The organism is Arthrobacter sp. efr-133-TYG-118 (genome assembly GCF_030209755.1).
In the GTDB taxonomy this organism is placed as follows: Bacteria; Actinomycetota; Actinomycetes; order Actinomycetales; family Micrococcaceae; genus Arthrobacter.
On sequence record NZ_JARVRH010000033.1, the window covers coordinates 1 to 84,186 of the forward strand.

An 84,186-nucleotide genomic window follows, 5' to 3' on the forward strand; every position below is an offset into this window, starting at 1 on the left:
TGAAGGGCATCTACCTGCTGGCCCCGGCGAAAACCGACGGCCCCCGGGCCCAGCTCCTGGCCTCCGGCGTCTCGGTCCCCTGGGCCCTGGAAGCCCAGAAACTCCTCGCCCAGGACTGGGGAGTCTCCGCCGACGTCTGGTCCGTGACCTCCTGGAACGAACTCCGACGCGACGGACTCGCCGCCGAAGAACACGCCTTCCTGAACCCCGGCGAAGAACCCCGCACCCCGTTCGTCGCCCAGCAACTCGCCGGCGCCACCGGACCGGTCATCGCCGTCACCGACTACATGAAGGCCGTCCCGGACCAGATCCGCCAATTCATCCCCAACGAATTCGCCTCCCTCGGCGCCGACGGCTTCGGATTCTCCGACACCCGCCAAGCCGCACGCCGCTTCTTCAAAAACGACACCCACTCCATCGTCGTGAAGACCCTGCAACTCCTCGCCCGCCGAGGCGAAGTTGACGCCCAGGCGGCGGCCCAGGCAATCGAGAAGTACAGTCTCCTCGATGTCAACGCCGGCACCACCGGAGGGGCAGGCGGCGAAAGCTAAGCCTCCAGCGAAGCCAGGCAACATCCCGACGGCGGCCGGCACCGAAAGGTGCGGGCCGCCGTCGGGCTTTAACACCCGGGCTTCAACAATCGCCGGACAACACCAATCGACGCACCCAGCACGTGATGCGCACCAAACGTAGTTGTAGCCTTCGCACAAATGGAGCTTGTGGATGATGCGCCGTATGCTCAAGGCATGGCAGAGCCGATTCAAACCCCCGCAAAACGCAAAGCGGCTGCGCGCACGGTAACACCGGAAAAGGCGGAGACCCTCAAGCGCCTCCGCGCCAATGTGGGGCAATTGTCCACCACCACCATGCGCAAGCTTGAGAAATCGTTGCCTTGGTACAGCCGGCTGAGCTCCGACGAACGTTCAGCCTTGGGCCTGGTTGCCCAAAACGGAATCGCCGCTTTCGTGACGTGGTACGAAAGGCCGAGCTCGCCGTCGTGGATCCTGACGGACGTCTTCGGCAATGCTCCCACGGAGCTGACCCGCTCCATCAGCCTGCAAAAGGCCCTCCAGCTGATCAGGATCGTCGTCGAGGTAGTCGAGGACCAGGTCCCCGTAATCGCTCCCGAAGCCGACCAGCCTTCTTTGCGCGAAGCGGTCCTCCGCTATTCGCGCGAAGTGGCATTCGCTGCCGCGGATGTATATGCCCGCGCCGCCGAATCCCGCGGTTCCTGGGACACCAGGCTCGAAGCCCTGATTGTGGACGCTATCCTCCGTGGCGAGAATACCGACGCCCTTCGTTCCCGGATCGCGGCCCTCGGCTGGAAGGCCCAGGAGCGCTTCACGGTGATGGTCGGAAACTCGCCGTCGGAACCAAGCGCAAGCTATGTGAGCGAGTTGCGCCGGACCGCGGGACGCTACGCGGAGGACGCCCTCGTGGGCATCCAGGGCGACCGCCTCATCCTGATTCTGGGTGGCGTGCAAGACCGGGACACCGCGTACCTGAAACTCAGCGAGCTTTTTGCCCCCGGCGCGGTGGTCTACGGACCGGAGGCCGGCTCCCTCTTGGAGGCAAGCAGCTCTGCCCAAGCGGCCTTTGCAGGGCTCACCGCCGCCAAGGCTTGGCCTTCGGCTCCGCGACCGGTAGCCGCGGACGACCTCCTCCCGGAGCGCGTAGTCTCCGGTGACGACGCTGCCCGCCGTTCCCTCATCAAGAACATTTACCGGCCCCTGCTGGCCGCTTCCAACGGCCTTGTTGAAACCCTCAGCACCTATTTGGAACTTGGCCATTCCCTCGAAGCAACTGCCCGCGAGCTGTTCGTCCACGCAAACACGGTGCGGTATCGTCTCAAGCGCGTCTGCGACGTCACAGGGTGGGATCCGCTCCTCCCCCGGGAGGCTTTCGTGCTCCAAACTGCGTTGGTCGTGGGCAGGCTTTCGGCCCAGCCAAAGGCGACGTCGGAGCGTCACGGTACCCGATCCGCGGGTTGAACCGTTGTAGACTTCCTACAAACTGACCCAGTGAGCTTGGTGTACGCAAACACCAGTAGTTCACGCGGCAATTTGGAAAGCTGGTTACGTGCTTGCAATCGTCTGCCCTGGACAGGGCTCCCAGACCCCTGGATTTTTGGCCCCTTGGCTGGAGCTCCCTTCCGTAGAAGGCCATTTGGCCTCCCTGAGCGAAATCGCAGGCATCGACCTCAAGGCCCACGGCACCACCTCCGATGAAGAAACCATCAAGGACACTGCCGTCGCGCAGCCCTTGATTGTTGCCGCGGGGCTCGTGGCAGCGAAATCGCTGTTCGACGTCGAACTCAGTACCCTTCCGATCGTCCTTGCCGGCCACTCGGTCGGGGAGATCACGGCCTCGGCGCTTGCGGGTGTCCTGAGCGAGGAAGAAGCCATGACGTTCGTCCGCGAGCGTGCCAACAACATGGCCGCCGCCGCCGCCGTCACCCCCACCGGAATGAGTGCCGTCGTCGGCGGCGATCCGGCCGAGGTGCTGTCCGCTATAGAGGCCGCCGGCGCGACTCCCGCGAACGTCAACGGCGCGGGCCAGACCGTTGCCGCAGGCACGTTCGAACAGCTCCAGGCACTGGCTGACAACCCGCCGGCCAAGGCCAGGGTCATCCCGCTGAAGGTCGCCGGAGCATTCCACACCTCCCACATGGCTCCGGCCGTGAGCGCGCTTGAAGCACTGCGGCCGTCGCTCAAGCCGCAGGCTCCCACGGTTCCCCTGCTCTCGAACTTCGACGGCCAGGAGGTCACGGACGGCGGCGCCGCCGTCGAAAGCCTGATCGCCCAGGTCTCGCGCCCGGTGCGTTGGGACCTGTGCATGGAGAACCTCGTCCAGCGCGGAGTCACCGGACTCATCGAGCTGGCACCGGCCGGCACCCTGGCCGGCCTCGCCAAGCGCGGCATGCCCGGCGTGAAAACCGTTGCCGTCAAGACCCCGGAAGATTTGTCCGCGGCACTTGCACTCTTCGCGGAATTGGAAGGAGACGCATGAGCGCCCCCGTACTCAAGCAAGCACCGACGAGGGAATATTCACGCATTGTCGGAATCGGGGCATACCGCCCGGACATCATCGTCACCAACGACGACGTCTGCCAGTGGATCGATTCCTCGGACGAATGGATCCGCCAACGCACCGGTATCGTGACCCGCCACCGCGCCGCAGCCAATGTCAGCGTGATCGACATGGCCGAGGGGGCCGCCCGTGAGGCACTCAAGCAGGCCGGCATTGAGGCTTCCCGGCTGGGTGCCGTCATCATCTCCACCGTCACGCACCCGTATGCCACGCCGTCCGCGGCTGCCGCCCTCGCCGACCGTTTGGGGGCCACCCCGGCACCGGCCTTCGACATTTCCGCGGCGTGTGCAGGCTACTGTTACGGCATTGCCCAGGGCGATGCCCTGGTCCGATCGGGCGCGGCTGAATACGTCCTGGTGGTCGGCGCTGAGAAGCTCTCAGACGTCATCGACAACCATGAACGAACCATTTCCTTCCTCCTTGGCGACGGTGCCGGCGCAGTGATCATCGGCCCGTCCGACACGCCCGGCATTGCCCCGTCAGTCTGGGGATCCGATGGCAGCAAGTGGAACGCGATCGGGATGACGCATTCCCTTGACGAAGTCCGCAACCTTGGTGAGACTGCCCGTCATTCGGATGAATCCGACGATCAGGCCATTATTTCCGCAGCGCAGGATGTTTGGCCGACGCTCCGACAGGACGGCCAAACGGTCTTCCGTTGGGCTGTCTGGGAAATGGCGAAGGTTGCCCAGCAAGCCCTCGACGCCGCAGGGATTGAAGCCTCGGATCTGGCAGCGTTTGTCCCGCACCAGGCGAACATGCGGATCATCGATGAAATGGTCAAGAAGCTCAAACTTCCCGAAACCGTGGTGGTTGCGCGGGACATCGCTGATGCGGGAAACACTTCTGCCGCCTCCATTCCGCTGGCCACCCACCGACTCCTCAAGGAGAACCCAGCGCTCAGCGGTGGCCTTGCCCTGCAGATCGGCTTCGGTGCCGGTCTTGTGTTTGGTGCCCAGGTAATCGTTCTTCCGTAGTTTCGGACCGCGCCTACCTTCCAATTGAATAGTGCTTTGAAACCCAAGCCGTAACCGCGGTTTGCCCCCATTTCCGGCAATAGCCGGCACAACAAGAAAAGGAGCCAACAATGGCTAGCAACGAAGAAATCCTGGCCGGCCTGGCTGAAATCGTGAACGAAGAGACCGGCCTCGCCACCGAAGCCGTGGAGCTGGACAAGTCCTTCACCGAGGACCTGGACATCGACTCCATCTCCATGATGACGATCGTCGTCAACGCTGAAGAGAAGTTCGGCGTCCGCATCCCGGACGAAGAGGTCAAGAACCTCAAGACCGTCGGCGACGCCGTCAACTTCATCTCGAACGCACAGGCCTAGCCTGGCCTCAACTGTGCCGGACTTCGGGTGCGCCCTGTTGCATCCGAAGCCCGGCACAGCTGCTATATCTCCCAAAGTTTTTTCCTGCCTCCCCCGTGAGAACAGCACGTGGGTTGGCTGATCCGACAGAGAGTGATCGCATGGCACGCAAAGTAGTCATAACCGGTCTGGGCGCTACAACGCCCATCGGCGGCGACGTCCCCACGATGTGGAAGAACGCGCTCAAAGGGGTCTCCGGTGCCCACACACTCGAGGACGAGTGGGTTGCCAAGTATGACCTTCCGGTCCACTTTGCCGCCCGGTGCTCGACGCCGGCCCTCGAGGTTCTGAGCCGGGTTGAAGCCAAGCGCATGGACCCGTCCACCCAATTCGGTGTCATCGCCGCCCGCGAAGCATGGGCAGATTCCGGTATCACCGAAATCGACCACGATCGACTTGCCGTGGCTTTCGCCACGGGCATCGGCGGCGTCTGGACGCTCCTGGACGCTTGGGACACGCTGAGGGAAAAGGGCCCCCGCCGGGTCCTGCCCATGACGGTCCCGATGCTCATGCCGAACGGCGTCGCCGCTGCGGTGAGCCTTGACCTTGGTGCCCGCGCCGGTGCGCACACCCCGGTTTCGGCTTGCGCTTCCGGCACCGAAGCGATGCACCTCGGCCTCGATCTCATCCGCTCGGGCAAGGCCGACGTCGTCGTGTGCGGTGGTGCCGAAGCCGCCATCCACCCGATGCCCCTCGCGGCGTTTTCCTCGATGCAGGCGCTCTCCCGCCGCAATGACGATCCTGAGCACGCTTCGCGGCCATACGACCGCGACCGCGACGGCTTCGTCATGGGCGAAGGCGCCGGCGCCCTGGTCCTTGAAGCCGAAGAGCACGCGATCGCCCGCGGCGCGCGCATCTACGCTGAGCTCGCCGGTACTTCCGTCACAGCTGACGCCTACCACATCACGGCACCGGACCCGGAAGGCCTGGGCGCTACCCGCGCTTTGAAGGCTGCCATGTTCGACGGACGCATCCAGGCCGAGGACGTCGTGCACGTCAACGCCCACGCCACCTCGACGCCTGTCGGCGACAAGCCCGAGTACACGGCGCTCCGCGCCGCACTGGGCGCCCACGTCGACAATGTGGCAGTCTCCGCTACCAAGTCGCAGATGGGCCACCTGTTGGGCGCTTCAGGGGCCGTAGAAGCAGTGCTGACAGTTCTTGCCGTCTACGAACGCCGGGCTCCGTTGACCATCAACCTTGAGAACCAGGATCCGGAGATCCCGCTCGACGTCGTCACTTCGGCACGAACTTTGCCCGCCGGTGACATCGTCGCTTTGAGCAACTCCTTCGGTTTCGGTGGCCACAACGCGGTCATCGCCATCCGCAACGTCTGACCCCGTCGCGGCCGGTTCGAGGCACAAGCCAAGCACAATGCAGGCACAAGAGGAGGGCCCCACCGTGGTGGGGCCCTCCTCTTTGCTATGGAAATCCTTCTCGGTACTTTGTTCCCTAACCGACCTGGTGGAGCCAACGGACAGGGGCGCCTTCGGCGGCATGCCGGAACGGCTCGAGTTCTTCGTCCCAGGCCTCACCGAGCGCCAAGGACAGCTCATGGTAGACAGCGGCAGGATCTCCCGCCCCTGACTCGTAGGCGTAGCGGATGCGGTCTTCAGTCACCATGATATTGCCGTGGACATCGGTGACGGCATGGAAAATACCCAGCTCCGGTGTGTGCGACCAACGCGCCCCGTCCACGCCTTGGCTCGGCTCCTCGGTGACTTCGTAGCGGAGGTGCGCCCAACCTCGCAGTGCCGAAGCCAATTGGGCACCCGTTCCAGGGACTCCTGCCCAGGAGAGCTCGGCGCGGAACATTCCGGGGGCGGCAGGTTGAGGGGTCCACTCAAGATCGGTCCGCTTGTCAACGACCGATCCGATGGCCCACTCAACGTGAGGGCACAACGCGGTAGGGGCCGAATGCACAAACAAGACACCGCGGGTTATTGCAACAGACATTCCATCCTCCATAGCTGTAGGTACGTCTTCCCCAACGACCTCTGCCTGGATGAAATTTGCTGCGCGGGTGCCGCGCCGTTCCGGTTTCCCTACCTATCTATGATTTTTTCCGCAGCGGAAGAACATTCAAGTTTAGGTTGAAAGTTTCCCCACAGTGCTTTCATTTTGCCGTACGGACCGGAATTACGCCAGTGCGATTCCCGGACGGGCGGTTTTCCTCCCTTGGGACTCCTCGAAGTGTTGCACGGTTTCCAGGTCTTCATGCCCGGGGGTGGGCTTGTTGGTAGCTCTTGCGAAGCCGGTCGACCGACACATGGGTGTAGATCTGGGTTGTTGCGAGGCTGCTGTGCCCCAGGATTTCCTGCACGGCACGCAGGTGCGCACCGCCGTCGAGCAAGTGGGTGGCGGCGGTGTGCCGCAGGGCGTGGGGTCCGGTTGCCGCCGTGTCCCCCAGGGCCGTCAGCAGGTCGTTAACGACGCTGCGGGCCTGGCGCTGATCGATGCGGTTGCCCCTTGAACTGAGAAAGAGTGCCGGTCCGCTGCGCTCGTTTGCTAGCCGCGGACGGCCGCGGCGGAGCCAGTCGTCGACGGCGAGCGCGGCCGGGACCCCATAGGGCACCGTCCGTTCCTTGTTGCCTTTGCCGAGCACACGGAGAGTCCGGCGATCCGGATCGAGATCATCAATGTCCAGGCCGGCGAGTTCGCCGACGCGGATCCCCGTGGCGTAGAGCAATTCGACGACGGCGCGGTTCCTCAGCGGCATCGGAGAGCCGTCCGCGGCTGCCTCCGACAGGTTTTCGAAGATCCTGGAGACCTGCTGCTGATGAAGGACACCAGGGAGCGTGTGCTCCCGCTTGGGGGCTTGGAGGCGAAGAGCCGGGTCCGAGGCGATGAGCTCTTCCCGCAGGGCCCAGGAGGTGAATGCGCGGGCTGTCGCGGCATGACGGGCGAGTGTCGCCCTGGACCGGCCGGATTCGCTTTGCGCCCCGAGCCAACGCCGAAGGGTGCCAAGCTCCAAGGCCGCGAGCTCCACCACGCCCTCCGCGGCGGCGAATCGGAGCAGGTTCTCAACGTCGGCGATGTAAGCCCTTACTGTGTGGGCGGACCTGGCCCGTTCGCTTTCGAGGTAACGCCGGAAGTCCTGAACGGACCCGGCGAGTGCTTCGGGGAGCGGTTTCTCTTGCACCCCTCCACTGTGCCAGCCGCAGGGCCGGAGGGGTGGCATCGCCACGTTCGGCCATCTTCACCTTTGACCGATGGACCTGTAAATCCTGTAGTACTGCCACAGGAGCAACCCCTGCCAGACTGCGAAAAGAATCCAAAGCCATGCCGGGCCAGTGCCGCCTTGGACGAACAAGACGGCTCCCAGGATCAGAAAGAGACCGATTTGCTGTCCAATCACGAACCTCGCGGGCTGCGCCCTTGACTTCATCATGTCCACATCATCCCTGCTCAAGAGAGATTGGTCTCGGGGGGCAACTATCCACAGCTCAACCCTGCTTCCCCGATCGCTTCCACGCGCCGCTCACTGATACCGCCAAACCCAACAGGCCAAGGCGTCCAAGACCGGCCCTGACGGACTCCGGGCTGAGTCCTGCCACGACCGCGAGCTTCTCTACCGAGCTCGTCGAGCGGACGGGCAGGGCATCGAGGAGTATCAGGTCCTCGAGGGTGAGTCCGTCGTGGTCTGAGGGAGTCGTATCCTTATCCGCGGCGAGCGCTTCACCGCTCGACCCCGCCAGTTCGGCAATCTCGCCGACATCCGTGACGCAAACTGCGCCGCCATCCCTGAGAAGCCGATGGCATCCCGCTGAGTTGGCGCTATGGATAGATCCTGGAACTGTCGCAACGGCCCTGCCAATGGATTCAGCATGATGGGCCGTATTCAGGGCGCCCGAACGCCATCGCGCTTCCACCACCACCGTCACGGCTGCCAAGGCGGCGATAATCCTGTTCCGCTGAAGGAACCTGTAGCGGGTGGGCGCCGAGCCCGGGGGAACCTCCGCGATGACCGCCCCTTGGTTCGCCACGGCACGCAGTAGATCCTCATTTCCGGAGGGATAGTATCGATCCACGCCCCCGGCCATCACCGCGATGGTCGGCATGGCGTTTGTACCCCCGGCCAAGGCCCCGCGGTGCGCATGGGCGTCTATCCCATATGCCCCTCCAGACACGACCGTGCAGCCGCGCTGACCCAGCCCATAGGCGAAATCAGCCGTTACGGAGGCACCGTAGCTCGTACTGTCCCGTGAGCCGACAAGGGCCACGACCCGCCGCACGGGCGGGAACTCCAGTTCGTGTCCCCGCCACCACAGACACAATGGTTCATGAAGGCCCAGATCCGCCAACTGCGCGGGCCACAGCGGGTCGCCAGGGATGATCATGCGGCCGCCAAGGCGTTGCATGGTGGCAAGATCCCGTTCCGGGGCAAGATCCTGGATCCGCGGCGCCCACCGTCGCAATGGCGCAGCCAATCCAGCCCAGGCAGAAGAAACCCCGCTGTCAAGCAATAGGGAAGCCACGTCCTGCTCAAGCCCGGGCCCGGGAGCGAGTTCGCCGCTCGCTATTCTGAGACCGTCAACGGCCCCAGCGGCCTGCACCAGCGCGAGCCCTGCCGCATCTTGTGGTTCCATGAGCCGTGATAGCGCGGCCCGGGCTAGGCGCTCCCTTTTCCGGTCCGGTGCGTCCGGGGTGAGCTGGTAGCCGTGTTCAGTCATGGAGTGTCCTTTCATGCGGCCTCGACCGCCTGCCGCAAGCCGAGGGCCTGCCCGATGTCGTCGTTGTGGGGTTGGTCCCTGTGGCCCAGATCCGCGAGGGTCCATGCGAGACGCAGGACGCGGTCGTAGCCTCTCGCGGTGAGGATTCCACGTTCCAGGGAGGTATCCAGAATCTTCGTCGTCGCGGAAGGCAGGCGCAGTTCGCCGCGCAGGACACGCCCAGGAACCTCCGAATTGGTTTCCATCCCGTAAATTCCCAGGCGTTCACGTTGCCGTGACCGGGCGGCATGGACCCTCCCGGCGACAGTAGCTGTGTCCTCCTCCGCGCCGGATTGCCCAAAGTCCGCGAGGGACACACGTTCCACCTGGAGCTGGATGTCCACTCTGTCCAGCAAAGGCCCGGACATGCGCCCGAAGTAGCGGCGCCGCATTACTGGAGTGCAGGTGCAATCGACTCCCTTGCCGGTGGCCTTCCCGCAAGGGCAAGGATTCGCCGCGAGGACCAGCTGGAAGCGGGCCGGATATGCAGCAGTGCCGGCGGAGCGATGGATGACAAGCTCACCGCTTTCCAGAGGCTGCCGAAGGGCGTCCAGGACCCGGCGCTCGTACTCGGGTGCCTCGTCCAGGAACAAGACGCCACGGTGCGCCCGTGATGCCGCCCCTGGCCGTGGCAGGCCGGAGCCACCACCGATGATGGCTGCGGCAGTCGCAGTATGGTGGGGGTTCTCAAAAGGCGGGCGGCGCAACAGTCGTACCGAATCAATATGGACAGCAGAAAGAGAGTGGATCGCCGTGACCTCCATGGCTTCCTGGTCCCCCAGATCCGGCAAGAGTCCCGGGAGCCGCTCGGCAAGCATCGTCTTGCCTGCACCGGGAGGACCGCAAAGCAGCACATGGTGTGCCCCGGCCGCGGCAACTTCAAGGGCACGGCGGGCATCGCCCTGCCCCGAGACATCACAAAGATCCGGAACGACCGTGGTACCTACGTCCTGATCTCCTCCTGCAGTGTCACCGTCGGCCGGGTCATAATCCAGGGCCAGATCCTGCGGATTTGCCCCGAAATCAAAGGCAAGGCGAGCCAGGGTCTTGTAGCCCCGAACCACTGCCCCGGGAACCAACTCTGCCTCGGCGACGTTTGCCTGGGCCACCACAATCTCGTCGTGGCCTGCCTGAACCGCCGCCATGACCGCCGGCAAGATGCCGCGAACCGGCCTCAACCTGCCATCCAGTCCCAACTCGGAGATGAAGACCGTGCCTTCGGTAGAACGGATATCTCCGGCAGCGCGCAATACTGCCATGGTGATCGCGAGGTCGAACCCCGAGCCACGCTTCGGCAGAGAGGCCGGAATCAGGTTTGCGGTGATCTTTCGGCGACTCAGCGGGATGCCGGAATTCTGTGCCGCGGAACGAATGCGTTCCTTGGCTTCGTTCAGGGAAGCATCCGGCAGCCCCAGGATCACGAAATTGGGGAGGGTTTGGCCGATATCTGCTTCGACCTCCACGATGTATCCATTCAGACCCAGCAGCGCCACGGAGTAGCTTCGACCCACGCCCAACTAGCCCACGCCCCTGAGGTGTTCGAGCTTTGGCTCGCCGACGCCGTCGTCGATGATTCCCACGACATCGACCCGGCGGCGCGGGGCACGCAGTTCGTGATCACGGCACCAGGAAAGGGCCAGGCGATGGAGCCGAGCGAGTTTGGCTGCGTCAACCGCTTCGAATGGATGCCCATAAGCCAGGTTCTTCCGGGTCTTGACCTCGGCGATCACCAAGGTGTCGCCGTCGAGCGCCACGATGTCGATCTCGCCCTCGGAGCATCTCCAATTGCGGTCCACAATCCGCATTCCCTGGGTTTCAAGGAAAGCTACGGCCAGCGTTTCACCTTGCCGGCCCAACAAGTCTTTGGCTTTCATGACCACCTCCGTTACCAGCGTGGAGGCACGGAGAGGCCAAAGACAGGGAGCAGCTTGGCTATGTGGGAAACTCCGTCAGTCAGACGGTGTGGAGGAGAAGTAGCCGGGCTTTCCTAGCAGCCGGGCTTTCCTAGTTGCCCAAGTTGCCGAGATCGCCTAGATCGCCGTCCTTCGGCAGGGAAAGCTCCTCGCTGCGCGGCAGTTCTTCGACGTTGACGTCCTTGAACGTAATAACCCGGACATTTTTCACGAAACGGGCCGAACGGTAAACGTCCCAAACCCAAGCATCCTGGAGGGTCAGGTCGAAATAGACCTCGCCGTCGGCACTCCGGGCCTGGAGGTCAACATGGTTTGCCAAATAGAACCGGCGTTCGGTCTCGACAACGTAGCTGAACAAACCAACGACGTCGCGGTATTCGCGGTAGAGCTGCAGCTCCATGTCGGTTTCGTAGTTCTCAAGATCCTCGGCACTCATAGATCCATCTTGCACCATAGAGGGCGCACACGACGCCACGATTGGTCGGGCGGCATCCAGGACAAGGAAAAGCGGAGGCTACAGCAGGTTCCAGCTGGTCCGGTGGAACGGCGTGGGACCCAACGAGCGGATGGCATCGCGGTGGAAAGACGTCGCGTAACCCTTGTTCTCGTTCCAACCGAAGGCCGGATATTCTTCGTGCAGATCAAGCATGATGCGGTCCCTGGCCACCTTGGCCAGCACGCTGGCGGCCGCCACGCTGAGGCAGCTCATGTCCGCCTTCACGCGGGTGTGCACCGGTGCCTCACAGGCGGGCCCGGACGGCTCGGTGTCGAACAAGGACCCTTGGCTCTGGGGCGAGAGCCAGTTGTGGCTCCCATCCAAAAGGACGAGGTCCGGATGCACGCCCGAGGCGAGAAGCTCGAACCACGCGCGTGTCCCGGCAAGGCGCAGGGCGCCCACAATTCCCAACGCATCGATCTCGGCCGAACTTGCGTGGCCCACCGCGGAGCCGACCGCCCACTCGCGTACCAGCGGTTCCAACCGCTCGCGGTCCTCGGGCTTGAGAAGCTTGCTATCGCGGACATCGGCGAGCAGGCCGTGGTCCCTGAGGTCGACGACGGCGATCCCCACCGACACAGGGCCGGCGAGGGCTCCACGGCCCACTTCATCGACGCCGGCCAGAAGCGTGACCCCCGGAGCCAGGAAACTCCGTTCGACGTCCAGGGTCGGAAAATCAGGAGCGTGCTTCGCCCGCGCCGCGGGTTTTCGCTGCGTTCGAACCGGGATTGACGCTCCTGTCCCCGCCGGAACCATCATTTACTCGCTGGAGCCGTCGGTGAAGCCGTGTTCTGGGGCGACGGCGCGGGAACGTTGCGGAAGACCTCGGAGTGGTTGTCAAGGATCTGCCAACGGTTGATGGGCCAGGCAATAACCGTGGCCTTGCCCTCGACGTCGGAGATGTCGATGAAACCACCATTGACTGATTGGTGTTCGCGGGAGTCGGCCGAGTTATTGCGGTTGTCGCCCATAACCCAAATTTTGCCCGCCGGGACCACTACATCGAAAGACTTGGCCATGGGAATCTGGGCCGGATTGATGTAGCTCTCGTTGAGAACCGTGCCGTTGACGCTGACCCGCGCGGAACTGTCGCAACAGGAGACCCGGTCCCCCGGCAGGCCGATTACGCGCTTGACGAGGTGCTGATTCGTCTCGTCCGGGAGCAGCCCGACGAAGACAAGACCGTCCTGGAACCATTTGAAGGGCCCTGGCGACGTCTTCTGCGTGGGCGGAAGCCATCCTTGTGCGTCCTTGAAGACCACGATGTCGCCGCGCTCCAGTGCGAACGGTTGCGGGACCAGCAGATTAACGAAAATCCGGTCGTCAACGTCAAGGGTGTTGACCATGGACTCAGAGGGAATGAAGAAAGCACGGAACAGGAAGGTCTTGATAAGGAACGACAAGACGATCGCGATGACCACCACGGTGCCGATTTCCCTGAGCCAGCCGAGGAACGGACTGCCGTGGGTTTTGCCGGCAGTTTCGGAGCGATCGCTTTCCCCCGACTCCAGCCGCGAACCGCGCCGTGCGGCGCGCCGCGGCGACTCCTGCTTCTCAGGCTGGGGCGTCGTCGAGCCAGTCTCGCTCCCCGGAACCGGATCGGCGTCGTCCGCTGCAAGATCCATGGCGGGAGCGGACGGTCCGTCCAGGAGCCGGGCGTCGTCGTCGTGCCGTTCCGGCTTCCCGGGAGTTGTCTCGGGCATCTATTGTCCGTTCTTCGAGGTTGTACCGGCCTGCGCAGGGCGAGCTAGTTCTGCAAATCTATCAAGCGGCCAGATAATCCGGACCGGACGCCCGATGACACGCTCCAGCGGCACCATTCCTCCGCCGGGCGCGCCGAGAAGGCTGCGCGAATCGGCCGACCGTGAACGGTGGTCCCCCATGAGCCACAATCGGTCACTGGGAACGACGACGTCGAACTTCTGTTCGCTCGGCGTGTCGCCGGGATACAGATAGGGTTCCTCAAGCGACTGACCGTTGACTGTGAGTTTGCCATCGGTGCCGCAACAAACGACGTGGTCTCCGGGAAGCCCGATGACACGTTTGACGTATGTGGTGTCGCTTCCGGTCAGGCCCAGCCAATGGCCGGCGGCAGCCACGGCGTCGGCAAACGGTCCTTTGCCGCTGTTCAGCGGAGCAAAGGTTCCCCTGCCGTCGAAGACGACGATCTCTCCACGGCGAATAGGGTCTGCGGCGAAATCAGTCCGGGACACGAGGATGCGGTCTCCGGTGCCCAGGATCGGCTCCATTGACTCGGAGGGGATGAAGTAGACGTCGAGCCACAAGGACCGAACGAGCCCGCTGATAGCCACGGCCAGGATAAATGCGAGCAAAATAAAACGCCAGCCCTGTTTCCGGGGCTGGCGTTTTGCGTGGTCCATGATTCGTTTCCTGTTGCGTTGCGGATTTCTCCGGCGCAGGCCGGACACGAATCCAGGACCCGCTTTTGGTCGAAAGACCTACTTGCCGGTGGCGAAGTCGCGCTTTTCCTTGATCTTCGCAGCCTTGCCGCGCAGTGCGCGCATGTAGTAGAGCTTGGCGCGGCGGACGTCACCCTTGGTGACGACCTCGATCTTGTCGATGATCGGGGAGTGCACCGGGAAGGTACGCTCTACACCGACACCGAAGGAGACCTTGCGGACTGTGAAGGTTTCGCGAACGCCGTCACCCTGGCGGCCCAGGACGAAGCCCTGGAAGACCTGGACACGGGAGTTCTTGCCTTCGATGATGTTCACGTGAACCTTGATGGTGTCACCCGCGCGGAACTCGGGAACATCGTTACGCAGCGAAGCTGCATCTACGCTATCGAGGATATGCATTAATCCACTCCTGGTGAACGCCACAGGTCATCCACTTTGGGTCACGGCGGGCAAGCCCGGGGCGCAAGGCCGTCCGGAAATTACCGCCGAAGATTTTCAAGTCCAGTACCACCACTGATTGGTGGTTCCGGATTGTCAGGCTGTTGGTTACGCTCCCCCTGTGGCAGGCGCGAACCCAGTAGACACAAGGGTTAATTCTGCCATACCCCGCGAGTTCCGGCCAATCCCGAGAATGCAGGCCGGTTCTTGCGGTCAGGTGGAGGATGAAGCTGCCCGACGGCGCCGGTTCAGTCCGGGAGGTCGCTGTCCGGGCGGCGCCGCAACCGACCCTCGACGACGTCGTACCCGAGGTCGCCGAAAGCCGTCCGGTCCGCACGCGTCAGGCGGCCGGCGTCGAACTCTACGAGAAGGTCCGGGCGGCGTTCCGCCGTGCGCCGGAACTGTTCGTGCCGCCTCCACTGGGCGATTTTGCCGTGGTTGCCGCTCAAAAGGACAGCGGGCACGTCACGATCGCGCCATGACGAGGGCTTCGTGTAAACCGGGTACTCCAGCAAACCGTCGGAATGGGATTCCTCCACTAACGATTCGGGATTGCCGACGACGCCCGGAAGCAACCGTCCGATGGCCTCGACCATGGCCAAGACTGCAACCTCCCCGCCGTTGAGGACGTAGTCGCCCAAACTGACCGGGCGGACCGTGAAGTGTCCTGCAGCCCACTCCATGACGCGCTCGTCGATGCCTTCATAGCGGCCGCACGCGAAAACGAGCTGCTCTTCCTCGGCGAGCTCATAGGCAAGGGCCTGGTTGAAGCGCTCCCCCGCGGGCGAGGGGACAATCAGGACCGGCTTCGTCGTCGGTCCGTCCGATGAGCCCCCAATTGCGGCAGCCCCCGCATCGGCAGCCCGCGCATTGGCAATGGATTCCAAGGCCTGGGCCCAGGGCTCGGGTTTCATGACCATGCCCGCACCGCCACCGTACGGAGTGTCATCCACAGTGCGGTGCTTGTCCGTGGTGAAGGTCCTCAAGTCATGGACATTCAGCTCCAGAAGACCGTCCTGACGGGCCTTGCCGATGAGGGAAAGCTCGAGCGGCGCCAGGTACTCGGGAAAGATACTGACGACGTCGATGCGCATTTTAGGCGTCATCCTGTGTCTCAGCGTCGTCCTCTTCCGTATCGGAAGCCGAAGCGTCGGTGTTCAGTTCGAAGAGGCCCGGCGGAGGGGTGAGCAGCACATAGCCGTCCTCGACGTTGACTTCGGGCACGATCTCTTCGACGAAAGGCACCAGGACTTCCTTACCGTCCGCGTCTTCAATGACCAGCAGGTCCTGGACCGGCATGGTGTTGAGTGCGGTCACCTTGCCTACGGTCTGCGAGCCGACGCGGACCTCAAGCCCGACGAGCTCATGCTCGTACCAGCCTTCGTCGTCGTCCGCTTCCAGCTCTTCCGTCTCGATGAACAGCTTCGCGCCGCGGATTTCCTCCGCTTGGTTGCGTGTGGAGATCTCTTCGAAACCGAGCAACAGGATGTCCTTGTTCCACCGGGCGCTGGTGATGGTCAAGGGACCGGCCTTCGCCGGCTCCACCACAAATTCGGTGCCCGGGACAAAGCGATCGCCGGGGGCGTCAGTGAGCACCTGGACGGTGACTTCGCCGCGGATTCCGTGGGGCTTGCCGATTCGGGCAACCTGGAGCTGCATGGGGTTCCTCTGATTTCTTCGCTGGGGGCCGGCTTAGGGACCAGGCTGGGGTTTGCTCGTAAAACAATCCGGCCCCTCCACCATAATCTGGTGAAGGGGCCGGATCTAAGACAAGTATTGCTGAACGCGTTACCGGCGACGGTCGGTGTCGACGACGTCGACCCTGACCTGCTCGCCGCCCGCCAATGCCGCAATCACAGTGCGCAAGGCGCGTGCGGTGCGACCCTGGCGACCGATCACCCGTCCGAGGTCGTCCTGGTGAACGCGCACCTCGAGGGATTCCCCGCGGCGGTTGTTCTTGGCACTGACCTTGACGTCCTCAGGGCTGTCAACGATCCCACGGACCAAGTGCTCGAGCGCTTCTGCCAGCAACTTACTCAGCCTCGGTGGTCTCTGCTTCAGCGTCAGCGGGAGCTTCAGCTGCTTCCGACTGCTTGGCCTTCTTGGTGATGGCTTCCGGGATGATGACGGAACCCTTCTCCGGTGCAACGAAAGCAGGCTTGGCGACCTTGGTCTTCAGCGTGCCTTCCTGGCCCGGGAGACCCTTGAACTTCTGCCAGTCGCCGGTGATCTTGAGGATCGCGGCAACCTGCTCGGTCGGCTGGGCGCCGACGGACAGCCAGTACTGTGCACGCTCGGAGACAACCTCGATGTACGAGGGCTCTTCGGTGGGGTGGTACTTGCCGATTTCTTCAATCGCACGGCCATCGCGCTTGGCGCGGGAGTCCATGACGACGATGCGGTAGTACGGTGCGCGCATCTTACCGAAGCGCTTAAGGCGAATCTTTACGGCCACTTTTGTGGTCACTCCTGTTTCTGAAACGGGGTTGAGCCCGTCGTTCTGCACCCGTGGGGCGGGCCATACTTGAGGGTTCCAAGGACAAGATGCACACACGGAGAGAGGGGCCGCGCGGATCGAGTACCTGTCCATTGTGCCAGATGGCAGACAGTATTTCGAACACGCGGCCCATGCGGCGGGTTTTCTGCGGGGTTACTGCTCTGCAGACCAGACGTAGAGACCGGCCCGTTCGGCGTTTTCGACGTCGCTCGCGAGCGCCGCCAACTGCTGGACATACAGGCGGGACTGTTGGGCATCAAAGGGCATGTCTTCTTGGGCCGCCCAGCGTTCGGCGACGTCGTCGAGGATGCTTCCTTCGCCCTCGGACTCGTAGCTGAGAAGCTCGGACAGGGCGCGCACCATGGCTTCGGGGACGCCCAGCAAGGCGTCGCTGGTGACGTCCACCAAAGCGAGTTCATAGTCGGCCCCGGCAGCGTGCACGGCCGTGCCGGCCAGGTCGCCGAGTTGTTCTACTTCGAAATCGCTGATTCCCGGGATCCGCACAGCGGCGCCGGATACGTCACTGCCCTTCTCCAGGGCAGCGGCCCTCTTGAGTGCTTCATCGTGGGTGGCAACAAAGATTTCAGCAAAGCCCATGGAAAGTACTCTCATTCATTCGTGGCAACGGAGCTGCGGCGCGGCGGCCGAAATGCGCCACGCCGTCACGCGCCAAGTCTAACTGGCGAGGGGTCCCCGGCCGAGCGAAGCGAGGTTGGGGAGCAAGTTGGACGCTAACGGGCGAGGGGTCCCCGGCCGAGCGAAGCGAGGTTGGGGAGCAAGTTGGACGCTAGCGGACGGCGACCCGCAGCCGGTTGCGCCACGGGTCCTCGAAGCGCAACTCCTGGCCGGTGTGGTGGGAGCCAATGCCGGCAACCTTGAGGCGGTCGGCGAGCGCGCCGACGGCGTCTGCTGACGGCACCTCGATGACAACCTCGCCGAGCCCGAGCGTGTCCTTGCGCGGACCTGCACCACGGCTGTTCCAGACATTCATGGCCATGTGGTGGTGGTAGCCGCCGGCGGAGACGAACAGGGCCTGCCCGTGCCACCCGGCGGTCTGCTCGAAGCCCAAGGTGTCGACATAGAAATCATGGGCAGTCTGCACATCGCCCACCTGGAGGTGGACATGCCCGACGCCGGCGCCCGCCTCATGCTGGCCTGTCACCGCCGCTTCGCTCAGGTATTGCTGGAGGTAGCGCTGTGGTGGGAGCGGCAGGCTGTCCATGACGACTGAACTGCCGTTCCACTCCCAGCCTTCGCGGGGCTTGTCGTAGTAGAGCTCGATGCCGTTGCCCTCAGGGTCGGTGAAGTAGAAGGCTTCGCTGACCAGGTGGTCCGCGCTGCCGACGAAGGCGTGGGGTTCATACTGCGCAGCGGAGGCAACAGTTGCGGCGAGCGAGGATTGGTCTTCGAAGAGCAAGGCTGTGTGGAAGAGTCCAGCCTCTCCACGACCCGGGATCTGGAGCCCCGAGGCCGGCGCGAGGTGCACCAACGGATTGCCGAGCCTGCCGAAGTAGAGTCCACCATCCTGTTCGGCGACGACGTCCAGCCCCAGCGCCCGCTGGTAGTAGTCGCCCATGAGCTTCATGTCCCCCACTTTGAGCATGACCGTACCCATGGTGAGTTCGGCAGGAAGAAGATCCTGGCTGGATGTGATGGTCATGTGAAACTCCCGGTTTTTTGTGGCGCCGCCCTTCGGCAACCTCTATACATCTAAATTACTTGAAGCTTCAATTTATTCCTAATGCCCGGCACTTCCTGAAATATGTCCCCTCAGCACGGTGCATTGCGGCTCCAGCACCACCTCAAGGGACGCGCGGGGATCGTGTGCGTAGAGCACGACGTCGGCACTCGCACCTTCGCTGATGCCGTCGGCACCCAGCCACTCGCGGGCGGACCAGCAGGCGGCATCGAGCGCAGCAGCAGCGGGAAGGCCGGCGCGGTGCAGTTCCAGGATTTCCTCGCCGATCCGGCCGTGCTTGATGACGCTGCCGGCGTCGGTCCCGGCGTACACCCGCACTCCGGCCTCGAATGCCTCGGCGACGCGTTCATGCCTGAGCTCCCACAGCCTGGTCATGTGGGCGGCGTAACGCGGGAACTTCGCTTCCGCCTGCTTCGCGATGTCCGGAAAGGTCGCAATGTTGATGAGGGTGGGGACGATCGGCACACCCTGGTCCAGGAGCCTGGGAATGTGATGCGGCAACAGGCCGGTGGCGTGCTCGACGCAGTCGATGCCGGCGTCGAGCATGTCGTCGATAGTCCCTTCGGCGAAGCAATGGGCAGTCACCCTGGCTCCCTCGGCGTGTGCTGCCCCGACCGCGTCCTTGACGATGGCGGCCGGAAAGGACGGGCCGAGATCCCCGGCGGACCGGTCGATCCAGTCCCCTACGATCTTGACCCAGCCGTCTCCGGACCGCGCCTGTTTGCGCACCGCCTCCACAAGGTCCTCCGGCTCGACTTCTTCGGCCAGTCCGGGGATGTACCGGCGTTGCCTGGCAATGTGCCTGCCTGCGCGGATGATCCTGGGCATGTCCGTCCGGCGCTGCAGCCAGCGCGTGTCGCTTGCGGATCCGGCGTCGCGGATCAAGAGAGTCCCGGCGTTCCGGTCCGCCGCCGCCTGCAGTCGGGCAGTCTCATCGTCCACGGTTCCGCCCTTGCCCAAGCCAACATGGCAATGCGCATCCACCAGGCCGGGCAACACCCATCCGTCCAGGATGGCGTCGGGCGCGGCAGCGGGCGGCAGAAAGGTCAGCCGTCCGTCGACCGACCAGAGGCCTCGCCGTTCTTCTTTCGGTCCCGTGAGGACAGCGCCTCTGAACTGGATGATTTCCGCCATGATTCCACCTTAAACTCCACACCGTTCCCGGCCCGGTCACATCTGTCCTCGGTCACATCTCCGCTCCGTCACATCTCTCCCAAGCACCAATAGCTGTGATAGCTTCGTCTACGACCACACGGGGGCCCTTGCAAGGGCTGAGATCGGGCTGACGCGGCCTGCGACCGTTGAACCTGTCCGGGTAATGCCGGCGAAGGAAGTGAGTAATCCTTTGAGCACCAAAGAAACACAACTGAGCCCTACCCAAAACGGATCGGCGCAAGAGGTGACCCAGTCCCTCAAGTCGCATTCCCTCGCGTTCCTGGAAGACACGGAGACGGGAATCCGGGTTCCGGTCACGGAAATCGCCCTGGAACCATCCCCCAACGGCGAGGCCAACGCGCCGTTCCAGATATACCGCACCGCTGGGCCAGGAAGTGATCCCGTGGTTGGCCTCGAGCCGTTCCGCAGCGAGTGGATCGAAGCCCGCGGCGACACCGAGGCATACAGCGGCCGCGAACGGAACCTGCTCGACGACGGCAAGTCGGCCGTGCGCCGCGGCGCCGCCTCCGCTGAGTGGAAGGGCGCACAGCCGGTGCCCCGCCGCGCCGTCGACGGCAAGACCGTGACACAGATGCACTATGCCAAGCAGGGCATCGTGACGCCCGAAATGCAGTTCGTGGCACTTCGCGAGAACTGCGATGTTGAACTGGTCCGCAGCGAAGTCGCCGCCGGCCGCGCCATCATTCCCAACAACATCAACCACCCCGAATCCGAACCGATGATCATTGGCAAGGCCTTCCTCGTGAAGATCAACGCCAACATCGGCAACTCCGCCGTCACCAGCTCCATCGCCGAAGAAGTGGACAAGCTGCAGTGGGCCACGCAATGGGGCGCGGACACCGTCATGGACCTGTCCACGGGTGACGACATCCACACCACCCGCGAATGGATCATCCGCAACTCCCCCGTGCCGATCGGCACCGTGCCCATTTACCAGGCCCTCGAGAAGGTCAATGGTGAAGCCAACAAGCTCACATGGGAGATCTTCCGCGACACCGTCATTGAACAGTGCGAGCAGGGCGTGGACTACATGACCATCCACGCCGGCGTGTTGCTTCGCTACGTGCCGCTCACTGCCAACCGCGTGACGGGCATCGTTTCCCGCGGCGGCTCCATCATGGCGGGCTGGTGCCTGGCGCACCACGAAGAAAACTTCCTGTACACCCATTTCGACGAACTCTGCGAGATCTTCGCCAAGTACGACGTCGCGTTCTCGCTCGGCGACGGCTTGCGCCCTGGAGCGACGGCGGACGCCAACGACGCTGCGCAGTTCGCCGAGCTCGACACGCTCGCGGAGCTCACGAAACGGGCGTGGAAGTACGACGTGCAGGTCATGGTCGAGGGCCCCGGGCACATCCCGTTCCACCTCGTCCGCGAGAACGTCGAGCGGCAGCAGGAGCTGTGCGACGGCGCACCGTTCTACACGCTCGGCCCGCTCGTGACCGACGTTGCTCCGGGCTACGACCACATCACCTCGGCCATCGGCGCCACGGAGATCGCACGCTACGGAACCGCGATGCTCTGCTACGTCACCCCAAAGGAACACTTGGGCCTGCCGAACAAGGACGACGTCAAGACCGGGGTGATTACGTACAAGATCGCCGCCCACGCCGCTGACCTTGCCAAGGGACACCCCGGCGCCCACGAACGCGACGATGCCCTGTCCAAGGCCCGCTTCGAGTTCCGCTGGCGTGACCAGTTCGCGCTGTCATTGGATCCGGTCACCGCGGAAGCATTCCACGATGAGACGCTCCCGGCAGAACCGGCCAAGACGGCGCATTTCTGTTCCATGTGCGGACCGAAATTCTGCTCCATGCGCATCAGCCAGGACATCCGCGACGAATACGGCTCCGCGGATTCCCAAGCGGCCATCGCGGAAATGTACAGCGGGATGCGCGAAAAGAGCGAGGAGTTCCTGGCATCCGGCGGCAAGGTCTACTTGCCCGAGCTCGAGGTTCCCGCAGGAAAGCTCGGAACAAAGTCAGGACGCCTGAACTGATCAGGAAGCTTGGACTGATCCGGCGCGGCTGACATCCGCGATGAAGGACCGGATCATCCGGTCTCCTTCAACTGAGTCATGAGGCCGGTGTCCTCCAGCCGCAACGCGGTGGAGGGCGCCGGTTTCCTGCAAGTAGCCGGCGATCTCTTCGTAGAGGGGTTCCCAACCACCGGTCAGGACAAGCGTGGGGACCCCCGGCACAATATGCAGGGGCGCTTCCCACGGCGGAGCCTGGAGCCGCAGGCGCCGAGCGGTACGCCGGGCCTCCGGGGTGCTGAGGACGGCCGCCTCCGAGGAAAACGCCCTGCGAACGAATTCGCGTTGGTAATCGTCATCGCTGAGTTCGTGCCGGATCCGGAACAACGGCTCCATGAGTGCCCGGTAAGCCGCGGTGGCGGGCAACTCGGCCGTCAATGAAAGACAAGCAGGTTCCACCAGCACGAGGGACCGGACCAGGTCCGGCCGCTCCACCGCGGCCAACATGGCTGAAATCGCGCCTTGGGAGTGCGCTACGACGTGGCCTCCACGCGCGGGGCCGGAGGATGACGCGGACTCCCGTCCTCCAAGGCACTCCAGGATAATGTCCACATCCGCGGCAACGTCGGATTCCAACGGCTCGACCTGCGCATCAAAGCCGTGGCGTTTCAGGAACAGTGCGTCGTACTTCAGCGCCATACCGTGTTGTTTCGGCCAAGCGGCAGCGCCGAATGTACCGGCTCCGTGGACGAACACAACGCGCTGCTTTTGCATTCCCCCAGCCTATGGCACGGGGCTGACACCCAACTACCTGGCAATTGATGCCGTTCTGAGCCCTCAAAACGACACCTACTGCTAGCCAGTTGGGTGGACGGTTACTTGCCGCCGAGGAACTTGTCGAAGCCCTTGGGCAGGTTCAGCTGCGAGGGATCGAAGTCGCCGCCCGCCTGGCCGAACGCCGCGCCGGTGGGAACGGCTTTCGCCCGCTTGTTCTCGGCGTCGCGCAGTTCCTGGGCCGCCTTGGCGGGGTTACCGGAACGGGCCTTCTTCTTGGGCGCGTTTTTGCTTCCCTTGCGGGAACCGCCGCCTCCGAGGCCGGGCATGCCAGGCATCCCGGGCATGCCGCCGCCCTGGGCCAGTTTCTTCATCATCTTCTGGGCCTGCGCGAAACGCTCCAGGAGGCCGTTGACCTCGGAGACGTGGACACCGGAACCACGTGCGATTCGGGCGCGACGGGAACCGTTGATGATCTTCGGAGCCAAACGCTCGTGCGGGGTCATGGAGCGGACAATCGCCTCCACGCGATCGATTTCGCGCTCGTCGAACTGCTCCAGTTGCTGGCGGATGTTCTGCGCACCCGGCATCATCATGAGCATCTTCTTCATGGAACCCATGTTGCGGATCTGCTGCATCTGGGCGAGGAAGTCGTCCAAGGTGAAGTCTTCCTGGTCGGCGAACTTCTTCGCCATCCGGGCCGCTTCATCCTTGTCCCAGTTCTTCTCGGCCTGCTCGATCAGGGTGAGAACGTCACCCATATCGAGGATGCGGGAAGCCATGCGGTCGGGGTGGAACAGTTCGAAGTCGTCGAGGCCTTCGCCGGTGGACGCGAACATGACCGGCTTCCCGGTGACCGACGCTACCGAGAGGGCGGCGCCACCGCGGGCGTCGCCGTCGAGCTTTGACAGCACAACGCCCGTGAAGTTGACGCCTTCATCGAAGGCAACCGCCGTGTTGACGGCGTCCTGGCCGATCATGGAGTCGATCACGAACAGAACTTCGTTCGGGATGATCGCTTGGCGGATGCGGCGCGCCTGGTCCATCATTTCGGCGTCGACGCCGAGGCGGCCCGCGGTGTCCACGATCACGACGTCGTGCAGCTTCTGGCGGGCTTCGTCGACGCCGGCGCTTGCGACGGCGACCGGGTCGCCGGTGGGAACATCCAGATCCGAGGTGGTGCCCGGGTGCGGCGCGAAGACGGGAACGCCGGCCCGTTCGCCGACAATTTGGAGCTGCGTCACGGCGTTGGGACGCTGGAGGTCGGCGGCGACGAGCACGGGGCTGTGGCCTTGGGCCTTGAGCCATTTGGCAAGCTTGCCCGCGAGGGTGGTCTTACCCGCACCCTGCAAGCCGGCGAGCATGATGATGGTGGGGCCGGTCTTCGCCAAGCGGATACGACGGGTCTCGCCGCCGAGGATCTCCTGGAGTTCCTCGTTGACGATCTTGACGATCTGCTGGCTCGGGTTCAGGGCCGCGGAAACCTCGGCGCCCAGGGCGCGTTCACGGATGCGGCCGGTGAACTCGCGGACCACGGGAACGGCAACGTCGGCGTCCAAAAGGGCGCGCCGGATCTCCCGTACGGTGGCGTCGACGTCGGCCTCGGTGAGGCGGCCCTTGCCACGGAGATTCTTGAAGGTTGCTGTCAACCGGTCAGAGAGTGAATTGAACACGCGCCGTGCACTTCTTTCAATGGTCTACGAATGGCGGCCGTTCCGACGCACCAATATCTTGACGATTCCTGCCCCAAACAAATCTGACTCAACTGAGGGACTCGACTATCTAGGGTACCAAGACGCGCCTGCAAGATGGCATGCTGGCACAGTGACCAGCAAAACAACAGTAAATACGTTGCTCATCCTAGGCGCCTCCGGAGATCTGACGGGCCGATTGCTGTTGCCGGGCCTTGCCAGGCTCGTGGCCAACGGCCTCGCAGACGGCCTGAAACTTGTCGGAGCCGGCTCCGACCCGTGGACGCCCCAGCAGTGGACCAAACGTGTGGGTGGCGCCTTCGAGGAGGCCGCCAGCGGTGCAGGCGCCGCCGGCAAGAAAGCAATCGCGGCCTTGGAGAAAAGTACCGAATATCAGCAATTGGATGTCACGGCCGACGGCCAGCTCGCGACGCTCCTGGCCGGGCTCGAAGCACCAATCGCCGTTTATTTCGCTTTGCCCCCGCACATCAGCCAGAAGGCCTGCGAGGTCCTCACTGCCGGGCAACTTCCTCCCGGAACAAGCCTGGTGATGGAAAAACCCTTCGGATCCAGTTCCGAATCCGCCCGGGAACTCAACAAGACCCTCGCCGCGTTGGTCCCGGAAGACCATATCCACCGCGTGGACCACTTCCTTGGCAAGGCCACCGTGTTCAACATCCTCGGCCTGCGCTTCGCCAACAGCTTCCTGGAGCCGGTGTGGAACCGGGACCACATCGAGAAGGTGGAGATCATCTTCGACGAAGACCTCGCACTCGAGGGGCGTGCGCGCTACTACGACGGCGCTGGCGCCCTCAAGGACATGATCCAGAGCCATTTGCTCCATATCATGGCGCTGCTGGCCATCGATGCCCCCTCCAGCATCGGCGAGCGCGATCTCCGCGACGCGATTTCAACGGTGCTGCGCGCGAGCAGCATCACCGCACCCTACAAGAAGTCAACCCGGCGGGCGCGGTACACCGCCGGCCGGACCGGCGACCGTGACGTGCCTGACTATGTCGCGGAAGCGGGCGTGGACCCTGCCCGGGAAACGGAGACGCTCGCGGAAGTCGAAGTGGGAATCGACACTTGGCGCTGGAAAGGCGTCCCCTTCATCCTGCGTTCGGGAAAGGCGTTGGGTGCCGCTCGGAAAGAGGCCATTGTCACCTTCCGGCCCGTTCCACACCTGCCGTCCGGATTCGAGGGCGTGGACTCCCCCAACCGGCTGCGCATCGGGTTCGGTCCTGACACCCTGCAGCTCGACGTCGACGTCAACGGTCCTGGAAACATCTTCACGCTCAATCGCGTGACACTCAACGCGGAATTGAATGCTTCTGATCTGCTGCCCTACGGAGAAGTGTTGGAGGGCGTCATTACCGGCGATCCCCTGCTCTCAGTCCGCGGCGACACCGCCGTCGACTGCTGGCGGATCATCGAGCCCGTGATCAAGGCCTGGGCCAAGGATTCCGTACCGCTCGAAGAGTACGACGCCGGCGGGCCCGGTCCCGCGGACTGGCCCACCGCCGTCGGGGGCTAGCCAGACGGCCGCACTCCTTCGGAAGCGCACACGCAAGAGGGGCCGGGTACCTTTGCAGGTACCCGGCCCCTCCTTTGCGTTGGTGCCTTAGATGGCGGCTGCGCCTCGTTCGCCCGTGCGCACACGGACGGCTTCGTAGACGTCTACGGTCCAGACTTTGCCGTCACCGGCACGGCCGGTGTTGGAGGAAGCAATCAGGACATCGAGGATGTCGTCTGCCTGCTCGTCCGTGGCCAGGACCTCCACGCGGATCTTGGGGAGCAGGTCCACATTGTACTCAGCCCCGCGGTACACCTCGGTGTAACCGCGCTGCCGGCCGTAGCCGCTGGCCGCGCTGACCGTCAGTCCCTGTACCCCGTATGCTTCGAGCCCCTCGCGGATGGCGTCGAGCTTCTCCGGGCGGACGATCGCCGTGATGAGTTTCATGCCTGGACACTCTCCTTGCCTGATACGGATGCTTCGTCGGCTGATTCGGACGATACCTTGCCCGTGATGAGGTCGTGAAGGGGCTGGAAGCTTCCGCCGTGGCCGCCGACCCCGAACTCGTATGCCGTTTCGGCGTGCAGGCTGAGGTCTGCGCCGGCGATCTCCTGGCGTTCGGAGATGCGGAAGCCCATGAGCTTGTGGATCGGGTAGGCGATGATGAAGGTCATGACGCCGGTGAAGACGATCGAGCAAAGGGCTGCGAGGGACTGTGCAACCAGCTGGGTGGTACCGCCGCCGTAGAACAGGCCGGCTGCACCCTGGGTCGGGGTGGCGAGGAAGCCGATGGCCACCGTGCCGATGATGCCGGACACGAGGTGGACGCCGACGACATCCAGAGAGTCGTCGTAGCCGAGCTTGAACTTCAGGCCGACGGCGAGGGCCGAGGCAACGCCGGCTGCAACACCGAGGGCGATGGCGCCGAGCGGGGAAACGTTGGCACAAGCCGGGGTGATGGCGACCAGACCGGCGACGACACCCGAAGCGGCTCCGAGCGAGGTGGGGTGGCCGTCACGGATGCGCTCCACGATGAGCCAGCCGAGCATGGCCGCTGCCGGAGCAGCGAGGGTGTTGATCCAGATGAGGCCCGCCTGCTCGACGGTTGCTGCTGCACCGGCGTTGAAGCCGAACCAGCCGAACCACAGGATGGCCGCACCGAGCATGACCAGGGGCACGTTGTGGGGGCGGTGGTTCGGGTCCTTGCCGAAGCCCTTGCGGTTGCCGATGATCAGGACGAGGATCAGGCCGGCCACACCAGCGTTGATGTGCACCACGGTGCCACCGGCGAAGTCGATGACCGGAGCGAACGTCTGGCCGAACCAGCCGTCCTTGGAGAAGAGGCCGCCGCCCCACACCATGTAAGCCATGGGTGCGTAAACAAGCGTGGCCCAAATCGGGGTGAAGAGCGTCCATGCCGAGAACTTCGCACGGTCCGCGATGGCACCGGAGATCAGGGCCACGGTGATGATCGCGAAGGTGGCCGCGTAGCCTACCTTGAGGAGGTCAGCGGGATCCGTGAAGTTGTGCAGGCCGAAGTGGCTGAACGGGTTTGCGAAGAGCTGGAAGAAGTTGTCCGTGTTGCTCGTGGACATCGATGCGCCCCACAAGACCCAGACGATGGTCACTGTGCCGATGGCGATGAAGCTCATCATCATCATGTTCAGGGCGGCCTTGGCACGGGTCATGCCGCCATAGAAGAATGCCAGGCCCGGGGTCATGAACAGCACGAAGGCTGACGCGACCAGGAGCCAAACGAGACCAGCGGTGAATTCCATGGTCTACGTCCTCTCTGCTCTTTGTTGCGGACTTTGCCGCCTGTCCCAACGCATTTGCGTTCTATGTAAGAGTTTTGCGGGGCAGTGTTTCACCTGCGAAGGTTTTAGATTGCGGGGCTGTTACAAGAACTTCTCGAACGTAAATGGTGCATATCACCCTTGTTACGGATATGTTTCGTCAGTTCCACTTTCCCGACGTTCCCACTACCCAGAGGACTCCAACACCATGACCGCAAGCCCCAAATCCCCCGCCAATCAAGGGGCGAGGGCCGCGAAGGCTGAAATGCCGAGGGACATCAAGGTGATGTTGGCGGCGGCGTTCCTGATCGCACTGGGTTTTGGCCTCGTGGCGCCCGTGCTCCCCCAGTTCGCCACGACGTTCGACGTCGGGGCGACGGCAGCCGCGGTGATCGTGAGCATTTTCGCCTTCATGCGCCTGGTGTTCGCTCCAGCCGGTGGTGCCCTGATGGGCCGCTTCGGCGAGCGTCCCGTGTACATCGCTGGGTTGCTGATCGTGGCGGCGTCGACCGCGGCGTGCGCCTTCGCCCAGAACTATTGGCAACTGTTGGTTTTCCGGGGGCTTGGCGGAGCTGGTTCCGTGATGTTCACCGTCGCGGCGATGGGCCTGTTGATCAGGCTCGCCCCTCCGGAAAGCCGTGGACGGGTCTCCGGCGCGTACGCCTCCGCCTTCCTGATCGGCAGTGTCCTGGGGCCCGTGGTTGGCGGCCTGTTGGCCGGGTTCGGCCTGCGCGTCCCGTTCCTTGCCTATGCGGCGGCCCTGGTCTTGGCGGCCTTGGTTGTGCGCACGCAGCTCACGGGCAGTTCAAAGGCAGCGAAGCAAGGCGGCGCGGCGGGGCCGTCAATGCACATGAAGGAGGCCCTGGGCGATTCTGCGTACCGGGCCGCACTGTTCTCCAGTTTCAGCAACGGCTGGGCTACCTTTGGCGTGCGCATGGCCACTGTGCCATTGTTCGCGGTGGTTGTCCTGGCCGGAGGATCGGCCTCGGCGGGTTGGGCGCTGGCCGTGTTTGCAGGGGGAAACGCACTGGCGCTGACCTTCTCCGGCCGTATGGCTGACAGTCTCGGCCGCAAGCCCATGATGCTGCTGGGCTTGGTCGTCACCGGGCTGGCCACCGCCACCATCGGGTTGACGGGCAATCTTCCCGCGTTTTTCGCTGCGTCTGCCGCGGCCGGCTTCGGCTCCGGCTTGCTGAACCCGGCCCAGCAGGCCGCCGTCGGGGACATCATCGGTCGTGGCCGCTCCGGTGGCAAGGTGCTGGCGGTCTTCCAGATGGCCTCCGACGCCGGAGCCATCGTGGGCCCCGTCCTGGTCGGTCTCCTGGCCGATGGACTTGGCTACGGCTGGGCGTTCGGCGCAACCGGCGGCATCCTCCTGCTCGCCGCCGTCGGCTGGTCCGCGGCACGCGAGCCGATGCAGCTCGGCCCCGAACGCACCGACACACCCAACTGACTCGCAGTTAATGTCGTTTTCAGGGCCGAAAACGACATTAACTGCTAGTTACTTGGGAGGATGCGGCTAGTTCAGCAAGGCGTCGACGAAAGCTTCGGCTTCGAACGGCGCGAGGTCGTCCGGGCCTTCGCCGAGGCCGACAAGCTTGACCGGCACACCGAGGGCCTTTTGGATCGCGACGACGATCCCGCCCTTCGCGGTGCCGTCGAGCTTCGTTAGTACGATTCCCGTGATGTTGACTACCTCGGAGAAGACCTTGGCCTGGTTCAGGCCGTTCTGGCCGGTGGTCGCATCCAGTACCAGCAGGACTTCGTCCACTTCGGCCAGCTTCTCGATGACGCGCTTGACCTTGCTCAGCTCGTCCATGAGGCCGACCTTGTTTTGCAGGCGCCCCGCGGTGTCGATCATCACGACATCCACTTCCTGCTCAATGCCGGCCTTGACGGCTTCGTAGGCGACAGAAGCCGGGTCCGCGCCGACGACGTGCGACCTCACGGTTGCGACGCCGACACGCTGGCCCCATGTGGCAAGCTGCTCCGCAGCCGCTGCACGGAAGGTGTCGGCTGCGCCCAACAGGACGTCCTTGTCTTCGGCGACGAGAACCCGCGCCAGCTTGCCAACGGTGGTGGTCTTGCCCACCCCGTTGACGCCGACGACGATCATGATGGCGGGGTGGGCTCCCTTGCGTTCCACGTTGAGGCTGCGGTCCATCGTGGGGTCCACGAGCTTGATGAGTTCCTCGCGCAGGAGTGCCTTGACGTCCTCCGGGCTGCGGGTGCCCTGGACCTTTACGCGTGCACGCAAAGCATCGACCAACTGCATGGTGGGCTCGGTGCCGAGGTCGGCAAGGAGCAGTGTTTCTTCGACTTCGTCCCAGACGTTTTCGTCGATCTTGTCGCTCGAAAGCAGGGCCAGGAGCCCCTTGCCGAGAATGCTGTTGGACTTGACCAATCGCGCCCGAAGCCGGTTGAGGCGGCCCTCGACAGGCGCGGGGGTCTCCACCTGGATAAGTTCCAGTCCCGCGGCGTCGTCCGGAACGTCGGTCTCCGGTACGGCAAGGTCGGAGGGTTCGACGACGGGTCCGGGCGACGTGCGGTCCGGTGCGGCCCCGGGGGCGTCGTCGACGATCGTTCCGCCGCCTGCCGGCGCCTTGCCGGCGGGATCGTTGGCGTCGTGCGTTCCAGCGTAAGTCGAGGAGGACTTCCGCGCCTTGAGCAGGACAGGAATCAGCCCTCCGACCACCACGATGGCAGCGACAATGGACAAAATAATGGGGAGGAGATCGTTCACTCCCCTAGCTTCTCACAAAGCTAGACCTCGGCACCGAGCCTCTGGCTGATGACAGTGGACACGCCGTCGCCCCGCATTGTCACTCCGTAGAGGGCGTCCGCAACTTCCATGGTCCGCTTCTGGTGCGTAATGACAATCAGCTGGCTGGACTCGCGCAGCTCTTCGAAAATCGTGATGAGCCTGCCTAGGTTCGTGTCGTCCAGCGCGGCTTCCACTTCATCCATGACATAGAACGGCGAAGGCCGCGCCTTGAAAATCGCCACGAGCAACGCAACAGCCGTCAGCGACCGTTCGCCACCGGAAAGTAAGGACAACCGCTTGATCTTCTTGCCGGCAGGCCTTGCCTCGACCTCGATGCCGGTGGTCAGCATGTCATCGGGGTCGGTCAGCACCAATTTGCCTTCCCCGCCCGGGAAGAGCCGCGCAAAGACGTGGTCGAACTGCTTGGAGGTATCCGCGAAGGCCTCGGCAAAGACCTGCTGGACGCGGTTGTCCACTTCCTTGATGATGTCCAAAAGGTCCTTGCGACTGGACTTGAGGTCTTCCAGCTGCGTGCTCAGGAATTGGTGGCGTTCCTCAAGTGCGGCAAATTCCTCAAGCGCCAAAGGGTTCACTTTGCCAAGGGCTGCGAGGTCCCGTTCGGCTTTGCGGAGCCGCTTCTCCTGCTCGGCGCGGACAAAGGGAACACCCTCGACGATGGTGTTTCCGTCCTCATCCACCGCTGCGCGGAGTTCCGCCCATTTGTCCACTGTAGCGGGGGGCACGGGAACGGGCTGCTCCGGACCGAAGTCGGCCACGAGCTGTTCCGCTGACAGGCCGAGCTCCTCGATGGCGCGCGTTTCCAACGCTTCGATCCTGAGCCTTTGCTGGGCCCGGGCCAGTTCGTCGCGGTGGACAGAATCCGTCAGTCCCGCCAGCTCCTGGGCCAAGGTCCCGTTACTGCTCCGGACATCGCCGAGTTCCTTTTCGCGCTGCTCCCGGACGGCTTCGGCGAGGTCGCGGGCGCGGGCGGCCAGGTCCACTGAAATGTCAACGAAACGCACAGCCTGTTCGACGGCGGAAGCGACGGCGGAGGCCCGCTCGGCTTGCGCTTTGCGGCGCATGGCCCGGCGCGCGGCTTCCTCACGTGCCCGCCGTTCGCTCGCGGCGGCCCGTTCCAGGGAAGTGGCCCGGTTGCTGGTTGCGGCGAGCTGTTCCTCGGCACTCCGCAACCCCAGCCTGACCTCCATCTCACGCGACCGGGCGTCGCTGGCAGCCCTGGCCAAGGCATCGCGGTGCTCCGTGGAAGGCTCTTCCTCCTGGGGGGCTTCTTCTGCCGCGGCCAGCCGTTCCGCTGCAAGCTCAAGGGATTCCTCTGCGACGGCGATGTTCAGTTCGGCCTTGGCCAGGGACTCCGCCATTCGATCACGTTCCGCGACGGCGCTGCGCAACTGGGAATTCAGGTGGCCAAGCCGTTCTGCGACGGCGGCCAGGCGGGCATCCGAGTCGTGGAGTTTGTCCAGCGCCGCGTTCGCCCGTTCCTGGGCATCGGCGCGGCGTGCTTCGGCTCCAGCCAACGCGAACTTTCCCCGCTCAAGACGGGTGGTGAGCTCCAGGAGCCGGGTGTCGGCGTCGTCTACTGCCGCTTGGACCTCAAGGAGCGACGGTGCCGTGGCCGATCCACCGTCCACGGTCAGGGCCCTGAAGACGTCGCCTTCGCGGGTCACCGCAGTGAGCGTCGGGTTGCCGGCAATGAAGCTCGCCGCCGCGTGCAAGTCGTCGACGACGGCGGTGGACGCGAGGATTGTCGTTGCGCCGCTCGCTTCGGGGGCGTCAGTCGCCACCAGCTCGGCAGCCCAGCGCGCGCCGTCAGGCAGCGTCGGCAATTCCTTCAGGCCAAGCTCGGGATCCGCTGAGGATACCGCGCCTGCCACCAAGAGCGAGGCGCGTCCGGCGTCGGCGTCCTTCAACAGCTGCATCGCGGCGACGGCCCCGGCGCTGTCCGCCACCACGACGGCGTCGGAGGCGCTGCCAAGTGCTGCGGCTACGGCAGTCTCATACCCGGGCTCCACCGTCAGGAGGGAAGCCAGCGAACCGAGGACTCCGGGGTGGTCCGAGGACAGAAGCCGCGACGAGCCATCCTTGCGATTGAGTCCAAGCTGCAAAGCATCGCGGCGGGCAGCAAGCGCATCGCGTTCGCGGACTTGATCGCGTTCGGCAGCTTTCAGCGCTTCGATCTCGGCGTTGATCTCGTCAAGAAGGGCGCAGGCGTCCTCGTATTCGGCGTCGAGGCTTTCTTCGCCGTCTTCGACGCCGGCCACTTGTGACTCGAGGGCCGTAAACTCACTTTGTCCGTGCCGACGGCGTTCCTCGCCAGCCGTCAGCGAATCCCTGAGCCTGCCCCGCTCAGCCTCGGCCGCCTCGGCCCGGGAGCGTGCGGCAGCCAATTGACCTACGAGTTTCGCGAGGCCCTCACGGCGATCGGCTGCCGCCCGCAACACGGCCGTCAGGCGTTTGTCCTCGGCCGCGGCCAGGTTCTCGGCTTCCTGTTTGGCCGCCGTGGACTCGAGTAGCGCGGCTTGCTTTGCCAGGATGTCGTGCTCGAGCTCCGACTGTTCCTGCCGGACCCGGGCGGCCTGCCGGTCCAGGTGGTCCGGGTCCCGGCCCGAATCCGGGGCAGCATCGGAGGCGCCAAGGAGACGGCGGCGCTCGGTCGCGAGCGATCCCAGGGCGCGAAGCCGGTCCCTGGTTGCCGACAGCTGGTACCAGTTGTCCCTGGCGGCATTGAGCCTGGGTGTGGCCTCAGCTGCGAGTTGCTCGAGTCGGATCTGGCGTTGGCGGCCGGCGCCGAGCTCGGCTTCAACTACCTCGCGGCGCTCTTTCAACGCCGCTTCGTCGGCGACGTCCTTCTGCAACGCCCGGGTGAGCTGGACGAGATCATCGGCCAACAGCCTGGACTTGGCGTCACGGACGTCGAACTGCACGGTCTGGGCGCGGCGGGCGACTTCGGCCTGTTTGCCCAGCGGCGTGAGTTGACGGCGGATTTCCGCCGTCAGGTCGCCAAGGCGTTGCAGGTTCGCCTGCATGGCTTCCAGCTTGCGGACAGTCTTTTCCTTGCGACGCCGGTGCTTGAGGATGCCTGCGGCTTCTTCGATGAATCCCCTGCGGTCCTCGGGCGTCGCGTGCAGGACACGGTCCAACTGCCCCTGCCCCACGATCACATGCATCTCCCGGCCAAGGCCTGAATCCGAGAGCAGTTCCTGGATGTCCAGGAGGCGGCATGGCGAGCCGTTGATGGCATACTCGGATCCGCCGGTCCGGAACAGCGTGCGGGAAATGGTGACTTCGCTGTATTCAATCGGCAGGGCGCCGTCGGCGTTGTCGATCGTCAGGGCAACGTGTGCGCGGCCCAGAGGGGGCCGCCCCGATGTGCCGGCGAAGATGACGTCTTCCATTTTGCCGCCGCGCAGGGTCTTTGCACCTTGTTCGCCCATGACCCAGGCCAGCGCGTCAACAACATTGGACTTGCCCGAACCGTTGGGGCCGACAACTGCGGTGACACCCGGCTCGAAGTCGAACGTCGTGGCCGACGCGAACGACTTGAATCCCCGGACAGTCAAACTTTTCAGATGCAAGGTGTTTCGGTTCTCTTTCAATGGCGGCAGCGGCTGCTTTACGGCCTAAATCTACCGCTCTCCCGCCGAATGGCCCGGATTGGCTGCGGCTGGGCGTACTACCGGACAACTGACGGAGACCATGCATGCTCAATGAAGAGGGCAGGCGGCGCGGACGCGTCGGTCCTGATCGACCAGATGTCGCTGTCGGCTTCAGAGCCGTTACGCGGCAGACCGTACAGCAGGGTGGAGTTATCCAGCCACTCAATCTGGTCGTCGATGCTCTGCTGCTCGGACAGCACGGTCTCCTTGCCGCTGGCGAGGTCCAGGACGGCGATACGGCGGTGGCCGGTCAGGGACCCGGTGTCACTCTTCTTGTAGGCGATGCGGGTGCCGTCCGGGGATACGGAGGGGCATTCAATCCCAGCGCGGACCACAGTGAGCGTCCGCCCGGCGATGCTCCCCTTTACCAGCCAGATTTTGCCCTGGGAAGAGGCCGTTGCATAGAAAACATCGGGCTGCCCGGGAACGAAGGTGACGCCCCAGATGTTCCTGTCGGTGGCCTTGATCCTGTTTCCGTCCAGGATCAGGGCGAAGCCTTCGAGGTTTCCGCTGACCGGCCCGGCCTGGTCCCGGATGACAGTTTCCGTTGAGAATCCGGCTGCGGAGTATGAGTGGCCGGACACGAAAACGGTGGAGGCCATCAGCGAACCGTCGGCATTCGTCCGTGCCCTGCTGGGGATCCCTGGAAGAGGCCAGCTGGACGTCTGCTTCCAGCGGCTGTCGTACACCGTGGCTTGGAAGTTTGTAGCCAGCTCGTGTTTCGTCTGCAGGCAGAACGCCATCTCGGCCGTGCCATAGACCCGGTCACAGGCTATTCCGCTCAGTGCCCGCGGGCCACCCGGATCCGTCAAAGGTACTGTCGCAGCCTCGCCGAAGCCTTGGCCCGGGGCAGTGTTGCGGAAGAGAACGAAGGGTGCCACTGGCAAGGCCTCGGACGTGGTGACTTCAACAGGCGGCGGCGCGGCTAGGCTGTCCTTGGCACCCTGGAATTCCAGCGCCGCATATATTCCAGCCGCCGCGATGGCCGTCACCGTGATGACAAGCAGCGTTATGACGCGCTGCCTGCTGATCATCAACCGTTGCCCGGTTGATCCGCCGGTCCGTTCATGAGTGGTGGGCGGGATTGCCGCCCCGCGCGTTGCAGCCGTCTTCCGGCTGCGCGACGTCATGCGCGGGCCGCCGGTTTCCGCGACGTGCCCATGAGCATGGCCGTGGCCGCCAGCACCGCAGCCAACACGACGGCGGCTGTCAGCATGGCAGCTGACGCTCCGATAGCGAACCAGAGGATCCCGAAACCCGCTGACGCCGCCATCCGGCATAGAGCGACGACGGTCTGGGCGGCGCCGATGCTTGTGGCGACCTTCTCCGGCCTGACCAACCGGCTGGAGAGCGCTGCCAGCACGCCATCGGTGGCGGCGTAGAACAGCCCCAACAGCATCAGGCAGGCCGCCGTGACACCGATCCCTCCAAAGGGGGCCGCAGCCAGCACATAGCAGGCCAGCAGGGCAAGGTGGCCTCCGAGGAACACCCGGACCCGGCCCCAGCGATCTGCAAGCCGCCCCATCGGAACCGCCAGGACGAGGTAGAAGATATTCGTTCCCACATAGAGCAGCGGGAACCATTGCACGGCGAACGAGTCCCGGTCCTGCAGGACCAGGTAGATAAATCCGTCCCCAACTGTCAGCAGGGCCAACAGCCCGGCCGTCACAAGCAGCCTCGTGAGTCCGGGTTCCTTCAGCTGGCTCCATCTAAAGGCATGACGTGCGCCTGTCCGCGCCCCTGCCGCGCGCGGCGTCCTCCGGTCCGGCACCACCAAGACCAACACGGCTACGCCGATCACCGCGAACGCCACTGACACCACAAAGACCGTGCCGAACCCGTTCGGGATCAGCAGGAGGACCAGGAACGCCAGCAACGGCCCTGCTGCGGCGCCTATGTTGTCCAGCATCCGGTGCACGCCGAAAGATCTGGCCAGATGTTCCGGCTGGGCTTCTGCCGAGATCAGGGCATCTCGCGGTGCTGTGCGGATGCCCTTGCCGATGCGGTCACCGGCGACGATCCCGATGAGCGACCAGAATCCGCCAACGAACAGGAGCCCAATCCGTGCCAGCATGGACAGCCCATAGCCGGCCATGGCCACCCGCTTCGGGTGCCCGGTACGGTCGGATGCCCAGCCGGCAGCAATTCGCACAATGGCGCTGGCGCCCTGGTTGAGCCCGTCAATGAACCCGTAAGCGATGGTCGAGAGGCCCATGAAACCCGTGACGTACAGGGGGAGGATGGCCGAGACGGACTCGGAGGAAACATCGGTGGCCATGCTGACGATTCCGAGCCAGAGGATGACAGGCGACAACCGGAAGGCGACCCCCGAACCAGCCGCCAGTTCGGCGCCTGCTGTGGCGGGGTCCGTTTTGCCGCCGGTGCGGTCAGCCATCGAGATGTACACAGGCGGCCCGTTCTCTCGTCTCCTAACCCGTGGCGTCCGGCGATCCAGACAGCCCAGGCTCCCATGGCGGCAGTCTGTCACCGGGAGGGAGGAATTGAGTAGCGTAGTACTACCTGTTTTGCGTGCCCGTCCAGGATTTCCGGGCTGCTACCAGCGGCCGTTGCGCGGCTTCGGCTGGCAGATAGGGCAACTGTACGAGGAGCGGTTCATGAATTGCTCGCGTTTGATCACACCCGGAAGTCCAACAGCGGAACAACGCCTGCACGGCTCGCCCGCCCGGCCATAGGCATCCAAGGACCGGGCAAAGTATCCCGAAGCTCCGTTGACATTGACGTAAAGCGAATCAAAGCTCGTCCCGCCGGCCGCGAGGGCGTCGCTCATGACTTCCTTCGCGGCATCGACGACCCTCAGCGCGTCGGCCCGCTTAAGGGTGTCTGTCGGCTTGGCATAGTGGAGCCTGGCCCGCCAGAGGGCTTCATCGGCGTAGATGTTGCCTATCCCGGAAATAACACCCTGATCCAACAAGGCACGCTTGAGCCCTGTTTTCCGGGCCTTGACCTTACGGTAGAACGCGTCAAAGGAAAAGTGCGGATCCAAGGGATCGCGGGCGATGTGCGAAGCTTCTTCGGCAATTTCCGGAAGGGGCGTCTCGCCCTGGCCGCCGGGACCGCCGTCGGACGTCGGTACAAGGGACGTGACAAAAAGTCCGCCGAAGATCCGCTGGTCCACAAACCGCAACTCCTCGGGCATGCCGTCGGAACTGCTGAGGCGGAGACGGACTTTGAGGTGCTTCTCATCGGGAACCCGGGGGTCCTGCATGAGGAGCTGCCCGCTCATGCCGAGGTGCGCCATCAGCGCGACGCCGGGCATCGCCTCGACCGGCATCGCTTCTCCTGTGCCGCCCGCGCCGCGGGGTTCCTCGGTCAGCAGGGGCATCCACAGGAACTTACCCCGGCGGACCACATCCAAAACCGTGGAGTTCTCAAGGTTGCCGATAAAGTCTTCCGTGCCCAACGCGTGGCGGCGGATGGAACGGGGGTCAAGGACGTCCACGGACGTAATGGTCCGGCCGCGCACCCAACGTGCCAGGCCGCGGCGGACCACTTCGACTTCGGGCAGTTCCGGCATGTGGAATCAGGCGCTGTGCGCAGGATCAGCTGGAGAGTCGGCTTTGCTGTTCAGCGTAACCTTGCTGTTCAGTGTGACTTTGCTGTTAAGGGTGCGCCACGCATCCGCGGCGGCTTCCTGCTCGGCTTCCTTTTTGGAGTGGCCCGTGCCTTTGCCGTAGGCGGTGCCGCCGATCTGGAGCACTGCCTCAAAGCTGCGCGCGTGGTCCGGACCGGAGCCTTCGACGGCATAGTAGATGGACCCGAGCTGCCGGCTCGCGGCAAGCTCCTGCATGCTGGTCTTCCAGTCGGTGCCGGCCCCGAGGGCTGCGGCGTCCTTGAGCAAGGGACCAACGAGCCGCATGACGAGCTGCCGGGCGGTCTCAATGTCGTTGGAAAGGTAAGTGGCACCAATGAGCGCTTCCATGGTGTCCGCGAGAATTGAAGACTTGTTCTTACCGTCGGTGAGCCTTTCGCCCTGCCCGAGGTAGATGAATTCGCCGATGCCGAGATCCCGGCCGATACCTGCCAAGGCGCGGGTGCTGACGACGGCGGACCGTCGCTTGGCGAGTTCGCCTTCCGGCAGTGCCGGGTTGTCGCGGTACAGCGAATCGGTCACGGAAAAGCCCAGAATGGAGTCGCCCAGGAATTCGAGGCGCTCGTTGGTGGGAATCCCGCCATTTTCATACGCGTATGAACGATGTGTCAGAGCAAGACGAAGCGTCTCGGCGTCAATGGAGACACCGAGACGCTTCAGAAGCTCTTCAGTTGAAGACATCCTTGTCAGCCTTGTGGCGGATTTAGACGTCTGCGACCTTGCGGCCCTTGTATTCAAGGAACAGCGCAGTCCCGGCAGAGTCGGTGACGACCTTTGCCTGGTGCGGCAGGCTGTAAACAACCTGTCCGTTTTCGATGGTCTTGACCAAGTTGGGGGCAGTTGCCTTCCACTGGGCACGGCGGGCGCGTGTATTTGCGCGAGACATTTTCCGCTTGGGAACAGCCACGGCTATCTCATTTCTCTTTTAGTCAGCACTTACTAATCAGTTTGCCGGTCGGTCTTAGCCAGTTCAGCTAGGGCAGCCCAGCGAGGATCGAGGTCCTCGTGGTGGTGCCCCGGCTCGTCTTCCAGACGCACTCCGCATATTGAGCAGAGGCCCTGGCAGTCTTCCCGGCACACCGGCTGGAACGGCAGCATGGTTACAACCGCGTCCCGCAACACCGGTTCAAGATCGATTAGATCGTGCTCGACTCGACGTTGCTCTTCATCGTCTTCTTCGTCCGAAAGCTCGACGCCCTCATAGAAGAAAAGTTCTTGCACATTGACCTCAAGGTCATACGCAAGGGGATCCAGGCATCGTCCGCATTCGCCCTTGACTTCAGCGAATACGGTTCCAGATACCAGAATTCCTTCGTGTACGGCCTCAAGCCTCAGGTCGAGCTCGATATCCGAGCCTTCCTGAACGCCAATGAGTGCCACGCCAAGGTCACTTGGCGCGGGTACATGTTCCGTGAGCGTCCGCATGCTGCCTGGACTACGTCCGAGGTCCTTGACGTCCAGCGTCAAAGGCGAACTTGCATCTCGCTTAATGAGAACTCCTGTAGAACATATGACCGACGTACCATCTTAGCCTGAACGCGCGAGCGGACTCAAACCGGGTCAATTACAACGCGTTCTGCCCGAGGTACCGATCCAGCTTACCCGTTGCGGGACTACTCCGCTGCCGACCCGCCAGCGAGGAGCCTTTTGAGCACCGATTTAGGCACGAAATCGGAAACATCGCCGCCCAGGAGGGAGATTTCCTTGATGAGCGTGGAGGACAAATGCAGGTAATGGGCCTCCGCCGGAAGAAAGACAGTCTCGACTCCGGACAATTGGCGGTTCATGGTGGCCATGGGAAGCTCGTAGTCAAAATCCGAGGACGAGCGCAAGCCCTTGACGATCGCCGAAATTCCCCTGTGCCTGCAATATTCGGCCAGCAGTCCTTCGCCCATGGGTTCCACGATGATGCCCCGCAAGGAAGCAAGGGTCTGCCGAGCCATGTCCATGCGTTCTTCCAGGCTGAAACGGTACTTCTTCGCGTAGTTGGTGGACACCGCGACGACGACTTCATCGAACAAGCCGGCGGCCCTGGCGATGACTTCCAGATGTCCGTTGTGGATAGGGTCGAAGGAGCCAGGGCACACTGCGCGTCTCATGGTTCGAACCTACCGCATCCCGGGCGGCAGGCACTATGGCGATACCATGACTGAAACGGCGGGCCGGACGAGCCGGAAGCCAACACCCCAGGAAGGCAGCCCCACAGTGACGAGCCCGGCCTCTCTCAGCGAGAACACGTCCGTCGCCCCTTGGCAACGAGCCGCCAGCGGAGCCAACCTGCTTTCGGCCGACGGCAGCCTCGGAGTGACCATCTTCGAAGAGATGACCACCTTGGCAATATCCACCGGCGCCATCAATCTGGGCCAAGGATTCCCGGACGAGGACGGGCCGGCGGAAATCAAGGCGGCAGCACAGGCAGCCATTACGGCGGGAGCCAACCAGTACGCACCAGGCAAAGGCATCCCTGAACTTCGCGAGGCGATCGCCGAACACCAGGAACGATTCTACGGACTGACCCCGGACCCGCAGACCGAGGTCATCGTGACCACCGGGGCGACTGAAGCCATCGCCGCCTCATTGCTCGCATTCATCGAACCCGGCGACGAGGTGCTGACCTTCGAGCCCTTCTATGACTCTTATGGCGCCATCATCGGACTCGCCGGGGCCAAGCATGTGACCGCTCCCCTGCTGGCGCCGGACTTCCTTCCGGACGTGGATGCCATGGAATCGGCATTCAGTGAGCGCACCAAGGTTGTGCTCCTCAACAACCCGCACAATCCCACGGGCGCGGTCTTCCCGCGCGAGGTGCTGGAACGCGTCGTCGAGCTCGCCCGGAAATACGATGCCGTGATCCTCAGCGATGAAGTCTACGAGCACCTCACCTTCGGCGTGCAGCACCTTCCGGTCGCCAGCATCCCCGGAGCGGCCGAACGAAGTGTCACGATTTCCTCGGCCGGCAAGACGTTCTCGTTCACCGGCTGGAAGATCGGCTGGCTCAGCGGACCGGCCCACCTTGTGGCGGCGATCCGCACCGTCAAACAATTCCTCAGCTACAGTTCCGGCACCCCTTTCCAAAGTGCGATTGCCGTAGGTCTTGCCCTACCTGATGAGTTCTACACCGGCATTGCGTCCACTCTCCAGCACAAGCGGGACATCCTGGCCGAGGGACTGCGGGCCGCCGGCTTCGGCGTCTACACGCCGCAGGGAACATACTTCATCAACGTCGACACGGCGCCCCTCGGCATCCGCGACTCCGTGGACTTGGCACGAAGGCTGCCGGGGCTCGTAGGGGTGGCTGCCATCCCTGTTCCCGTGTTTTGCCACCCGGAGGGCGCGGCGAGGACGCGAAGCCTTCTCCGATTCGCGTTCTGCAAGAAGACCGAAGTACTGGAGGAAGCGGCCGCGAGGCTGGCCACCTTGAGGGACAAGCTCTGACTGTGTCAACCGGGAAAAATCACGAGGGACGGCGTTTCCTGCGGACCACCGGCCAACATGCCGCGATCGAAGCCGACACGCTGATTGACGGCGCCTACATCATGCGCATCGGCGACGCCGAGCAATCCCACGTCAATCTCGCAGAACCCGCGGAAATCTTCTACGAGTACCTGCGCAGGATCGGCAATGTGGTGGATCTGCTCGCGCCAGGCGGGCAAGCCATCACTGCCCTTCATCTCGGCGCGGGGGCCTTGACCCTGGCCCGCTACATCGAGGCGACGAGGCCCGGTTCGGAACAGCACGCCGTCGAACTCGAACGTGAATTGCTCGACTTCGTGCTGCAGAAGTTGCCCATGCCGGACGGCACCCGCTTGGAGACGCATATCGGCGACGCACGCGAAACCCTCGCCGAGCTGCCCGCGGAACTCGGGTTCGACGTCGTGATCCTGGACATCTTCTCCGGTCCCGAGGCTCCGGCGCATATTGCCTGCCAGGAGTTCTATGAAGAGGCCGCGGCGCGGCTCCGGCCGGATGGGGTGCTCATCGTCAATGTCGGGGACGAGGCAGCCCTGACGCTGGTGCGCAGCCAGGTCGCCGCGATGCGCCGGGCGATGCCCGACGTTGCGGCCTACGCCGAGGCCGGGATGTTCGCCGGCCGGTACCCCGGCAACATCATCCTGGCAGGGACGCGCCGGCCGTGGACGGCCGATTGGACGGCGGAACTCCTCGCCCGTGGGCCGCACCCCGCGGCGGTGCTGAGCGGAGTGGAGCTGGACCGGCTTTCGGGCTAGCGCCGGATTTTTCGGGCTAGCGCCGGATCTCCGGCCAGGGATCCGCTAGACGGGTTCGGCGAACCAGAGCTTGGTTTCGCCGTACTTCTTGTCGGCAAACCGTTCGAGGGTGTCCGGCCAGTCCGGTTCGGGGGACCGTGAGGAACGCTCGACGACGACCACCGCGCCTTCATCCAGGTGGAAGGCGAGCTTGGCGAGGACAGCCTTGAGGGAAGGCTCATCCAAAGGATAGGGCGGATCCAGGAACACCAGGTCCCAGAGGACGTCATCCGCCGCGCGTTCCAGGAAGGACTCCACTTTGGAACGATGGACGGAGACAATCCTGCGTCCCAGCACCTGGTTGGCCATGTCCGCGTTTCGCTGGCAGACCTCGGAGGCGCGTGCATCGGATTCCACGAGTTCGGCCGAGCGCGCGCCCCGGCTGGCACTTTCGATGCCGAGCGACCCCGAACCCGCATAAAGATCCAGGACCCGGGCGTCGTCGATGGCGTCGAGGGCCTCGAGCCGCGAGAACAAGGCCTCCTTGACGCGGTCCGTCGTGGGCCTCGTGGCGTTTCCGGGAACGCTGACCAGCGGATTGCCGCCGACCACGCCGGCAATGATCCGACTCACCGGCCAACTCCGGGGGCGGCGCCCACAGGCGTGCCTTCAGGCATGGATTCCTCAGCCGCGTTCAAGGAACGCCTCCTTTTCGGGGTTTAGATATTCGTCAATCGCGGCGGCCAGGGCCTGTTGGCCTTCCAACCCGGGATCGTCCGCGACGAGCCGCTGGGCATCGGTGCGGGCGCGCGCGATCACGTCCTCATGTTCCAGGACCCGCAACAGCTTAAGGGTGGAACGCCCACCGGATTGCGAGGCGCCCAGGATATCGCCTTCGCGGCGCAGCTTGAGGTCTTCCTGGGAAAGCTCGAAGCCGTCGGTAGTGGACGCCACGGCATCGAGGCGCCTGCGGCTCGGATGGCCGGGCTCGAGCGTCGTGACCAGCAGGCACGTGCCTGGAAGACCGCCGCGGCCCACCCTCCCGCGCAACTGGTGGAGTTGCGAAATGCCGAAGCGGTCAGCATCAAGGATCACCATCAGCGTGGCATTATGGACATCCACCCCCACCTCGATGACTGTCGTGGACACCAGCAGCTGGGTCTGGTTGGCGGTGAACGAGGCCATGGTTTCGGACTTGAGTGCCGGATCCTGCCGTCCGTGGAGGGGCTCCACCCGCACGCCGCGGAGGGCCGGCTCCTGGCTGAGCGTTTCGACGACGGCGGTCACCGAAGCAAGCTCCCTCGCGGGGCCCTCCTCCGAAAGTTCGGCGTCGCCTGGTTCCGCTTCGCCCGGGCTGAAGTCGCCGTCGTCGTCGTCTCCGATCTTGGGACACACGACGTACACCTGGTGGCCGGCGTCGATCTCTTCCCGCGAGCGTTTCCAGATCCGGCCCGCCCAGCCCGGGTTTTCCGCGAGCCCGACGACGTGGGTGGAGATGGGCGCCCGGCCCGCAGGGAGTTCGTCCAGCACCGACGTTTCGAGGTCGCCGAAGACCGTCATGGCAACAGTGCGCGGAATCGGTGTGGCGGTCATCACCAGCAGGTGGGGCGGTCGGTTGGCTTTGGCACGGAGGGCGTCGCGCTGTTCCACCCCAAAGCGATGTTGCTCGTCCACCACGATCAGGCCGAGGTCCTGGAACGAGGTCTTGTCACTCAGCAGCGCGTGGGTGCCGATCACAATGCCTGCATTGCCCGAGGCCGCGTCCAGCATGGCTTGCTTGCGGGCAGCAGTCGGCATGGAGCCTGTCAGCAAGGCGACCTGGACCGATCCGGGGCCACTCCCGGGGTCACTGTCCAACAATCCGGCCCCGCCCAGCATCCCGGCGCCTCCGAACAAACCGTCGCGGGCAAGCGGGCCCAGGGTCCTCCGGATGGAATCGAAGTGCTGTGCCGCGAGGACCTCCGTCGGGGCAAGCAGTGCCGCCTGCCCGCCGGCATCCACCACTTGCAGCATGGCCCGCAAGGCAACGATCGTTTTTCCGGAACCAACTTCGCCCTGCAGCAGGCGGTTCATCGGCGAGTCCTGTGCCAGCTCGTGGGAAAGCGTCTTTCCGACCGCGGCCTGGCCGGCAGTCAGCACGAACGGCAGCTGCCGGTCGAAGGCAGCAAGGAGGCCTTCGGGCACTGGCCGACGAGCGGTGGCCTCTTCGGCAGCCAGCTGGGCCCGGCGCCGCGCCAGCGCAGTTTGCAGAACCAGTGCTTCCTGGTAGCGGAACCGGTCACGGGCACGCTGCCAGTCTGCCGCCGTTTCGGGCGAATGGATCAGCCGGTACGCTTCCCCTACCCCCAGGAACTTCTCCCGGGACGCGATTTCGGCAGGGAGCGGATCCTCGATGCTGTCCACATCGATGGTGTCCAGGAGCGTGGTGATGACCTTGTGGATGGACCAACTGGTGAGCTTAGCTGTGGCCGGATACACGGGAATGGGCATGGCCGCCAGCTTTTCCGGATCGACGGAACCGGCCAATTCCGGGTCCTCGTCCAGCAGCATGAAGTCCGGGTTGGTCATGCCCAAGGATCCACCGTAGCGGCTGACCTTGCCGGAGAACATCACACGGCGCCCGGGCTGAAGTTCAGCGCGGGCACGGAAGCCGTTGAAGAAACTGATTTTCAGGGTTCCGGGAATCTGCTCACCGCTGGCCTCGTCCGTGACCACGACGTCGGTCAGCGATCCCCGCCTTGCACGCATTTGCCGGGTTGAATTGGACAGGACCCTGGCGATGAGGGTGGCCTCTTCATCCAACGGCAGTTTGCTGATGGGCGTGAGCTCCCCACGGCTCAGGTAACGGCGGGGAAAGTAGTTCAGGAGCTCCCCGACAGTGTCCAGGCCAAGGTGCTTCTCGATGACGGACGCGGAGCGCTTGCCGATCCTCCGCTCGAGGGGAAGGTGAAGCTCAGTATTCATGCCCGTGCTGGCCTGCCGGAAGGCCTGGGTCCCGCGGCATCGAGAGCTGGCTGACGGAGATGTCGGTGGGGTCGCCGAGTGAGCGGATAACGGCCACGGCGGGTTCAGCTTCCGGAACGTGGACGTGCACGCGCCACCGGTAGCTGGCTTCTGCGGCGTCCTCGTCGTCATCGTCGTCCCCGGCGTCATTCCGCCCCACGGGGCTCGCGCTGCCCACCTGGCTCATGATGACGGAGTCGCCGAGTTCGTCCAAGCGCTGACGGAGCGTGGCAGCGGCCAGCGGTGAAAGGCTGATGGTGCACATGACCTCGACGCCGTCGTCGTCAGGCATTCCCGCATGGATGTGCGGATCCTGCAGGTCGTAGCCGTGGAGCCCGTCCAGGAGCTCATCCTGGAGTTCTTCGCCGAGCACAGCCGAACGAAGGCAGTCGAGGATCAACAACATGCCCACCCCGCCCGCGTCCACCACATGGGCGGCGTGTAGCGGAGCGAGTTGGTCCTCGGTTCGCACTACTGCATCCAGCGCGGCATTGACGGCGGCATCAAGGGCCAGTCCCAGCGCCTGGTTGCTGTCATCGCCGTTGTGAGCAGTATCGCAATCGCCCGCTGCCCTGGCGGCGGCTTCGAGAACGGAAAGCATGGTGCCCGGTACCGGCTCGCTCAAGGCCGACCAAGCCCGGATCTGGGCCCGGTTGAGGGCGGCTGCCAGCAGGGGCGCACTGAGGCGCGTGTGCCCGGCCAGCGGCTCAGCCAATGCGCACAAGAAGACAGCGAAGAGTGTTCCGGAGTTACCCCGGGCCTGCTCCATGGCCGCCCGTCCTGCCGCGGCCAGAACGGCGCCGACGTCGTTTACCGGCTCGTCCGAAGCCGAACGATCGGCGAATGCTGCCGCAGCGGCGCGGACAGTGAGGTAGAGGTTTGTGCCGGTGTCGCCATCTGCCACCGGGAAGATGTTGATGGCGTTGAGACGGTCACTGTGGTTCCCGAGCGTCGTCTCCGCTTTGCCCAGCCACCGCTTCATGGCGTGCGTATTGGCGGCAATCTTAGTCTGCAAAGTGATCCCATCCCACGGTGTCAGCGGGCATTCCCGCTATCCGGACGCCGCTGTGCTGTCCTTCGGCAACGGCCTGGATCGAGCCTATCGCAGTGAAGCCGGAAGGTAGCTGAACATTTGCTGGAAATGTCGCCAGCAGGCCATGGTCCTCTCCGCCCGCCAGGATCCAGTTCATGGGATCAAGGCCGAGGGGGGCCGAGGCGGCTTCCAAGGGAACGGCGAGGGTCTTGAGCGCGACGGGGTCGAGGTCGAGTGCGACGCCACTGGCTTCGGCGAGGCGGGCGCCGTCGCGCAAGAGACCGTCGGAGACGTCCATCATGGCCGTTGCCCCTGCCCTGGCACCCTGCGGTCCTAAGGCAAGAGGCGGCTGCGGACGGCACTGGCTGTCCATGAGTCCGCGCTGGGCAGCGCTCAGCTTGCCTACGGGTATGGTGCTCTCGAGCAGGGCCAGGCCGGCTGCGGCGCGTCCAACAGTTCCGGCAAGGGCCAAGATGTCTCCCGGACTGGCCCCGGAGCGCAAGACAGCAGGGCGCCCGCGCATTGTCCCGACGACGGCGACGGTCACCGCGATTTCGCGGCCACGACCGAGGTCTCCCCCGGCAACTGAACAATCAGCAGCCCCCAAGCCGACGATGCCGGCCGTCAGGCCATCCGCGAAGTCCTCAACCCACTGCACCGGAGTGCCGGGCGGCATGGTCAAGCTGACGACGAGGGACACTGCGGTACCACCCATCGCGTTGATGTCACTGAGATTCTGCGCGGCCGATTTCCAGCCGACGTCATAGCCCGTAGTCCGGTATCCGTTGTTCCATTCCAGGCGGAAGTCCTGGTCCTGGGTCTGGGTGTCGATGGAAATAAGGGTCCGGCCATCCGGGGCGGCGACGACGGCGGCGTCGTCCCCCGGCCCGAGCAGCACGCTGCTGCTGTGGTTCAGGCGCGGAAAGATGCGCGCGAGGAGCTCGCCTTCGGAGAGCTCGCCGACAGTCTGTTGTTCTATGGACACAGCTCTACGCTATCGCGAACCGCCGACAACAAAGGGCCGTCCCTTGGCGCCAGGGGCTTGCCGCAGCCGCGATAGGCTTGATCAATGCAACAAACGAAAGCCGCTGTGTACGTCCGCGCCCTCTGTTCCTTGACAGCCGCGGCGGTTTCGGTCCTTACCCTTGCAGCCTGCTCTCCCGTCGTCGACGTCAAGCCGGCGGCTGATGCCGCAAATGCCGCCTGCGCACCCATGATGGTGTCGCTCCCGGACACCATCGGAGACGCCGCCCTGCGGAAGACCAACAGCCAGGCCACGGCGGCATGGGGCGATCCGTCTGTGTTGATCCTGCGTTGCGGCGTCAACGTGCCCGGCCCCACCACGGACCGTTGCGTCACCGTCAACGACGTCGACTGGGTCATCAAGGAAGGCGACCCGGTATGGACCCTGACCACGTATGGGCGCGAGCCCGCCACTGAAATCCTCATGGACCCGAACAAGATCAGTTCCGCCACGGTCCTTGCGGATCTGGCACCTGCCGCGGCGAAAATCAAGGCCGTTCGCAAGTGCATCGGTCAGCCGGAGCTGCTGCAGAACCTGCCCACGAGCACCCCTGGCAAGTAGCAAACGTGGCAGCCCAGGCCGGTTGTCAGCACAGTCTTGTATCAGCGCAGTCCGGTCTTCCGGTTGAGCGCCAGGTAGATGAGTTCGTCGATCAACTCGGCATAGCCCAACCCGGAAGCCGCCCACATTTGCGGGTACATGCTCTTCGGGGTGAATCCGGGCATGGTGTTGATCTCGTTGATAATGAGTTCGCCGTCCGGAGTGTAGAAAAAGTCCACGCGGCTGAGGCCTTCGGCACCCACGGCATCGAACGCAGCCGCAGCGAGCTCACGGACCCGCGCAATGGCCTCGTTAGGAATATCGGCCGGGCAGCTGAGGGCGGCGGCGCCGTCCTCCACATATTTGGCGTTGAAGTCGTAGAAATCGTGTTCGCCTGGAGCGACGGCGATTTCCCCCGGCATGGAGGTTCGCGGGGCCGCAGTACCACGTCCTTCGAGGACGGCGCACTCTATTTCGCGGCCAACAATGCCGGCCTCGATCACCAGCTTGAGGTCGTGCCGCCGTGCTTCTTCGATGGCGGGGTCCAGATCATCCATCGAATCCACTTTGGAAATTCCCATTGAGGAACCGGCGCGGGCGGGCTTCACGAAGACCGGAAAGCCGAGGCGGTCCACGCGCTTGCGCACGGCTTCTGCGTCGTTGATCCATTCACGATCAGTGACGGCGACATACGGTCCCACAGTAAGTCCGGCGGCCTCGAAAACGACCTTCATGAAATGCTTGTCCATGCCGACGGCGGATGCGAGGACTCCGGCTCCCACGTAGCGGGTGTCCGAGAGCTCCAAGAGACCCTGGACAGTGCCGTCTTCGCCCCAAGGGCCGTGGAGGAGCGGAAACACGACATCCACGGAGCCCAGTTCCTCGGGCACCGCGTTCGGTGCCGTGACGATCAATTGGTGGGCTCCGCCCACTTCAGCGAGGGTTACGGTCTTTCCCGAAGGCAGGACCTCAGGCAAGGCCGAGGCGCTTAGGGACCACTGGCTGATGTCAGCGGAGGGGATCACCCACTGCCCCGACTTGGCTATCCCGATGGGGACGACGTCGTACTTGCTCTTGTCGATAGCGCCCATGACGCCGGCCGCAGTCACACAGCTGACGGCGTGCTCGCTGGATCGGCCGCCAAAGAGTACGGCGACGCGAGGCCGCCGATGTTCGGCCAGCTTCGCGGACTCGGCAGTTCCGGCAGACAGGGATTCTTCGGTCACAGTCAGTAATCGCCTTCGGACTTCAGGGAGCGGGCCAGGAGTCTGGGCCCAAGTTCATCAACGGACAGTTTGCCTTCGAGGACGGCTACCACTGCCGCGGTAATCGGCATGTCGACACCGAGTTTTCCGGCTAGTTCGTAGACAGCGTACCCGGATTTGATGCCTTCCGCCGTCTGCGTCATACGCTCGGTGACCTGATCCAGGGTCAAACCTTCGCCGAGCAATCGCCCCGCCGTGTGGTTTCGGGACAAAGGCGAAGAGCAGGTAGCCACGAGGTCCCCCAGCCCGGCAAGACCTGCCATCGTGCGCGCTTCGCCACCCAGGGCAAGGGCCAGCCGCGAGGTCTCCGCGAGCCCGCGCGTGATCACCGAGGCCTTCGTGTTGTCGCCCATTTGCTTGCCTTCGCAGATACCGACGGCAAGGGCGATCACGTTTTTCACGATGCCCCCGATTTCGACGCCGACCACGTCGTTGCTCGTGTAGGGGCGGAAGTACGGTGCGGTGCAGTAGAGGGCGAACGATGCAGCCGTAGCTTCGTCGCTGCAGGCCACCACGGAAGCCGTCGGTTCCTGGCGCGCGATCTCCATTGCCAGGTTGGGTCCCGAAACAACGGCGACCCGTTCATGCGGAATGTCGAGTTCCTCGGAAATGACCTGGCTCATGCGGGAATCCGTACCGAGTTCAAGGCCCTTCATGAGCGAAACGACCACGGCACCAGGGGCCACCAGTGGTTTCCATTTGCGCAGTTGAAGCCGAAGCGACTGCGCAGGCACGGCCAGAATGACGATTCCGGCGCCCGAAAGGACTTCGGCCACATCTGTTGAGGCCGTGATGGAATTGGGCAGCGCAATGTCCTTCAAGTACTGGGGATTGCGGTGCTCCGCATTGATCTGGGCAACCACTTCGTCCCGCCGGCCCCAAATGCGGATACTTCGCTCCGCACCGCTGGCAATTGCAGCATCAGCCAGGACCTTTGCGAACGTCGTCCCCCAGGATCCAGCGCCAAGCACGGCGACAACGCCCGTGTCGGCTATGAGTTCTTCCCCGGAGGTCATTTCTGTCCGTCCGTGCCATCGATGCCCAGAGTTCCTTCAGTCGCTTGGAAGCGACCGTGCTTCGACTGGTTGTGGGCAGCCGGGTCCCAGCGTTCCTTCGGCGGTTCTTCGCCCCGCAAGGTAGCAAGAAGCTCCGTGATGGCAACCATGATGACGTCCGTAGCCTCAACCAGGGTAGCCCGGTCCAGCGGCCGGCCCTGGAAAGCGCTGAGATCCACGGGATCGCCTACCAGGATGCGGGAGGTCCTCCGCGGGAAGACGTGCAGGCGTTTGGCGTAGCGGGGGAACACCTCATGGGCACCCCAATGGGCAATGGGAACCACGGGGGCCCCGGTCTGTATTGCCAGGCGCGCGGCTCCCGTGTGGCCCTTCATCGGCCACAAATCCGGATCGCGCGTCAGGGTGCCCTCCGGATAGATGATGATGGCGCCGCCGGCATCCACTACTTCCTGGGCGGCTTGCAACGAGCGGTTCGCCCCCGTCGTCGAGCGCTCCACCGGAATCTGGTTGGTGGCGCGCAACAGGCTACCCAGGACGGGGGCCTTGAAGAGGCCCGCTTTCGCGAGGAAATGCGGTGGACGCTTCATGTTGTAGAGCATGTGCCCCACGACGATGGGGTCGATCTCGGTGCAGTGGTTCGGGGCTGCGATGAAGCCACCCGCGGGGAGCTTTTCGGTCCCTTCCCACTTCTTTGCCATGAGGATGTTCATGAGCGGTCGCGCAACTCCCGCAAGAACAGCGAACATGGCACGGCTCTGGGCCGATTCCTTCAAGGTGTCCCCCGTTACTTGGATTCGGTGAGGTCGAAATCGGCGCCCAGCCCGGCGAGCTTTTCAGTGAAGCGCTCGTAGCCGCGGTTGATGATGTCGATCCCGGTCACCCTGGACGTGCCGGTCGCGGCGAGCGCCGCAATAAGGTGGCTGAATCCGCCACGGAGGTCGGGAATGTCGATGTCGGTGCCCCTCAGCGGAGTGGGTCCTGAGACGACGGCGGAATGCAGGAAATTGCGCTGGCCGAAGCGGCATGGCACACTCCCAAGGCATTCGCGGTGGACCTGGATGGTTGCGCCCATGCGGGTCAGGGCGTCGGTGAAGCCGAAACGGTTTTCGTACACGGTTTCGTGCACAATCGATACGCCTTCAGCCTGGGTCAAGGCGACCACAAGGGGCTGTTGCCAATCGGTCATGAAGCCCGGGTGCACATCCGTTTCAAGGACGAGCGGGCTCAGCTTTCCGCCAGGGTGGTAGAAACGGATCCCGTCCTCGCGGATATCCATGCCGCCGCCCACCTTGCGATAGGTGTTGAGGAAAGTCATCATGTCCCGCTGGGAAGCACCCTCCACGAAGATGTCCCCGCGGGTAACCAGCGCAGCGGAAGCCCACGACGCCGACTCATTGCGGTCTGCCAGTGCGCGGTGGTCGTAGCCACCCAGGTCACGAACACCTTCGATCCGGATGGTTCGATCGGTCTGGACGCTGATGATGGCACCCATCTTCTGCAGAACAGCGATGAGGTCGATAATTTCCGGCTCAGTGGCGGCACCGCTGAGTTCGGTGATGCCCTCGGCGCGCGTGGCACTCAGCAGGACTTGTTCCGTTGCTCCCACCGACGGGTACGGGAGTGAGATCTTGGCGCCGTGGAGACCCTTGGGAGCGGAAATGTGGATGCCGCCCGGGCGCTTTTCGACGACGGCTCCAAACTGGCGGAGCACGTTCAAGTGGTAATCGATCGGCCGGTCGCCGATCTTGCAGCCGCCGAGATCGGGGATGAATGCTTCGCCGATGGCATGGATCAGCGGACCGCACAGCAGGATCGGGATGCGGGAGTCCCCGGCATGGGCGTCGATCGCCGTACTGGACGCCGTCTTCGCGTTCTTGGGATCCAGGGTGAGATCACCCGTGACGGGATCCTTCTGAACAGTCACGCCGTGGAGCTGCAACAGGCTGGTGACGACCTCCACGTCCTTGATTTCCGGGACGTTCCGCAGCACCGAGGGTTCGTTGCCGAGGAGGGAAGCCACCATGGCCTTGGGAACAAGGTTCTTGGCACCTCTGACGGTGACGCGGCCGGTCAAAGGGACGCCGCCGCGGATTGTCAGAACACTACTCATCTATACCGGTTTCCTCACGAGTTGATGCCCCCACACTTACGAAGGCTCAAGCTAAGCATAAAAGCTGACGTTACCGATTCGAAATGGCGGGGCGTGGCGAAGGCGGGTTTGCTGGTGCAGTTGGTGACGCGAGTTCGCATTACTTGGCGCCTTCGTTCACGTTTTCGCCGGGCTTTTCCACATACGACGACGGCGGGCTGGCCACAGCACGCTGGGCCCCTAAGGCTGGAGGCATGCTACCTTTCCGGCCCGATCCATGGGTGACCCCTTCCAACCCCAACGACGACGATGGAGGGAGCGAAAGAGTTTGCCGAACTCTTGTTGACGCTGCACAACGCCGGGATCAGGCCATGAACACATCCCTTGAAACGCGTCACGCACACGAAAAGGACCGGTGCACCCGTTCCTTCGGGTGCACCGGCCCTTTAAAGGTGCAGAAGCTAGGTTTCCGGCTACTGAATTCGCGCCGGCAGGGTTTTCGGCTTGAAGGAAGGCCTCGTGGCCTCGTAGGCCGTGATGTCTTCCTCGTGCTGGAGTGTCAGCCCGATGTCGTCCAGGCCCTCCAGCAGGCGCCACCGCGTGTAGTCATCGATCTCGAAGGGTGCAACGACATTTCCGCACTCGACGGTCTTGGACACGAGGTCCACCTTGACTTCGGTGCCGGGCGCGTTTTCGAGCACTTTCCAGATGAGCTCGATGTCATCCTGGGCAAGCTCGGCTGCCAGGAGCCCTTGCTTTCCCGAGTTGCCGCGGAAAATATCCGCGAACCGGGAGGAGAGTACGGCTTTGAACCCGTAGTCCTTCAGTGCCCAGACGGCGTGCTCGCGGGATGAGCCGGTGCCGAAATCGGGTCCCGCCACAAGCACGGAGCCGGCGTTGAAGGGTTCCTGGTTCAGGATGAAGGACGGGTCCTTGCGCCACGCTGAGAACAGCGCGTCTTCGAAACCGGTACGGGTGATCCGCTTCAAGTAGACCGCTGGAATGATCTGGTCCGTGTCCACATTGCTCTGGCGCAGCGGGACACCGATGCCGGTGTGGGTGGTGAACTTTTCCATGGGGATCCTCCTAGGCGGCGTCGGTGGTGGTGGATGCGGACACTGAGGCGGGCTCCAGGTCCGAAGGCGAGCTCAGCGTCCCGCGTACTGCGGTGGCTGCAGCTACCACCGGCGAAACCAAGTGCGTGCGGCCGCCCTTGCCCTGGCGCCCCTCGAAGTTGCGGTTCGAGGTGGATGCGCAGCGCTCCCCCGGTTCCAGCTGGTCCGGATTCATGCCCAGGCACATGGAGCAGCCGGCAAAGCGCCATTCAGCGCCGAATTCTTTGAACACCTTGTCCAGGCCCTCTGCTTCGGCTTCAAGGCGGACGCGTGCCGAGCCGGGGACCACGAGCATCCGGACCTTGGGATCCTTTTCCCGCCCGCGGATGACATCGGCGGCGGCGCGGAGGTCCTCGATGCGGGAGTTGGTGCAGGATCCGAGGAAGACCGTGTCCACCCGGATGTCCTTCATGGGCGTGCCGGCTTCGAGGCCCATGTACTGCAGCGCGCGCTCGGCCGCCAGCTTGGCGTTCTCGTCACCGAAGTCGCCGGGGAACGGTACCGCTTCGTTGAGCGAAATGCCCTGTCCCGGGTTGGTCCCCCAGGTCACGAACGGCTCCAAGGTATCGGCGTCGAGGTCCACCTCGACATCGAAAGTGGCGTCATGGTCGGTGTGCAGCGTGTTCCAGTATTCGACGGCGGCATCCCACTCCTCGCCCTGCGGGGCGTGCGGGCGGCCGTACATGTAGTCGTAGGTCGTCTGGTCCGGAGCCACCAAGCCAGCGCGGGCACCGGCTTCGATGGACATGTTGCAGATGGTCATGCGGGCATCCATGGAGAGCGCCCGGATGGCCGAGCCACGGTACTCCAGCACGTAGCCCTGGCCGCCGCCTGTGCCGATCTTGGCGATGACTGCAAGAATGATGTCCTTCGCCGAGACGCCAGGGCGCAGGGTGCCTTCGACGTTGATGGCCATGGTCTTGAATGGCTTGAGGGACAGCGTCTGGGTGGCCATGACATGTTCCACCTCGGAGGTGCCGATGCCCATGGCGAGCGCCCCGAAGGCGCCGTGGGTCGAGGTGTGGGAATCGCCACAGACTACCGTCATGCCGGGCTGGGTGAGGCCCAGCTGCGGGCCGACAACGTGCACAATGCCTTGTTCGGCGTCGCCAAGCGAGTGCAGGCGGACTCCGAACTCCTTGCAGTTGTTGCGCAGGGTCTGGATCTGCGTGCGGCTGGTCAGATCGGCGATCGGCTTGTCAATGTCCAGCGTCGGCGTGTTGTGGTCTTCCGTGGCGATGGTGAGGTCGGGGCGGCGCAGAGGGCGTCCGGCCAGGCGCAAGCCCTCAAAGGCCTGCGGTGAGGTCACCTCATGCACGAGGTGCAGGTCGATGAACAGAAGGTCGGGCTGGGCGTTGGCTCCTTCGCCTTCGCCCTTGCGCACCACGTGCGCATCCCAAACTTTCTCGGCCAGTGTTTTTCCCACGGCCTGCTCCCTTCACTGCGGTTGGCTTGACTACTTCCACTGAACATCAGCGATCCGAACTTCGCCAGTGAAACAACTTGCATCTCAGATATTGAGACGGCAATATCATTACATGGACAATTCTAGTGGAGTCGGCGTCATCGATAAAGCGGCCCAGGTGCTCGACGCGCTTGAGGCGGGGCCAACCACCTTGGCTCAACTTGTGGCAGCAACAGGCCTGGCCCGCCCCACCGTGCACCGGCTGGCGCTGGCACTCGTCCACCACCGCCTTGTGAGCCGTGACATCCAAGGCCGCTTTGTCCTCGGCAGCCGCCTTGTTGAGCTTGCTTCGGCGGCCGGCGAAGACCGGCTCATCGCTTCTGCGGGCCCGGTCTTGATCCAGTTGCGCGATGCCACCGGAGAGAGCGCTCAAATCTTCCGGCGCCAGGGCGACTGGCGTGTCTGCGTCGCCTCGGCCGAACGCCCCATCGGCCTGCGCGACACCATTCCCGTGGGCACCCAGCTTTCCATGAAGGCCGGCTCCGCCGCCCAGATCCTGCTGGCGTGGGAAGACCACGACCGCCTCCTGGACGGACTCCAGAATGCCCGGTTCACGCCAACCGTCCTGGCAGGAGTACGACGCCGGGGCTGGGCCCAGAGCCTCGGCGAACGCGAGCCTGGGGTCGCCTCAGTTTCCGCACCCGTGCGCGGCCCTTCCGGCCGGGTCATTGCTGCGGTGTCCATCTCGGGCCCTATCGAGCGCCTGACCCGCCAGCCGGGACGCCTCCACGCCGAAGTCGTCTGCAACGCCGCCCGGGTACTGACCGAAGCGCTGCGCAAAAACAACGACTAAGCGCATCCCGTTTCCACCTGATTCCCATCTGCGCCCCTCCTGTTGATGGGCGCAGGTAGGGTAGGCGCATGAACAGCTTTGCCGTGTTCCTGCGCGGGATCAACGTGGGCGGGATCAACATCAAGATGGCCGACCTCAAAGCAGCCCTCAAGGCGTACCCTTTCACTGACGTCAAGACCCTGCTGGCCAGTGGCAACGTAGTGCTCCAGAGCGAGCTCGACGCGGCGGGAGTCAAGGAACAGTGCGAAAAGTGCTTGAGGGAAGCATTTGGCTACGACGCCTGGGTGGTGGTCCTGACCGCGGAGCGGGTTGCCCAACTCGTGGAAGCCTGCCCTTATCCGGCCGACGACAAAACCACGCACAGCTACATCACCCTCGCCTCCGACGCGGCCATGTTGGACGAACTCTTCGACGCCGGCACAGCCCTCGGCACCCGGGAGCAGGGTGGTGTCGAGCAAGTCCGGCTGGGCCCCGAGGCCTCGGCGTGGCTCGCCCCGGCGGGAGGCACCCTGGACAGCCCCTTCAGCAAGCTCTCCGCAAAGGCCCGCTACAAGGCGAGCACGACCACCCGGAACCTGCGCACGCTCATCAAGGTCAGGGACGCCGCAGAGGCCCTTCAGAAGGACAGCGCCTAGCGGCTTAAGGCGGGCACCCGGGCCTGCTCCGTGTGTTTGTTGGGGCCAAGGCCTCCCATCCTCTTCCCGCCCTCCGCGCTCCAATTCGAATGATCGGGCAATCTTCAACATTAACCACGCCGTCCTGACCTTCTTTGGTCGGGGAAAGCGCTTGCGGCACGGCGAGTCGCGTCATACCGGAGGCTTAACTCGTCAAACAAGGTCAGGACGGGCGGCCCCAGGCGACCCAGACCTCCCCGGAAGGCCATTGCGTGGCGGATGCGTGGGGCCGTTCTCGTCGGCGGCCCGCCCGTCCCGTTCTCCCCGCTTTTGAGCCCCGTCATTTGGGGGCTTTCGGTCGGCAAACAAGGTCAGCACGGTACGGCGAACGAGGGTTCTGGGGCCCGTACTCGAGGCAAAGAAAAATCCCCCGGAACCTATTGGTTCCGGGGGATTCATTTTGTGACCCCAGCGGGATTCGAACCCGCGTTACCGCCGTGAGAGGGCAGCGTACTAGGCCGCTATACGATGGGGCCTTGCACTTTTCAACTACAGCGCACCATTCAACAACAGCACTCTGAATTACTACAGTTTCGAATACCGCTTCCGGCATTCAAGCTGAATGAGTATTTCATACATTCAGCATTGTTTCAAATCGGCGAACCGCTTTGAAACTCCGAATTCCCGCATAATGATGCGGATTATTCAGAGCTGGGATACCAGGACTCGAACCTAGAATGACGGTACCAGAAACCGTAGTGTTGCCAATTACACCATATCCCATTGGCACTTTTAGGCCGGATTCGATGGCGTAAACCTTCGCTCCGTGCCCCTCAGCACGAGTAATTACTTTACCCGAGACTTTCGATGCACACAAATCGAGCGCGCAGGCCCGCGCCCGCCCCGGCGCCGACCCTCAGCGATCCGCCGACGTCGATGCCGGCATGAAAAAACCCTTGCAATCGACGGGATCTTAGGTTTACTCTCGGTAAGTTACCAATCGGTAACCAACGCCACGCACTTGTTTCGTGGCGCAACTACAGGTCGATTCGCCTGTTAGCTGCGTCACATGGGGGGATCCCTGACAGCAGCGCCGCTGTCGGGAAGTCATCGAGAGGAATTGCCCATGACACCGAACCCTGCAATTGCCACCAGAACACGAAGCCGTGCCCAGATAATCGCTATTGCCGTACTCGCACTCCTGCTCATCGCGCTCCTCGGCTTCTACACCTTGGTCATTGGGAAGATCGCGGCAGGGTCGGCGCAGCTCAATGACGGCGCAGGTCAGGCATCCGCCGGCGCAGGCCAGCTCAAGGACGGCGCGGCTCGGCTCGCGGGCGGAGCTGCGGAAGCCGGAACAGGAGCGGCCAAGCTCGCGGATGGCGCGTCAAAAGTCCGAAACGGAATCCAAGGCAAGCTGGCTCCGGGAGCCCAGCAGTTGAAGGATGGAGCCGACAAACTCGCTACAGGGGCCGTGAAAATCCAGAATGACGTCAACGCCAAGCTTGCGCCGGGAGTCTACAAGGTGGACGACGGCGCACAGAAGCTCGCGGCCGGTGCCGTGCAGCTTTCCGCGGCCCTGACCCCGACGCCGGGCGGCAACGCTGAAAACAATCTCGGCGACGGCGCCACCCAACTGAACAACGGCGCGAACCAGCTCAACAACGGAGCCGCCCAGCTCGACGCCGGCGCTGCCCAACTCGACGCGGGCGCCGCCAGGCTCGCGGCGGGCACCGATCAGCTCAAAGGTTACCCGGGAGCCGGAGACGATCCCACCAAGGGAACCGGCTCGGCCGCCTTGGCCCAAGGCCTCCAGCAACTCGCCGACGCCGCCAACGGCATCCAGGGCGTGGTGCCCCTGGCAACTCTGAGAGCGCAGATCAATGCGCTCAACGATGGCGCGCATCGCCTTGACGCCGGAGCGTCGCAATTGCGGGCCGGGGCGGGCCAGCTTTCGGCCGGAGCGGCGCAACTGCACGACGGCACCGGACGGCTCGCCGACGGCACCGGGAAGCTCGCGGCGGGGACCGGCAAGCTGACGGCCGGTTTCGCCACTCTCGCCCAGAAGCTCAACAGCCAGGATCCAGCGTCCCCGGGAGTGGTTCTGGGAACCCAAATGCTCGCCGATGGAACCGCGAAGATCCGCGTGGGCATGGACGGCGTACCCGGCGACCCTGAGCATCCGGGCCTCCTCAAGGCGACGGCCAGCATGACGGACGGGACGTCCCGCTTGGCTGCGGGCACGGATTCGTTGATGACGGGAATCAAGGGCAGCCCTGCTGATCCTGCCTCTCCCGGCCTCCTGGATGGTTCCACTGCGCTGGCAGCGGGCGCCTCCAAGTTGTCCGATGGAAATGCCAAACTGGCCGCGGGCTCGGCCCAGTTGTCCACCGGTGCCGACAAACTCGCGGACGGAAATGCGCGAATCGCGGCGGGCACAGCCGAACTGCATCAGGGAGCTGCGGCGGTATCGCCGTCGAGCATGGCCGAAAAGTCGGACACCGGCACGGCGCTCGGACTTGTGGGCGTCCTGGGAGCTGGTTCCGTCGGAACCTTCGTCTTCCTGCGGAAGTTCCGGCTCGGCGCGTAGCTGCGGAAGCCTCAGGCGAGCAGCCGGGTCAAGGAGTCTATTTCCCGGCCGGAAAAGTCGGAGGCGAGCTCGCCGGTGCGGTTCAGCCAGATGCCCAGCAATCCGGCGGCCGTGGCGCCGTCGGCGTCGAGAAGGCGGTTGTCGCCCACAAAAAGGGTCTCGGCCGGGGTGGTGCCCAAGCGACGGACCCCTTCCAGGTAAATGGCAGGGTCCGGCTTGGGCACGCCTACAGTGTCCGTTCCAACAAGGACCGAGACCCGGGCGAGTCCCGCACTGTCAAGCTTGACCCGCTGGTAGTCATGGACGTTGTTGCTCACGGCGCCATAGGGGATGCCCGCGGCGTCCAGTGCATCGAGGACGGGCAGGACATCGCTGAAGGCCCTGACATAACTGGGCTGCAGGCGCGAGTAGTCATTGAGCCACGTGTGGGAGTCCTCGCCTCCCAGTTCCACGCCGAAATGCCCCAGGGCTGCGCGGCCACGCAGGAGGCGCTGCTCGTTGAACGTCAATTCACCGGCGAGGTACCGGTCATAGAAATGCGTGGTTTCGTGCGTGAAGATCCGCCCGAACTTCTCCCACCCGGCCTGGTCCAGGCCGGGCAGGAGGTGTTCGCTCACGTCACGCAGGGCCGTGGTCATGGCGAACTCAAGATCCACCAGGGTGTCGTCGATGTCGAACAGGACACCCCGGACCGTGCCGAATGACTCATGAAGTGCGTTAATCACGGAGTGCCTGAACTAGCCGCGAAATGCGCGCAAGCGGGTGAGCGAGGAATCCTTGCCCAGGATGACCATAGATTCGAACAGCGGCGGCGAGATGCGGCGGCCGGAGATTGCCGTGCGCACGGGGCCGAACGCAAGGCGCGGCTTGATGCCGAGGTCCTCCACCAAGGCCTGCTTGAGCGCTGCCTGGATGCTTTCTGCTGTCCAGTCGGCGAGGGGTTCCAACGCAGCCAACGCGGCGTCCAGCACCTCGCTCAGGTTCTCGGGGAGACCCTTGCGGGCATCGTCGGCGACGTCGATCGCTTCGTCGTTCTTGAACAGGAAGGCGAGCATCTCGGGAGCCTCGCCCAGCAGGGTGATCCGCTCCTGGACCAGGGGTGCTGCCTCGGCAAGGATCTCTTCCTGGCGGGGAGTCAGGATCTCCCCCACGAAGCCGGCGGCACGCAGGTACGGCACAAGCCGCTGACGGAAATCCTCCGGAGTGAGCATGCGCACGTGCGTTCCGTTGATGGCTTCGGCCTTCTTGATATCGAAACGCGCCGGGTTGCCCAGGACGTCGTGGACGTCGAAGTTGGCCACGAGCTGCTCCACGGTGAAGATGTCCTCGTCGGCGCTCAGGGACCAGCCCAGAAGTGACAGGTAGTTGAGCAATCCTTCGCGGATGAAGCCGCGTTCACGGTGCAGGAAGAGGCTGGATTCCGGATCGCGCTTGGAAAGCTTCTTGTTGCCCTGGCCCATGACGTAGGGAAGGTGGCCGAACTCGGGCATGTACTCAGCCACACCGATGGCGTAGAGCGCACGGTACAGGGCGATCTGCCGCGGAGTGGAGCTGAGCAGGTCTTCGCCGCGCAGGACGTGCGTTATACCCATGAGTGCGTCATCAACGGGGTTCACCAGCGTGTAAAGCGGGGCTCCGTTGGCACGAACCACGGCGAAGTCGGGCACGGACCCCGCCTTGAAGGTGATCTCCCCACGCACCAGGTCGTTGAAGGTCAGGTCTTCGTCCGGCATGCGCAGGCGCAACACGGCATTGCGGCCCTCGGCCTTGTACTGGGCGAGCTGCTCCTCGGTAACGTGGCGGTCAAAGCCGTCGTAACCGAGCTTCGGATCGCGGCCGGCGGCGCGGTGCCGAGCTTCAATCTCCTCGGGAGTGGAGTACGACTCATAGATGTGACCGCCGGCCTTGAGCTTGGCGATCACGTCCCGGTACATGTCGCTGCGCTGCGACTGGCGGTACGGTTCGTGCGGCCCGCCGACTTCGACGCCCTCGTCCCAGTCGATGCCGAGCCACTTCAACGCATCAAGCAGTTGGTGGTAGCTTTCCTCGCTGTCGCGGGCCGAGTCGGTATCCTCGATCCGGAAAATCAGTTTGCCACCGGTATGCCGCGCGTAGGCCCAGTTGAAGAGGGCCGTACGGATCAGCCCAACGTGCGGAGTTCCCGTGGGTGAGGGGCAGAACCGGACGCGGACCGGGGTTTCGGCGTTCACGGCAGGAATGGCGGCAGAGTTCGACGCAGCAACAGTAGTCATAATGGTTCCAACTTTACCCCGTGCCGCCGGGCGGAAAGCCCAGTGCCACGTGGCAGAAAGCCACTCGCGAGCGGACCGCCGAACCTCTATCGGCGGACTACCGGGTTGGACAAGCGGCCGATGCCTTCGATCTCGATCTCGTAGCGGTCGCCCTCCTGGACCAGGCCGACACCGGCAGGAGTCCCGGTCATGATGACATCACCCGGAAGCAGGGTGAAAGCCTGCGAAACGATCGACACCAGCTCCCGCACGCTGCGGATCATCTGGTTCGTGCTGCCGTCCTGGCGGAGTTCCCCGTTGAGCCAGCCCTTGATGGCCAGGTCCTCGGGGTCGAGCTCGGTCTCGATCCACGGGCCAAGCGGCGCGGAGGTATCAAATCCCTTGGCGCGTGCCCATTGCAGGTCCGTCTTCTGAACGTCACGGGCCGTAAGGTCGTTGCCGCAGGTGTAGCCGAAAATGACATCATCCACCCGGTCTTCGGGCACATCCTTGCAAATGCGGCCAATGACAACGCAGAGTTCCGCCTCAAAGGAGACCTCCTCCGAGAACTCGGGCAACACGATGGGATCGTTGGGGCCGACGACGGCGGTGTTCGGCTTCAGGAACAGCAGGGGGTGCTGCGGGACCTCATTGCCGAGTTCCCGGGCATGCTCGGCGAAGTTCCGCCCGACGCCGATGACCTTGCTGCGCGGAATGATCGGTGCCAGCAGGCGCACGTCTTCCAGCTTGTGGCGGACCGAGGTCCGCTCGACGCCGTTGAAGAAGGGGTCGCCATGGATGACAGTGATGACTTCACTGCCGGGCTCACCTTCGACGACGCCGTAGACGGGATCAGAATCAACAACAAACCGGGCGATACGCATGGGTTCTAGCGTACCGTCCGCAGGCGGCGACCACGCGCGCCACGGGAGGTGTCCGCTAGCCGCGCAGATAGTCCAATTGCGCCGCCACCGAGGTTTCAGCTGCCCACCGCACGGAAGGATCGACGTCGGGATACACCGCATCGGTGACGGCCTGGACCTCGGCTTGGGCCCCGAGCCGCGCCAGTGCATCGCGGATCTGGTCCAGCCGCATCTCCCTGTGGGCCCGGTACTCGCGGCACACGGCGTCGACGGCCGGCAGCACTGGTCCGTGCGCCGGCAATAGCCTTGCCGGACCAAGGCTTTCGAGTGTGTCCAGGCTGGAAAGGTAGTCCCCCAACCTTCCGTCGGGATAGTCCAGGACGGTCGTTCCCCGTCCCAGGATGGTATCGCCCGTCAGTACCGAGCCATCCGGTCCGTCGCCCGGAAGGTGGAAGCAGACTGAATCCGAAGTATGGCCCGGCGTGGCAAGCACCCGGATCTCAACGCCTGCAGCCTCGATGACCTCGCCACCCCGCAACGGTTCGCCCCCGTGGCAGTGAGCAGGATCCGCCGCGCGGACGGGCGCGCCGGTGAGTTCCCGGAAGCGGGCAGAGGCCGCCGTATGGTCCTTGTGGCGATGGGTGATGAGAACGAGCTCCACAGTTCCCGTGGCGGCCAAGGCCGCGAGGTGCGGTTCGTCGAGCGGCCCGGGATCGACGACGACGACCCCGGCAGCGTCCGGTGCGGCAATGACGTACGAGTTGGTGCCGTCCAGGCTCATCGGACCCGGATTGGGCGCGAGCCGCGAACGCGTGAGCGGGCTGCTGTTCTGGAAAGAGGCGTCTTTGACCGGATTCACTTCTCCATCTTGGCACAAGCCAGCGGCCGGACCCGGGAACGGGAAGCCCTGTTCGGCGAGGCAGGAGGCAAGAGGCAGGCACGGCACACGACGTAGCATGGTGCCAAGGCACTGGGACGGATATATGTGGACGGTTGAGGAGGAGTCGAATTGTTGCGGAGTCACACCCGACGAAGAGAACTTCTGCGGACGACGACGGTGATCGCCACAGTCTGCCTTTCCGTCCTCGCACTCCTCAGCGCCTGTTCCTCCGACACTGGAACCCGGTCCGCCGCGGCCCAGGCCCAGCCCACCGTGGTGATCATCGGAGACTCCCTCAGCACGGGTCACGGCACCTCCCCTGCCGAGGCCTGGCCCAATCTGGTGGAGAACGATCCCGGCTTTCAACAGGTCCAAGCGACCATCGTCAATGCCGCGCATGATGGCAGCGGCTATGTCAGCGTTGGCGAGAACGGATCGACCTTCGGTTCCCAAGTGGACACGGCGGTAACCGACGAGACCCGCTTGGTGTTGTTCTTTGGTTCAGAAAATGACATGGGCACCGCTCCCGGAGAAACCGAGGCTGCGGCCGCCCGGGCTTTCGCCTCAGTCAAGTCCCGTGCTCCCCAAGCCGACATCCTGGTAGTCGGGCCGCCGTCGTACACGAGCACGCCCGAAGCGGAAAGGCTCGATATCCGCGACCAGGACAAAGCCGCTGCCCTGAAAGCCGGCGCCGACTTCGTGGATCCGATCGACCTCGGCTGGATCATGGACGATGCCGCAGAGCTCATTGGTCCCGACGGCGATCACCCGTCCGCGGCAGGCCAGCAGTATCTGCAGGCCAAGATGGAAGCTCTCATCGGAGCGCGGATCCAGCAAGCCAGCCCCGGTAACACCCCGCTCGCTGGTTAAACGGCGACGGCGACCCGCCCACCAAAGTGGGAGGCCGCCGTCGGGCGCTCTACTGAACCTTAGGCCAGGCGGGTGAGCCAGCCGTGCTTGTCCTCGACCGTTCCGGTCTGGATGCCGAGCAACTGCTCGCGGATGGCCATGGTGGTTTCGCCTGCCTTGGCGTCCTCGGAGCCGATGAACTCGGTCTTGTCCTTGAGCACGCCGATCGGGGTGATGACGGCCGCGGTTCCGCAAGCGAAGACCTCGGCGATTTCGCCGGAAGCCACGCCGTCACGCCATTCTGCGAGCGTGATCTTGCGCTCTGAAACCTCGCGGCCCATGTCCTTCGCCACCTGGATGACGGAAGAACGGGTCACGCCTTCAAGGATGGTTCCGGTGAGTGCGGGAGTGGCGAGTGAGCCGTCCTTCATGACGAAGAAGACGTTCATGCCCCCGAGTTCCTCGACGGCGTCGTCGTTGAAGTGGTCCAGGAAGAGGACCTGCTTGCAGCCGTTCTCCTCGGCTTCCATCTGGGCAATCAGGGATGCGGCGTAGTTTCCACCGCACTTGGCCGCACCAGTTCCGCCACGGCCGGCACGCGCGTATTCACGGGAGATCCAGATGGATACCGGCTTGAGTTCGCCGCCGAAGTAATTGCCGGCCGGAGAGGCGATGACCCGGAAGGAAACCTCGCGGGCGGCGCGGACACCCAGGAACGCTTCCGTCGCGATCATGAACGGGCGCAAGTACAGGGCCTCGCCGTCGCCGGACGGAACCCATTCCTTGTCCGCCTGCACGAGTTCGCGGATGGCGCCGAGGAAGTATTCCTCAGGCAGTTCCGGGAGGGCCAGGCGGCGGGCCGACTTGTTCAGGCGCGCGGCGTTGGCCTCGGGACGGAATGTCCACACTGAGCCGTCGGCGTGGCGGTATGCCTTGAGGCCTTCGAAGATCTCCTGGCCGTAGTGCAGCACTGCCGCCGAAGGATCCAGTGAAATCGGTCCGTAGGCCTCGACGCGGGCACTGTGCCAGCCGCCCTTGCCCTCTGTGTCAACGCTGTAGTCGACGATGACGGTGTTGTCGGTGAAGTAGTCGCCAAATCCCGGGTTTGCCAGGATAGCTGCACGCTCCTCAGCAGACTTCGGGGTCTCCGAGAGCTGCTGGCTGAATTCGACGCCGTGGGCAGTCTGAGTCATGTTTCCTCCAGTCGGCTACCAGGCAGAGCGAACCATCTCTTGGAGGATATGGTTCAGCGACGGACCACGGCAGCAGGTAAATAATTCAAGTAAAGCTTACGCCCGGGCACAGACCCTAAAGTGCCAGTGCAGGCCCTAAAGTGCGGCCGCAATCGCGTCGCCGATGGCCGCGGTGCTGCGGCCATCGCCGTTGCGGCTTTCAATGTCGGCGACGACGGCGGCTTCGATCCTGCGGGCAGCGGTCGTGTAGCCGAGGTGGTCCAGTAACAAGGCCGCGGACAGGATGGCCGCGGTGGGATCCGCTTTCTGCTGTCCGGCGATATCCGGGGCGGAACCGTGGACGGGTTCGAACATGGAGGGCGCGGTGCGGTCCATGTTGATGTTGCCTGAGGCTGCCAGTCCGATGCCGCCGGTGATGGCCGCGGCGAGATCGGTGATGATGTCTCCGAAGAGGTTGTCGGTGACGATCACGTCGAAGCGGGAGGGGTCGGTGACCATGAAGATCGTCGCGGCGTCGATGTGCAGGTAGTCGTGGGTGACCTCAGGGAATTCCTCGGCCACGGCCTCAACTGTGCGCTTCCACAAGTGGCCTGCGAAGACCAGGACGTTGTGCTTATGGACGAGGGTCACGTGCTTGCGGGGACGCTCGCTGGCGCGGCGGAAGGCGTCCCGGACGACGCGCTCGACGCCGTGGGCCGTGTTGAGCGACACTTCGGTGGCAACCTCATGCGGGGTCCCGCCGCGCAGCGTACCGCCGTTGCCGACGTACGGACCCTCGGTGCCTTCTCGGACCACGATGAAATCGATGTTTCCGGGGTTGGCCAGCGGGCTGCCCACCGTGCCATAGAGCCGCGACGGGCGCAGGTTCACAAAGTGGTCCAGGCTGAAGCGGAGCTTGAGCAGCATCTCGCGTTCAATGATGCCGGAAGGAATACGCGTGTCTCCCGGTGCGGCACCGACAGCGCCGAACAGGATGGCGTCGCGGGTGCGCAGGTCGGCCAGGACCTCGTCCGGGAGGGTTTCGCCGGTTTCGAGCCAGTGCTGGGCTCCAAGCTTGTATTCGGTCTGCTCCAAGGTGACGCCTTCTTCGGCGACGACCTTTTCCAGGACCTTGAGGGCTTCGGCAATGACTTCGGGGCCAATGCCGTCGCCGGGAATGACAGCCAGGTTGATCGTTGCGGCGGTTTGCGTTGCGCTCATTCTTTCAGACTGCCAATGCATCCACATGTTGGTCAAAATCGTCTCACCATTTGAGCGCCGGGCAGTCTTGAGGAGGGCCATCCGCGAGAAGCTATTGGCCGGGAACAGGTGAAGCGACCACGGCGACATTCTTGCCCCAGAGATCCTGCGTGTAGCAGCTGATCAGGACGAGGCGGTTGGGCACGGCCATCCAGACGGGACTGTCTTTCAAAGTCGATTTTGTGTAGGTCGTGACGGACTCGACTTTGTATGTCATCGTTCCCGTTGCAGTGACGACTTTGAGCTCATCCCCAGGGGCTGCTGCGTAGCTGAGATGGTTGAACGGCTCATCGAGGCCTTCCCAACTGTGCCCGATCACGTAAGTGGTATTCGTCGAGCCCGCTCCAGGGGTTCCAAACGGACTGAGCCAGTATCCATCCAGGGTCTCCGGCGGCTCAATGTTCTGCCCGCCAGCTGCGTCCGGTCGCAGCGGGTGAACCACCACATTGAGGCCCACCGCCGGGTATGTAATCTGCAAAGGGGCCGACGCCGCAGGCAGAGGCGTTCCCGCCCCAGTGGCAGGAGGAGCGCCCACCGCCGCACGGTTCGGCCCGGGCTTGATCGCAGGAGCCGGCGACGAAAGCGCTGGCTGCCCTGCGTTGGACGCGGGCGGATTCGCTGAGCCGGACGCACCATAGACCAGCCAGGAGGCAAGCAGCCCCCCGAAGCAAAGCACCAACAGGAAAAGATCCCTGGAACTGATGAGTAGCCCCCCGATGCCGGCTAAGCGAGGCTGCCGCGCGTAACGGTGACTTGCCATGATTCCTCCCGGAGGCTGCGAAGAAGGTGGATGGGTGCCGCACATCGCATTGCGGCACCCATCGGGGTTTGGCTAGCGGACGGCCTTCCGGGCCCGCACACCGCTCCTCACGACGACAAACGCGGCCACTGCACTAAAGAGAGCAGTCAGGCTGGCAAGCCAACCGGGGATACCTGCGTCCGCCTTCCCGCCAACGGCCGTCTGGACGTTGTAGCCCACATTGGTTATCGAGGGGTCCGGCGCGGCTGCAGCACCGGCAGCAGCTCCGGCCGCGGCGGGGGTGGCGGCTGTAGGGGTGGCGGCTGCAGGCGCGGGGGCTGCAGGCGCAGCGACGGGTGGAACCACGGGCGCGACGACCGGCGGCGCCACTGGCTCCAGCCGCTCCACAGGACCCCCCGGACTCACCGGCGGGCTCGTCACGGGCGGGCTGGTTACCGGCGGGTTCGTCACCGGCGGGTTCGTCACCGGCGGGCTTGTCACCGGCGGGCTTGTCACCGGCGGGCTGACCACCGGCGGACTCGTCACCGGCGCGCTCGCCACGACGCAGCCGGCGTTAAGGATGGCGATGTTCTCCGGGGTCAGGTTTTGACCGTTAGGCATGAAGTCGCCCGCGTTTGCGGGAACGATGTCGGCAGTGTCTGTGACATGCCCGGACAGCGCCGACAGGCTCATGGTCACTGCTACGTATGGGTGCGACGCCGAATGTGTGGCGTGACAGATGGTGATCTTGTCTGAGGGTGCAGCATTCGCCGACACTGTGGCACCCAGCAATCCCAGGCCCACAACCCCCATGGTGGCAATAGTTCGTTTCATTTCGGTCCCTCCAACCACGTCAGGTTCGAGCTGACCAGACTTTGCGGGAGTAACCGTCTTCGAGACCCAGGAAAGACGAGTACGGGAGACCTCAACCAGCGAGATGAATCTTGACAGTTACTCCCCAGAAAGTGTCATCAGTTCGCTTGCTTTTCAGGCTAGGTTTCCGGCTACTAATTAACGCGAGTGGCGGGTACGCGTTTACAGGTAGGCTCCAGGCCGCCTTATCCCGGCCGCTACCTGCTCCGGCTGGATCTCCACTCGCCGGCGCGAAGGTACCACTTGGAAGTCCAGCCACCCGTCGAATCCGCCGCAGGGCCTCGCCAAATAGTCACCGGCACCGCCGGACCTGAACCAGCCGGACAAAAACTACAATCACGAGAACCCTTGAACGAGCGCCAGAACATCTCATCCGGATCCGCCCGCGAACCGATCCTCGGCTACTCCCGCGCGGTCCGCGTCGGAAACCAGATCCTCGTGGCGGGAACCACCGCCGGCTCCAGCAACGGCGCAGTCGGCGGAAACGATGCCGCCGCCCAGGCCCGCGAAATCTTCAGCCGCATCGAGACCGCCCTCATCCAGGCCGGCGGATCATTCGCCGACGTCGTACGCACCAGGGTCTATCTCACTGACATTGCAGACTTCGACGCCGTTGGCGCCGTCCACGGTGAAATCTTCGGCGACATCCGTCCCGTGACCGCCGTCGTCGAGGTCGGCGCCCTGGCAGCCGACGACCTTCTGGTCGAAGTCGAAGCCGACGCGATCCTGCAATAGCACTCGGCACCGCGTCACGTCACGCACCTTTTTGCCGCCCACACTGCTCCGAACCCCGGAATCCCGGGCTCGCAGTCCGTTGGGGGCGCCAAAAACCTGCTCGGCGTGACGCGGCGCGGAGGTGTCGAGAGGTGGTGGGTTACGCGATGATTGTGACGCCGCCGCTCTTTTCGAGTGCTTCACGGATGGTGGCTGGTGGTTCGGAGTCGGTGATGAGCCCGTGCAGGTCCCTGAAGAAGTTTTGGGCGTTGGAGTTGGACAGCGCCATATCCCCGCCTCGGAGCCGGCCCCCGGCCGCGTGGACCACCACGTTCGGATGGTTCGAAAGTTCGATGGCCACAAGCAGCGAATTGGTCGCTACCGTGCCACGAAAATCACTGGGGATTGCCCTCGCCACGCTAAGCGCGCTTGTTCCGACACCTAGGACTACAAACTGCCCCGGCTCCAGCAACGAGGCAGGACATCGACCGGTCATGCGACGGGAAAAAGAGCACCCCCTCACCCGGTGGGGTGAAGGGGTGTCACGCACAGCAGAAGTGAGCGGGCGTCTAGGACTCGGCAGGCTCCTCGTAGCGCGGGAAGACCGGGGCCGGGGCCGGGAGCTCGGTGCCGGGGACGATCGGCGTTGCGATGGCCGCGAACCGGCGGGCCTCGCCTTCCGGCTGTCCCAGCACCTCAAGCAGCTTGGCGGCCGACGTCGGCATGACCGGCTGGGTGAGGATCGCCACGATGCGGACAACCTCCAGCGTGACGTACAGGACCGTGTTCATGCGCTCGACGTCGGTCTTGCGCAGCACCCACGGGGCCTGCTCGGCGAAGTACGCATTGGTGTCGCCCAGCACGGCCCAGATTGCCTCGAGGGCACGGCTGAATTCCTGCTTCTCGAAAGCGGCGCGGGCCACGTCCAGCAGTCCGGCGGCCTGGGCCAGCAGCGCGGTGTCCTCGGCCGAGAAATCGCCGGGAACGGGAACCTTGCCTTCGCAGTTCTTGGCCACCATGGACAGCGAACGCTGGGCCAGGTTGCCGAAGTTGTTGGCGAGGTCTGCGTTCATGCGGCCCACGATCGCCTCGTGGTTGTAGCTGCCGTCGGCGCCGAAGGGCACTTCGCGGAGGAAGAAGAAACGCACCTGGTCCAGTCCGTACTGCTCGACGAAGTCCTTGGGGGCCACCACGTTGCCGAGGGACTTCGACATCTTGACCCCATTGTTGGTCAGGAAGCCATGGATCATGACGCGCTTAGGCAACTCCAGGCCTGCGCTCATCAGGAAGGCGGGCCAGAAGATCGCATGGAACCGCGAGATGTCCTTGCCGATGACGTGGACGTCCGCGGGCCAGAACTTACGGAACGCCTCCGATTCGGCATCCGGGTAGCCGATGCCCGTCAGGTAATTGGTCAGGGCATCAACCCACACGTACATAACGTGCTTGTCGTTCCCCGGCACCGGTACACCCCAGTCGAACGTCGTCCGGCTGATGGACAAGTCCTGCAGCCCCTGCTTGACGAAGCTGATGACCTCGTTGAAGCGGTACTGGGGCGCGCCGAATTCCGGCTGCTCCTCGTACAAGGCCAGCAACCTGTCCTGGTAGGAGGACAAGCGGAAGAAGTAGCTCTCCTCGGCGGTCCACGTGACTTCGGTGTCGGTCCCGCGCGAGTAGCGGACGCCGTCGTCCTTCAGTACGGTCTCGTCCTCGGTGTAATAGGCCTCGTCGCGGACCGAGTACCAGCCCTCGTACTTGGACAGGTAAATGTCCCCCTTGGCTTCCATCTTCTTCCAGATGGCTTGGGAGGCAGCATAGTGATCGGCGTCCGTGGTGCGGATGAAGCGGTCGTAGGAGATGCCCAAGGCAGCGTGGGCGGCCTTGTAGATTTCGGCATTCCGGTCCACGAGTTCCTTCGGCGTGATGCCTTCCTTCTCCGCCGCCTGGGCAATCTTCATGCCGTGCTCGTCCGTACCGGTCAGGAACATCACGTCGTAGCCGTCGAGGCGCTTGAACCGGGCCATCGCATCGGTGGCGATGTACTCGTAGGCATGCCCGATATGCGGCTCGCCGTTCGGGTACGTAATGGCTGTGGTGATGTAGAACGGGGATTTATCTGGAGACGTCACTCTACGAAGTTACCTTCTCTTGGAGATGGAAAGACCGGACCGGCCGCATGTGACGGCCGGTCCGGAGGCATCGGCTACTAGTTCAATTCAGTCAGCGTATCGCTGAGCCTGACAAGCTCGTGGTCGTGCGACGCCACGAGCACGGCAATCCCGTCCTTGGTGGTGTCCTTCAGGATGCTGATGATGCGGTTTGCCGAGGTACGGTCCAGGCTGGCCGTTGGTTCGTCGACCACCAGCACGCGGGTGCCCAGGATCAGGGCCCGGGCGATCGCGACACGCTGGCGCTCACCGCCGGACAGTTGCGCCGGACGGTGGCGCATCCGCCGGCCCAGCCCCACAAGGTCCAGCAGGTCTTTGGCCATTTCGGTGCGCTGCTCCACTTCGCCGTCGGGAACGGCCGGCAACAGCACATTCTCCAAAGCGCTCATGCCGTCGATCAAGGCGCCGCCCTGGTCCACGTACCCGATCAGGGCGCGGCGGCGGTCGGCGATTTCGTCGTCGCCCATCTTCTCTAGGGAGTCGCCCTCCCAGAGGACACGGCCCGACGTCGGGAGCGTCAGTCCCGCTCCGACTGTCAGGATGCTGGTCTTGCCTGAGCCGCTTCGCCCGGCGACGCAGTGCATCTCACCGGCGTGCAGGGTCAGGTTGAAGTCCTCGACGACGGTGACCGGCTCAGCGCCACCCTTGTCACCGCCATAGCGGATGGTGATGTTGCTCAACTGCAGGGGCATGCCGTGGTCGGAAGCCCGCACGATGGTGTTGGCGCGGGTCTGGAACGACTCGTCGGTGGATTCCGTGGTCGCGGTCAGATCGGGTTGGAGATTGTCAGTCATTTGACCACTTTCGTTGCAATGGGAATCCAGCAAATTACGGCCAGCACTCCGGCCAACGCGGCCCAAAGTGCGGCATAAGGGGCGAGCAGCAGGCCCAGGCCCAGCGCCCCCAGGACGCCCAGGATCAGGGCCACGGCTCCGACCAAGGCATTTTCGAAGAATCGGACCTGTCCCAGCATGTCCGGGTTCCAGCCCATGGCCCGGAGCGTGCCGAGCTGTTCCCGCCTGGCCTGGAGTTCGAACCGACCCGTGACCAAGGTCAGCACGAGGCCAACGAGCACCCCGCAGACTGCCAGGATGACGCTCGGCAGCGCGACGGTGGCGGAGGCGAGCCCGCTGAGGGCGCTGGCTCCAGCTGCCCGCGGGATGTCAATGAGCAAGGCGATCAGGGCACCAACGGCCGCCCCGAATACGCCCACGGCCACGGCCAGCGCCACTGAGCTGAAACGGTGGGTGACCAGCTGGCGGTACGCAAACGTCAGCGGCGAATCCACCGGGATCAGGCGTTCATCGTGTTGTGGTTCCTGGTCAACGACGTCCCGGTGCCGCAATTGCTGGGCCGCGATATAGGCGGCAGCGCAGTAAATGAGCAACACCGACGCGGAAACAATGACCGTAGCCAGGTTCCAGCTCAGAAGGCTCAGCGCAATGCCTGCCACGGCAACGATCCCCGCACCGATGCCAAACTCCTCAAGGACCCAACTTCGGATCTTCCTTTGGGTCCAGCCCATGGCGCGGAGGATCCCCGCCTCGCTGCGTCGCTGGCGGATATAGCTGACTGTGGAAGCGCCGGTCAGGAGGGTGGCCCCGCACAGCGTGAGGAAGAGGAGGGTGATGTTGGTGCCAGTCAGGGAGCCGGAAACGGCATCGGCGGCATCCTGCCGAACCCACGACTGCTGGACGGTGCCCAGTGCGGATTCCTTGCCGGCGTCGTCCTTTGAGTATCCAGGGACGAAGATGTTGGCGTCTTCACGCGCGGAGCCGGCCACCACTGTGGCTTCGAGACCCATGTCACGGATCTGGGCTGCGAGCTTGTCGACCTCCGGTTGGGCTTGCTTCCAGTTGCCCGGCGCGCTGGCGCGGACCCGGACGGCATCGATCACGTTGGCGTTGGAATCGTAACCGCGCGCGGCGGCAAGGCCGTAGTAGTCGGTAATCGCCCCGGCAGACTGGCTGACCAGGCCCGTGTCGCTCAGCGAGGGCTTGAGGCCCTTTGCTGGGGTGTCATTGCCGGACGCGTCCTTCTGGAGCGTCATCGGGGCCGGATCGTAGCCACCCAGGGGCAGCTTGTTGACGTCGCCTGCCGCTTTCTGGATCTGGGCCGGATCAAACGTCCCGTAGACGATCGGCAGCGGGGTAGCTGGCTTCGATCCCGTGGAAAGGTTCTCCCGGTACGAGCGCTCGTCGACTGGCTTGCGCTGGCTCTGGTCCACCATCGCCCCGAAAGCAGACTTCTCGGGCAGCTTGTTGACGGTAACCCAGTCCCCCGGAGTGGCGGACTTGCCGACGGCTCCATTCGCGGAGGTTTCGCCGTCCTTGTACTTGGGCGCGGCTGCGAAGTCCGTGCTCCACTGGGCTGGCTGGTACAGGCCTTGGCTGAAGTTGCCCATGTTGCCCAGCAACTGGCTGTGGTCCGTGGATCCTGGCCATGACAGGGCGAATGGCGACTTTGACACGAAGGGCAGGTAGTCCTTGTCCAAGGAACGCGAGACAGTGCCGACGTCGTTGACGACCTTGCCCGAATCATCGATTTCCTCGATCTTGACCGAGTACTTCAGATCGAGTGAGGTTCCCTGCCGGACGATCAAAGGAATGGCCTGCGAGGCATCCGTGATCTGGCCGGACAGCTTTGCCTGCTGGTACTGGGTCATGAGGGGAGCCCAGTATTTGAGCTTGACACCCATGAAATCCGGGCCTTGTTCGAGTTCCTGCTGCGTAGGGCTCTTGGCGAAGAGTTGTTCGAAGTAGCGGCCGATCGCACCGGCGTTGCGGGTGTCAGCCGGCGGCGCCTTCTGCAGCGGTGCGAGGAAGTCTCCGGCCGAGCCCAGGAGGGCGCGTTCAGCGGTCGGATCGACGGCGACCACCGACTCGGTGACTTGTGGAGCCATGGGGAGCGCCACGGAAAGGTTGAAGAGGTTGTGTTCCGAGCCACCGGCAGGAGCAGGGAACTTGATGCCGGTCTCCCCCGCGGGGCCGGCGATGCGGATGCTCTTGCCCCCGGCAGTCTGCTGCTCTATGACCTGCCCCTTGCCGAGCGTGCCTTCAGCGCTGGTCTGGAAGAGGGTTTGCTGGGAGACTCCGTCGGAGCTCACGGCAGTGGCCGTCAGTCGGTACTTCTTGGGCTGCGCGGGAAGCACGGATTCCGGCGCGGGCCAGCTCTTGGAGTCCGTTCCGGTGGGATCCCCCGCGGTGGCTCCGCCGGCCAGCCCTGCGTTGTAGCCGAGGTAGTCCATTGCATCGAGACGCGGGGTTTCCAGGTTCTGCGTCACCCGGGAAACGAGGCTGATGGGTGCCGCGACCGACGCACCGCTCAGCCCACGGATCTTCTCGAGTTGCGGGAAGCTGATGCCGCCCTGGCCGTTCGCGATGTCCGGCTGGAGGAGTGCCCCGCCGTCCTTGGTATTCGCGGACTTGGCCTGAACCAGGATGTCGTAAAGGCCGCGCGAGTTCTCATCCACCGTCCGGTTCAGCGCGGCCTGCGACTGGCTCTGGATGAATACGGACAAACACATGGCGACGATCAAAATGGCCGCGGTCAACAGAAGCACACGGCTTCGGATGAACCTCTGGACGGCGTTCATAGGGCTCCCTGAGTCCTGGATTGCGGGTGTGCACACTGCTGTCCCTGGAACCATGCCGAGGCAAGAGGAATCCACCGGGTGCGTGCAAAAGTTATTGGCCGGCCTGCCGCCGGTTCCGAATTTCGGACCAAGCCATTGTAGGCAGACCGGCCAATAATATGTGGCCGATGTGAACTGCGGCACACTTTTCTAGCTCAAACGGTGAGGATGCTAGTCCTCCAGATCCACTTCACGAACCATGTCGGCACCGATGCCGGCCTTGATGGCTTCAAGGACCTGCTGGGGCACCGAAGTGTCGATCGTCAGCAGCGCCAAGACCTGGCCGCCTTCGCTCTGGCGGGCCACCTGCATGCCACCGATATTGATATTGTTCATGCCCAGGATGTGGCCGATGGTACCGATGACACCGGGACGGTCCGCGTAGGAAACAACCACCAGGTGCTCGCTGATCGGGATTTCGACGTCGTAGCCGTTGACGCCCACGAGCTTCTGGACCTGCTTGGGCCCGGTGAGCGTGCCGGCCACGGAAATCTGGGAGCCGTCGCTCAGTGCTCCGCGGATAGTCAGGACGTTGCGGTAGTCCTCGGCTTCCGGCGTCGTGATCAGGCGGGTGTTGATGCCGCGCTGCTCGGCGATGACGGGGGCGTTGACGTACGAGACCTGCTCGGTCACGACGTCGGCGAACACCCCCTTGAGCGCTGCCAGCTCGAGGACCTTCACGTCCAGGCTGGCGATTTCGCCCGCGACCTCGACGTCGATCTGCGTCAGGGATGCGTGGGTGAGGGCCGTGAAGATCCGGCCGAGCTTCTCGATCAGCGGGATTCCGGGGCGAACGTCGGAAGCGATCACGCCACCTGCAACGTTGACTGCATCCGGGACGAGTTCGCCGGCGAGGGCGAGGCGCACGGACTTCGCAACGGAGACGCCGGCTTTTTCCTGGGCTTCGTCCGTGGACGCACCGAGGTGGGGCGTCACGATGACATTGTCCATGCCGAAGAAGGGAAGGTCGGTGCTCGGCTCCTTGACGAAAACGTCAATGCCGGCGCCCGCGATCTGGCCGTCTTCCAAAGCCTCGTGGAGGGCTTCTTCGTCGATCAGGCCCCCACGGGCGACGTTGACAACGTACGCCGTTTCCTTCATCTTCTTGAAGGCATCGGCGCCCAGCATGCCCACGGTTTCCGGGGTTTTGGGCATGTGGATGGTGATGAAGTCCGACTTCTCAAGCAGCTCGTCCAGGGTGACGAGCTTGACGCCGAGTTGCGCCGCGCGTGCCGAGGTGATGTAGGGGTCGTAGGCGAGGATCTCGGTCTCGAAGCCTTGGAGGCGGGCAGCCACGAGCGCTCCGATGCGTCCGAGGCCGATGATGCCGATCTTCTTCTCGAAGAGTTCGATGCCCGTGTACTTCGAGCGCTTCCACTCGCCGCCCTTCAGGGCGGAACTGGCCTGCGGGATGTGGCGGGCGAGGCTGAGGATGTGGCCGACCGTAAGTTCGGCAGCGGACACAATGTTCGACGTCGGGGCGTTGACCACCATGACGCCGGCCTGGGTGGCGGCCTTGATGTCCACGTTGTCCAGGCCGACACCGGCACGCGCGATGATCTTGAGGTTCTTGGCTGCGGCAATTGCCTCGGCGTCCACCTGGGTGGCTGAACGCACGAGGATGGCGTCGACGTCGACGATTGCGGAGAGCAGCTGGGAGCGGTCCGCGCCGTCGGTTTGGCGGATCTCGAAGTCCGGACCAAGGGCCTCGATCGTGGCGGGCGAAAGTTCCTCAGCGAGGAGTACTACTGGCTTGGTGCTAGTCACCGGTGACCTCTTTAGCTCTCTTTTTCAGGTGGGGTTTTGGTGAAACGATTCTTTGACGACGAAGGCCGGACCCGGTATACCGGGTCCGGCCTCCATGCCGGGCGGCTTCATTTCGAGCCTATCCCGAACGGCGTTCTGTGTTGAATTGCTACGGCTCCTGCCGCGGCTTCAACGGGTGCCTTGACTAGCGGGCTGCGGAGCCTTCGACGTAGTCCTCGTCCTGCTGCTGCCAGGAGAACAGCGAACGCAATTCGCGGCCGACACCCTCGATCGGGTGCTGCTCTGCCTTGGCCCGCAGTTCCTTGAACTCGACTGCGCCGTTGTCCTGGTCGTCGATGAAACGCTTGGCGAAGGCACCGGACTGGATGTCCGCGAGGACGCCGGCCATGTTTTCCTTGACCCGGGGGTCGATGACGCGCGGGCCGGAGACGTAGTCGCCGTACTCTGCGGTGTCGGAAACGCTCCAGCGCTGCTTGGCGATGCCGCCCTCCCACATGAGGTCAACGATGAGCTTGAGCTCGTGAAGAACCTCGAAGTAGGCGATCTGCGGCTGGTAGCCGGCTTCCGTCAGGGTCTCGAAGCCGTACTGGATCAGCTGGGAGACACCGCCGCACAGGACAGCCTGCTCGCCGAAGAGGTCGGTTTCGGTCTCTTCGGTGAAGGTGGTCTTGATGACGCCGGCACGGGTGCCGCCGATTGCCTTCGCGTAGGACTTGGCCAGTTCCCAAGCGGAACCGGAAGCGTCCTGCTCGACGGCGATGATGTCCGGGATACCGCGGCCGGCTTCGAATTCGCGGCGCACGGTGTGTCCGGGAGCCTTCGGAGCGATCAGGATGACGTCAACGCCCTCGGGCGCCTCGATGTAGCCGAAACGGATGTTGAAGCCGTGGGCGAAGGCAAGGGCCTTGCCGGCGGTCAGCTTGTCCTTGATGGAGTCGTTGTAGATCGCACGCTGGTGCTGGTCCGGTGCCAGGATCATGATGACGTCGGCCCATTCGGCGGCGTCGGCAACGTTCTTGACCGTGAAGCCTGCGTCCTCGGCCTTGGCGATCGACTTCGAGCCTTCCTTGAGCGCGATGACAACCTCGACGCCGGAGTCGCGCAGGTTCAGCGCGTGGGCGTGGCCCTGGGAACCGTAGCCGACAATGGCAACCTTGCGACCCTGGATGATCGACAGGTCTGCGTCGTCGTCGTAGAACATTTCAGTCACTTGCGTAACTCCTCTTGAGTGGTTTTGTAGATATTGTCTGTGGTTCGGTATCGGGCTGCTACGCAGTACCTAAGACGGTGCCTAAGCGCTGCGTAAAGCCCTGTCACTCATGGAGCGGGATCCCCGCCCAACGGCCAAGGTGCCGGACTGCACTATTTCGCGGATGCCGAACGGCTCAAGCACTGAAAGCAGCGCTGCAAGCTTTTCCGGGGTACCGGTTGCCTCAATGACCACCGAGTCTGTGGAAACGTCAACCACTGAGGCACGGAACAAGTCTGCAGCTTGGGTGACCTGCAGGCGTGTCGCGGCATCCGCACGTACCTTGACCAGGATGTGGTCACGTTGCACGGAAGATTCTGAAGTCAGCTCGACAATCTTGATCACGTTGATCAGTTTGTTGAGCTGTTTGGTGACCTGCTCGATGAGGTCGCCATCGGCGTCGACGACGACGGTCATCCGGGAAATCCCGGAGACCTCGGTGGGGCCGACGGCCAGGGAGTTGATGTTGAAGGCCCGCCGGGCGAAGAGGCTGGCCACGCGGGTCAGCACGCCGGGCTTGTCTTCGACCAGAACGGACAGTGTGTGGCGGCTCATGGCTAGTCCTCCTCTTCCCATTCCGGGGTCATGTTGCGGGCGACCTGGATCTGGTCATTCGAGACTCCGGAAGGGACCATCGGCCACACCATGGAGTTCGGGCTGACCACGAAGTCGATGACCACGGGACGGTCATTGATTTCCAGGGCCTTCTGGATGGTTGCGTCGATATCCTCGTCCCGCTCGCAGCGGAACGCGGCACAGCCGTAGGCGTCTGCCAGCTTGACGAAGTCAGGGATACGGACGGTGTCGTGGCCGGTGTTCAGGTCGGTGTTGGAGTAGCGGCCTTCATAGAAGAGGGTCTGCCACTGGCGCACCATGCCCAGCGAGGAGTTGTTGATGATGGCAACCTTGATGGGAATTTTGTTGATGGCGCAGGTGGCCAATTCCTGGTTGGTCATCTGGAAGCAGCCGTCGCCGTCGATCGCCCAGACCACGCGGTCGGGTTCGCCGACCTTGGCGCCCATGGCTGCCGGCACGGCATAACCCATGGTGCCGGCACCGCCGGAGTTCAGCCAGGCGTGGGGACGCTCGTACTTGATGAACTGGGCGGCCCACATCTGGTGCTGGCCAACGCCTGCAACGTAGATGCCTTCCGGACCGGTGAGCGCACCAATGCGTTCGATGACCCGCTGGGGGGCACTGAGTCCGTCGTCCGGTTCAGTCCAGCCCAAGGGGTAGGTATCGCGGAGGTTGTTGAGGAACGCCCACCAACCGTCGAGGTCCGGGGTGCCGGATTGTTCGAAGGCGTTCCGGACAGCCTCGCTCAGTTCCGGAATGATCTCCTTGACGGAGCCCACGATCGGAACGTCAGCCGTGCGGTTCTTGGAAATCTCCGCGGGGTCGATGTCCGCGTGGATGATCTTGGCGTGCGGAGCGAAGGTGCTGAGGACACCTGTCACCCGGTCATCGAAGCGCGCACCGAGGGTGATCAGCAGATCGGACTGCTGCAGTGCGGTGACCGCGGAAACCGTGCCGTGCATGCCCGGCATGCCGACGTGCTGCGGGTGGGAATCCGGGAACGCGCCGCGGGCCATGAGGGTGGTCACCACGGGTGCGCCGGTCAGCTCTGCGAGTTCGCGCAGTTCGGCCGAAGCGTGCGCCTTGACCACACCGCCACCGACATACAGGACAGGCTTGTGTGCCGCAGCGATCAGCCGGGCAGCCTCGCGCACCTGCTTGTTGTGGCCACGGACCACCGGCCGATAGCCCGGCAAATCGATCTTGGGCGGCCAGGAGAAGGTCATGGTGCCCTGCTGGGCGTTCTTGGCGATGTCCACCAGTACCGGACCGGGACGCCCGGTGCTGGCAAGGTAGAAAGCTTCGGCCATGACATGCGGAATGTCATTGGGATCCGTCACCAGGAAGGAATGCTTGGTGATCGGCATGGTGATGCCGACGATGTCTGCTTCCTGGAAGGCATCCGTGCCAATGACCGAAGCCGATACCTGGCCGGTAATGGCAACGAGGGGCACGGAGTCCATGTGGGCATCCATGATGGCGGTAACGAGGTTGGTGGCACCGGGGCCCGAGGTGGCGATGCAGACGCCAACCCGTCCGGTAACCATGGCGTAGCCTTGGGCTGCGTGGCCGGCTCCCTGTTCGTGACGGACCAGGACGTGATTCATCTTGGAGGCCATCAAGGGGTCATAGGTGGGGAGGATCGCGCCACCGGGCAAACCAAAAATATCGTCCACGCCGAGTTCTTCGAGCGAGCGGACAATAGCTTCCGAGCCGGTCATCACCGTTGGGGGTACAACGTTGTTCGGCCCGAGTACAGGAGAGAGAGTTGCAGCATTGTCGACGACGGCGTCAGCCGTACGGTCGACCTTTTCCGGAGCCTTGGGGGCTCCAGCGGACTTTGCAGCCATCAGCGAGGGGCTGATCGGCGATCCTTTGCTCATCGGACTCTTCCTTTGGGGATCATCAATTAGTGAAAGTTACTGCGTGGGTACTGCGTTCATGCGGGTTCTTGCTTCGCGCCGTCCCCTGCGGGAAATAAAAAAACCCCTCAGCCTTGCGGCTCTTCGAGGGGTTGCGCGTGACGGTTCGTTACCAGTCGGGCTAGGAGGCCACGCGCTTGGTAAGTACGACAGTGCCCACGGTGGCGCCGACAGTAACGAATGCGATCATGCGTTCAGTGTTCCCTCTTTGTGAGATAAGTGTCAAACGATGAAGATGTCATCTCACTATGTGGACCCCATTGTCCACGGGTTGGTCATGCCCGGCCGCCCAACTGACTCGCAGTTGTTGTCGCTATGAGGCGTCAAAACGACAACAAGTGCGAGTCAGTTGGGCCGGAACCCGGAACTAGCCGCAGTAGGCGCCGGTGGAGGCGCTGTGCACCAGCTTGGCGTACTTCGCGAGGACGCCCTTGGTGAACTTGGCCGGGAGGGGCTCCCAGCCGACCTTGCGGGACTCGAGTTCTGCTTCGTCCACCAGGAGGTCGAACGAACGGGCGGCGATGTCCACGCGGATCTTGTCGCCGTCCTTGACGAAGGCGATGGGACCGCCGTCGACGGCTTCAGGCGCAACGTGCCCGATGCACAGACCGGTGGTTCCGCCCGAGAAGCGGCCGTCGGTCAGCAGGAGCACGTCCTTGCCGAGGCCCGCGCCCTTGATGGCGCCGGTGATGGCGAGCATCTCACGCATGCCCGGGCCGCCCTTGGGTCCTTCGTAGCGGATCACGACGACGTCCCCGGCCTTGATCTCACCCTTGTCCAAAGCGTCGAGGGCACCCTGCTCGCGTTCGAACACGCGGGCGTTTCCTTCGAAGACATCGGCGTCAAAGCCTGCGCTCTTCACGACGGCACCTTCCGGCGCCATGGAACCGTGCAGGATGGTGATGCCGCCGGTCTTGTGGATCGGGTTGTCCAGGGCGCGCAGGATCTTGCCGTCCAGGTCCGGCGGGTTGATGGAGGCCAGGTTCTCGGCAAGGGTCTTGCCCGTGACCGTCAGGCAGTCGCCGTGCAGCAGTCCGGCGTCGAGCAGCGCCTTCATGATGACCGGCACGCCGCCGATCTTGTCGACGTCGGTCATGACATAGCGGCCGAAGGGCTTGAGGTCGCCCAAGTGCGGGATCTTGTCGCCGATGCGGTTGAAGTCGTCCAGGGTCAGTTCGACCTCGGCTTCCCGGGCGATCGCGAGCAGGTGCAGGACGGCGTTGGTGGAACCGCCGAAGGCCATGGTGACGGCGATGGCGTTCTCGAACGCCTTCTTGGTCATGATGTCCCGGGCGGTGATGCCGAGGCGGAGCAGGTTGACCACTGCTTCGCCGGACTTGCGGGCAAAGTCATCACGACGGCGGTCTGCCGAGGGCGGGGCGGCCGAGCCCGGCAGGGACATGCCGAGGGCTTCGCCGATGCACGCCATGGTGTTGGCCGTGTACATACCGCCGCAGGCTCCTTCACCAGGACAGATCGCGCGTTCGATGCGGTCTAGGTCACCCCTGCTCATCTTGCCTGCAGCGCACGCGCCCACGGCTTCGAAGGCGTCGATGAGGGTGACTTCCTTCTCCGAGCCGTCCTCGAGCTTGACCCAGCCCGGCATGATGGAACCGGCGTAAAGGAAGACGCTGGCGAGATCCAGGCGGGCAGCCGCCATCAACATGCCCGGGAGGGACTTGTCGCAACCGGCCAGCAAAACAGAGCCGTCGATACGCTCAGCCTGCATGACCGTTTCAACGGAGTCGGCAATGACTTCGCGCGAAACAAGGGAAAAGTGCATGCCCTCGTGGCCCATGGAAATACCGTCCGAAACGGAAATGGTGCCGAACTGCATGGGGAAACCACCGCCGGCGTGAACGCCTTCCTTGGCACCCTGGGCGAGTCGGTTCAGGGAGAGGTTGCAGGGCGTAATTTCGTTCCACGAGCTCGCGACGCCGATTTGCGGCTTGGCGAAGTCATCATCGCCCATGCCTACGGCCCGGAACATGCCTCGCGCGGGGGCGGCATGGATGCCGTCCGTTACGACCCGGCTGCGTGGCTTGATGTCCGGCTGGTTGTCTGTCGCAATTGGGGTGTGGTCACTCATGGGCACGAGTCTATGACTCTTGAGCTGTGGCCAACGAACATGATTGGCGGGTTAAGGCGAATTTAGCGCTATTTCATTCAATATTTCATTCAAATAATGGACAGTCGTCTCGATATGTGAGACATCAGTCTCATTGCCGGCCGCGGTTCCATCCGACAGGAACGCGGACGGCGCTGAAGGCCGCGAATCGATTGACTAACCTAGACAGCCCCGTGACACGGACGTAACGTCAAATCACGACCACTGCGCCACTCGAACAGACATGCGCCAATTGAACAGACAGAAGGGCTCCTCCCATGGATTGGTTGATCTGGGTCATCGTCATCGTGTTGATCGTCGCGATTGTCTGGTGGCTCCTGAGCCGCAATAGAGCGAAGTCTTCCTCGGGCGCCATGGCCCCGGCCTCGCCGTCACCGACCGCCTCGTCACCGCAAATGGATGTCGCTTCCGCCGCCCTGACAGGCTCCGCCCCTTTGGTCGCTGCAACCGCGACCGCCGATCAAGACTTCGGCGGGTCGCGCGCGGCAGCATCCGAGGCCGAACCCGAGCCGGAAGCGGCAACTGAGGCGGGCGGCGTCGACGTCGACGACTGGGAGGGCCCTGTCCCTCCCCTCAAGACCGGAATGGCCGCCCCGGAAGGGCCCTCCGTGTCCGGAACCTCCGCGGAAGAACCCGTGTTCGAGGAGCCCGCGCTCTCGGAACCCGTGCTGTCCGAGGACGCGGTTTCCGAGGCCGCACTTTCCGAGGCCGCCGCACCGATCGCCGCCGAGCCGGAACTTGAGGGGGGCGTGACGGCCGACGACGTTACAGCGGCCGACGGCGGACCCGCCGCTGCCGCCGCTGCCGGTGTTCCGGCGTCGTCGAGCACGGAACCAGCCACCCCCGAACAGTTGGCCGACAGCGCCGAGTGGGAAGCCACCTGGAGCGAAGGCGGCGCACCCGCGGCCCCCGCCCCTATCCACCACCGCGAATACACGGACGCCCATGCACCGACGCTTCCCGGTGCGGAATCCGCCGCGGCGGAGGCAGCCGACGCTGCTGCGGAAGGGGTGCAAGAAGACCGGGCCGAAGCTACCGACGCGGTCCCGGCGCCTGTTGAGTCAACCACCCTGGCCCAGGATTCCGCGGGCGCGTCACCGCTGGGCGGGCATCTCGCCGCCGAGCAGCCGTACGGTGAAGGCTCGGCTGCGGCCGGCGCTGACGGGAGCGGCCCCGATGGCTACACAGTCAAGGGCAACGCGGACACCATGACCTACCACGATGAAGACAGCCCGTCCTACGACGAAGTCAAGGCCGAAATCTGGTTCATTTCGAGCGCCCACGCCGAGGCAGCCGGTTTCCGGCCGCCTCGCAGGAACCGCCGCTGAGAGCCCCCAGGACCTGAAGACCCAGGGCAGTAAGCGGCCCTGCAACCAATGAACCAAGCAAAGGCGGGTTCAGGGAGCGTTTTCCGGTCCCGCCTTGCGCTTGTCCGGGCTCCGATTTTAGTGGCCTGCCTCGTGGCTTTGCTGCTGGGCGCATGCACGGGGAGTGCCCCCGGTCCGGGGCCCACCCAAGGCAACGCACCGGAGTTGCTTCGGAAGCTTGACCTCAACCTGACACTCCCGTGGTCCATCGTGTTCCTCGACGACGGCACTGCCATCATCTCCGAACGCGACACAATGCTGATCAAATCGGTCCGGAACAATCGGGCCACGACGGTAGGCGAGTTTCCCGGCGTCGTGCCGGGCGGCGAAGGCGGCCTGCTGGGGCTGGCACTCTCCCCGGCGTTCGCCAGCGACCGCCTGCTCTACGCCTATTTCACCGCTGAATCGGACAACCGGATTTCGCGCACCCGCCTCGAGCAGGCCGCAGACGGGCGGTTGGGTCTCGGCACACCCGAAGTCATCTTCTCCGGCATTCCCAAAGCCTCGACCCACAACGGCGGGCGCATCCGTTTCGGCCCCGACGGGTTCCTCTACGTCGGCACGGGAGATGCGCAGCACCCGGAGCAAGCACAGGACCGCAATGCGCTCGGCGGGAAGATCCTGCGGCTCACCCCCGAGGGGAAAGCCGCGCCGGGCAACCCGTTCGGCAACAACCCCGTTTACAGCTATGGACACCGCAACGTGCAAGGTCTGGCATGGGACAGCTCCGGGAGGCTGTGGGCGAGCGAATTCGGGCCCGACGTCAACGACGAACTCAACCTCATCGAAGCGGGCGGCAACTACGGTTGGCCACAAGTGACCGGCGCCCCTGGCCACACCGGCTACATCGATGCCAAGGTTGTCTGGCCGTCGACGGCGGATGCCTCGCCGAGCGGGCTGGAAATCGTCAACGGAACGGCCTTCACGTGCGCGCTGCGCGGGCAGCGTTTGTGGACGGTACCGCTGAACGGAAAAACGGCGGGGAATCCCGTGGCATACCTCACAGCTGGCTATGGACGCCTACGGGACGTTTCGCTTGCGCCGGACGGCACACTTTGGGTCCTCAGCAACAACCAAAACCCTGACTTTGCACTGGTCCTGAAGCCTCCCGGCCAGTGACACGCAGGAGGCCCAGGCCGATTTCACACTTCGGCAAGTGTCGTGTAGAGTTACATGTCGTTGCGGAGATCAACGAGGGAAGAAAAGCCCTCAGCTGGTCGAAATCGACAAATGCACCTCTAGCTCAATTGGCAGAGCAATTGACTCTTAATCAATGGGTTCCGGGTTCAAGTCCCGGGGGGTGCACCAAAGGGAAGGGCCCTTGAGCGGCAGCAGCCGCTCAAGGGTTATTTCTTTGCGTTGCGAGCAACAAACAATTGCACCTCTAGCTCAATTGGCAGAGCAATTGACTCTTAATCAATGGGTTCCGGGT

At 63.9% G+C, this 84,186-nt stretch carries 76 protein-coding genes, 3 tRNA genes and 1 riboswitch; of the genes, 20 read left to right on the plus strand and 59 right to left on the minus strand.

Annotation, left to right across the window (positions count from 1 at the left end; translation table 11 throughout):
- The 6 genes from QRN59_RS21895 to fabF form a co-directional block, all read left to right on the plus strand.
- Positions 1-551, plus strand: a 551-nt coding sequence (locus QRN59_RS21895; RefSeq protein ID WP_502871100.1) for a transketolase-like TK C-terminal-containing protein, incomplete at its 5' end; no start/stop codon positions are given.
- 195 nt (positions 552-746) lie between these two features.
- Positions 747-1,991, plus strand: a complete 1,245-nt coding sequence (locus QRN59_RS21900) for a PucR family transcriptional regulator (protein WP_284984562.1) — start codon at positions 747-749, stop codon at positions 1,989-1,991.
- Between the two features lie 88 nt (positions 1,992-2,079).
- On the plus strand, positions 2,080-3,009 hold the full coding sequence (locus QRN59_RS21905) for an ACP S-malonyltransferase (RefSeq protein WP_284751102.1): 930 nt from the start codon (positions 2,080-2,082) through the stop codon (positions 3,007-3,009).
- On the plus strand, positions 3,006-4,067 hold the full coding sequence (locus tag QRN59_RS21910; RefSeq protein WP_284984563.1) for a beta-ketoacyl-ACP synthase III: 1,062 nt from the start codon (positions 3,006-3,008) through the stop codon (positions 4,065-4,067). The genes QRN59_RS21905 and QRN59_RS21910 overlap by 4 nt, the downstream gene beginning before the upstream one ends.
- Positions 4,068-4,177: 110 nt before the next feature.
- On the plus strand, positions 4,178-4,423 hold the full coding sequence (locus tag QRN59_RS21915; protein ID WP_028267518.1) for an acyl carrier protein: 246 nt from the start codon (positions 4,178-4,180) through the stop codon (positions 4,421-4,423).
- A 140-nt stretch (positions 4,424-4,563) separates the two neighbouring features.
- Positions 4,564-5,799 carry a beta-ketoacyl-ACP synthase II gene (fabF, locus tag QRN59_RS21920; RefSeq protein WP_284984564.1) on the plus strand — a complete coding sequence of 412 codons (1,236 nt, stop codon included), beginning with the start codon at positions 4,564-4,566 and terminating at the stop codon, positions 5,797-5,799.
- A 115-nt stretch (positions 5,800-5,914) separates the two neighbouring features.
- On the opposite strand, the gene QRN59_RS21925 is transcribed toward fabF, so the two are convergent.
- The 17 genes from QRN59_RS21925 to QRN59_RS22005 all read right to left on the minus strand — a co-directional run bounded on the left by QRN59_RS21925 (position 5,915) and on the right by QRN59_RS22005 (position 19,771).
- The gene (locus tag QRN59_RS21925; RefSeq protein WP_078108617.1) at positions 5,915-6,418 is read right to left on the minus strand and encodes a DUF3145 domain-containing protein; all 504 of its coding nucleotides are present in this window, start codon (positions 6,416-6,418) and stop codon (positions 5,915-5,917) included.
- Between the two features lie 259 nt (positions 6,419-6,677).
- Complete coding sequence (locus QRN59_RS21930) at positions 6,678-7,604, minus strand: tyrosine recombinase XerC (RefSeq protein WP_284984565.1); 927 nt, start codon at positions 7,602-7,604, stop codon at positions 6,678-6,680.
- A gap of 304 nt (positions 7,605-7,908) precedes the next feature.
- Positions 7,909-9,135: a DNA-processing protein DprA gene (gene dprA / locus QRN59_RS21935; protein ID WP_284984566.1), complete on the minus strand. Its 1,227-nt coding sequence runs from the start codon at positions 9,133-9,135 to the stop codon at positions 7,909-7,911.
- An 11-nt stretch (positions 9,136-9,146) separates the two neighbouring features.
- Positions 9,147-10,691, minus strand: coding sequence for a YifB family Mg chelatase-like AAA ATPase (locus QRN59_RS21940; protein WP_284984567.1), 1,545 nt, complete (start codon positions 10,689-10,691; stop codon positions 9,147-9,149).
- Entirely contained in the window at positions 10,692-11,048 is a 357-nt protein-coding gene (locus QRN59_RS21945; RefSeq protein WP_284984568.1) for a YraN family protein, read from the minus strand. It lies immediately after the preceding gene.
- A 130-nt stretch (positions 11,049-11,178) separates the two neighbouring features.
- Entirely contained in the window at positions 11,179-11,523 is a 345-nt protein-coding gene (locus QRN59_RS21950; protein WP_059387678.1) for a DUF2469 domain-containing protein, read from the minus strand.
- 78 nt (positions 11,524-11,601) lie between these two features.
- Complete coding sequence (gene rnhB, locus QRN59_RS21955; protein WP_502871101.1) at positions 11,602-12,342, minus strand: ribonuclease HII; 741 nt, start codon at positions 12,340-12,342, stop codon at positions 11,602-11,604.
- Positions 12,339-13,286, minus strand: a complete 948-nt coding sequence (lepB, locus tag QRN59_RS21960) for a signal peptidase I (protein WP_284984569.1) — start codon at positions 13,284-13,286, stop codon at positions 12,339-12,341. The genes rnhB and lepB (QRN59_RS21960) overlap by 4 nt, the downstream gene beginning before the upstream one ends.
- Positions 13,287-13,964 carry a signal peptidase I gene (gene lepB, locus QRN59_RS21965; protein ID WP_284984570.1) on the minus strand — a complete coding sequence of 226 codons (678 nt, stop codon included), beginning with the start codon at positions 13,962-13,964 and terminating at the stop codon, positions 13,287-13,289.
- Between the two features lie 78 nt (positions 13,965-14,042).
- Positions 14,043-14,402 carry a 50S ribosomal protein L19 gene (rplS, locus tag QRN59_RS21970; RefSeq protein ID WP_284984571.1) on the minus strand — a complete coding sequence of 120 codons (360 nt, stop codon included), beginning with the start codon at positions 14,400-14,402 and terminating at the stop codon, positions 14,043-14,045.
- Between the two features lie 287 nt (positions 14,403-14,689).
- Positions 14,690-15,535, minus strand: coding sequence for a tRNA (guanosine(37)-N1)-methyltransferase TrmD (trmD, locus tag QRN59_RS21975; protein ID WP_284984572.1), 846 nt, complete (start codon positions 15,533-15,535; stop codon positions 14,690-14,692).
- Position 15,536: 1 nt separating this feature from the next.
- On the minus strand, positions 15,537-16,100 hold the full coding sequence (gene rimM, locus QRN59_RS21980; RefSeq protein ID WP_284984573.1) for a ribosome maturation factor RimM: 564 nt from the start codon (positions 16,098-16,100) through the stop codon (positions 15,537-15,539).
- Positions 16,101-16,229: 129 nt separating this feature from the next.
- The gene (locus tag QRN59_RS21985; protein ID WP_028267532.1) at positions 16,230-16,472 is read right to left on the minus strand and encodes an RNA-binding protein; all 243 of its coding nucleotides are present in this window, start codon (positions 16,470-16,472) and stop codon (positions 16,230-16,232) included.
- A 1-nt stretch (position 16,473) separates the two neighbouring features.
- Entirely contained in the window at positions 16,474-16,896 is a 423-nt protein-coding gene (rpsP, locus tag QRN59_RS21990; RefSeq protein ID WP_284984616.1) for a 30S ribosomal protein S16, read from the minus strand.
- 195 nt (positions 16,897-17,091) lie between these two features.
- A complete protein-coding gene (locus QRN59_RS21995; protein WP_284984574.1) occupies positions 17,092-17,535 on the minus strand; it encodes a hypothetical protein in 444 nt (147 codons plus the stop codon).
- A 190-nt stretch (positions 17,536-17,725) separates the two neighbouring features.
- On the minus strand, positions 17,726-18,598 hold the full coding sequence (locus tag QRN59_RS22000; protein WP_284984575.1) for a VOC family protein: 873 nt from the start codon (positions 18,596-18,598) through the stop codon (positions 17,726-17,728).
- A 78-nt stretch (positions 18,599-18,676) separates the two neighbouring features.
- Positions 18,677-19,771 (minus strand): amidohydrolase family protein, encoded by a 1,095-nt coding sequence (locus tag QRN59_RS22005; RefSeq protein ID WP_284984576.1) that lies wholly within the window; start codon positions 19,769-19,771, stop codon positions 18,677-18,679.
- Positions 19,772-19,879: 108 nt separating this feature from the next.
- Positions 19,880-19,987: riboswitch (TPP riboswitch) on the plus strand.
- Between QRN59_RS22005 and thiC the strand changes: the two genes are divergently transcribed.
- Positions 19,983-21,812, plus strand: a complete 1,830-nt coding sequence (gene thiC / locus QRN59_RS22010) for a phosphomethylpyrimidine synthase ThiC (protein ID WP_284984577.1) — start codon at positions 19,983-19,985, stop codon at positions 21,810-21,812. It overlaps the preceding riboswitch by 5 nt.
- Here the strand turns inward: thiC and QRN59_RS22015 are convergent, their stop codons facing one another.
- A complete protein-coding gene (locus QRN59_RS22015) occupies positions 21,813-22,562 on the minus strand; it encodes an alpha/beta fold hydrolase (RefSeq protein ID WP_284984578.1) in 750 nt (249 codons plus the stop codon). It lies immediately after the preceding gene.
- 101 nt (positions 22,563-22,663) lie between these two features.
- Positions 22,664-24,235, minus strand: a complete 1,572-nt coding sequence (gene ffh, locus QRN59_RS22020) for a signal recognition particle protein (RefSeq protein WP_284984579.1) — start codon at positions 24,233-24,235, stop codon at positions 22,664-22,666.
- Between the two features lie 151 nt (positions 24,236-24,386).
- Here ffh and QRN59_RS22025 point away from each other — a divergent pair, with 151 nt between their 5' ends.
- Positions 24,387-25,787, plus strand: coding sequence for a glucose-6-phosphate dehydrogenase (locus QRN59_RS22025; RefSeq protein WP_284984580.1), 1,401 nt, complete (start codon positions 24,387-24,389; stop codon positions 25,785-25,787).
- A gap of 87 nt (positions 25,788-25,874) precedes the next feature.
- Here QRN59_RS22025 and QRN59_RS22030 read toward each other — a convergent pair whose 3' ends face one another.
- On the minus strand, positions 25,875-26,213 hold the full coding sequence (locus QRN59_RS22030; protein ID WP_028264639.1) for a P-II family nitrogen regulator: 339 nt from the start codon (positions 26,211-26,213) through the stop codon (positions 25,875-25,877).
- Positions 26,210-27,544 (minus strand): ammonium transporter, encoded by a 1,335-nt coding sequence (locus QRN59_RS22035; protein ID WP_284984581.1) that lies wholly within the window; start codon positions 27,542-27,544, stop codon positions 26,210-26,212. The genes QRN59_RS22030 and QRN59_RS22035 overlap by 4 nt, the downstream gene beginning before the upstream one ends.
- 226 nt (positions 27,545-27,770) lie before the next feature.
- On the opposite strand from QRN59_RS22035, the gene QRN59_RS22040 reads away from it, so the two are divergent.
- Positions 27,771-29,015 (plus strand): MFS transporter, encoded by a 1,245-nt coding sequence (locus QRN59_RS22040; protein WP_284984582.1) that lies wholly within the window; start codon positions 27,771-27,773, stop codon positions 29,013-29,015.
- A gap of 66 nt (positions 29,016-29,081) precedes the next feature.
- On the opposite strand, the gene ftsY is transcribed toward QRN59_RS22040, so the two are convergent.
- The 9 genes from ftsY to coaD all read right to left on the minus strand — a co-directional run bounded on the left by ftsY (position 29,082) and on the right by coaD (position 39,709).
- Complete coding sequence (ftsY, locus tag QRN59_RS22045; protein WP_284984583.1) at positions 29,082-30,305, minus strand: signal recognition particle-docking protein FtsY; 1,224 nt, start codon at positions 30,303-30,305, stop codon at positions 29,082-29,084.
- A 20-nt stretch (positions 30,306-30,325) separates the two neighbouring features.
- Entirely contained in the window at positions 30,326-33,919 is a 3,594-nt protein-coding gene (gene smc, locus QRN59_RS22050; RefSeq protein ID WP_284984584.1) for a chromosome segregation protein SMC, read from the minus strand.
- Positions 33,920-34,017: 98 nt separating this feature from the next.
- The gene (locus QRN59_RS22055) at positions 34,018-35,130 is read right to left on the minus strand and encodes a TolB-like translocation protein (RefSeq protein ID WP_350225257.1); all 1,113 of its coding nucleotides are present in this window, start codon (positions 35,128-35,130) and stop codon (positions 34,018-34,020) included.
- Entirely contained in the window at positions 35,127-36,395 is a 1,269-nt protein-coding gene (locus QRN59_RS22060) for an MFS transporter (RefSeq protein ID WP_284984585.1), read from the minus strand. Before QRN59_RS22060 ends, QRN59_RS22055 begins: the two co-directional genes overlap by 4 nt.
- A gap of 159 nt (positions 36,396-36,554) precedes the next feature.
- Positions 36,555-37,535, minus strand: a complete 981-nt coding sequence (gene mutM / locus QRN59_RS22065; protein WP_284984586.1) for a bifunctional DNA-formamidopyrimidine glycosylase/DNA-(apurinic or apyrimidinic site) lyase — start codon at positions 37,533-37,535, stop codon at positions 36,555-36,557.
- A gap of 6 nt (positions 37,536-37,541) precedes the next feature.
- Positions 37,542-38,291 (minus strand): ribonuclease III, encoded by a 750-nt coding sequence (rnc, locus tag QRN59_RS22070; RefSeq protein ID WP_284984587.1) that lies wholly within the window; start codon positions 38,289-38,291, stop codon positions 37,542-37,544.
- Positions 38,292-38,313: 22 nt separating this feature from the next.
- Positions 38,314-38,517: a 50S ribosomal protein L32 gene (rpmF, locus tag QRN59_RS22075; RefSeq protein ID WP_028264646.1), complete on the minus strand. Its 204-nt coding sequence runs from the start codon at positions 38,515-38,517 to the stop codon at positions 38,314-38,316.
- Positions 38,518-38,549: 32 nt separating this feature from the next.
- The gene (locus QRN59_RS22080) at positions 38,550-39,077 is read right to left on the minus strand and encodes a YceD family protein (RefSeq protein WP_059387665.1); all 528 of its coding nucleotides are present in this window, start codon (positions 39,075-39,077) and stop codon (positions 38,550-38,552) included.
- 146 nt (positions 39,078-39,223) lie between these two features.
- Complete coding sequence (coaD, locus tag QRN59_RS22085; protein WP_284984588.1) at positions 39,224-39,709, minus strand: pantetheine-phosphate adenylyltransferase; 486 nt, start codon at positions 39,707-39,709, stop codon at positions 39,224-39,226.
- Between the two features lie 46 nt (positions 39,710-39,755).
- Between coaD and QRN59_RS22090 the strand changes: the two genes are divergently transcribed.
- Both QRN59_RS22090 and QRN59_RS22095 read left to right on the plus strand, forming a co-directional pair.
- Positions 39,756-41,045: an aminotransferase class I/II-fold pyridoxal phosphate-dependent enzyme gene (locus QRN59_RS22090; RefSeq protein ID WP_284984589.1), complete on the plus strand. Its 1,290-nt coding sequence runs from the start codon at positions 39,756-39,758 to the stop codon at positions 41,043-41,045.
- 2 nt (positions 41,046-41,047) lie between these two features.
- A complete protein-coding gene (locus tag QRN59_RS22095) occupies positions 41,048-41,836 on the plus strand; it encodes a spermidine synthase (protein ID WP_284984590.1) in 789 nt (262 codons plus the stop codon).
- 45 nt (positions 41,837-41,881) lie between these two features.
- Here the strand turns inward: QRN59_RS22095 and rsmD are convergent, their stop codons facing one another.
- The 4 genes from rsmD to thiL are packed head-to-tail and all read right to left on the minus strand — an operon-like array spanning position 41,882 to position 46,836.
- Positions 41,882-42,448 (minus strand): 16S rRNA (guanine(966)-N(2))-methyltransferase RsmD, encoded by a 567-nt coding sequence (gene rsmD / locus QRN59_RS22100; RefSeq protein ID WP_284984591.1) that lies wholly within the window; start codon positions 42,446-42,448, stop codon positions 41,882-41,884.
- Positions 42,449-42,499: 51 nt separating this feature from the next.
- The gene (locus QRN59_RS22105) at positions 42,500-44,779 is read right to left on the minus strand and encodes an ATP-dependent DNA helicase RecG (protein WP_284984592.1); all 2,280 of its coding nucleotides are present in this window, start codon (positions 44,777-44,779) and stop codon (positions 42,500-42,502) included.
- Positions 44,769-45,800 carry a DAK2 domain-containing protein gene (locus tag QRN59_RS22110; RefSeq protein ID WP_284984618.1) on the minus strand — a complete coding sequence of 344 codons (1,032 nt, stop codon included), beginning with the start codon at positions 45,798-45,800 and terminating at the stop codon, positions 44,769-44,771. Before QRN59_RS22110 ends, QRN59_RS22105 begins: the two co-directional genes overlap by 11 nt.
- A 22-nt stretch (positions 45,801-45,822) precedes the next feature.
- Positions 45,823-46,836, minus strand: a complete 1,014-nt coding sequence (gene thiL / locus QRN59_RS22115; RefSeq protein ID WP_284984593.1) for a thiamine-phosphate kinase — start codon at positions 46,834-46,836, stop codon at positions 45,823-45,825.
- Positions 46,837-46,920: 84 nt separating this feature from the next.
- Between thiL and QRN59_RS22120 the strand changes: the two genes are divergently transcribed.
- Positions 46,921-47,436 (plus strand): DUF3515 family protein, encoded by a 516-nt coding sequence (locus QRN59_RS22120; RefSeq protein WP_284751143.1) that lies wholly within the window; start codon positions 46,921-46,923, stop codon positions 47,434-47,436.
- A 41-nt stretch (positions 47,437-47,477) separates the two neighbouring features.
- On the opposite strand, the gene QRN59_RS22125 is transcribed toward QRN59_RS22120, so the two are convergent.
- The 6 genes from QRN59_RS22125 to leuC form a co-directional block, all read right to left on the minus strand.
- A complete protein-coding gene (locus tag QRN59_RS22125) occupies positions 47,478-48,626 on the minus strand; it encodes a D-alanine--D-alanine ligase family protein (RefSeq protein WP_284984619.1) in 1,149 nt (382 codons plus the stop codon).
- A 17-nt stretch (positions 48,627-48,643) separates the two neighbouring features.
- Complete coding sequence (locus tag QRN59_RS22130; protein ID WP_284984594.1) at positions 48,644-49,696, minus strand: NAD(P)H-dependent glycerol-3-phosphate dehydrogenase; 1,053 nt, start codon at positions 49,694-49,696, stop codon at positions 48,644-48,646.
- Positions 49,693-50,469, minus strand: a complete 777-nt coding sequence (locus QRN59_RS22135; protein ID WP_284984595.1) for a lysophospholipid acyltransferase family protein — start codon at positions 50,467-50,469, stop codon at positions 49,693-49,695. The genes QRN59_RS22130 and QRN59_RS22135 overlap by 4 nt, the downstream gene beginning before the upstream one ends.
- Positions 50,470-50,480: 11 nt before the next feature.
- Positions 50,481-51,806 (minus strand): UDP-N-acetylglucosamine 1-carboxyvinyltransferase, encoded by a 1,326-nt coding sequence (gene murA, locus QRN59_RS22140; protein ID WP_059387657.1) that lies wholly within the window; start codon positions 51,804-51,806, stop codon positions 50,481-50,483.
- A gap of 452 nt (positions 51,807-52,258) precedes the next feature.
- Complete coding sequence (gene leuD / locus QRN59_RS22145; RefSeq protein ID WP_078108589.1) at positions 52,259-52,861, minus strand: 3-isopropylmalate dehydratase small subunit; 603 nt, start codon at positions 52,859-52,861, stop codon at positions 52,259-52,261.
- Positions 52,862-52,871: 10 nt separating this feature from the next.
- Complete coding sequence (leuC, locus tag QRN59_RS22150) at positions 52,872-54,326, minus strand: 3-isopropylmalate dehydratase large subunit (RefSeq protein WP_284984596.1); 1,455 nt, start codon at positions 54,324-54,326, stop codon at positions 52,872-52,874.
- Between the two features lie 112 nt (positions 54,327-54,438).
- On the opposite strand from leuC, the gene QRN59_RS22155 reads away from it, so the two are divergent.
- Positions 54,439-55,158 (plus strand): IclR family transcriptional regulator, encoded by a 720-nt coding sequence (locus tag QRN59_RS22155; protein WP_028264661.1) that lies wholly within the window; start codon positions 54,439-54,441, stop codon positions 55,156-55,158.
- 68 nt (positions 55,159-55,226) lie between these two features.
- Positions 55,227-55,793 carry a DUF1697 domain-containing protein gene (locus QRN59_RS22160; RefSeq protein WP_284984597.1) on the plus strand — a complete coding sequence of 189 codons (567 nt, stop codon included), beginning with the start codon at positions 55,227-55,229 and terminating at the stop codon, positions 55,791-55,793.
- Between the two features lie 442 nt (positions 55,794-56,235).
- Here the strand turns inward: QRN59_RS22160 and QRN59_RS22165 are convergent.
- Positions 56,236-56,308: transfer RNA gene (locus tag QRN59_RS22165), tRNA-Glu, on the minus strand.
- Positions 56,309-56,483: 175 nt separating this feature from the next.
- A tRNA-Gln gene (locus QRN59_RS22170) sits at positions 56,484-56,555 on the minus strand.
- A gap of 343 nt (positions 56,556-56,898) precedes the next feature.
- Here QRN59_RS22170 and QRN59_RS22175 point away from each other — a divergent pair.
- Complete coding sequence (locus tag QRN59_RS22175) at positions 56,899-58,362, plus strand: hypothetical protein (protein ID WP_284984598.1); 1,464 nt, start codon at positions 56,899-56,901, stop codon at positions 58,360-58,362.
- An 11-nt stretch (positions 58,363-58,373) separates the two neighbouring features.
- Here the strand turns inward: QRN59_RS22175 and QRN59_RS22180 are convergent, their stop codons facing one another.
- From QRN59_RS22180 to QRN59_RS22195, 4 genes are all read right to left on the minus strand, one after another.
- Positions 58,374-59,087 carry an HAD family hydrolase gene (locus QRN59_RS22180; protein WP_284984599.1) on the minus strand — a complete coding sequence of 238 codons (714 nt, stop codon included), beginning with the start codon at positions 59,085-59,087 and terminating at the stop codon, positions 58,374-58,376.
- Between the two features lie 12 nt (positions 59,088-59,099).
- Positions 59,100-60,614: a glutamate--tRNA ligase gene (gltX, locus tag QRN59_RS22185; protein WP_284984600.1), complete on the minus strand. Its 1,515-nt coding sequence runs from the start codon at positions 60,612-60,614 to the stop codon at positions 59,100-59,102.
- Between the two features lie 86 nt (positions 60,615-60,700).
- Complete coding sequence (locus QRN59_RS22190) at positions 60,701-61,477, minus strand: fumarylacetoacetate hydrolase family protein (protein ID WP_241707477.1); 777 nt, start codon at positions 61,475-61,477, stop codon at positions 60,701-60,703.
- Positions 61,478-61,532: 55 nt separating this feature from the next.
- Positions 61,533-62,315 (minus strand): MBL fold metallo-hydrolase, encoded by a 783-nt coding sequence (locus QRN59_RS22195; protein ID WP_284984601.1) that lies wholly within the window; start codon positions 62,313-62,315, stop codon positions 61,533-61,535.
- Between the two features lie 150 nt (positions 62,316-62,465).
- On the opposite strand from QRN59_RS22195, the gene QRN59_RS22200 reads away from it, so the two are divergent.
- Positions 62,466-63,206: an SGNH/GDSL hydrolase family protein gene (locus tag QRN59_RS22200; RefSeq protein ID WP_284984602.1), complete on the plus strand. Its 741-nt coding sequence runs from the start codon at positions 62,466-62,468 to the stop codon at positions 63,204-63,206.
- Positions 63,207-63,265: 59 nt separating this feature from the next.
- On the opposite strand, the gene QRN59_RS22205 is transcribed toward QRN59_RS22200, so the two are convergent.
- From QRN59_RS22205 to QRN59_RS22220, 4 genes are all read right to left on the minus strand, one after another.
- On the minus strand, positions 63,266-64,378 hold the full coding sequence (locus tag QRN59_RS22205) for a branched-chain amino acid aminotransferase (RefSeq protein WP_284984603.1): 1,113 nt from the start codon (positions 64,376-64,378) through the stop codon (positions 63,266-63,268).
- Positions 64,379-64,513: 135 nt separating this feature from the next.
- Positions 64,514-65,578, minus strand: coding sequence for a 3-isopropylmalate dehydrogenase (locus tag QRN59_RS22210; protein WP_502871102.1), 1,065 nt, complete (start codon positions 65,576-65,578; stop codon positions 64,514-64,516).
- A gap of 91 nt (positions 65,579-65,669) precedes the next feature.
- Positions 65,670-66,377 carry a class F sortase gene (locus QRN59_RS22215; protein ID WP_284984604.1) on the minus strand — a complete coding sequence of 236 codons (708 nt, stop codon included), beginning with the start codon at positions 66,375-66,377 and terminating at the stop codon, positions 65,670-65,672.
- 72 nt (positions 66,378-66,449) lie between these two features.
- Positions 66,450-67,190, minus strand: a complete 741-nt coding sequence (locus QRN59_RS22220; RefSeq protein WP_284984605.1) for a hypothetical protein — start codon at positions 67,188-67,190, stop codon at positions 66,450-66,452.
- Between the two features lie 387 nt (positions 67,191-67,577).
- Here QRN59_RS22220 and QRN59_RS22225 point away from each other — a divergent pair, with 387 nt between their 5' ends.
- Positions 67,578-67,964 carry a RidA family protein gene (locus QRN59_RS22225; RefSeq protein WP_284984606.1) on the plus strand — a complete coding sequence of 129 codons (387 nt, stop codon included), beginning with the start codon at positions 67,578-67,580 and terminating at the stop codon, positions 67,962-67,964.
- 139 nt (positions 67,965-68,103) lie between these two features.
- On the opposite strand, the gene QRN59_RS22230 is transcribed toward QRN59_RS22225, so the two are convergent.
- The 9 genes from QRN59_RS22230 to ilvD all read right to left on the minus strand — a co-directional run bounded on the left by QRN59_RS22230 (position 68,104) and on the right by ilvD (position 81,348).
- Positions 68,104-68,439, minus strand: coding sequence for a DeoR/GlpR family DNA-binding transcription regulator (locus QRN59_RS22230; RefSeq protein ID WP_284984607.1), 336 nt, complete (start codon positions 68,437-68,439; stop codon positions 68,104-68,106).
- Positions 68,440-68,512: 73 nt separating this feature from the next.
- On the minus strand, positions 68,513-70,072 hold the full coding sequence (gene metG, locus QRN59_RS22235; RefSeq protein ID WP_284984608.1) for a methionine--tRNA ligase: 1,560 nt from the start codon (positions 70,070-70,072) through the stop codon (positions 68,513-68,515).
- Between the two features lie 77 nt (positions 70,073-70,149).
- Positions 70,150-70,905: an ABC transporter ATP-binding protein gene (locus QRN59_RS22240; protein ID WP_284984609.1), complete on the minus strand. Its 756-nt coding sequence runs from the start codon at positions 70,903-70,905 to the stop codon at positions 70,150-70,152.
- Positions 70,902-73,706 carry an ABC transporter permease gene (locus tag QRN59_RS22245; RefSeq protein ID WP_284984610.1) on the minus strand — a complete coding sequence of 935 codons (2,805 nt, stop codon included), beginning with the start codon at positions 73,704-73,706 and terminating at the stop codon, positions 70,902-70,904. Before QRN59_RS22245 ends, QRN59_RS22240 begins: the two co-directional genes overlap by 4 nt.
- 210 nt (positions 73,707-73,916) lie before the next feature.
- Positions 73,917-75,512, minus strand: coding sequence for a phosphoglycerate dehydrogenase (serA, locus tag QRN59_RS22250; RefSeq protein ID WP_236811602.1), 1,596 nt, complete (start codon positions 75,510-75,512; stop codon positions 73,917-73,919).
- 184 nt (positions 75,513-75,696) lie between these two features.
- On the minus strand, positions 75,697-76,722 hold the full coding sequence (gene ilvC / locus QRN59_RS22255; RefSeq protein ID WP_078108575.1) for a ketol-acid reductoisomerase: 1,026 nt from the start codon (positions 76,720-76,722) through the stop codon (positions 75,697-75,699).
- 81 nt (positions 76,723-76,803) lie between these two features.
- Entirely contained in the window at positions 76,804-77,316 is a 513-nt protein-coding gene (gene ilvN / locus QRN59_RS22260; protein ID WP_028264679.1) for an acetolactate synthase small subunit, read from the minus strand.
- A gap of 2 nt (positions 77,317-77,318) precedes the next feature.
- The gene (locus QRN59_RS22265; protein WP_284984611.1) at positions 77,319-79,220 is read right to left on the minus strand and encodes an acetolactate synthase large subunit; all 1,902 of its coding nucleotides are present in this window, start codon (positions 79,218-79,220) and stop codon (positions 77,319-77,321) included.
- A 406-nt stretch (positions 79,221-79,626) separates the two neighbouring features.
- On the minus strand, positions 79,627-81,348 hold the full coding sequence (ilvD, locus tag QRN59_RS22270; RefSeq protein WP_284984612.1) for a dihydroxy-acid dehydratase: 1,722 nt from the start codon (positions 81,346-81,348) through the stop codon (positions 79,627-79,629).
- A gap of 296 nt (positions 81,349-81,644) precedes the next feature.
- Here ilvD and QRN59_RS22275 point away from each other — a divergent pair, with 296 nt between their 5' ends.
- The 3 genes from QRN59_RS22275 to QRN59_RS22285 all read left to right on the plus strand — a co-directional run bounded on the left by QRN59_RS22275 (position 81,645) and on the right by QRN59_RS22285 (position 84,062).
- The gene (locus tag QRN59_RS22275) at positions 81,645-82,715 is read left to right on the plus strand and encodes a sunset domain-containing protein (RefSeq protein WP_284984613.1); all 1,071 of its coding nucleotides are present in this window, start codon (positions 81,645-81,647) and stop codon (positions 82,713-82,715) included.
- 48 nt (positions 82,716-82,763) lie between these two features.
- Positions 82,764-83,873, plus strand: coding sequence for a PQQ-dependent sugar dehydrogenase (locus tag QRN59_RS22280; protein ID WP_284984614.1), 1,110 nt, complete (start codon positions 82,764-82,766; stop codon positions 83,871-83,873).
- 113 nt (positions 83,874-83,986) lie between these two features.
- Positions 83,987-84,062 (plus strand) — tRNA-Lys (locus tag QRN59_RS22285).
- Positions 84,063-84,186: the final 124 nt, after the last annotated feature.

What these genes read in the sequence shown, in the direction of transcription:
- QRN59_RS21900 (WP_284984562.1), top strand. Translation starts at nt 747, where the DNA reads ATGGCAGAGCCGATTCAAACCCCCGCAAAACGCAAAGCGGCTGCGCGC.
- QRN59_RS21910 (WP_284984563.1), top strand. Translation starts at nt 3,006, where the DNA reads ATGAGCGCCCCCGTACTCAAGCAAGCACCGACGAGGGAATATTCACGC.
- QRN59_RS21915 (WP_028267518.1), top strand. Translation starts at nt 4,178, where the DNA reads ATGGCTAGCAACGAAGAAATCCTGGCCGGCCTGGCTGAAATCGTGAAC.
- fabF (WP_284984564.1), top strand. Translation starts at nt 4,564, where the DNA reads ATGGCACGCAAAGTAGTCATAACCGGTCTGGGCGCTACAACGCCCATC.
- QRN59_RS21925 (WP_078108617.1), bottom strand. Translation starts at nt 6,418, where the DNA reads ATGTCTGTTGCAATAACCCGCGGTGTCTTGTTTGTGCATTCGGCCCCT.
- dprA (WP_284984566.1), bottom strand. Translation starts at nt 9,135, where the DNA reads ATGACTGAACACGGCTACCAGCTCACCCCGGACGCACCGGACCGGAAA.
- QRN59_RS21945 (WP_284984568.1), bottom strand. Translation starts at nt 11,048, where the DNA reads ATGAAAGCCAAAGACTTGTTGGGCCGGCAAGGTGAAACGCTGGCCGTA.
- QRN59_RS21950 (WP_059387678.1), bottom strand. Translation starts at nt 11,523, where the DNA reads ATGAGTGCCGAGGATCTTGAGAACTACGAAACCGACATGGAGCTGCAG.
- rnhB (WP_502871101.1), bottom strand. Translation starts at nt 12,342, where the DNA reads ATGATGGTTCCGGCGGGGACAGGAGCGTCAATCCCGGTTCGAACGCAG.
- lepB (WP_284984569.1), bottom strand. Translation starts at nt 13,286, where the DNA reads ATGCCCGAGACAACTCCCGGGAAGCCGGAACGGCACGACGACGACGCC.
- lepB (WP_284984570.1), bottom strand. Translation starts at nt 13,964, where the DNA reads ATGGACCACGCAAAACGCCAGCCCCGGAAACAGGGCTGGCGTTTTATT.
- rplS (WP_284984571.1), bottom strand. Translation starts at nt 14,402, where the DNA reads ATGCATATCCTCGATAGCGTAGATGCAGCTTCGCTGCGTAACGATGTT.
- trmD (WP_284984572.1), bottom strand. Translation starts at nt 15,535, where the DNA reads ATGCGCATCGACGTCGTCAGTATCTTTCCCGAGTACCTGGCGCCGCTC.
- rimM (WP_284984573.1), bottom strand. Translation starts at nt 16,100, where the DNA reads ATGCAGCTCCAGGTTGCCCGAATCGGCAAGCCCCACGGAATCCGCGGC.
- QRN59_RS21995 (WP_284984574.1), bottom strand. Translation starts at nt 17,535, where the DNA reads ATGGGCTTTGCTGAAATCTTTGTTGCCACCCACGATGAAGCACTCAAG.
- QRN59_RS22000 (WP_284984575.1), bottom strand. Translation starts at nt 18,598, where the DNA reads ATGACCATCACATCCAGCCAGGATCTTCTTCCTGCCGAACTCACCATG.
- QRN59_RS22005 (WP_284984576.1), bottom strand. Translation starts at nt 19,771, where the DNA reads ATGGCGGAAATCATCCAGTTCAGAGGCGCTGTCCTCACGGGACCGAAA.
- QRN59_RS22015 (WP_284984578.1), bottom strand. Translation starts at nt 22,562, where the DNA reads ATGCAAAAGCAGCGCGTTGTGTTCGTCCACGGAGCCGGTACATTCGGC.
- QRN59_RS22030 (WP_028264639.1), bottom strand. Translation starts at nt 26,213, where the DNA reads ATGAAACTCATCACGGCGATCGTCCGCCCGGAGAAGCTCGACGCCATC.
- QRN59_RS22035 (WP_284984581.1), bottom strand. Translation starts at nt 27,544, where the DNA reads ATGGAATTCACCGCTGGTCTCGTTTGGCTCCTGGTCGCGTCAGCCTTC.
- QRN59_RS22040 (WP_284984582.1), top strand. Translation starts at nt 27,771, where the DNA reads ATGACCGCAAGCCCCAAATCCCCCGCCAATCAAGGGGCGAGGGCCGCG.
- QRN59_RS22055 (WP_350225257.1), bottom strand. Translation starts at nt 35,130, where the DNA reads ATGACGTCGCGCAGCCGGAAGACGGCTGCAACGCGCGGGGCGGCAATC.
- QRN59_RS22060 (WP_284984585.1), bottom strand. Translation starts at nt 36,395, where the DNA reads ATGGCTGACCGCACCGGCGGCAAAACGGACCCCGCCACAGCAGGCGCC.
- mutM (WP_284984586.1), bottom strand. Translation starts at nt 37,535, where the DNA reads ATGCCGGAACTGCCCGAAGTCGAAGTGGTCCGCCGCGGCCTGGCACGT.
- rnc (WP_284984587.1), bottom strand. Translation starts at nt 38,291, where the DNA reads ATGTCTTCAACTGAAGAGCTTCTGAAGCGTCTCGGTGTCTCCATTGAC.
- coaD (WP_284984588.1), bottom strand. Translation starts at nt 39,709, where the DNA reads ATGAGACGCGCAGTGTGCCCTGGCTCCTTCGACCCTATCCACAACGGA.
- QRN59_RS22090 (WP_284984589.1), top strand. Translation starts at nt 39,756, where the DNA reads ATGACTGAAACGGCGGGCCGGACGAGCCGGAAGCCAACACCCCAGGAA.
- QRN59_RS22105 (WP_284984592.1), bottom strand. Translation starts at nt 44,779, where the DNA reads ATGAATACTGAGCTTCACCTTCCCCTCGAGCGGAGGATCGGCAAGCGC.
- QRN59_RS22110 (WP_284984618.1), bottom strand. Translation starts at nt 45,800, where the DNA reads ATGAAGCGGTGGCTGGGCAAAGCGGAGACGACGCTCGGGAACCACAGT.
- QRN59_RS22120 (WP_284751143.1), top strand. Translation starts at nt 46,921, where the DNA reads ATGCAACAAACGAAAGCCGCTGTGTACGTCCGCGCCCTCTGTTCCTTG.
- QRN59_RS22130 (WP_284984594.1), bottom strand. Translation starts at nt 49,696, where the DNA reads ATGACCTCCGGGGAAGAACTCATAGCCGACACGGGCGTTGTCGCCGTG.
- murA (WP_059387657.1), bottom strand. Translation starts at nt 51,806, where the DNA reads ATGAGTAGTGTTCTGACAATCCGCGGCGGCGTCCCTTTGACCGGCCGC.
- leuD (WP_078108589.1), bottom strand. Translation starts at nt 52,861, where the DNA reads ATGGAAAAGTTCACCACCCACACCGGCATCGGTGTCCCGCTGCGCCAG.
- QRN59_RS22155 (WP_028264661.1), top strand. Translation starts at nt 54,439, where the DNA reads ATGGACAATTCTAGTGGAGTCGGCGTCATCGATAAAGCGGCCCAGGTG.
- QRN59_RS22160 (WP_284984597.1), top strand. Translation starts at nt 55,227, where the DNA reads ATGAACAGCTTTGCCGTGTTCCTGCGCGGGATCAACGTGGGCGGGATC.
- QRN59_RS22175 (WP_284984598.1), top strand. Translation starts at nt 56,899, where the DNA reads ATGACACCGAACCCTGCAATTGCCACCAGAACACGAAGCCGTGCCCAG.
- gltX (WP_284984600.1), bottom strand. Translation starts at nt 60,614, where the DNA reads ATGACTACTGTTGCTGCGTCGAACTCTGCCGCCATTCCTGCCGTGAAC.
- QRN59_RS22190 (WP_241707477.1), bottom strand. Translation starts at nt 61,477, where the DNA reads ATGCGTATCGCCCGGTTTGTTGTTGATTCTGATCCCGTCTACGGCGTC.
- QRN59_RS22205 (WP_284984603.1), bottom strand. Translation starts at nt 64,378, where the DNA reads ATGACTCAGACTGCCCACGGCGTCGAATTCAGCCAGCAGCTCTCGGAG.
- QRN59_RS22210 (WP_502871102.1), bottom strand. Translation starts at nt 65,578, where the DNA reads ATGAGCGCAACGCAAACCGCCGCAACGATCAACCTGGCTGTCATTCCC.
- QRN59_RS22215 (WP_284984604.1), bottom strand. Translation starts at nt 66,377, where the DNA reads ATGGCAAGTCACCGTTACGCGCGGCAGCCTCGCTTAGCCGGCATCGGG.
- QRN59_RS22220 (WP_284984605.1), bottom strand. Translation starts at nt 67,190, where the DNA reads ATGAAACGAACTATTGCCACCATGGGGGTTGTGGGCCTGGGATTGCTG.
- QRN59_RS22230 (WP_284984607.1), bottom strand. Translation starts at nt 68,439, where the DNA reads ATGACCGGTCGATGTCCTGCCTCGTTGCTGGAGCCGGGGCAGTTTGTA.
- QRN59_RS22240 (WP_284984609.1), bottom strand. Translation starts at nt 70,905, where the DNA reads ATGACTGACAATCTCCAACCCGATCTGACCGCGACCACGGAATCCACC.
- QRN59_RS22245 (WP_284984610.1), bottom strand. Translation starts at nt 73,706, where the DNA reads ATGAACGCCGTCCAGAGGTTCATCCGAAGCCGTGTGCTTCTGTTGACC.
- ilvN (WP_028264679.1), bottom strand. Translation starts at nt 77,316, where the DNA reads ATGAGCCGCCACACACTGTCCGTTCTGGTCGAAGACAAGCCCGGCGTG.
- QRN59_RS22265 (WP_284984611.1), bottom strand. Translation starts at nt 79,220, where the DNA reads ATGAGCAAAGGATCGCCGATCAGCCCCTCGCTGATGGCTGCAAAGTCC.
- ilvD (WP_284984612.1), bottom strand. Translation starts at nt 81,348, where the DNA reads ATGAGTGACCACACCCCAATTGCGACAGACAACCAGCCGGACATCAAG.
- QRN59_RS22275 (WP_284984613.1), top strand. Translation starts at nt 81,645, where the DNA reads ATGGATTGGTTGATCTGGGTCATCGTCATCGTGTTGATCGTCGCGATT.
- QRN59_RS22280 (WP_284984614.1), top strand. Translation starts at nt 82,764, where the DNA reads ATGAACCAAGCAAAGGCGGGTTCAGGGAGCGTTTTCCGGTCCCGCCTT.